Source organism: Corynebacterium sp. HMSC064E07, from assembly GCF_001815745.1.
Taxonomy (GTDB): domain Bacteria; phylum Actinomycetota; class Actinomycetes; order Mycobacteriales; family Mycobacteriaceae; genus Corynebacterium; species Corynebacterium jeikeium_D.
In genome coordinates, this window is sequence record NZ_KV821817.1 from 57,672 (window position 1) to 173,014 (window position 115,343).

Here is a 115,343-nt window from a genome sequence, read left to right on the forward strand (position 1 = left end):
CGTTTCGATCGGTGAGCAGTCCTCAGATATTCACGACGGTGTGCACACTTCTCTGGAAGCACGCAGCTCTGATGGCGAAGTCGAAGCAGAAGATCTCAAGGGCGCTGGCGACCAGGGGCTGATGTTCGGCTACGCTACCAACGAAACTCCGGAGTACATGCCGCTACCGATTGCGCTGGCACACCGCCTGGCTCGCCGCTTGACGCAGGTACGCAAGGAAGGCATCGTCCCATCGCTTCGACCGGATGGTAAGACTCAGGTCACCTTCGCTTACGACGAAGACAATAACCCGGTGTACTTGGACACTGTTGTGGTGTCCACGCAGCACGACCCGGATGTGACCCAGGAGTGGATTACCGAGCAGATTAAGACTCACGTAGTCGATTGGGTGCTCGACGACGCTAACTTGCGCGAGCGCTTTGTTACCGATGAATTGAAGCTGCTGGTCAACCCGTCTGGCCAATTTATTATCGGTGGGCCGATGGGCGATGCCGGCCTGACCGGCCGCAAGATTATCGTCGACACTTATGGCGGTATGGCTCGTCACGGTGGCGGCGCATTCTCGGGTAAGGACCCGTCAAAGGTGGACCGCTCCGGCGCTTATGCCACCCGTTGGGTTGCGAAGAATGCCGTGGCTGCGGGTCTGGCTGACCGCCTGGAGATTCAGGTCGCCTACGCTATCGGCCGCGCTCGCCCGGTAGGCCTTTACGTCGACTCTTTCGGCACCGGTCACGTTTCGGACGACGCCATCCGCGAGGCTATCAACAAGGTCTTCGACCTTCGTCCGGCCGCTATTATTCGTGACCTGGACTTGCTGCGCCCGATTTATGCGCAGACCTCCACCTACGGTCACTTCGGCCGAACTGACTTGGACCTGCCGTGGGAGCAACTCAACCGTGTTGAAGAGCTCCGCGCAGCCGCTGGCCTGGGATAAACACCACCCGCCAGCATGACCCTGGGGTGGGGAAGTAGAGTAAGACTCTATGACCGACGCCCCTTTCGCACCCGCCGCCGCAGCTGAGAAGCTGCCTGTCGCGCGGGTGCTTCCACTTTTGGGGCTGCCGCAGTTGGATCGCCCCTTCGATTACCTGGTTCCGCGCGCGCTAGCGGAGGAAGCGGTTGTCGGTTGCCGGGTGCGGATTCGATTCCACGGCCAATTGGTCAATGCGCTGGTGCTGGAGCGCTGTGCCACGCCCACTCACGACGGCAAACTGTCCTATCTCAAGGATGTCATCAGCACTGAGGTTGTCTATCCGCCACAGCTTCGACGGTTGGTGGATTCTCTGGCGGAGTATTACGGCGCAACACGCTCAAACATCATTCGATCCGCCATCCCAACCCGTCATGCACGGGCCGAACGTGCCCGCAAGGAGAAGATGCCCCCAACGTGGGAGGAATTGGGAAAGCTTGCCACCGAGGATCCGGACCTTTCCGCGTGGGGCAACTATGTCTTCGGCGAATCCTTTGTCGATTCCGTCCGCAAGGGCGCCCCGGCACGCGCAGCGTGGCAGCCAGTTCCAGGGGAACAGGTGGCAGCCATGCTCGCCGCGCTCAGCGTTTTGGTCGCCCGCGATGGTGGCGGTGTTCTCATCATTGTGCCGGACGCACGCACGCAGGCACGCTTCGAGAGCGCTTTTCGCGAGCTCATTTCTGCCCGTCAGCTCACTCTTCTCGGGGCTGGTCTCGGTCCCGAGTCCCGCTATCGCCGCTACCTGGATATCCTGCACGGCCAGGGGCGCATAGTCGTCGGAACGCGCTCGGCAGCGTACGCCCCAGTGCAGAATCTGCGTTTAGCAGTGATTGTCGATGATGGCGATGACAACCTCGTAGACCCCCGCGCACCCTACGTCCACTCTCGCGAGGTGCTGGTCACGCGAAGTGCGCAGGAGGGATGCGCTCTTATTTTTGCATCGTATAGCCGTACAGCAGAGGTGCAGCTGCTGGTCTCCTCAGGTTGGGCGCACAATCTGGTTGCAGGCGCCGACGCCCTAGCTGAATCCATGCCGGAGATGATTGCCTCCACGGACACTTCCGAAGACCCGGATGACGTCAGTAGGGGACGCCTTCCTGCCATCGCTTTTCGACGGGCAAAAGCCGCGCTGCGCGAAGAGCTTCCGATTCTGGTCCAGGTACCCCGCAAGGGATATGTACCGACATTGTCGTGTCGTTCCTGTGGTGCTCCTGCGCGCTGTCGCTGGTGTAACGGTCCACTGGGAATTCCACCGTCCGATAACCCGGACGATCCGGCGCCGCCGACCTGTCGGTGGTGTGGCCGCATCGACATCCACCACCGTTGCCATAGCTGCGGTTCCACCAAGATTCGGCCAGTCGTGGTCGGCAGTGAACGTACGGCGGAAGAGTTTGGTCGTATTTTCAGTCCATTCCCAGTCGTCGCTTCCTCTGGCGAACGGATTGTTGACGACATTCCCGAAGGCCCGAGGGTCGTGGTGGCCACGCCGGGAGCCGAGCCTTATGCGCCGGAGGGCTACGGTGCAGTGATGCTGCTGGACACTTGGGCGATGCTCGGCCGGCAGGACTTGCGCGCTCATGAAGAGGCCTATGCGCATTGGTCTCGAGCTGTCACGCTTGCGCGACCGCGGGAGCGAGGAGGGGCAGTGGTTATCGATGCGGATGCTGCAGTCCCGACTGTGGCCGATCTTCTGGCATGGGACGCGGTAGGCGCTGCGAACAGGGAATTGGCCGACCGTACAGCCGCCACTCTGCCTCCGGCCTTTCACGTGGCAGCGGTGGACGGGACTGAAGAGGGCCTGCGTAACTTCATGGAGTCCCTGGAGGTTCCATCGGGCGCGGAAATCCTGGGGCCGGTAGACCTTCCCCGCAACGCCAGACCACCAGCAGGCGTGGAACCGGGTACACCTATTCAGCGGATGTTGGTGCGCTGTGACCGTCGGCAAGCACGGGCGGTGGGAGCGGCGTTGAAGGCAGCACAGGTCGTTCGAGCGACCAGGAAGGACCCGACGCCGGTGCGCGTTGTCGTCGATCCGATTAATTTCGGCTAGCTGCTAAAATGAGCGCGTTATCGCTTGATTCACACCAGTTTTCTTGGAGGCTCTAAGTTCATGGCAGTTCGTGAGGTACGTCTTTTCGGCGATCCGGTGTTGCTGTCCAAGGCGGATACCGTCACTGATTTCGACGCGACGCTGTCGCACCTGATTGATGACATGTTCGACACGATGGACGAGCAACAGGGCGTCGGGCTCGCGGCAAACCAGGTCGGCGTGCTGCAGCGCGTTTTCGTCTACGACTGCAACGGCACCCGCGGGCACATCGTCAATCCGGAATGGGAAGCCATCGGCGACGAGACTGTCCACGAAATCGAAGGATGCCTATCTATCCCGGGTATTAATGGACCCGTGACTCGACACGCACGTGTGCGCGTTACTGGCCAGGATCGCCACGGCACACCGGTGAGCTTCGAAGCTGATGATTTGCTGGCTCGCTGTGTGCAGCATGAAAGCGACCACCTGGATGGTGTGCTGTTTTTGAAGCGTCTCGAGGGCGACGAGCGCAAGACCGCGATGCGTTCTCTGCGTGAGCAGGACTGGTTCCTCAACCGCGGTTAACTCACCTGCGCCTAGACCCCTGGGTGTGGCGCCCCGAGTTTCATCACTAGATTAACTAGAACAACTAGGTCCACCAGGAAGGAATCCACTTACTGTGCGCCTGATTTTTGCCGGAACCCCGGAACCTGCTGTCGTTGCACTGAAGAAGTTGCTCGAAGACTCCCGTCATGAAATCGTCGCTGTTCTCACTCGCCCCGATGCCCGCCGTGGCCGCGGTAAGTCGCTTTCGCCCTCGCCGGTGAAGGCTCTGGCCTTGGAACACGACATTCCCGTGCTCACCCCGACGACCCTGCGCGATGAAGAGATCCAGCAGCAGATCCGCGAATTAAACGCCGACTGCATCCCGGTGGTCGCCTACGGCAATCTCGTGCCGGAGGAATTGCTCGATGTACCGACGCACGGCTGGGTCAATCTGCATTTCTCACTGCTTCCTGTTTGGCGAGGTGCCGCGCCGGTGCAGGCAGCTATCGCTGCCGGCGATGAAGTCACGGGTGCCAGTACTTTCCGGATTGAAAAGGGTCTGGATACCGGACCAGTTTTCGGTACCGTCACCGAAGCGATTCGCCCGACCGATAATGCCGACGACCTTTTGACCCGCCTGGCATACTCCGGCGCGGATCTTCTAGCCGCCACCATGGACGGCATCGAAGCCGGTGCGTTGCGTCCGACCGCTCAGCCAGAACAGGATGTCAGTTACGCCGCTAAGTTCGGGCCGGAGGATGCCCGAATCGTTTGGACTCAGCCGCGACATCTTCTTGACCGCCGCGCTCGTGCATTCACGCCTGCCCCAGGTGCGTGGACAACTCTCGACGGCGCACGTTTGAAGGTCGGAGAGCTCACCCCGCTTTCCGACGAGGACAGCGCCGCGGTCGACGAGGTGCGAAAGGCAGCTGCTCCGGAGGCGGCAGCCGCCACACCGGGTGAGTTGGTAGTGGAGAAGCACCGAGTATCTGTGCGTTGTGCCGATGGCTATGTGCAGCTGGTGAAGGTGCAGCCACAGGGTAAGAAGATGATGGATGCGTCCGACTGGGCGCGAGGTAGCCAACCCGGCGGAAAGGTCTGCGAGTAAATGGGCAACGACAAACCCCGCCACACCGGTGGCGGACGGCAGCGCGGCAACCGCAGCGGACAGAACCGCAATGACCGCAACCGTAACCGTGACAACAGAGGTGGGGACAATCGCGGTGGCATTGACCAACCGCGCAAGGTCGCACTGAAGGTACTAGCCGACGTTCGCGAGAATGATGCTTACGCGAACCTGCTGCTGCCCAGGTTGCTGAAGGCACACAAGCTCAAGGGTCGGGATGCTGCTTTTGCAACTGAGCTGACGTACGGCACACTGCGGGCGGAAGGCCTGTTGGATGCCGTGATTGAGGCATCGTCGTCACGCCCGTTAAACGATATTGCTGGACCGGTGATGGATGTGTTGCGCCTGGGCACGTACCAGCTGCTGCGTACGCGCGTCGATGCCTACGCGGCGGTCGATACCTCGGTGCGGGCGGTGGCGAAGGTAGCGGGACCTGGTGCGCGCGGCTTTGTCAATGCCATTTTGAGGAAAGTTTCCTCGAAGACCGAAGGCGAATGGGTGGCTGAGGTCGCGCCGGATCCTGCGACCGATCCGATTAGCTACGTAGCGATGAAGCATGCCCACCCGCGCTGGATTGCGATGGAGTTTGCCCGCGCACTCGGTGCACAAGCCGGTGAGCTGCAGCAGGCACTCGCTGCCGACGATGCGCGCCCGTTGGTGCACTTGGTCGCTCGTCCGGGCGAGATTACTGCTGAGGAATTGGCACTGATCACCGGCGGTGAAGAGGGACCGTGGTCGCCGTACTGCGTGCGCTTGGATTCCGGTGCCCCAGGAGAATTGGAGCCGGTCCGACAGGGCTTGGCTGCGGTGCAGGACGAGGGTTCTCAGCTCATTGCGCGTGCCGTCACCATGGCACCCGTTGCCGGTGAAGACAGCGGCCGCTGGTTAGATTTGTGTTCCGGCCCCGGTGGTAAGTCAGCTTTCATCGGCGGCATCGCAGCTATTGAGGGCGCGAAGCTCGACGCTGTTGAGGTATCTGCGACTCGCGCAGAACTGGTGAAGAAGGCCACGGCCGGGCTGCCAGTGACTGTAACCGTTGCGGATGGTCGCGATACCGGGCTGGAGGCAGGCTTTGACCGCATTTTGGTAGACGCGCCGTGCTCTGGTTTGGGCTCGCTTCGCCGTCGCCCGGAAGCGCGCTGGCGGAAGTCGCCGTCCGATCTGAACTCCTTGACTGCGCTGCAGTTTGAACTGCTCAGTGAAGCTGTGCGTCTGGCACGGCCGGGTGGCATCATCGTCTATTCCACGTGTTCTCCGCATCTGCGGGAAACCAGGGGCATTGTCGATAGGGCAGTGACGGAATTGCCGGTGACGGAGCTGAATGCACACGAGTTGGTAGCGCCGATGACTGATGTCGGACCGTATCCATCTGTGCAGATGTGGCCACACCGCCACGGTACCGATGCGATGTTCTTCTCAGTTTTGCGCAAGAACGACTAGGCTCAGAGGTTATGAGCGCACCAATTATTGCCCCGTCCATTCTCGCTGCTGACTTCGCTCGCCTCGACCGCGAGGTTGAGGCTGTAGCCAATGCAGATTGGCTGCATATCGACGTCATGGATGGCCACTTCGTTCCCAACCTGTCCTTCGGCGCTCCGGTGCTGGAGGCCGTAGCTGCGGTGACGGACAAGTACTTGGATGTCCATCTCATGATTGAGAACCCGGAGAAGTGGGTCGACACCTACATTAAGGCGGGGGCGAGCTCCGTTATTTTCCATGTGGAAGCCGTCGACGATGCCATCGCACTGGCACGCCACATTCGTTCCCAGGGCGTGAAGGCCGGGTTCTCGCTGCGCCCGGGTACCCCAATTGAGCCGTGGCTGGATTACCTCGCCGAATTCGACGAGGTGCTGGTCATGAGTGTCGAACCCGGTTTCGGGGGCCAGTCCTTTATGCCGGATCAGCTAACCAAGGTCGAGAAGCTGCGTCAGCGCATTGATGCCGAAGGTCTGGATACTCTGATCGAGATTGACGGTGGTATCTCCGCCAAGACCATCGAATCCGCTGCCGCCGCCGGTTGCGACGCCTTCGTTGCAGGGTCGGCCGTTTTCGGCGCTGATGATCGTGCGGCGGCTGTCGATGAGCTGCGCGCATTGGCCACTACTGCTGCAACTAAGTAGACGGCGGTGAAGCACGGTGGCACAGTTTCCGGATCTCGTCTCCGCACAGCCGCTGACTGACGCTCAAGCTATGGCATTGGCCATAGAAGCCGGCCAGCGAGTTCGGGGCACCACCTATCCCAATCCACCGATTGGTTGCGTCATCCTCGATACCGCAGGGATTGCGGTAGGAGTGGCCGGAACTGAGCCGGTAGGTGGCCGACACGCAGAGCCACAAGCATTAGAAATGGCGGGGGCACGAGCTCAGGGCGGTACTGCAGTGGTCACACTAGAGCCGTGCAATCATATCGGCCGTACACCACCGTGCACCGAGGCACTTGCGGCAGCCGGAGTTTCCCGCGTCATATTTGCGGTCGCCGATCCTAATCCCGTGGCCGCTGGCGGCAGCGAGTGGTTGCGATACAAGGGAATCGACGTGGTCGAGGAGTTCCAACGCAATCGTGTGGCGGATGGCTATCTGCGTCCATGGTTACACTGGCAGCGCACTCGGCGCCCACACATCACGCTGAAGACGGCGGGCACGCTGGATGGTTTCGCCGCCGCTACCGACCGCACCTCGCAGTGGATTACGGGGGAGCAGGCGCGGGCACGGGTACATATCGATCGTGCACGTCGGCAAGCGATTGTCGTCGGAACGGGAACAGTGCTCGCTGACAATCCGCGATTGACCGCGCGCACACCAGACGGCGAGGAGCTGTCAACGCAACCCCTGCGCATCGCGATCGGCACCTCGGAGGTCGCCGCCGATGCGAATATCCGCGGCGATAACTTCCGCCACATTCGCACTCACGATGTGGAAGTGGCGCTGGAGACAATGGCGGATATGGGACTTATTGACGTGCTGGTAGAAGGCGGCCCACGGCTCGCCAGCGCTTTCTTAGAAGCCGATGCTGTCGACGCGATTGAGTCTTACATTGCCCCGGCGTTTCTCGGAGCTGGTCTGCCGGTGACATCGGCCAACCATGAGACCACCATCACTGACATCTCGCGCTTTCGTACCGTCGCGGTCGAGACTCTGGGAGATGACATTTTGATTACGGCTCTCCGCAGTGGCAAAGATCGCGGGTAGACCGGCTAGAGTTAATTTTGTAAAAATCTTTCAATTTATAACAAACGGTAAAGGATTTTCCTGACCACTATGTTTACGGGAATTGTTGAGGAACTCGGCGAAATTCGCGAAATCCACCGCGAAGCCGATTCCATTACTCTGACCATTCGCGCGACCACCGTGCTTGACGACGTGCACCACGGTGATTCCATTGCTGTCAATGGCGTTTGTTTGACCGTCGTGGAGTTTGGCGATGATTTCTTTACCGCTGATCTCATGCAAGAGACTCTGGTTAGGTCGAGCCTCGGCCAAGTTGAGGTCGGCTCCAAGGTCAACCTCGAACGTGCAACCGCAGTCGGTCAACGCCTTGGCGGCCATATCGTGCAGGGACATGTCGATGGCACCGGCGAGGTTATTTCGCGCACGCCAGGGGAGCGCTGGGAAGTAGTGCGGATTTCGCTGCCGGAGCATCTCTCCAAGTATGTCGTGGAAAAGGGCTCAATTGCCGTGGATGGTACTTCGTTGACCGTCTCTGCAGTAGGCGAGGGGTTCTTTGAAGTCAGCCTGATACCGACGACGCTGACGGACTCCGTTATTGGTTCGACCGCGGTAGGCACCAAGGTCAATTTGGAAGTCGATGTGCTAGCCAAGTACGTCGAGAAAATGTTGGAAAGATAAGCTACAAGACTGTGATTAAGTTCGATTCTGTAGAGCGGGCCATTGCGGACATCGCAGCCGGTAAGGCCGTGGTCGTCGTCGACGATGAAGATCGTGAGAACGAGGGCGACATCATCTTCGCCGCCGAGAAGGCAACGCCTGAACTTGTTGCCTTTATGGTTCGCTATTCCTCTGGTTACATCTGCGCGCCGCTGACCGCCGAGGACTGCGAGCGTCTGAATCTGCCACCGATGGTGTCAGAGAATGAGGATGCCCGCGGTACCGCATACACAGTGACCGTGGATGCCAACACCGGTACGACCGGTATTTCCGCCACAGATCGTGCGAACACCATTCGTACTCTCGCTGACCCCACGTCGAGCCCGCACGATTTCACCCGACCAGGACACGTGGTCCCGTTGCGAGCTCGCGATGGTGGCGTCCTCGTCCGTGCCGGCCACACCGAGGCTGCGGTCGATCTCGCCCGCCTGGCAGGGCTCCGTCCTGCCGGCGTGCTGTGTGAGGTTGTCTCCGAGGAAGACCCGACCGGTATGGCGCGCGCGGAGGAACTGCGTCGCTTCTGCGACAAGCACGATTTAGCGCTGATCTCCATTGAGCAGCTGATCGAATACCGTCGCCACAACGAGCACTTGATTGAACGCGTTGTCGAAACCAAGCTGCCGACCGACTACGGCGAGTTCCGTGCCATTGGGTACCGGAGCCTTATCGACGGTGTTGAGCATGTCGCTCTCGTTGTGGGGGATGTGTCTTCCAACGATGGTCAGGACGTCCTCGTGCGTGTGCACTCCGAATGCCTCACTGGCGACGCACTGGGATCTCGCCGCTGCGACTGCGGTCAGCAGCTGCACAACTCCATGCGCATGGTTCACGAAGCGGGGCGTGGCGTCATCCTCTACATGCGCGGTCACGAAGGCCGAGGCATTGGTCTGATGCCGAAGCTGCAGGCCTACCATCTGCAAGATGAAGGCGCTGACACCGTTGATGCCAATCTTGCGCTCGGTTTGCCGTCGGATGCCCGTGAGTACGGCACTGGTGCACAGATTCTGCAGGATCTTGGAGTCACCACTATGGCGCTGCTGACGAACAATCCGACCAAGCGTGCCGGCCTAGGTGGTTATGGACTGGAGATGAGCCGCCGGGTACCGGTGCCAGTTGAGGTCAACGAGGATAACTTGAAATACTTGTTGACAAAGCGCGAACGCATGGGCCATGAGCTCCCTTGGTTGGATGAGTACATGGAGACCCACGGCATTTCGACAGAAGGAGCACAGTAGATGAGTGGCGCAGGTCTTCCTGAAATTTCCGTTCCCGATTCCACTGGTGTGACCGTCGGTCTGGTCACCTCTCACTGGAACGAGGAGATTACTGGGCAGCTTCGTCGTGAAGCGCTGTCCCAGGCCGAGGAGGTCGGCGCTGTAGTCACGGATGTGACTGTCGTCGGTGCTCTGGAGATTCCGGTTGTGGTGCAACAGCTCGCGCGAACTCACGACGCCGTGGTGGCGCTGGGGTGCGTTATCCGCGGTGGTACGCCGCACTTCGACTATGTCTGCGACTCGGTGACTGAGGGCCTGACGCGGATCGCACTGGACTGTGAAACGCCAGTTGGCAATGGTGTGTTGACCTGCAACACTGAACAGCAAGCAATTGATCGTGCCGGCGGTGAGGGCGCCGCGGAGAATAAAGGTCGCGAGGCCATGGCCGCAGCGCTGCACACCGTCGCAGTGTTGAAGTCCCTTCGTGAAGGTGGAGCTGAGTAAGAATGGGTAACTCCGAACGCCACAGCAATTCGACTGCCGTCGACACCGGTAGCGAAGACAAATGGCTGTTGGAAATCACCTCGCAAAAGCTGCGTCTGTGGGCGATTATCGCTGCAGTTGTGGTTTTCGCTATCCATATCTTCATGGGTATCGTGGTGGACTTTGGTAACACCGGAGCTTCGGTGACCGCTATCGACCAGCTGGCTTTCCCAATGATTGGTTTGATCATCGCCGGGGTAATCCTGCTGCTGACTCGGGCTCGCGTTCGCGTAAATGCCAGGGGTGTGGAAGTCCGCAATCTACTCAATGCGAAGTTTTACCCGTGGGTCGATATCTACGGCCTGAGTTTTCCAAAGAAGTCCCGCTGGGCTCGCTTGGAGCTGCCTGACTTTGAGTTTGTGCCGATGCTCGCGATCCAGTCGGCCGACGGCAGCCGCGTCGTGGAAGACATCCGCCGGTTCCGTGAACTTGAAGACGAGTTCATGCCGGAGGACTAACCCAAGGACACGTTTTAAGGACACCGTAAGTGACTGACCCTTCTCAGTACCGTCCCGCCCCCGGCACCATTCCCACGGAGCCGGGGGTGTACCGTTTTCTCGATTCAACCGGGCGCGTTCTCTACGTCGGCAAGGCGAAGAATCTCCGTGCGCGTTTGTCTAACTATTTCCAGGACTTAACTCGGCTTCATCCCCGCACCCGCCAGATGGTGCAGTCCGCTTCGAAGGTGACGTGGACTGTCGTCCACAATGAAGTCGAAGCGCTGCAGTTGGAGTACACCTGGATCAAGCGCTTTAATCCGCGGTTCAACGTGATGTACCGCGACGACAAGTCGTATCCGATGTTGGCCGTCAGCGTTGGAGAGCTGTACCCGCGGCTCTTTCTCTACCGAGGACCGCGCCGGAAGGGCGTGCGTTATTTCGGGCCTTATTCACACGCGTGGGCTATCCGAGAAACGCTCGACTTGCTTACACGAGTTTTCCCAGCCCGCACCTGTTCAAAGGGAGTCTTCAACCGGCAGCAAGCCCTGGGGCGGCCCTGTTTGCTCGGCTATATCGACAAATGCTCGGCGCCTTGTGTCGGCCGTGTCAGTGCCGAGGAACACCGCGAAATTGTCCGTGGTTTTACCAGCTTCATGTCGGGAAATACGGGCCCGGTCACGAGGCGCTTAAAAAAGGAAATGGAGGAAGCTGCCGGCGAGTTAGACTTCGAGCGCGCCGCTAGTCTGCGCGACAACCTCGCTGCCATCGACAAGGTCATGGAGCGGCAGTCAGTCGTGCTTTCCGACGCCGCCGATGCCGACTTTATTGCGCTAGCAACCGACGAACTGGAAGCGGCCGTGCAGATTTTCCATGTTCGGGCGGGACGTATTTACGGTCAGCGCGGCTGGGTAGTGGAGAAGTCCGGCGAGTACGCGACTACGGAGTTTCGAGAGGGAGAAACTGACCCCAGCTTGGGTGGGCTGCTAACGCAGTTCCTGACACAGTTCTATGGCGACGCCGCCAAGCACGCGGATGTCGACGGCGATGAATCAACCACTGCCGCCCAGGTTGTGCCCCGCGAAATTCTCGTTCAGGCCACGCCCGACGATCTTGACGAGGTTACTGCATTTTTGGCCGATATTCGTGGCACCAATGTAGATATTCGCGTCCCACAACGCGGTGACAAGCGGACGCTCATGGAGACCGTGCAGAAAAATGCAGCTGAAGCGCTACGCCAGCACAAGCTAAAGCGAAGTGGAGATCTAACTACTCGATCGCAGGCTCTCTCCGAACTCCAGGACGCGCTATTTATGGATGAAGCGCCGCTGCGCATCGAGTGCACTGACATCTCGCATATTCAGGGCACCGATGTGGTGGCCTCGTTGGTGGTCTTCGAGGATGGATTGCCCAAGAAGTCCGACTACGGCCGCTACCGAATCAAAGATGCAGCGGGTGACGGTCGCTCGGACGACGTCGGTTCTATCGCTGAGGTGGTGCGCCGTCGTTTTCTGCGCCATAACGAGGACAAGCTCGCCATGCCCGATGATGCAAGCGAGATGTTCGTCGAAGAGACGACTGATGCCGTCGATGAGCAGTCGCGGAGTAACCGCAAGTTTGCCTACCCGCCACAGTTGTTCATCGTCGACGGTGGTGCACCGCAGGTCGCAGCCGCACAGGCGGTCCTCGATGAACTCGAGGTCACCGATGTGACGTTGGTGGGAATTGCCAAGCGCTTAGAAGAGCTGTGGATTCCCGACGATGATGAGCCGCTCATTCTGCCGCGTAATTCGGAAGCGATGTACCTAATCCAGCGAATTCGTGATGAGGCGCACCGCTTTGCCATTAATTATCACCGTCAGCAGCGATCTAAACGCATGCGCTCGTCGGTGCTTGATGGCATTAAGGGGCTGGGGCCAGCACGCCGCAGTGAGTTGGTCAAGCACTTTGGTTCCGTTGCGGCGCTGAAGAAGGCCAGCGTCGAGCAGATCGAAGAAGTGGCTGGTTTCGGGCCGATGCTCGCGAAAACTGTTTACGATTACCTCCATCCAGACGAGAAGTCGTCAGAGCCAAACTCGGATGTCGGTCCGGGAGAGTAGGCGTAGAAGTAGGTAAACAAGTGGCTAAAACCGCACTTGAAACAGTGCTAGGGGGTTTACTTCCGCTAGTAAAACCGAGAGCGGTTGGGCGGAATTGTATTAGAGTGATGGCATGATTACTTCGGGTTATTCCCCTCAGGCTGAAAAGTCACTTGTGTTGATTACCGGCATGTCCGGTTCCGGACGCAATACGGCCGCCAGCGTCTTGGAGGAGATGGGCTGGTATGTCGCAGACAACCTGCCCCCGGAGTTGATTATGCGCATGGTCGAGTTGTCGTTTGAAGCGGACTCTCCAGTAGAGCGCCTCGCTATCGTCACCGACGTGCGCTCGCGCGCGTTCGCCGGCAGTTTGGGGGAGGTGCTCGACGGACTCCGCAATGAGGGGCGCCAGCCCTATGTCATCTTCTTTGATGCCAACGACGACACCCTCATCGCCCGCTACGACTCTGTCCGCCGCACCCATCCGCTGCAGGAAAATGGCACGCTTTCACAGGGTATTGCCGCTGAACGTCAGATGTTGCTGCCAATAAAGGGCATGTCGGATTTAGTAGTGGATACCTCTGACATGAGCGTGCACGATTTGCGCCGTGAGTTAGAGCATCAGTTGTCGGATACCGCTAGCAAGATTCAGCAGATCACCATCGAATCATTTGGGTTTAAGCACGGTGCGCCGCGCGATGCCGACATGCTTTTCGACGTCCGTTTTCTCCCCAATCCCTATTGGGTACCTGAGCTGCGTGCGGGCCGCGGTACCAACAAAGCCGTGGCCGACTACGTGCTGTCCCAACCTGAGTCTCAGGGGTTTTTGGACAACGTCACAAACTTGATTGAATTGGTTTTGCCCGGGTACCGCCGTGAGGGCAAGGGTTTTATGACTATCGCTGTGGGATGCACCGGAGGCCATCACCGAAGTGTGGCCATGTCGGAGGCGCTGGCTAAGAAGCTCGAGGGAGTTTCCGGGATCAACGTCAACGTCGTCCACCGCGATATTGACCGCAACTAGCGGTTTTAGTGGAGGTGTAGAAATTGACATCAATTACCAGTCTGGGTGGCGGTCATGGTCTATTTGCCACGCTGAGAGCTGACCGTCAGGTTGCGGACCATGTCACAGCGGTGGTCACAGTTGCCGACGACGGCGGATCCTCGGGTCGCCTTCGTCGTGAGCTGGGGCAGATTCCCCCTGGAGACCTTCGCATGGCACTCGCCGCGCTTTCCGCAGATACGGAAAAAGGCGATCTGTGGGAAAAGACACTGCAGCACCGCTTTGGCGGAACTGGCGCACTGGCAGGGCATGCGATTGGCAATCTGATTATCGCTGGCCTCACCAGTGTGATGGGAAATGAAGTCGACGCGCTTGACGAAATTGGCCGGTTGCTGCAAATCCGGGGTCGAGTCGTGCCCATGTCGCCGATCCCGCTAGAGATTGAGGCCGAAGTCGTTGGCTTGGAGCAGGATGCTCGCGTTGTGCGCCAGGTCCGTGGCCAGGTCGCAGTGGCCACGACACCTGGCCAGGTGCGCCGAATCCGGCTGATTCCTGAGACTCCGCCGGCATCCGAGGAGGCCATTGAAGCTATCCTCAATGCCGATTTGGTGACGCTGGGTCCGGGTTCGTGGTTTACTTCGGTTCTGCCACATCTTCAGGTGCCCGGGCTGCGGGATGCTCTGCAAGAAACCAATGCCACAACCGTCGTGGTGCTGAATCTTGTCGCCGAGCCGGGGGAGACCGCCGGTTTTTCTTCCGAACGGCACATCCATATGCTCACGCAGCATGCACCTAACTTGAAGCTCAATTACGTGCTTGTCGACGACAACACGCCGCTCGCGGATACCGAACGAGAATACCTGCAGCGAGCGGCGGATAGCCTAGACGCGCAGGTTGTCTTCGCCGATGTGCAAGAAGTTGATGACCACGGAGCTCTGACGGGTCGGCATTCGCCGGAGAAACTAGCTGTCGCACTTCGTCAGTTCCTCTAAAGCGTCCGGCCAGTCGAGGGTTTTAATGCATTCTCCTGCGAGGATGCAATAGACAATCAACTAATTGCCACTCGATTGGTACCGGATACTATCCTTGAGGTTTATTGCTAAAGCTCAAATGGGGTTAATTTTACCTAAATTAACCAGGCCCAAACCCAGCTCGCACACATGAAATGAGGATGGACAGCATCGTGGCATTGACGGCGAAGGTCAAAGACGAACTAGCCCGCGTGTCAGTTTCGCAGGAAAGCGCTCAGGCAGCGGAGATTTCGACCCTGTTCCGCTTCGCAGGAGGACTCCACCTGGTGGCAGGTTCGATTGTGCTGGAGGCTGAGTTGGATTCCGGCGCTGTCGCACGCCGCCTGCGCTCCATGCTGGCCGAACTCTACGATGTCAAAGCCAGCCTCAATGTCTTGTCTCCCGGTGGCTTGCGAAAGACCTCGAAGTACATCGTGCGGGTAACCGATGGCGCGGAACTCGTCGTTAGGCAAACTGGCCTGATCGACTCTGCAGGACGTCCCGTACGTGGGCTACCACGCAAGCTGATCATGGGACAGAAGATCGATCAAGAAGCTGCATGGCGGGGTGCCTTTTTGGCACATGGTTCACTGACTGAGCCGGGGCGTTCCTCAGCTTTGGAAGTCACTGCTCCTTCTGCTGAAGCGGCACTCGCATTGGTGGGATGTGCTCGTAGACTCGGAATTACGGCTAAGAGCAAGGAGAATAAGTCCCGCGGTGGCGATCGTGTAATCATCCGGGAGGGCGATGCAATCGGTGCGCTGCTGACGCGAATGGGAGCCCAGACTACTCGCCTGCAGTGGGAAGAACAGCGAATGCGTCGTGAAGTGCGAGCGACGGCCACTCGTTTGGCAAACTTCGACGATGCCAACCTGCGGCGCTCGGCTCGTGCGGCCGTTATTGCAGCAGCGCGAGTAGAGCGTGCTTTAGAGATTCTCGGTGACGATGTACCAGACCATTTGGTGTCTGCAGGACAGCTGCGCATCGAGCACAAGCAGGCTTCACTGGAAGAACTTGGGCAGCTGGCCAATCCGCCAATGACCAAGGACGCCGTCGCAGGACGCATCCGCCGTTTGCTCTCCATGGCGGACAAAAGAGCAAACGAACTCGGAATTCCCCCCACAACTGCAGTCGTTACAGACGAACTTTTTGACAAAGAAGTTGACGAGTAAAGCACCTGTTATGCCTAGTCAGGTGCGTAATTTTTGATAAATCTCCGTTTATTTGGGATTTTCGCACCAAACCACCGCTGCGCGAATGAAAAACCCAACGTACACTTCTGTAGTGAACCTGTTGGAGCGCAATCAGCGCCCTGACAAGTGGCATCGATTCGCCAATCCATTAAGGAGATTATTGTGACGGTTCGTGTAGGTATTAACGGTTTTGGTCGCATTGGCCGCAACTTCTTCCGCTCCCTGCTCGCTGCGGGCGCTGACCTGGAAGTCGTTGCTGTAAACGACCTCACTGATAACAAGACCCTGGCTCACCTGCTCAAGTACGACTCCATCATGGGCAAGCTTGACGCAGAGGTCACCTACGACGATGAGTCCCTCACCGTCAACGGCAAGCGCATCGCGGCATACGCTGAGCGCGACCCGAAGGACCTGCCGTGGGGCAAGCACGAGGTCGACATCGTCATTGAGTCCACCGGTTTCTTCACCGATGCCAACGCTGCCAAGGCTCACATCGAGGCTGGCGCCAAGAAGGTCATCATCTCCGCTCCGGCTAAGAACGAAGACGCAACCTTCGTTGTCGGTGTCAACCACACTGACTACGACCCGGAGAAGCACAACATCATTTCGAACGCTTCTTGCACCACAAACTGCTTGGCCCCGATGGCTAAGGTTTTGGACGACAAGTTCGGCATCGAGCGCGGTCTCATGACCACCATTCACGCATACACCGGTGACCAGCGTCTGCACGACGCTCCGCACAAGGACCTGCGTCGCGCCCGCGCTGCTGCTCTGAACATTGTTCCGACCTCCACCGGTGCTGCAAAGGCAGTCGCTCTGGTTCTGCCGCAGCTCAAGGGCCTGCTGGACGGCTACGCACTGCGTGTTCCGACCCCGACCGGCTCTGTCACCGACCTGACCTTCACTGCTAAGAGCGAGGTCACCGTCGAGTCCGTTAATGCTGCCATCAAGGAAGCTGCTGAGGGCGAGCTCAAGGGTGTTCTGGGCTACAACGAGGACCCAATCGTTTCCAAGGACATCGAGGGCGACCCGCGTTCCTCGATCTTCGACGCACCGCTGACCAAGGTCATCGGCGATCAGGTCAAGGTTGTCTCCTGGTACGACAACGAGTGGGGATACTCCAACCGCCTCGTCGACCTGGCTGTCTACGTCGGTGAGCGCCTCTAATAACACACCTGGTTAATCCCAGACCCCGAACGGGCCGGGGTGGTTGTGCCTGAGTAGGGCACGCCACCCACGGCCCGTTTTTACACACTTTCACAAGGATTTCATTGAGATGACTGTTAAGACTGTCAAAGACCTGATCAACGAAGGTATTGAAGGCCGTTACGTCCTCGTCCGCTCCGACTTTAACGTTCCGTTGAAGGACGGCGTTATCACCGATCCGGGTCGAATCGATGCTTCGCTGCCCACTCTGTCCGCGCTTGTCGAAGCCGGTGCCAAGGTCGTTGTTATGGCTCACCTGGGTCGCCCGAAGGGCGAGGTTAAGTCCGAGTTCTCCCTGGCCCCGGTCGCTGAGGCTCTGTCTGAGCGCCTGGAGCAGTACGTCGCGCTCGCCGGTGATGTCTCCGGTGAGGACGCGCACGAGCGCGCTAATGGCCTGACCGAGGGCGATGTACTCTTGTTGGAGAACGTCCGCTTCGATCCGCGCGAGACCTCCAAGGACGAGGCAGAGCGCGCCGAGTTCGCAGCCGAGCTGGCTGCACTAGTTCCGGACGGAGCGTTTGTTTCCGACGGTTTCGGTGTTGTTCACCGCGCCCAGGCTTCCGTCTTCGACGTCGCTAAGAAGCTGCCGCACTACGCCGGCAATCTGGTTCAGGCTGAGCTTGAGGTTCTGCGCAAGGTTGCAGAGACCCCGGAGAAGCCGTACACCGTCGTGCTCGGCGGTTCCAAGGTTTCCGACAAGCTGGGCGTTATTGAGGCTCTCGCGCCGAAGGTTGACTCCCTGGTCATCGGCGGCGGCATGTGCTTCACCTTCCTGGCTGCCAAGGGCTACGCCGTTGGCGCATCCCTGCTGCAGGAAGAGATGATTGACACCTGTAAGGATCTGCTGGACCGCTACGGCGATAAGATCGTTCTGCCAACCGACGTAGTCGTGGCTGACAAGTTCGCTGCAGACGCTGAAAACAAGGTGGTAGACGCCACCGAGATTCCGGAAGGCTGGATGGGCCTGGACATCGGACCGGCTTCCGCCGAGGCATTCGGCAAGGTGCTCGCTGAGTCCAAGACTGTGTTCTGGAACGGCCCGATGGGCGTGTTCGAGATGGAGGCTTTCGCAGCTGGCACCCGCGAGGTTGCACAGGCCATCATCGATGCCACCACTAACAACGGTTGCTTCTCCGTCGTCGGTGGCGGCGACTCCGCAGCAGCAGTACGTACTCTGGGGTTGAACGAGGACGGCTTCAGCCACATCTCCACTGGTGGTGGCGCTTCGCTGGAGTTCCTCGAGGGTAAGACTCTGCCGGGCGTCTCCGTCCTGGAAGACTAAGATTTTTCCACCACCGGATTTTCATCGCTTAAAAATCCGCTAATTGATAGGGAAGTGAATTCCACCACTATGGCACGTACACCATTTATTGCTGGTAACTGGAAGATGAACCTGAACCATCTCGAGGCTATCGGTGTGGTGCAGAAACTCGCGTTCGCTCTGCCAAAGGAGTACTACGACAAGGTTGACGTCGCTGTCATCCCGCCGTTTACCGACCTGCGTTCGGTCCAGACTCTGGTTGAGGGCGATAAGCTCGGCGTCACTTACGGCGCGCAGGATGTCTCAGTCCACGAGTCCGGCGCTTACACCGGCGAGATTTCCGCATCGATGCTGGCAAAGCTCGGCTGCACCTGGGTCGTCGTCGGTCACTCCGAGCGTCGCGATATGCACGCAGAGGACGATGAGCTGGTCGCAAAGAAGGCCAAGGCAGCACTGCGCGAGGGCATGAACCCAATCGTCTGTGTCGGCGAGCCGCTGGAGGTCCGAGAGGCCGAAGAGCACGTCGAGTACGTTGTCTCTCAGGTCAAGGGCTCCCTGGCTAATCTGACCAACGCTGAGCTGGCCAAGACCGTCATCGCTTACGAGCCTGTCTGGGCTATCGGCACCGGTAAGGTCGCATCGGCTGCAGACGCGCAGGAAGTCTGTGCAGCTATCCGCGAGACCGTCGCAGAAATTGGGGACGCGAACATCGCAAAGGAGATGCGCATCCTCTACGGTGGTTCCGTCAAGGCCGAGAACGTCGCTGAGATCGTCGGCAAGCCCGACGTCGACGGCGGCCTCGTCGGTGGCGCTTCGCTCGACGGTGAAGCATTCGCGAAGCTCTGCGCACTTGCTGCAGATGCCGCTCAGAACGCCTAAGTGCATATAAATTCAGAACAACTGATAAGATAGGCGCCATGCGCGACCCCGGATTGGTTTTATTGATTCTCATAAAACCGATTCGGGGTTATTGCCTTTAGGCGGACTCAATCCAGGCACACCGACTGGCAATAAGTCAGCGCAATACATTTCCCGAGGCTTTCCACTTCGAATGCCCGGCAATTTTCAAAGGACGTGCTCAATGAACGAACAAGTACATGGTGACACTGACCGACACACTGCAAGCAATGAGCAATCCTCTTCGACCGCTACCGCGAAGCAGCAGGACTTGCTCTGGGAGGATATTCGCCACCTGGGTCGAATTCTTGGGCAGGTAATCCGCGAGCAAGAGGGTGACGAGGTCTTTAACCTGGTCGAAAATGCTCGCCGTGCAGCCTTCGAACTCCATCGTGGCGATGGCGACATCGAGAAGCTCACCGGCCTCTTCCGCGATATTGACCCTGCCGAGGCAAGCCCTGTCATCCGTGCTTTCACGCACTTCGCACTTTTAGCTAACCTCGCTGAGGATTTGCACGAGGAGCTGGGCATCGAGGCATCTCTCGATGCTGGCGATCCGCCGCAGGACTCCACGCTGGAAGCAACATGGCAGAAGCTTCGCGACGCCAAGGTTTCCAGCAGCGCCATTGCGGATATGATGGACCACATTGAGGTCGTCCCGGTTCTGACCGCACACCCAACGGAAACTCGTCGTCGCACAGTGTTCGATGTGCAGAAGCACATCACGGCCGCAATGCGGCGCCGCCACGAGATCCAGGCAGCCCCGATGAATGCGCGCACCGCGGACCGACTCGCTGAGATTGATGCCGATATCCGTCGCCGGATCCTGACGCTGTGGCAAACGGCTCTGATTCGCATGAACCGCCCGGATATTCGCGACGAGGTCGAAGTTGGTCTTCGCTACTACCAGCTTTCTCTGCTGGAAGCTGTGCCACAGATTAACCGAGACGTCGTCAAGCACTTGCGTCAGCTCGGCGGCGACAAGCTGCCGGCTAATCCAACCATTCGCATGGGTTCGTGGATCGGCGGTGACCACGACGGCAACCCATACGTGACGGAGGAGACGCTGCGCTACGCCTCCGATAGGGCAGCGGGTACGATCCTGCGTCACTACTTCTCGCAGTTGCACCTGCTGGAGCGCGAGCTCAGTCTCAGCGACCGCCTGACCAAGGTCACCGTAGATTTGGTCGGCTTGGCCAGCCGCGGCCACAATGACGTACCAAACCGCGAAGATGAGCCGTACCGTCGTGCGGTTCACGGTATCCGCGGTCGCGTGGCGGCAACAGCGGTGAACTTCTTCGACGAGTCCATCATTGAGGGCGACTGGTCGGAATTCACTCCGTATGACAGCGCCGAGGAGCTACTTGAAGAGCTCTCGATTATCGACGACTCCCTGCGGTCCAGCCACGATGACCTCATCGCCGATCACCGCCTGCGCGACCTGATGGATTCAGTGGAGGTATTTGGTTTCCACCTGTACTCGATTGATATCCGCCAGAATTCGGACTCTCATGAGGAAATCCTCACCGAGCTGTTCTCCGCTGCCGGTGTGGTGGACAACTACGCGGGATTGAAGGAAGCCGACAAGGTCGAACTGCTGACCAAGGAACTGCAGTCCTCCCGTCCGCTGGTTTCGACTTCCGCAGATCTTTCCGAAGCTACGGCTCGCGAGCTAGGCATTATGCGTGCGGCATCTCGTGCGGTGCGCAAGTACGGTCACGACGCGGTACCGCACTGCATCATTTCGATGTGTACATCGGTCTCCGACCTGCTGGAGCCGATGATTCTGCTCAAGGAAGTCGGTCTGATTCGCCCGAATGGCTCCCAGCCGACCGGTTCTGTTGACGTCATTCCGCTGTTCGAAACCATCGAAGACCTGCAGGCTGGTGCCGACGTGCTGCGTGCTGCGTGGGACATTCCGGTCTACCGCGCATACGTGTCCGCACGCGGAGATCTGCAGGAAGTCATGCTCGGCTACTCCGACTCCAACAAGGACGGCGGGTACTTCGCTGCAAACTGGGCGCTTTACGACGCGGAGGTCGCAATCGTGGCAGCCGCGAAGGACAACGACATTCGCCTGCGTCTCTTCCATGGCCGCGGAGGTACTGTCGGCCGTGGTGGCGGTCCGTCCTACGAGGCAATCCTGGCGCAGCCGTCGGGTGCAGTCCAGGGGTCCGTGCGTATCACTGAGCAGGGCGAGATTATCTCTGCAAAGTACGGTCACCCTGCAGCGGCACGCAGGAACCTCGCCGCGCTGGTTTCGGCAACGATTGAGTCGACTCTGCTCGACGTCGATGACCTGAAGAACCCAGCTCGCGCCCACGAGATTATGTCGGAGATTTCCGACCTGTCTCGCGAGGCCTACTCGAAGCTCATGCACGAGGACCCGGGCTTTATTGACTTCTTCACGTCGTCGACCCCGGTCGATGAGATCGGCAGCCTGAACATCGGTTCGCGTCCGACCTCACGCAAGCAGACCCAGACCATTTCTGACCTGCGCGCAATTCCGTGGGTACTGTCCTGGTCGCAGCAGCGTTCTATGGTGCCGGGCTGGTTTGGTGTCGGCTCTGCACTGCAGGAGTGGATCGGCGAGGACGAAGACGGTTCCCGCCTGGCTGAGCTCCGTCAGCTCAACGAGATTTGGCCGTTCTTCAATTCGGTGCTGTCGAACATGGCGCAGGTCATGTCCAAGGCTGATCTGAACCTGGCGCGCGCCTACGCTAGCCTTTGCCAAGATAAGGCCGACGGTGAGCGCATCTACGGCATCATCAAGGCTGAGTTCGACCTGACTTTGGAGATGTTCCTGAAGGTAACCGGGTACAAGCACCTGCTGGAGGACAACCCGCTGCTCAGGCGTTCGGTGGACATGCGCTTCCCGTACCTTATGCCGCTGAACATCATCCAGCTGGAGATGCTGCGTCGCTACCGCGCCGGCGATAATCGCGACAAGGTGCGTCGGGGCATTCAGCTGACCATGAATGGTCTGGCAACTGCACTGCGCAACTCCGGCTAGGAATCCGCCTAGGGATACGGCTAGGGATACCTAGCCAGCCGAGCAATTGCGCTAGTATAGTTGGAGTTCTTAAAGAAGCGACGTTTCAAAAGGAAGTGCGCGTGTACCTCGCCATTCAGATTGTCCTGGTCATCACATCCATCCTGATGACGCTGTTCATCCTGCTCCACAAGGGTAAGGGTGGCGGACTGTCCAGCCTCTTTGGTGGCGGCATGCAGTCGAATCTGTCCGGTTCGACTGTGGTGGAGAAGAACCTTGACCGCGTCACTATTGTGACCGTGATTATCTGGTTGCTCTGCATTGTCCTGTTGCTGCTGTTCAATACTTTCGGCTGGTAGGTTCCGCACGCAGCACGCCCCACCGCAGGCCTTTAAGGGCTCTTCGGAATTTTGGGTGTAGATGGGTTTGGTGATCGGGGTGTGTTGAAGTGGTCGGACGCGATTGATAGAGTAAGCCCGGACTCATTACGGAAGTTGGAAATCCCACATGCTCAAAAGCTGGCTGTTACTGATCGGGGCGGTTGTTGCCGAGGCGCTTGGCACCATGTGCCTGCGTGCAGCCGTTGATCAACCGCTCTATGCCATCGGGGTGGTCATCGGATACATCATTGCTTTCACCCTCTTGGGACTCGCCCTGGGAAGAGGTATTCCAATCGGCATTGCCTATGGAATTTGGGCAGCAGCCGGAGTTGCCCTGGTCGCGGTTCTGGGTGCCGTGTTATTCCATGAAACGCTCAGCTTAACGGCGATCATCGGCATTGTCACCATCATGGCCGGCGTCTTCATTGTCCAAACCGGCCAGCGCGATCCAGGCAAAGCTGAGGTGTTGGAATCATGAGCTGGCTGTTTCTGTCCTTTTCGATCGTTTCTGAAATTATCGCTACCCTGAGTCTGCGTGCTTCGGATGGCTTTCGGAAGAAAATCTGGATCCTGCCACTCGTGGTGTTCTACGGGCTCGCTTTCTTTTTCTTAGCGGTTACTATCTCCTACGGCATGCCGGTGGCCATTGCCTACGGCATCTGGTCAGCTATCGGTGTCGCGCTCATCGCAGTGCTGGCGCGGATCATCTGGAAAGAGCCGTTAACCCCGCGCATGATCTTGGGACTGGTGCTGATCATGGCGGGGGTGGTGCTCGTCGAACTGGGGTAAGCGCTATTGGGCCCGAGCGGCGCGAACCTGCTGCTGGATAGTCTCCATGACCGAAGCATCGGCCAAGGTTGTGGTATCACCAATCTCGCGGTCTTCGGCGAGATCTTTGAGCAGACGGCGCATAATCTTACCCGAGCGGGTCTTGGGGAGGTCAGTGACCACGGTGATTGATCGCGGTGTCGCAATCGGTCCGATCGCGGCACGAACATGATCACGCAGGACCCCGACGGCGTCGTCGAGTTGCTGAGCGCTTTCGCGCAGAATCACAAACGCCTCGATCGCCTGCCCGGTGGTTTCATCTTGGGCCCCGACCACAGCGGCCTCAGCAACCATCGCATGGGCGACCAACGCCGATTCAATTTCTGCCGTCGACATCCGGTGCCCGGAAACATTGAGCACATCATCGACCCGGCCCAGGACCCAAATATCGCCGTCCTTATCGAATTTCGCGCCGTCACCGGCAAAATATACGCCAGGGTACTGTGACCAGTAGGTTTTCTGATACCGTTCCTCATCGCCCCACAGGGTGCGCAGCATGCCGGGCCACGGTTCGGTGATCACCAGATAGCCACCGTTGCCGGGTTCTACCGGAACGCCGGCTTCGTCATAGATATCGGCCGTAATGCCGGGCAGGGCGCGCATCGCGGCCCCGGGTTTCGTGGCGGTCACCCCGGGTAGCGGGCTGATCAGAATATGGCCGTTTTCGGTCTGCCACCAGGTGTCCACGATCGGTGCGTTATTGCCCCCGATGTGCTCGCGGTACCACATCCACGCTTCGGGGTTGATCGGTTCACCCACGCTGCCCAACAACCGCAGCGACGACAGGTCATATTCGGCCGGGATATCGCGACCCCAGCGCATGAACGTACGGATACTGGTGGGCGCACAGTACAGAATCGTCACGCCGTATTTCTGCACGATCTCCCACCAGCGCCCCCGATGCGGAGTATCCGGGGTGCCCTCATACAGCACCGAGGTGGTCGCATTGGCCAGCGGCCCGTAGACGATATAGGAGTGCCCGGTGACCCAGCCGATATCGGCGGCCGTCCAGTAGATATCGGTTTCGGGTTTGATATCAAAAACCGCCCAGTGGGTGTAGGAAACCCCCACGAGATATCCGGCTCTTCGGAATTTTGGGTGTAGATGGGTTTGGTGATCGGGGTGTGTTGAAGGCGTAAAAAGAGTCGAGGTCTTCCGAAGATGGAAGTGACGAAACCACACATCTGAAGAAAGACCTCGACATGCACCAGCTTACCTTCTCGCGCCCAGATCTTGATGCCTTTTGCCTGCTGAGCAATTCCGGCGTCACCGTGACCGGTCAACACGTCACCGCCGAGCAAGCCGTGCTGGAATGTCGAGTCGTGGAGGCCGATCAGTTCTGTCGGCATTGCGGTGCTGAAGCCACAGTGCGAGGCAGTGTGGTGCGCAAAGTCACGCATGTGCCGGTGGGTTGGCGGCCCACCCACTTGCATGTGCGGTTACGCCGCTACCGGTGCGATACCTGTGCCCGTGTCTGGCAACAAGACACCACATCCGTGGTGGCTCCGGAGGCCAAACTCTCGCATGCTGCCGCGTTGTGGGCGTTGAAATCGGTAGTCATCGACCGGTTATCCATTGCCCGGGTGGCGGCCAATCTGGGCGTGTCCTGGCATACCGCCAACGACGCGGTGCTGACCACGGGTCGGCGGTTGCTCATTGACGATCCCAACCGGCTCAATGGGGTCAGAGTGTTGGGGGTCGATGAGCACGTGTGGCGCCACACCCGCTGGGGTAACCGGTATGTCACCGTGGTCATCGATTTGACCCCCGTGGCAGACCGCACAGGCCCGGCACGGTTATTGGATATGGTCCCGGGCCGGTCCAAACAAACCTTCATCACCTGGTTAGAAGCGCAAACCAGCGCGTTTCGGGCCGGCATTGAGATCGTGGCCATGGATGGGTTCACCGGGTATAAAACCGCAGCAGCTGAAACCCTGCCTGAGGCCACCACGGTCATGGATCCCTTCCATGTGGTGGCCCTGGCCGGTCAGGCCGTGGATAAGGTTCGACAACGCATCCAACAAGCCACCCTGAGCCGGCGTGGTCGCAACGGGGACCCATTGTATGGGATCCGCAAAGTGCTAAAAACCGGCAAAGAGTATCTGACCGAACAACAACAAGCCCGCCGGGATGCCGTGTTTGCCAACCCGGACCATGCCCCGGTCAAGACCACCTATGACATCTACCAAAAGATTGTCGCCGCCTACCGCAACCCCAACAAGAAGCAAGCCAAAAAACGGTTCCGCAAACTCATTGCTTCCATCAGCCACGGGGTCCCCAACACGCTCAAAGAGCTGCAGACGTTGGGCCGGACGATGAAACGCCGGGCTGATGACATCTTGGCCTACTTCGATCATATCGGCACCAGCAACGGTCCCACCGAAGCCATCAACGGCAGAATCGAACACCTGCGCGGTACCGCCCTAGGCTTCCGCAACCTCACCCACTACATCACCAGAGCACTGCTGGACACCGGCGGATTCCGAACCAAAATACACTCATTTTTACGATGAGCCCCTTTAAGCAATAAAAATTCCCGTCGATAGCATTTCGCTTATCGACGGGAATTTGCTGGTTCTGGGCTGTTAGCGGTGAAGCGGAAGCCTAGAGCTGCGCAGCCGCAGCATCGTCAACAAAGACAACGGTTTCCTGAACACCGCGAACCCCGGCCGCCGGCCACTGCGCTGGGTCGTCCTGCTGAGCGATAGCTGCAATTGCCTCAGCCTTTTCGCCGCCCGCTACAAGTAGCCACACACGCTGAGAGCTGGCGATGGCCGGCATCGTCAGCGTGATGCGGGTCGGCGGTGGCTTCGGGCAGTTATGCACGTCCACGACCAAGCGTTCCTGCTCAGCCAGCGCTGCGGTATGTGGGAAAATCGAGTTGATGTGTCCCTCTCCGCCCATACCGAGAAGGTGAAGGTCAAAGCCATTTGGAGCCTTCTCCCGAACGATCGCTTCGTAGCTTTCGGCGGCCTCCGTGGTGGTCACGCCGCTGTCGGCAGCGGCAAACTCGAAGATGTTTTCCTCCGGCACGCCGACAGGGGACAAGAGACGCTTACGAGCAGCCAACGCATTGCGATCTGCCGAGTCGGCAGCGACAAAGCGTTCATCTCCGAAGAACACCAGGACTCGGTTCCAGTCGATGTCTCCGGAATCGTCGGCAAGCGCACTGAGCAAAGCGGTACCCGCGCCGCCACCGGTGAGAACGACGCGTACGAAACCGTCATCGGTGACCGGAGAGGCGTTGCCATGGTGGACGGCGACAACCGCATCGATGAAGCGCTGACGTGCAGCCTCGACGATGCCCGCCTGGTCAGCGGCGCGGTGGAACTGAGGGGCAGGGACGGTATTCGAGGCGTTATCGGTGGTCACTTGTCAGAGACTCCTGGTTCGTTAGCGAAGCTAGTTGTTGTGGACGTCGGAGATTGCATTCCCACCGTGTGAATCTGACTGAGGCCACGCAGGGCACGTCCGTAGGCAGTATCGTGGTCGAGGTGACGCAGCTCCTCTGCCAAACATTCGGAGCGTGTTGGACGCGATACTGCAACCTTGAACGGGGGCTTTTCTCCGTTGGTGACCGATGCAGTGGTGGCGCTTTCAATATCGATACGCAAAGTCTGGCCATTTTCACGCTCAAAGGCGACGGAGGTCACCGGTGGCTTGGCGCGGCCCTTTTCGTCCACCGGAATCTTCTTCTCACCGGTGGAGTAACGGTTGACCGGCAGCCCCAGGCGATCTGCCAACCATCCGGCGGCGACCTCGACCGATGGCGAGTCCTGTGGGCCGTAGATGGACACGGAGGTCACCGGCGAGTGCGGCGGCAAGTCGAAAGCGGATGCCAACACACCGCGCCAGTTCGTCAGCCGCGACCAGCTCAGGTCGGAATCGCCGGGCGTGTAGCCCGTACGGCGCGTGTAGATAGCGTTGCTATTCGGGTCACAGAGTGAATCGGTGATACGGCGCTGGGCAATCCGGCCGATTGGTGTCGCCGCTGGGACCTGCGGCGCCTCAGACGGCCACCACGCCACGACCGGCGTATCCGGTAGCAACAGGGGAGTCACCACAGAGCTGTGGTGCTGACCAATCTCACCGGACATATGCATAACGACGATCTCAGCGGCACCGGCATCACCACCGACGCGGAGCTCCGCGTCAAGGCGATTGTCCAGGCGTGGATCATCGGAGACCAATACCAGCACACGGGATGGGTGCTCGCGGGAAACGGAGTTGACCGTGGAAATAATGTTTTCCAGGTCGTCTTCGCTTTTGGCCAAAACAATCAGGGTGAGGACACGGCCCGTGGTGACGATGCCACCCTGCTCTCGAAGCTGCACCAACTGACGAGCAATGCTCGCGGTGTCAGTGTCTGGCAAATTGACAATCATGAAAGTGTTCTTTCTGTCAGAAAATTCTTAAGAACTGAGAGGTCGGCAACCTATGGCCGTCGCCAAGCGCGACCGTCGCGCTCGAGCATGTGGTCAGCGGAGGAAGGCCCCCACGAACCTGCGGGGTAGCCCTCGGGACGACCGCGCTTGGCCCAGTACTCGATGATGGGGTCAAGAATCTTCCAGGACAGCTCGACTTCCTCATTAGTGGGGAAGAGGCTGGCCTCGTCGAGAAGCGCATCCAGAATCAGGCGCTCGTAGGCCTCTGGCGACTGCTCGGTAAACACCTCGGAGTAGGAGAAGTCCATGTTGACATCGCGTACCTCCATGGCCGAGCCCGGAACCTTCGAGCCGAAGCGCATGAGCACGCCCTCGTCTGGCTGGACTCGAATCACCATGGCGTTCTGGCCGAGAGCGGCAGTCATCGTCTCCGCAAAAGGCAAGTGCGGTGCGGACTTAAAGACCAGCGCAATTTCAGTGACGCGACGGCCGAGGCGCTTGCCGGTGCGCAGGTAGAAGGGGACACCGGCCCAACGACGAGAATTGATCTGGAGCGTACAAGCGGCGTAGGTCTCGGTCGTGGACTCGGGGTCGAATCCTTCCTCATCGCGCAGCCCCGGCACAAAGTTGCTGCCCTGCCAATCCGCGGTGTACTGGCCACGTGCGGTGTATTTCGAAAACGGACGCACTGGCTCGACGGCACGCAGAACCTTAATCTTTTCCGCCTGCAGCTCTTCCGGGGTAAAGGCGATGGGCTCTTCCATTGCCACCAGTGCCAGCAGCTGGAGTAGGTGGTTCTGAATTACGTCACGAGCCGCACCGATACCGTCATAGTAACCGGCGCGACCACCCAAACCGATGTCCTCGGCCATGGTGATCTGAACGTGGTCAATGTAGTGAGAATTCCACATCGGATCGAACAACTGGTTGGCAAAACGCATGGCCAAAATGTTCTGGACGGTTTCCTTGCCCAAGTAGTGGTCGATGCGGAACACGGCGTCTTCTGGGAAGACCGAGTTCACAATCCGGTTGAGTTCCTGAGCGGAGGCTAGGTCGTGTCCGAATGGCTTCTCAATAATCACGCGACGCCAATAATCCTCGCCCGACTGCGCCAGCCCCGAACGATCGAGCTGATGACAGACATCGGGGAAGTTAGCTGGCGGAATGGACAGGTAGTAGGCCCAGTTGCCAGCGGTGCCGCGGGAGCGATCGAGCTCCTCAAGTTGTGCGGCCAGGCGATCGAAGGCCTCGTCATCGGTGAAGGTACCGGTGACAAAGTGAATGCCCTCAGCCAGGCGCTGCCAGACACTCTCACGGAAGTCTGTGCGGGCGCCCTGTTCCACTGCGGTGCGCACATAATCCTCAAAGTCCTGTTTCGACCATTCGCGACGACCGTAGCCAACTAACGCGAAGGAGGCGGGCAGCAGACCGCGGTTGGCCAGATCGTAAATGGCAGGCAGAAGCTTCTTTCGGGCCAGATCGCCCGTCACTCCGAAAATCACCATGCCGCCCGGGCCCGCAATACGCGGCAAGCGTTTATCCTGTGGGTCGCGCAGCGGGTTGATGTATCCGTCGTGGTTGGTGCTGTCGTCTCCGTTGTGCGGAGAGCTGGCAGTAGGGGAGTTCGAATCGTTGCGTTGCAGAGAATCACTCACGGTTTACATAATGTCATATCGAGAAAAGTCCGGTGGAATCGTTTCCGATTCCTCCGATGGGGCCTTGACGGGTCCCTTTCTTCTGCCTTAGGTTTATGACCTAGGTGGTATACCCATAAACCACGGAGGTGTATATGCAGGCGAAGGAGGCGGACCCTCGGCCCATCTACGTCCAGATCGCCGAGGATCTGAAATCAATGATTTTGTCCGGGGAGCTCTCGGCTGAGGATCGTGCCCCTTCAACCAAGGAGCTCTCGGAGTTTTATCAGGTCAACCCAACCACGGCCGCCAAGGCCATGACGGAACTGTCGATGGTGGGGCTTGTGGAGAAGAAAAGAGGACTCGGAATGTTTGTCACTCCAGATGCCCGTGAGCGCATTCGCGCTGAGCGTCGTGAAGCGTTCCAGCGCACCTACATCGAGCCGTTAAAAGCGGAGGCCGGCATTCTCGGCCTCACGCTCCACGACATCATCGCCATGCTGGAGGAGGAGAAATGAGCATCTACGGCGTGATTGGCCCCAACGGCGCCGGCAAGACTTACTACCTGCGTACCCTCGCGCAGATGCCTACGGCGGCCCTGGCGAAGGCTGCACCCGACACCCAGGTCTTCGGTGCCACCCCGCGCGAATATTTCCAGATCCTGCGCACCGGCTGGGATCAGCTCGATGTGCCCCACGCGGAGTCCCTCCTCGATTTCCCCGCTGACACCCCTATCAAAAAGCTCAGCCTGGGCCAGCGCCAGCTGCTCATCGCCGCTGCCACCCTGGCATCGGGCAAGGAAGCATTGCTTTTCGACGAGCCCTTCAACGGCCTCGATGTCGAGCACCGCGCCACATTGCGCGGCATGCTTATCGACTCGGCCGAATCGGCCAACATTGTGGTCACCTCGCAGCACTCCCAGGATCTAGCCGGCCTAGTCGACACCTTGATTGTCATCCACAAGCAGGATGCGTACGGGCCCTATGACGTCGATAAGCTGCGCGCTAGCCATCCGGTGCTGCGAGGCCCTACGGATCTCGTGGCGCAGGTGGCCGGCCCAGTGCTCGCTAAGAAAACCCTCGGCGAGCGCTGCGAGGCAATCCTGGCTACAGAGCTCAGTTCGTCTGCCGCTGCGCATGCCCGCGCCCTCGGCGTTGAGGTGAGCTACCTCGACCCCGCGGCCCTCATCGACCTCGCAAGCACCTCCTCCTACATCGAACGGAGCAAGAAATGAGCACCGGAGCTTTCATCGCGACCAACAAGAAAACCTTCCTCGGTGTTGCCGCCGTGGCCATCCTGTACTCGGCCTTCGGGCGCATGCTCGTAGGCAGCGGAACCGGCAACACCTTGCTTGGCATTATCGCGCTGGGCATCCTCTTCCTCATCACAGCCCGGCGTTCGGTCACCCTGCGTGACTACGGCGTGAGCACCGCCCGCTGGGTACGCTCCGCAATCATCGCAATCTTGGGCACATCGTTGGTGGCTACCGCCTTCATCGTCACGGCGATGGTCATCGAGCAGAACAAGTCCGGTTACTACCGCGGATTCGATAGCTTCATTGTCACCTCCGGACCGGCCCTGTTTCCGGACACTAACGGGGAGCTGTACATGATTGAGGATTCCGGGCAGAACTACACCACAGTTCTGCTCACCGCGCTGTGCGTCTTCTTGAGCTTCCTCATGACTACCGTGGCGAGCACCGCAGTCGGCACCGTCGCCGGCGCGAAGGGCACTCGTGCAGGATCAATTACCATTGGCCTGGCCCTGGCCACGCTCTTCCTCTTCAGCTATCTGCTGGACGTGACCGACTCCGTACCGGGTGCCCCCTGGCCGGCTGTGCCGATCTTTGCCTCAATCATCGCCGTAATCTCTGCGTTCGTGATGGCCTGGGCTTTAAAGGAAGACAAACGCCCACTGCCCTCTGTGCGTCCCACCTTCGCCACGTCCTAGCACCAATAGAAAAGCTCCCCGCGCAGGGGAGCTTTTTCATGTCCAACGTTGAACATGCGGGTTAAGTAACACAACAGGCGAACCGAAACTGACAACCCCAAAAGTTACGGGCTGCAGATGTGAAACTGTGCAAGTTTATGACACCTTCAGGCTATTTTTCGGGCCGTTTTTGACATAACCGCAGTCAGTAACTCGGATCGCCAGGCGACCTGCTGGCGCCAGCCAGAAACGCAGCCACTACCAACAGGCACCTAGATAATCAGCAGGCTTACTTCAGCTGCTCCATGCGCTGTGCAATCGACTCGAGCAAGGACTGCCAGGAGTCCACGAACTTCTCCACGCCCTCGCGCTCCAGGACAGCGAAGACGTCATCGAGGTCGATGCCAATCTCGCTGAGCTGAATCATAACGGCGTTGGCTGCGTCACCCTGGCCGCTGACGGCGTCGCGAACCTCGCCCTCGAAGCCCGCGGCAGCACGCAGCGTCTTCTCCGGCATGGTATTCACAGTCTGCGGTGCAGCCAGCTCAGTGACGTAGAGGGTGTCCGGGTAAGCCGGGTTCTTCACACCGGTCGAAGCCCACAGCAGGCGCTGCGGCTTAGCACCGGCGTTTTCCAGCTGTGCCCAGCGAATATTCTGCGCCGAGAAAGTCTCCTCGAACTTGGCGTAAGCTGCACGGGCATTGGCCAGACCAGCCTTGCCGCGCAGAGCCAGGGCCTCCTCGGAGCCGATCTTGTCCAGGCGAGCATCGATTTCGGTGTCAACGCGGGAAACAAACAGCGACGCAACAGAGTGGACCGAAGCCAGGTCCACGCCGTTGTCCTTCGCACGCTCAATGCCCTCGATGAACGCATCAATGACCTGCAGGTAACGCTCCACCGAGAAAATCAGGGTGACGTTTACCGAGATTCCCTCGGACAGAGCCTGGGTGACAGCCGGCAGGGAAGCATCGGTCGCCGGAATCTTAATCATCGCGTTCTGCTTGCCGACGCGCTCCCAGAGCTTACGGGCCTGCGCAATCGTGGCCTCGTAGTTGTCGGCGTAGCGAGGATCGACCTCGATGGACACACGGCCATCGACACCGTCGGTTTCTTCGGATACACCAGCGAAAAGGTCACAGGCATCGCGGACGTCGTCGATTGCCATCGCGAACACAGCATCTGCCGAGTTCGCACCCTCTGCAGTGAGCTGCGCCAGCTGAGAGTCGTAATCCTCACCGGCGGTCATCGCCGAAGAGAAGATTGCCGGGTTAGTAGTGACACCGACAACCCGAAGCTCTTCAATCAGATTTTTCAAATCGCCCGAGGTGAGGCGCTGGCGCGAAAGATCGTCGAGCCACGCCGAAGTCCCTACCTTGGCGAGCGCTTCCATCGTGGTGCTTCCCATAGTGTTTAACGCCTTTCTGTCAATACCGCTTCGTTGCCTAAAGACTTCGCTAAAAGTTGTATGTCCTTAAACTACTGTGCGTCACAAACAATACTGGCGCTACCGGAGCGCGGTACGGTTTTCACAAATCCCGTCCCGACAGCGGCCGATAGCGCCAGGTTTTAACAAACTTACTTAGCAGCCTCGATGGACTCCTTGGCGGCATCGACAACAGCCTCTGCTGTGATGCCGAACTTCTCGAACAGCTCCTTGTACGGAGCCGATGCACCGAAGTGCTCCAGGGAGACAGCGCGACCAGCATCACCCAGGTGGCGGTACCACGGCATTGCAATACCGGCCTCAACCGAGACACGAGCGCGGACGGACTTCGGCAGAACCTGCTCGCGGTAGGCATCGTCCTGCTGCTCGAACCAGTCAAGACACGGAACGGAGACAACGCGGGCGCTGACGCCTTCCTCAGCCAGCTTGTCAGCAGCTTCGACAGCGAGGTGAACTTCCGAACCGGTAGCCATCAGGATGACGTCCGGGGTCTCCTTGGCACCGTCGACAAGCACGTACGCACCACGACGGACGCCCTCAGCGGCCTTCTCCTTGGTACCTTCCAGGACCGGAACGTTCTGGCGGGTCAGAGCCAGAGCCTTCGGGCCTGCCTCTCCCTGAAGAACAGCGGCCCAAGCCTGAGCGGTCTCGTTAGCGTCAGCCGGGCGGACAGTGGACACACCCGGGATAGCGCGCAGCGAAGCCAGCTGTTCAACAGGCTGGTGCGTCGGACCGTCTTCGCCCAGACCAATGGAGTCGTGAGTCCAGACGTAAATAGGGGAGATGCCCATCAGCGATGCTAGGCGGACAGCCGGACGCATGTAGTCCGAGAAGATAAGGAAGGTGCCGCCGTACGGACGGGTGCCACCGTGGAGCAGAATGCCGTTGAGGATCGAGCCCATGGCGTGCTCACGGATACCGAAGTGCAGATTGCGGCCGTACGGGTCGGTGGTCCAGGTACCGGTGGTGATGGACTTCGGGCCGAAGGACGGCTCACCCTTCAGGACGGTGTTGTTGGAGCCAGCCAGGTCAGCCGAGCCACCCCACAGCTCCGGCAGGGTCTTGCCCAGTGCCTGCAGCGCGGCCTCAGAGGCCTTGCGGGTAGCAACGCCCTTCTCGTCCGGCTCCCAGGTCGGCAGCTCAGCGTCGAAGCCCTCCGGCAGCTCGCCAGCGGTCAGACGGTCCAGCAGAGCCTTGCGCTCCGGGTTAGCCGCAGCCCACTCGTCGAACTTGACCTGCCACTGTGCGTGAGCCTCAGCACCACGCTCAACCAGCTTGCGGGTGTGCTCAATGACCTCGTCAGCGACGTTAAAGCTCTTGTCGGTATCGAAGCCGAGAGCTTCCTTGATGCCGACAATCTCCTCGCCACCAAGAGCAGCACCGTGCGAAGCGCCGGTGTTCATCTTCGTCGGAGCCGGGTAAGCGATCACAGTGCGAACGCGAATGAAGGTCGGACGCTCCGTATCCTTCTTGGCCTCCTCGACAGCAGCCTCGAGTGCTGCGACGTCCTCGCCGCCGTCGACCTCAATGACCTGCCAGCCGTAAGCACGGTAGCGATCCGCGACATTCTCGGTGAAAGCAATGGTGGTGTCGTCCTCGATGGAGATGCCGTTGTCATCCCAGAAGACAATCAGGTTGCCCAGCTGCTGAGTGCCGGCCAGCGAGCCGGCCTCGGCAGTGACACCCTCCTGAACGTCACCATCAGAAGCGATGACGTACACGTAGTGGTCGAACGGAGACTCACCCGGAGCAGCTTCCGGGTCGAACAGCCCACGTTCCCGTCGCGAAGCCATGGCAAAACCGACAGCCGACGCCAGCCCCTGACCCAGCGGGCCAGTGGTGATTTCCACGCCGTCAGTGTGGCCGTACTCCGGGTGACCCGGGGTGAGTGCATCCCACGTACGCAGCGCCTTCAGGTCATCGAGCTCCAGGCCAAAACCGCCGAGGTAGAGCTGGACGTACTGCGTCAGAGAGGTGTGACCACAGGAGAGAATGAAACGGTCACGGCCGATCCACTTCGTATCCTTCGGGTCATGGCGCATAACGCGCTGGTAAAGAGAGTAAGCCAGCGGTGCGAGGCTCATCGCAGTGCCGGGGTGCCCCGAACCTGCCTTTTCAACGGCGTCTGCAGCCAGCACACGGGCCGTATCTACGGCCTTCGTATCCAAGTCAGACCAGTCCGAGGGGTAGTTGCGCACAACCCGTGCTTCATGCTCAGTCGACAGTGTCACGTGAATGACTCCTAGTATCCAAATGGATTAGTAAAATTCTCTTCCATACTAACTAGGATTGCGCGCTCCGGGTTCAAACCGGGCCGAATAGCTGAGAGATAAGTCTCAGAGGGCGCGCCGCACATGCTTTACGACGGTCATTATTGGAACCGTTATGATTACCGGTAAACTGATTGCCTGCCCCTCATTTAATTTTGCGGAAAAACTCGTCGGGAACTTTCCGACCGTTACATCCGACTATCTGTAAACGGGGGGTTTGTTTATGGCGCGTGAAAGGGACATTGCTTTGTTGGAAACAGTCAAGGCGTATATTGCACTGACTAAGCCAAGAATTATCGAGCTCCTGCTCGTCGCGGCCATTCCCGCAATGCTTCAGGCTGATCGCGGTCATGTTCACGTTGGACTGATTCTTCTCACCTTGTTCGGTGGTTGGTTGGGTGCCGCAGCTGCGCACACCTTCAACATGGTCATGGATTACGACATTGACCAGAAGATGCGCCGTACTCGCCGTCGCCCGCTCGCGCGCAACCAGGTTAGCCGTCGAGCGGCAGCGATTTTCGGCACTGTCTTGATGATTGCGTCGTTCCTATGGCTGTGGTTGCTGTGTAACTCGCTGCTGGCCGCCGTTTTCATTCTGATTACGATTGCCTTCTACATCTTCGTCTACACGTTGTGGCTGAAGCGCCGTACTGATCAGAACGTAATTTGGGGTGGCGCTGCGGGTTGTATGCCGGTGATGGTCGGCTGGGCCGTAATCACTGACAACAACCCGGAGATTACGGGGCTCGCTCACTGGTGGCAGGCATTCATCCTGTTCCTGCTTATCTTCTTCTGGACTCCGCCGCACACCTGGGCATTGGGCCTGCGCTACAAGGAGGACTACAAGGCCGCTGGCGTGCCGATGATGCCAGTGGTCAAGCCGGCAATCGTCGTTTCCAAGCGCATTATTTACTACACCGCCGCGACCGTGATTACCACTCTGCTGTTGGTTCCGTACGCGGGTTGGATTTATCTGATTGGCGCCGTTGGCGCTGGTGCCTGGTTCCTGTGGGGCGCCATTGACCTGCACCGCCACGTTAAGACCGGTGGCAAGATCAAGCCGATGAAGCTGTTCTTCATGTCGAACAACTACTTGTCTATCGTCTGTGTGGCGCTTTCTCTCGATGCCGTACTCGGATTGCAGACAATTTCGAGCATGTTCTAGGGCAGTTGCTGAGCTCCTTTGAAGAGGCCCTTTCCGGTTGCGGGAAGGGTCTCTTTTTGTGTGTGGAGATGGGCACGGGCTGCAAATGTGAAACTGTGCGAGTTTATGACACTTTCAGGCCATTTTTCGCGCGATTTCTGTCATAAACATAGTCAGTAACTCGGATCGATAGGTGGGCAGACCGCCCCCTTGCACCGCCCGCGCAGCCCGCACCGCCCGCGCAGCCCGCTAGCCACTGGGAAACGCACATCCGAGCACACGGAGCCGAGCAGACAGCAGAACCGCCTAAACACGCACAACCAAAGCGCGTGTTTAGGCGGTTCAAGCAGGAATCAACAGCCGGTAACCACAGTGGTTAATACAGCCGCTGACCGGCAGCTAGCTACGTGGTAACCTCGACGTTCTTCTCCGAAGCAACAGTGGCGGCAGCCGCATCGCCTTCAAGCGAGCCAGTGACTTCTGCGCTCCCACCGACAGTGCGGTAACCGTGCTGGAAAAGTACTGCAGTCAAAGCGGTGCAGATACCAGATCCGGCAACGTGAACCGGCACCAATGCCTCCGGTACACCGGACCAATACTGAATCATTCCAACTACGCCCTGAGCCAAAATGAACACAACGAGTGCGATGGCAACCTTACGCACAGGTGCAAAGGCTTCCGAGGCCAGCAGACCGAAAATGAGGCCGATAACCAGGCCAAGGTAGAGGTACATAAAACCAGCGTGGATATGTGCCAGGTCAACAATCGGTAGCTGGAGGCGATCCTCCGGGAGCACCGAAGCATCTCCAGCGTGTGGTCCCGCACCGGTGACCATAGTTCCGGTAATCAGCGTCATCGTCAGGGCCAGGCCGGAGGCGGCAGCCAGATAGCGCAGATAGCGCGGGTACATGCGGGTAGCAGTGCCGTCATCAGGCTCAGAAATCTTGACGAAAAGCATGCCAGCGAGCCAGACCAGAATCATCGAAGGCAGGAAGTGCAGCGCTACGGCGTACCACTTCAGGTCAACCCAAACGGAGATACCGCCGATAACAGCCTGGACGATAACGCCGAGACCGTTGAGGAAGGCCAGCAACTTGATTTCCTGACGGCGACCGACACGCATAACCGAAAGGAAGAGCAGAAGTGTCAGAGCAACCAGCACAAAGGTGAGCAGCCGGTTGCCAAACTCAATAATCTGATGGAGCATTTCTGCTTCCCCCGCGACAGGAACGAAGCTGCCTGGGTGACATTCAGGCCACGAAGCACAACCGAGACCTGAACCAGTAACACGGACGATAGAACCGGTTACCGCAATTGCCGCCTGTGCAATCAAAACCAGCAGGGCATAGAGCTTCTGGCGCCCGATTGGTGTCAGCGGCAAAAACGATAGGGGCAAACTTCGATCTGCAGTATTCACATTAAGAAATTCTACCCATGCTGGCGGAAAATGGTAATAAGCGAAACCCCTGCGTTGGGCTGCGCTTTTCTATGCAGATTCCCCGACAGATTCCTAGTCATTCGGCATATCAAAACGGAACCAGCGGGCCGCGAATGCAGCGCCAAGGACACCCCACACAATCAGCACCCCGACAGCTGACCAATGGACGGACATGGCCAATGCCGCGGAGATCACGTCGGTAAGCGCGACGGACGGCAAGAGGTGTAGCAGTACAGAGCTGATGTCATCTAACGATGGCGCAACGGCCACATACGTAGTAGCACCAATGAGGATGAACCAGATCAGGTTGGCCAGACCTAGGATTAGCTCGGCTCCCAACGTACCTCCCATGAGCAAGCCCAATGAGGTAAAGACGAACGTTCCCAGAAGCATCCCCACATAAGCCAGCAGCCAGCCGCCAATCGACAGCTCTGCGCCAAGGGCGAGCCCCACGAGACTAAACAGTACGTACTGCAACGTGACGGTGGTGCAGACCGACACAATCTTGCCTGCGATAATGCCCCAGGGTGGCACGCCTGAGGCGCCGATGCGCTTCAGGGCTCCGTAACGGCGGTCAAAGCCCACGGCAATTGCCTGCCCGGTAAACCCTGCAGACATGACGGAAATCGCCAGCACCATGGGGAAGATACGCTCGAGCGGATCATCGAGCTCCAACACCGGCACCATCACCAGGCCGATGAGCATCGCCAACGGGATAATGATGGTGAGGAGCATTTGCTCACCATGTCGCCAGAAGAGCTTCGTCTCCAACCACGCCTGCGACATGACCAACTTCGCCATGTCCGAACGCTGTGGCGCTGGGGCGAAAATGCCCTTCGCAAAGCGGGAGGCATCAGACCTCGGTGCGGTAGTCATTAGCTCCTCATCTCCGTTCCAGTGATCTGCAAGAAGACATCTTCAAGCGATTGCGTCGCCCTATTCATCGAGGTGATCAGCACCTCTTGCTGCTCGCAACTCTGCGCCAAGACAGTCAAGGCGCGCGGTGAAGCCTCACCAATCAGGGAAAACTCTCCACCGCCAGAACGCTGCAGACGCTGTGGAAGACCGGACTCGCTGAAGTTGCGGTTGACCTCTTCGAAGTCAAGGCTGCCTCGAACGCTGATCTTCATAGCAGTGCTTGACGACGTTCCCTGGAGAGCCGATGCGCCTGCGCTAGTGATCTCCTCGGTGGTACCGGCCACAACTAAATGGCCCCGGTCGATAATCGCAACGTCGTCGGCAAGCGATTCGGCCTCGTCCATGAGGTGCGTTGTCAGGACCACAGTGACCCCATCACGGCGCAGCGACGAGATGAGATCCCAGACGGCTAGACGGGACTGAGCATCGAGGCCTGCTGTCGGCTCGTCGAGGAACACAAGCTCCGGACGTCCGACCAGGGCACATGCGAGCGACAGTCGCTGCTGCTGACCGCCAGAGAGCCTGCGGTAGTTCGTCTTACGATGGCGTTCTAGGCCAACGATTTCAAGGAGCCAATCAGTGTCCAGCGGGTTTGCGGAGTAACTGGCAACGAGGTTCAGCATTTCGCCAACGCGAACACCGGGGTAGGCACCTCCGCCCTGGAGCATGATGCCAATGCGGCTGCGCAGTGCTGTGGTTTGAGTGACCGGGTCGAGATCGAGAATGCGAATTCGCCCTTCATCCGGCTTGATGAAGCCCTCACACATTTCAACGGTTGTGGTCTTACCAGCGCCGTTGGGGCCGAGGAGCGCAAGAACCCTACCTCGATCCAGGGAAAGCGAAAGGTCTGATACAGCCTCAACGTCATCGAATTTCTTCGTTACGTTCTCAAGGCGCAGAGCAGGAGAATTGGCAGCGTTATTCACGGTTAGTCAGTCTAATCTCACAGTTTTAATGAAGGCGAAATACCTTAGATCGCGTCGAGTACGCCAAGATGACGAACATGACTGCGACGAAGAATACCAACGCCAGTAGGTAAATCTGAGCGACGGTGCCCGGAGGCAACCCCAGGCCGCGTGGTAGTACTACAAAACTGAAAATTGCCGAGTACAGAACCACGGCAATGCGAAATTGTACCCGGTTGGCCCAAGCGGACAGGGGCACGATGGCCCATAGCAGGTACCAGGGGTGCACGACGGGGAAGAGGATTACTAGAGCGAACATCGCGAGGCCGTAGCCGCCGAGCGGGTGAATGCGCCCACGGAACGTCGCTAACAGCATGCGCAGGAGCCAGGCAGCCACCAGCACTACGCCAATGCCGCGGGTAAACAGCAAAGCACTGTCGCTGATATCGCCGAGCCCCAGAAGCCTGCCGAAGAAACCAGCGATGATCCCGAGCAGGGTAGTCAACGACATCCAACTGCGCACCGTTGCGGCGCCACCCTGCGCGGTGATCCAACCAAAGCCCAGACCAGTTCCTAAGGAAACAACGACTGCCGTGACGACGGTTATTGCGCCCGTCACTACCGCGGAAAGAGCAACGGCCTTCCAAGTGCTGCCAAACTTTCGGGCCAGCCACATGCCGGCAAAGCCGAGCGCCACGAAACCGGTGACTTTGACCATTCCGGCAAGGCTGATGAGCACGATACCGCCTGCATACAGCGCCCACGATCTACCTCGGCTTTGGTTCTCGTGTCCGATTGGTCCGGGTTCTGGCAGCTCATCGGGCACCATCGATTGCGCAGGGCCGTGGATAGCGCGCAGACACAGTTCGAGACCAACAAGCAGGAGTGCCAGCAGCAGGGCCTCATTGTGGATACCGCCCACCAGGTGCAGCAATACCAGCGGATTGAGCGTGCCCAGCCAGAGGGTGAACTGAGAGCTAACGCCGCAGCGGCGACCAAGCTGCACCAGCGCCCAGGACACCACGAGAAGCGAAACAATGGCGACGAGTCGATGCAGAAAGACGGAAGCGATCACCCCGTCGCTGGTTATCTTGGCGATACCCCATGCCACTGCGAGGGCCGTGGGACCGTATGGGCTCGGAGAGTGCGACCAAATCAATGGCACCGATCGGGCAAGTGGGTCGTTGGCTCCCAATAGGTCAACAGGCCCTGCGAGGTAGGGATCCATACCCCGCTCCACAATTGCAGCCTGCGCCAAATAGGAATAGATATCCTGCGTAAACAGGGGAGCGGTAAACATCAAGGGCAATACCCATGCCGCGTAGGTGCGTATGAGCATCGGAGTAGTCACTGCGGTGACGCGAGTCCGCGCACCGGCCAGAACGAAAGCGCCGACACCCAACCAGGCTGTGACTAACATGCCAATGCCCACGAAGGTGACGATTGTCGTTGCCACCAACATTCGACCGAGGATTAGCCCAAGTGGTGTACCCCAAAACTCATTTCCAACCACCGGTGTCGCGCCTGCGCCAATCCCGGCGACCATAATAAAGACCGCCCCGAGAGCACCCAGCCAACGCAGCCAGGTGAAGCGTCGGAGTTCGCGGTAATTGATGCGGTGTTGGAGCGGCTGTTCTGAGCCCTGGTGGAGGGTTGCCGACCTAGAACCGGCCAGACCAATTTTCGGAATGGCGTCACGCACCCCGAGAGCGTCGTCGAAGGTGGACGAGCGGCGCGAGGTAGGTCGGTTAGTTTTCACAAGGTCACATAGTAGACGATTCGACACGCCGAAAGGGCGTTCTAATCAGCGACGTTGCATTGATATTTAAATGCGTTGGACATTGTGGCCCAATTACGACACAATTATGTTGTCTAATACACCAGCGGCGCAAGTGGGATACTTGCCTCGCTGAGCCACCTAGACACCCATTATTATCCAGCAGTCCAATCGCAGGAGGTGACTCACCAGTCATGGCAGATCGGAAGCCGACAGTCAATGATGGTGATACGCGCAAGCGCATTCTCCAATTGCTTCTGGAACACAACCCGGCGTCCGCGACTTTTATCGCAGACACCCTGGGACTATCCGCTGCAGGCGTCCGCCGTCATATTGACATTCTGGTGGACGAAGGTCTTGCCGAAACCGCTCCGGCACCCAGCACCGGCCCCCGGGGCCGAGGCAGGCCAGCAAAGTCCTATCGCCTGACAGATCGGGGCCGCGCTAGATTCGGGCACGCTTACGACGATCTTGCCAGTGCAGCTCTGACCGCACTGCGCAAGGCCGGTGGTGAGCAGGCAGTTGCCCAGTTTGCCCGTCAGCGCATTGATGACATTCTGCTCGGCGTCACCCCAGTGGGGCAGGACGCAGAGAAGGAAGAGGTCGTAGAGGCCGTCGTCGATGCTTTCCGACGGGCCGGGTACGCGGCAACTATCAACCAGAACACTGGCGGCGTGCAAATTTGCCAGCACCATTGCCCAATTAGCCACGTAGCCTCCGAGTTTCCGGAGCTCTGCGCGGCGGAGCATGAAGCCGTTAGTAAATTATTAGGTCAGCACACCCAACCGTTGGCGACTATCGCTGATGGAAACGGTATCTGCACTACGAATATCCCACTCACTCCCGTAACAAAGACACTTACTGAATCGCCACAAGAAAGGAGCGGAGAATGACCCTCGCCCATGAGAACTCCACCGACGTGGCTGAATCCACGAAGGCTGCCACTCCGCAGACTGACGAAGAGATTATCGAGTCCATTGGTGCCTACCAGTTCGGTTGGCACGACCCGGATACCGCTGGCGCTTCCGCGAAGCGTGGCCTGTCTGAAGCGGTCGTTCGCGATATTTCGGCTAAGAAGAACGAGCCGGAGTGGATGCTTGAACGTCGCTTGAAGGCTTTGGAAATCTTCGACCGCAAGCCGCTGCCCACCTGGGGCGCGGATTTGTCGGGCATCGACTTCGACAACATTAAGTACTTCGTTCGCTCCACCGAGAAGCAGGCCCAGACCTGGGAAGACCTGCCGGAGGATATTAAGAACACCTACGACAAGCTCGGCATTCCGGAGGCTGAGAAGCAGCGCCTGGTCGCAGGTGTCGCCGCTCAGTACGAGTCTGAGGTTGTCTACCACCAGATTCGCGAGGATCTGGAGGCCCAGGGCGTTATCTTCCTGGACACCGACACCGCTCTCAAGGAGCACCCGGAGCTGTTTAAGGAGTACTTCGGCACCGTCATTCCGTCCGGTGACAACAAGTTCTCCGCTCTTAACACCGCAGTCTGGTCCGGCGGCTCCTTCATTTACGTGCCGAAGGGCGTCCACGTGGACATCCCGCTGCAGGCATACTTCCGTATCAACACGGAAAACATGGGACAGTTCGAGCGCACGCTCATTATTGTCGACGAAGATGCCTACGTGCACTACGTCGAGGGCTGTACCGCTCCGATTTACAAGTCCGACTCGCTGCACTCGGCTGTTGTGGAGATCATCGTGAAGAAGGGTGGCCGCTGCCGCTACACCACGATCCAGAACTGGTCGAACAACGTCTACAACCTGGTTACCAAGCGCACCAAGTGCGAAGAGGGCGCAACCATGGAGTGGATTGACGGCAACATCGGTTCCAAGGTCACCATGAAGTACCCGGCAGTGTGGATGACCGGTCCGCATGCCAAGGGCGAGGTGCTGTCCGTGGCTATGGCTGGCGAGGGCCAGTTCCAGGACACCGGCGCCAAGATGGTGCACATGGCTCCGCACACGAGCTCCAACATCGTGTCCAAGTCCGTGGCCCGCAACGGTGGCCGCGCTGCCTACCGCGGTCTGGTGCAGGTCAACAAGGGTGCCAAGCACTCGCACTCCAACGTCGAGTGTGACGCACTCCTGGTGGACACGATTTCACGTTCGGACACGTACCCATACGTGGATGTCCGCGAGGACGACGTCACCCTCGGCCACGAGGCAACGGTTTCCAAGGTCTCTGACGATCAGCTTTTCTACCTGATGAGTCGCGGCATCGAAGAAGAAGATGCAATGGCCATGGTCGTGCGCGGCTTTGTCGAGCCCATCGCCAAGGAGCTCCCGATGGAATACGCCCTCGAGCTCAACCGCCTCATTGAACTGCAGATGGAAGGTTCGGTCGGTTAATACCAATGACTACGACGATTAACAACGAAAACCAGGCTGCTCATAGCCGTCGCGTGCTGGCGAACAAGGGCGACGTTTTCTCATCCTTCAACGTGGAGGACTTCGCCGTGCCGCATGGCAAGGATGAAGAGTGGAAGTTCACGCCGCTGCGTAAGCTCCGCGGTCTCCACAACGGCACCGCAGCAGAGCCGGTTGCAGCCTCAATTTCGGTCGAGACTGCTGGTCAGGATGGCGTCGCTGTGGACGTCGTCAAGCGTGACGACGAGCGCCTTGGTCGCGCCGGCGCCCCAACGGACCGCGTGGCAGCACAGGCGTACTCCAACTTCGACGATGCGCACATCGTGACCTTCGCGAAGAACTCGGTGTCCAAGGAGCCTGTCGTCATCGACATCGATGGTCCGGGCGAGGACAAGGTGTCCTACGGCCACATTGTCATTGACGTGCAGTCCCATGCCGAGGCCGTCTGCGTCATTAACTACCGAGGCAGTGGCACGTTCGCGGACAACATCGAGTTCGTAATCGGCGACGGCGCCAAGCTGGGCGTCGTGACCATGGTGAACTGGAACGAAGATGCCGTTCATGGCTCTGCGCACCACGTTCGTGTCGGCCGCGATGCTACGCTGCGCCACACTGTCGCAACGTTTGGCGGCGAGGTTGTCCGTATCGTTCCGCGCGTTGCTTTCACGGCACCCGGCGGCGACGTCGATCTGCTGGGCGTGTACTTCGCTGATGCCGGTCAGTACTTTGAAAACCGCATGCTGGTCGACCACGCTGTGCCGAACTGCCGCTCCAACGTGATGTACAAGGGCGCGCTGCAGGGCGAGCCGAATGTCGCTCATCGTGAGGCCCGCACCGCGTGGGTGGGAGACGTGCTCATTCGTGCAGAAGCGACGGGCACCGACACCTACGAGCTCAACCGCAACCTGCTGCTCACCGAAGGCGCGCGTGCCGACGCAGTTCCGAACCTGGAAATTGAAACCGGTGAGATTGCCGGTGCTGGGCACGCTGCCACCGTTGGCCGCTTCGACGAGGAACAGCTCTTCTACCTGCTCTCGCGCGGTATTCCGGAGCTGGCCGCTCGCCGTCTGGTGGTTCGCGGCTTCTTCAGCGAGGTCATCAACCTGATTCCGGTCGAGTCCGTTCGCGAGAAGCTTGAAAAGCTCGTTGACGAAGAGCTCAACACCGCTGGCTTCTAACCGCTTATCTTCTTTCTCACCCTTTCCGTCCTGTCAACCCGGAAGTGCCGGGGGACAGGCCACTTACACCGATTAAAGGAAAAGATTTCACTATGAGCACTTTGGAAATCCGTAACCTCCACGCGCAGGTGCTGCCGACCGACGAGTCCGCCGAGCCCAAGGAGATTTTGAAGGGCGTCAACCTGACGATTAAATCCGGCGAAACCCACGCTGTGATGGGGCCGAACGGCTCTGGTAAGTCCACCCTGAGCTACACCATCGCAGGTCACCCGCGTTACGAAGTCACCGAGGGCGAGATTCTCCTCGACGGCGAAAACGTGCTGGAGATGAGCGTCGACGAGCGTGCTCGCGCTGGCCTCTTCCTGGCAATGCAGTACCCGGTCGAGGTCACCGGCGTGTCCATGTCCAACTTCCTGCGCTCTGCAGCGACCGCTGTCCGTGGCGAGGCACCGAAGCTGCGTCACTGGGTCAAGGAGGTCCGTGAGGCAATGGCTGACCTGGAGATCGATTCGTCGTTCTCCGAGCGCTCCGTCAACGAGGGCTTCTCCGGTGGCGAGAAGAAGCGTCACGAGATTCTGCAGCTCGACCTGCTGAAGCCGAAGTTCGCCATCCTGGACGAGACCGACTCCGGCCTGGACGTCGACGCTCTGCGCGTTGTCTCTGACGGCATTAACCGCTACCAGGACGAAAACGACGGCGGCATTCTGATCATTACTCACTACCAGCGCATCCTGAACTACGTGAAGCCGGACTTCGTCCACGTCTTCCACGATGGTCGCTTCATCACCTCCGGTGGCCCGGAGCTTGCAGACGAGCTGGAAGAGCACGGCTACGAGAAGTACATCAATGCCTAACGCCGAACTACTCACCCCATCACTCCGCGAGGACTTTCCGATTCTGTCGCGCACTGTCCGTGACGGAAAGCGGCTGGTCTACCTGGACTCCGGAGCGACCTCGCAGCGCCCCAAGCAAGTCATCGATGCTGAGGTGGAGTTCCTAACCCACCACAATGCACCGGTGCACCGCGGCGCTTACGAGATCGCTGAGGAGGCCACGGACGCCTACGAAGATGCCCGCGAAGCCATCGCTGGCTTCATCGGCGCCGACTATGACGAGCTAGTCTTCACCAAGAACGCCACCGAAGCGTTGAACACAGTGGCATTCGTGCTTGGCGACGACCGCGCAGGTCAGTACCAGGTCGGCGAAGGTGACGAGATTGTCGTCACCGAGCTGGAGCATCACGCGAACTTGGTGCCGTGGCAGGAGCTGGCTCGCCGCACCGGTGCGACACTTCGTTGGTATGGCGTGACTGAGGACGGCCGCATTGACGTGGACTCGCTGGAGCTCAGCGAGAAGACCAAGGTAGTGGCCTTTACCCACCAGTCAAACGTCACCGGTGCAGTCACCGATGTGAAGGAGATGGTGCGCCGTGCACGCGAGGTCGGTGCGCTGGTAGTCCTCGATGCCTGCCAGTCGGTGCCGCATATGCCTGTCGACGTCAAAGATCTCGATGTGGACTTCCTGGCGTTCTCCGGCCACAAGATGCTCGGCCCCAACGGGGTCGGCGCGCTCTACGGTCGCCGGGAACTGCTCGAGGCACTGCCGCCGTTCCTCACTGGTGGTTCGATGATTGAGGTCGTCACCATGGAGAAGACCACCTTCGCGGCGCCTCCGCAGCGCTTCGAGGCGGGTACCATGATGACTTCCCAGGTCGTCGGTCTGGGGGCTGCGGTGAAGTACCTGGATTCCATTGGTATGGATAAGGTGGCTGCTCATGAGCACCACCTGACCGCGCTCGCACTGGAGAAGCTGCAGGAAATTGACGGCGTGACCATCATCGGGCCGACTACTCCAGAACAGCGTGGCTCTGCAGTCTCCTTCAAGGTCGAGGGCATTCACCCGCACGATCTTGGCCAGGTTTTAGACGACCAGGGCGTGTGCATCCGCGTCGGTCACCATTGCGCGTGGCCAATTCACCAAATCCTCAACGCCCAGTCGACCGCCCGGGCATCCTTCTACATCTACAACGCGGAAGAGGACGTTCAGGCGCTTGCCGACGCAGTGCGCCATGCACAGAAGTTCTTCGGTGTCACCCCGTAACTTTAAGAAAGGAGAAGGACATGAAGCTCGAGCAGATGTACCAGGAAGTTATCCTGGATCACTACAAGCATCCGCAGCATGCGGGTTTGCGGGAGCCTTTCAATACGGAAGTGCATCACGTCAACCCGTCGTGTGGCGATGAACTCACACTTCGCGTCACTCTGAACGACGACCTCACCGTCGTCAATGACGTCTCCTATGACGCCGTGGGCTGTTCTATCTCGCAAGCCTCTACCTCAGTTATGGCTGAGGAGATTGTCGGCAAGACTGTCGACGAGGCCATGGCCAAGCTTGCCGAGTTCGAGAAGATGGTCACCTCCCGAGGCAAGATTGAGGGCGATGAGGACCTTATCGGCGATGGGATTGCCTTCGCTGGTGTTTCTAAGTACCCCGCCCGCGTGAAGTGCGCTCTTCTCGGTTGGAAGGCTTTCCAGGCCGCGACCGCTGAGGCTCTGGCCAACGCCGCTGAAGGCAACGGCGTTGGTACCGCGACTGTAACCGTTACCGATGACGAGGAAGGCCATCGCCATGACTGAACCAATCGCTAATGACGCCACCTCGCCCGCACAGCCTGATGCTGTCGACGAGGACACCATGACTACTGGTGCTCCCATTGATGAGGGGGATGCGTACGAGTCCATCACCGTCCCGCCGGCACCGGAGCAGACCGAAGCCGATAACAAGCTGGCTATCCAGGTTGAAGAGGCAATGTACGAGGTTGTTGACCCGGAACTCGGAGTCAACGTCGTGGACCTGGGCCTGGTATATGACATCTGGATTGAAGAAGGCGACATTGCCGCTATCTTCATGACACTCACGTCCCCGGCCTGCCCGCTGACCGATATGCTCACCGACCAGACTGCCTCCGAGGTTATGAAGGTCGAGGGTATCCGCGACTTCCGCCTCAACTGGGTCTGGTCCCCGGCATGGGGCCCACACATGATTACTGAGGACGGCCGCGAGCAGATGCGCGCTCTCGGCTTCTCGGTCTAGATGATCAGTGACAGCGGTGATTAGAGAACCGCTACGTTAAAAGTGCTTGGCGACGAGCTCCTGGCTCGTTCAGCTAGGCACTTTTTCGTTTGTTTTTTGAGTTGCTGACTGCGTTTATGGCCGGGATCGGTAGGGCGATGCGAGTTACTGACTGCATTTATGTCAAAAATGGCTCAAAAAATGGCCTGAAAGCGTCATAAACTTGCACAGTTTCACATCTGCAGCCCGTATTCACACGAGCATCCCCGCAATTTTTTCAAGCTGTCCGACTCGGAGTTAAAAACGACCCCACCTGGCACTGAAAAGTGCCAAGCGGGGTCGCTATTGTCTTCGACTGCTAATCCAAGTTGTGAGAGTTAGATGCGAGATGCATAGCTACTCGCATCTATTCACAGCTCTTCGCAGCTATTCGCGAGTCATGTCTGCGGTGGCCGGGTCAACGAGCTTGGAGCCCGTGACCTTCTTATGGATAAACCACAGCAGGACGAAGACCGGGATACCCAGGTACGGAGTGAGGATAGCGAAGATATTCTCGCCAGTGCGAATCGGATCAAGTGCCTGTCCGGCCACCACAAAGAAGCACATAATCAGTGCCAGCACAGCACCGGCGGGGAAAAAGTTCGCCTTGTAGGGAAGCGAATCCAACGGGATATTCTGGGCCTTCAGACACTTGCGGAAGCGGTAGTGGCTGAAAGAGATACCAAACCAGGTGATAAAGCCCGCGAGCGCAGACAGCGTCAGCAAGAAGGTGTACGCCACACCATCGCCTACCAATGAGGTAATGAAGCCAGCCATACCGATGACAGCGGTGGCAATCAGAGCGCGCAGCGGAACGCCATGCCCAGAAAGCTTGCCAAAGTAACGCGGAGCGTGTCCCTGACGGGCCAGGGAAAACAGCATACGAGTGGACACATACATACCGGAGTTACCCGCGGACAACACCGAAGTCAGAATAACGGCGTTCATCAGGCCAGCGGCAATCGCGATACCTGCGCGTTCAAAGACCAGGGTGAACGGTGAAATGGAAATGTTGTCCTCGGCGGCGTTCAGAAGATTCGGGTCCGTGTACGCAATAAGGAAACCAATAACCGCGATGGCACCGATGTAGAACAGCAGGATACGCCAGAAGATAGTGCGAATCGCGCGGGGAATCGTACGCTCAGGATCTTCAGCCTCACCTGCTGCTACACCAACCATCTCGGTGCCCTGGAAGGAGTATCCGGCTACGACGAAGACAGCCAACAGTCCCATTCCGCCATTGACGAATGGGGCGTCGCCCGTGGTCCAGTTTTCGAAGCCGGGAGAGGACCCACCCAAGATGCCGAAAATCATGCCGACACCAAGAACGAGGAAGACGATGACGGTAATGACTTTGATGGTCGCAAACCAGAACTCACCCTCGCCGAATGCACGTGCGGACAGGGCATTCAGCCCGAATAGAATCGCGAGGAAGAGCGCGGACCAGATGATTGAAGGCACATCCGGGAACCAATAGCGCATCACCAGCGCAGCAGCGACGAGCTCTGCGGCCACAGTAATCGCCCAGTTAAACCAGTAGTTCCAGCCCATGGCAAAGCCGAAGGATTCTGAGACGTATCGGCGACCGTACTCCTGGAAGGAACCGGGCACCGGCAGGTAAGCGGCCATCTCGCCGAGAGACTGCATAACCAGCCACACCATGATGCCGATAAGAGCGTAAGCGATAAGCGCACCGCCTGGACCGGCCTGCGAAATGGTCGCACCGGAGGCAACAAACAGGCCCGTACCAATGGCACCACCAATGGCAATCATGTTCAGGTGGCGAGCTCTCAGCCTGCGCTGAAGCTTATGGTTTTGTGAGGAAGTCTCCTCAGATTGCGTCGAAGTCATTCATTTATCATAAGCGTTTGTACTCCGGTGAATGCAAAAACCACACGGCTTTAATTGTTGGTATCACCCCACAAATCGGCTGATGTATATGCTCCCGGTCAACGAGTTCTCCATCTCCCAGGTCCCCGCACAAACCCTGCGATGAGCTTTCCGCACGTACGCGGACTCATTTTCAGCAAAGGCACGGCCACTTTCGCCATAGCGCGAAGCGTCGTCAGTGGGGATGTCCCTATCAAATAGGCAAACACGTCCTTTTCCGGCAACGAAAAGAACGCCCGAAAAAACGCACCCGTCTGTCGTGCATCGAACCCCAGCAGCGCCGCGAGTCCACGTTCGCGTAGCCATCGCTGCAATCGCATGCTTAACGACGTCCCCAGCGTCCGGCTTCCCTTCTTTTCCATATCGGCCAAGAAGCGGTCGACATCTTCGATAACCGAACCCACCGAGTAACCAGTGGCAGGATGCATCCAACCACCAGCAAAGCCGAAGAGAGTGCCCATGGATGGTCCACTGTGCGTGAAGTTACCGCGGCGAGAGGGAAAGTTTGCCAGTAGGGGAAAGGACACCACTTCTTCATCGATGGCCAGATCTTCCGAAAGCCCCAGGGACTTCAACCGTGCACTTTGGCGTCTACGCAACAGCGCTAAAAGTGCGGAGTCATCGGCCTCACCGCCGATCCGGACTGCAGCACCGGCTTCGCCACGATACCCGTCAACCATAGGAGTCGGAGTAGCGAGAATGGTCTCTTCAATGAGGAAGGTCCTGTCATCCAAGAAAATGCGATAGGAGAAACTAGCCGGCTCTGCCGCTGGGTCAACCGGTTCAGCCGGAGTGAAGTCCATGAGGACTGCGCGGCGGTGGGCGCTGGGGACGTCGTCAAGCGAAAAGATGTGCCCGATGGCGAGCTGCCGTACCTGCCCACCTCGCCCGACTGCGGCGTGCGTGCGCCCGGTGGTGACAATTGTGATGTCAGTACCCGTGGTTTCGGAATCGGTGAGTGCGCGGCGTTCGATGTGGAAACCGCCAAGTTCTTGCAGGCAGTCCTTGTTAACAACGCCGTAGTTGCGGGCGAGCTGACGTTCGGTGCCGTCGGCAAGAATGACGCTGGGTTGAAAGGTGGCGGCGAGGAAGTCGCTGGGCAACCAGTCGGGGAGTTGGTCGCACCAGAGACCAATCGTCGAGGGCAGTGTGCCACCGGCTGGGTCATAAGCGGTGACATCCCAGCCGCGAGCGGATGCACGGTGGGCGGCGATTCTTCCGGCGGGCCCGAGGCCGACGACGGAGGCGGTCACGGGAAATGAAGCCATAACTGGTAGGCTACTCGTTCGTGATTGTGACCCATGACCTTGAAGTCCGAGTCGGCGCCCGTACCCTGCTCACTGCGCCGGGTGAGCAGCTGCGCGTCCAGCCGGGAGACCGGATTGGACTCGTCGGGCGAAATGGTGCTGGCAAAACGACGACTATGCGTATTCTCTCCGGTGAAACTGAACCCTACGGCGGTTCAGTAGTGCGCTCTGGCTCGATTGGTTACCTGCCACAGGACTCGCGCGAGGGCAACATCGACATCTCCGCCCGCGACCGTGTGCTGTCGGCGCGAGGTCTTGACCAAATCCGCCGCAGCATGGATCGCCAACAGGAGATCATGGAGACCGCGACCACCGACACGAAACGCGATGCGGCGATTCGGAAGTTTTCGCGTCTCGAGGAGCGCTACCACGACCTCGGCGGCTACGAGGCGAACGCCGAGGCAGCCCGCATTTGCGACGCGCTGGGGTTGCCGGAGCGCGTACTCGACCAGCCGCTGAAGACGCTTTCGGGTGGTCAGCGCCGCCGCGTCGAGCTTGCTCAGATTCTCTTCGCCGCTACCGAAGGCTCGGGCAAGTCCGCCACGACGCTGCTTCTCGACGAGCCGACGAACCACCTCGATGCGGATTCGATTACCTGGCTGCGCGAATTCCTCAGTAAGCATGAGGGCGGCTTGATCATGATTTCGCACGATGTCGAGCTGCTCGAGGCCGTGTGTAACAAAGTCTGGTTCCTCGATGCGGTGCGCGCCGAAGCTGATGTGTACAACATGGGCTGGAAGAACTACCTGTCGGCACGCGCGACCGATGAGGCTCGACGTCGCCGTGAATTCGCTAACGCGGAGAAGAAGGCCAGCGCACTGCGCAAGCAGGCCGAGAAGCTAGGCGCGAAGGCGACGAAGGCTCGTGCGGCCAAGCAGATGGTGGCTCGTGCTGAGCGCATGATGGACAGTCTCGACGAGGTCCGCGTCGAGGATAAAGTCGCCCACATTTCCTTCCCAGAGCCGGCCCCCTGTGGCAAGACTCCGCTCAACGCCACGGGACTGACCAAGATGTATGGCTCGTTGGAGGTCTTCGCCGGTGTTGATCTTGCGATTGACAAGGGTTCCCGCGTGGTTGTCCTCGGCTTCAATGGTGCTGGTAAGACGACGCTGCTGAAGCTACTCGCCGGTGTGGAGCGCACCGATGGCGAAGGCGGCATTGTCTCCGGCCACGGCCTGCGCATCGGCTACTTCGCCCAGGAGCACGACACGATTGATCCGGACAAGACTGTCTGGGAAAACACCGTCTACGCCTGCCCTGACGTCAACGAGCCGGAGCTGCGGAGCCTGCTCGGTGCCTTTATGTTCTCCGGCGACAAGCTGCAGCAGCCAGCGGGAACCCTCTCCGGTGGTGAGAAGACGCGTCTGGCGCTGGCGACGCTGGTTAGCTCCCGCGCAAACGTCCTGCTTCTCGACGAGCCCACTAACAACCTCGACCCGCAGTCCCGCGAACAGGTTCTCGATGCACTTCGCACTTACACCGGGGCCGTCGTTCTGGTTACCCACGATCCAGGTGCGGTCAAGGCGCTAGAGCCCGAGCGCGTCATCGTGCTTCCCGACGGCACCGAAGACCTCTGGAGCGACGACTACATGGAAATCGTCGAGCTGGCTTAAGACGGATCCATTGGCCCTGGCAGGTAACCGTCCTGCTGAGCGAGCCTATACATCTCCGACTTGTTAAGGCTGTTCTCGGCCCGGCCAGCTGCCGCATACTTGGCTCGAATACGACCCAAGTAGTCCAACACGGTGTTCGGTGTCAGCCCTGTCATCGACGCGACTCGCTTCGTCGACTCACCGGAGGCGTAAAGCTCCAGTACCTCACGCTGGCGTTCTGACAAATCGACAGAGTCGAGCAGGGGATCAGAGTCAACTACCGATGCCCATTCTGTAGTCAGCGCACCCTTGCCAAGTGCCGCCAGCCGTACTGCAGACACGATTGTCTCCGGGGTTTCCGATTTTTGCACAACCCCCATCACTCCGGTACGCACTGCCTTTCGGACAAGGTATGGGCTTTCAGCTGACGAGAGGATGAGCACGTGATCGGTAACCAATTCCAGCGACAGAACGTTCTGCGCTGGATCTGAATTATCCGCCAGCCGTAGATCCAGCACGACCACATCCAGGCGGTCATCGGTGCCCACATCGGCCAGTAGCTCCGGCACAGTTTGATAACAGCCGACGAGCTCAAAGTCTGGCTCTGCAGAAAGCAGGGTTTCGAGCCCCTGCAGAGTCAAGGCATGATCATCAATCGCAGCAACGCGAAGCAAACGATCCGACTGCACGCTGTAATCTCCGATGTTGTCGGAGTCAATTGCAGCCGAGACGTCGATGGAAGCATTGCTCATTCCCGCAATATTCTCCCTAGTCACGTGACATCACTATCCTCTCACCGGCTTCATCAAACCTTTGCACTCCATTGTCATCAGAAATAGATGCAAATGCACGTCTGCCCGGGGGCAATAGGCGAATTGTTACCGATCCTTCTTCGGCGTTATCGATTGCTTCGAGGAAGTTCGGCATCAACTTGGCCACCGCGGAATCGTCGTCGACAAGCGGAATACGGCGCACATCGGTGCTATCGGAAACGGCCTGCGTGTGATTGCGGTCATCGAGGAGCCGGACATGAACACCTCTTGCGCGGGCGTCCCAAACAGCTTGGTGAAGGGACCCAACATTTAGATGCGGCGAACGTAGGACGTCTCGGAGAAGCTGCTCTGTAAGCCGCGCACGCAACTGCAGTCGCGGGGTCGGTTCTTCCAAAACTGCAGCGGCGCTAAAAATGGGGCCGACCCGGCGCTGCAGCCATTCGTAGTTACTCTGGCTGCTAATTTCGTACTCTTTTGCGGCCCCGGCAGCGTACAGCGCACGATTATAATCCTGAATAGACTGCGGAACGGTGCGCATAAAAAAGCGGACCATGATGGACGTCAAAATTCCCGCGACCAACATCACGGAGCGAACTAACAGGTCAACTCCAGAGATACTGATGTGGGTCGTATCCGAGGGGGCAAAGGGGAAGAACTTGAGAAGCTCCACCATGATCGCGCCACCGAGCACTGAATTCAGCGCAACCCAGGGGCGGCCGCGGATGGCGAGCAATGCAGATGCAAAAGAAATTAAGCTAAAGTGCCAGAAATACGACCATTCCAAATTATTTGGAATGGGCTGGTAGAGCCCCACCACAGCTAATACAACGATCGCGACACCAGTTACGATTGCACGGGCTAACGGCAATTGTGAATGGCGGCCATACATAATCAGCCCGAGAAGGCCGATCGCTAATGCCAGACTGATTTGCCCGGCCGCGGTAAATAATTGTCCATTACTGACTAGAACCATGAACAACACGCCGACGATCGCGCCGTAGAACTGCCAGGAAAAAACAATTGACATTCCCATGAGGTCATACAGCGATGTCGTGTGAGCGGAGGAATCGACTACATCTTCCTCTTCCACAGGAGAGGTATTACCGTGCCATTTGAGAATAACCTGAGTACCTTTCCCAGGCTTTGAGTTAACGAGAGCATCTCCACCGCGAAGGGCCTCCATTCGCCCTTTAACGCTCAACCGGATACCTGCACGATGCGGGTCAATTCCCTCGGGGTCGAACCCGGTGCCATCGTCACGAAAATCAATGGACACCTCTCCCGAGGCAACACGAATGTGGCATTTCTTTTCCGCTGCGGCACCTGCGTGACGCTTGGCATTATTTGCCACCTCGGTTGCGGCTAATAGGAACGTGTTAGCAACTTCTCCTGGCAGCCGAACTGGACCGCCTTCTTCGCTGGTGTCTAGCGTTACCGAAATGTCGGGGCTCACCGACATCAATTGCGCCCGTACAGCCTCAGCAAAAGTTCTACCGCTTACTGTTTGCCGAGGCGAGAAAAACAGCCCAGTCTGCTCGTCTAGCGAGAAGTCAATCTTAGAGCCCTTACCGATTGCAGACAGTGCGGCCAATACATAGTCATGGACATAGGCGTTGAAGCTGCTCATCGCCTCGCCGCGGACACGCATACGCTCCGCTCTCTCATTGACCTTCCGAGAGTTCTCGTAGGTGAAGTCAATAAGCCTTGCGACGGGTTGTGCAGAGCCTGCAATAATCACAAATGGAAAAGTGTTGATGAGATTGAAACCAACATCCGACAACATGTCGAGCCAAAAAGTGTGTCCCAGCAACCACGAATTAATGACCGCAATAAGTCCGGGAACAAATACCATCACGGACAAACTGATGTGGAGTGGCACTGTCAGAGCAAATGCAGCGAGGGCTAAACCTGAAAATGGGCTATACCAGAGCGCATTTCCAACGAGGTTATGAGGGAGATCCCAATAGGTTGAAACCAACATCAGGAAAACCAACATGATGTACATCGGCACACGCAGTGCGGTAATAAGGCCTCGCCGCGTATTATTAATCACAGCCCAAATCAGCAACATATCGCTGAGAATGAATATGAGCAGTGATGCAAAAGGGAACCAGTGGCTCAGAAAGTTTTCAAAGGGGACAGAACGAACAGCCGATTCAACCTGCCACAAAAAGCCGGTGACGGCAATAATAATCGCGCCGGATCGCAGCACAGACATTTCAATTGATGGTGACTGTCCGGCAAGTGCCGAATCGGGATTCCACCTCTCCATGCGACAATCACATTCCTTTTGCTTATTGCCACTAGATAAAACTAATTAGTCTCTACATGCGGTATGGAGCCGAGCGAAATTCTGAAGAATACGCCCACTTCGAGCAACATCCAACTGTCGCGCGGCCGACACCGCTTTAAGATCTGTTCCTGGTAAATAGTAGCCCTCATTTGCGTAAATCTGGAGACGCTGGGCAAATGTGTTGGCATCTAATTCCGGGTGAAACTGCGTCGCATATGCATTGCGGCCCAACCGAAACATCTGTACGGGGCAGTCCTTACCAGTTGCCAACAACGTAGCGTCGCCAGGCAGTTCTTCGATGGCCTCCTTGTGGCCGACGATGGCGTGAAAGTGGGCCGGTAAACCATCAAGAATTGGATCTGATTCGCCATCTGGAGTTGCAGCTACTTCGATTACAGCTGCCTGCTCCCCGTGCTTGCGGGAGACACGGCCATGGCCAGCAGTACCGAGCAGGCCGACGCCATAACAAGCTCCGAAGAAGGGGAAGTCTCGTTCGAGCACTTCTGCCAACAAATCCTCGAACCAGGTCTCGACTTCCTTCTGTAGATAGCTCTTATCGTCATCAGAGGCGTTAAAGGGTCCTCCGCCAACGATTACGCCCGAGTAGTTATCTAGATTCAGATTCCCCGGACGAGACTGTTCCAGGCGAATTTGATGCAACTTTGCCGGCGCCAATGCACACCTCCTGGCAAATGAGAGATGTTCAGCGTGAGCTGCGGCATCTTCGCCGCGTGTGGAAAGCAAGAGGAAGGGCTTGGCGGAGGTAGACATTTGCGGGAACAAATTTCGTGAAAAAGGGAGCTAGAGGGGGGGGGACGGAGACTACTGCACCACTAGCAGGCTCGGATTGGCTGCATGCGTACATACGTGCATAAATCGGGGGATGATTGACGAGACGGCCTGGAGGTCCACATCAGATACCTTTAGTCGAATCGCGTCGACTTCCAACGGGTCAAAGTAACCGACGTCGGTGTAGAAAGACATTCTGCGGAGCAGTCCGTTAGCATTCATCTCCGGATGAAATTGGGTAACCCAGTTATTCGGTCCGATCGAGTACATCTGCACCGGACAGGTTGGACCTGTGGCAAGCAAAGTCGCGTGATTTGGAAGTTCCGCAACGGATTCCTTGTGGCCAGTCAACGCATAAAAAACCGGAGGCAACACCGAAGCTATTGGATCCTGAGTGGCAGCTTCGGTGAGCTCTACCCGGGTAGAACCCGCTACTTCGCCGTGACGCAGGTTAACCAAACCGCCCGAAGTAAAGGCCGTGTAGCTAGCGCCGTAGCAGATAAGCAGTGCGGGGACAGGACTCCTAAGTACGTCGTAAAGCACATCGTGCGAATACTTCTGCAGCCCCGAATGCTCAAGGTCGGTGATGTTAAATGGGCTGCCTCCGACGAATACGCCGTCATAGGAGGTCAGGTCGGGCAACTTAGCGCCGACAGCGTCGATGGTAAACAGATCCAACTGGCTGGGCTCAAGCCCGGTGGAATCCAGAAAGTCCTGGTACTCGGCTTGCCCCGCACCATCTGCGGGGCGGAGCGCCACCAACAAAAACTTACCCACACTCATAAATAGACAGCTTAGTCCATATTGGGTGAAATCTATGCATTGTCACCGGTCAAACGGGGTAAATGCACGGCAGAAAGCCGAAACCCGCTCCCGTATTAGGGGAGCGGGTGGTACGTAACGCTATCAGGCCTAGCCTGAGTGGCTAGTCCTTGCGCCGTAAGCTGTCTTCAACTAAATCAAGCACGGAATCCAATTCGTCGACAGTGCGACCAGATGCCAGACGAACGATGATGCCATCGAGCATCAGCTCGAGAAAAAGCTGCATCGTGCGAACCGAATAATCCGACCGTAGGGAGCCGGATGAGGATGTCTGGGTCAATCGGTGGGCAACAGCGTCATCCAATTGATCCTGATGGCCCAACCATTGGCCCTTAAACTCCGGATCGCTGCGAAGGCGACGGGCAATCTCAAGGCGAGTTCCCAGCCAGCCATGCTTGTCTGGGTTCGCCACGATATCACGCATTACTTCCACTAAGCCGGAAGCCTCCGCGACTTCCGCCATATTTGCGGCATCTTCTTCGGCCAATGCTAAGAACAGACCTTCTTTGGATCCGAAGTGATGGAAAATAGCACCGCGAGACTTACCGGTAGCGGACTCCAGACGAGAGACCGTTGCGCCGTCGTAGCCGAATTCTGCAAAGCACTGCCGAGCGCCGTCGAGAATTTCGTGCCGCCGTTGAGCTAAATCCTGGTTACTCACTTTTGGCATAAGGAAACTCTTTTCTTGCCGGCGACGCCCAGGGACATGTTTCACTGCATGACGTGGCAGCGCCATTCCTATACTTCCCAAGCCTCATTTTGGTTGGGGTAGAGAAACCCGAGGCCGGCAGGGCGCTAGCCCGTGGGGTATGAATCCGCGGGCTAGCGCTACCTACCGGCCTCTAGAAGCGCTGCTTGTAACAAGCCCTAGCGCGCACGAGTCAAAGGGAAACTAGTTGCCCTTGATCATGTTGCGCAGGACGTACTGCAGAATACCGCCGTGGCGGTAGTAGTCAGCCTCACCAGGGGTATCGATGCGGACCACAGCGTCGAAGTCGAAGGACTCGCCGTTTTCCTTGGTAACCGTAACCTTGACGGTCTTCGGGATGGAGCCGTTGTTCAGCTCCTCCAGACCAGCGATGTCGAAGGTCTCAGTGCCATCGATACCCAGGGACTTCCAGGACTCACCCTCCGGGAACTGCAGCGGAACAACGCCCATGCCGATGAGGTTCGAGCGGTGGATACGCTCGAAGGACTCAGCGATAACAGCCTTGACGCCCAGCAGCAGGGTGCCCTTAGCTGCCCAGTCACGGGAGGAACCGGTGCCGTATTCCTTACCACCAACGACGACCAGCGGAGTGCCAGCCTCCTTGTAGTTCATGGCAGCGTCGTAGATGAAGGCCTGCGGGCCACCCTCCTGGGTGAAGTCGCGGGTGTAGCCACCGGTAACACCGTCAAGCAGCTGGTTCTGCAGGCGGATGTTAGCGAAGGTGCCGCGCACCATGACCTCGTGGTTACCACGACGGGAACCCAGGGAGTTGTAGTCCTTGCGCTCAACGCCCATGGAGTCGAGGTACTGAGCAGCCGGGGTGCCCGGCTTAATGGAGGAAGCCGGGGAGATGTGGTCGGTAGTCACCGAGTCACCCAGGGCAGCAAGGACGCGAGCGCCCTTGATGTCGGAAACCGGTGCCGGCTCCATTTCCATCTCGTCGAAGTACGGTGCCTTGCGGATGTAGGAGGACTTGTCGTCCCAAGCGAAGGTCTTGCCCTCCGGGGTCGGCAGGTTCTGCCAGCGCTCGTCACCAGCGAAGACATCCTTGTAGTCCTCGTCGTACAGCTCGGAAGAGATGGAGGCCTCGATGGTTGCTTCGATCTCTTCGGTGGACGGCCAAATGTCGCGCAGGAAGACATCGTTGCCCTCTGCGTCCTGACCCAGGGCGTCGGTTTCAAAGTCGAAGTCCATGGTACCGGCGATCGAGTAGGCGATAACCAGGATCGGGGAGGCCAGGTAGTTCATCTTCACGTCAGGGGAGATGCGGCCTTCGAAGTTACGGTTACCGGACAGAACCGCGGTAGCAGCCAGGTCGGCCTCGTTGATGGCGGAGGAAATCTCAGCCGGCAGCGGACCGGAGTTACCGATACAGGTTGCACAACCGAAGCCGGACAGGTAGAAGCCCAGAGCCTCGAGGTCCTTCCACAGGTCAGCACGCTTGAAGTAGCCGTTAACAACCTGGGAGCCCGGAGCACAAATGGTCTTGACCCACGGCTTAGCCTGCAGACCCTTCTCGACTGCCTTGCGTGCCAACAGACCAGCACCAATCATGACCGACGGGTTGGAGGTGTTGGTACAAGAGGTGATGGAAGCGATAGCGACCATACCGTGGTCGAGCGTGTACTCGCCGCCCTTCGGGGAAGTGACGGTAATCGGGGAGCTCGGGCGACCTTCAGCGCCGTTAGCGGCGGACTCGCCGTGGCCCTCGCGGGACTCGTTGTAGTCTGCGGCCAGCTCGGAGGTCGGTGCGGAAGCCTTGACAGCGCCCTTAATCTCGCCGTCGGAGTAGTTGTGCAGGTCCTTGCGGAACTGCTCCTTGGCGGAAGCCAACTCGATGCGGTCCTGCGGGCGCTTCGGGCCAGCGATGGACGGAACGACGGTGGACAGGTCCAGCTCGAGGTACTCGGAGTACTCAGCCTCCGGAGTGTTCTCGTCCAACCACATGCCCTGAGCCTTGGCGTAAGCCTCGACGCGCTCCAGGGTCTCCTTGTCACGGCCAGTCAGGGCCAGGTACTTGACGGTCTCATCGTCGATCGGGAAGATTGCGGCGGTGGAACCGAACTCTGGCGACATGTTACCGATGGTCGCACGGTTGGCCAGCGGCAGCTTGGAGACGCCAGCGCCGTAGAACTCTACGAACTTGCCGACGACGCCGTGCTGGCGCAGCATATCGGTGACGGTGAGCACAACGTCGGTTGCGGTAACACCCGGCTGAATGTCGCCAGTCAGCTTGAAGCCAACGACGCGCGGTATGAGCATGGAGATTGGCTGGCCAAGCATTGCGGCCTCAGCCTCAATACCACCGACACCCCAGCCCAGGATGCCCAGGCCGTTCTGCATGGTCGTGTGAGAGTCAGTACCAACACAGGTGTCCGGGTATGCCAGGCCGTTGTTCTCGAAGACAACGCGAGCCAGGTACTCGATGTTGACCTGGTGGACAATACCGGTTCCCGGAGGAACAACGCGGAAGTTGGAGAATGCGCCAGTACCCCAACGGAGGAACTTGTAGCGCTCATCATTGCGCTGGTACTCAATCTCGACGTTCTTAGCCAGAGCGTCTTCGCTACCGAAGGCCTCGATGATGACCGAGTGGTCGATGACCATCTCTGCCGGGTTCAGCGGGTTAACCTGATCCGGGTCGCCGCCGAGAGTCTTAACAGCCTCACGCATGGTAGCCAGGTCAACAACACAGGCGACGCCGGTGAAGTCCTGCATAATAACGCGAGCAGGGGTGAACTGAATCTCGATCGACGGATCAGCCGAAGGAACCCAGTTGGCGACAGCCTTGATGTGCTCCTCAGTGATGTTGGCGCCATCTTCGTTGCGCAGCAGGTTCTCACCGAGAACCTTCAACGAGTAAGGCAGCTTCTCCATACCCGGCACGGCGTCAAGAGCGAAGTAGTCATAAGACTTGTCTCCGACCTCAAGCTTGCGCAGGGCGTTGAAAGAGTTCTTGCTTTCAGCCACAGTCAGCTCCATTTCTATTCGGGTGAATTGTCGCCTTAACTGAAGAGTCCGGCACTCGAATTTCGGCTCTCCATAAGGCATAGGTGCGATCACGCCGCCCCTTATCAACCAATTAAAGCAATAATCACGACGCGGGGCACACGAGCCCACACACACGTTTTTAAGGAAGCGTTACCGTCCTTGCATCAACAATAACAGTACGAACGTTCTGTATGTAGATTGCTCGCGGCGCGCCGAGTCACGCTACCCCCGTTCACATCCAGAGCAGGCCATTATAGATAGGACAAACGAAGCAGCATCTCCGCCAAATTGGGGCGCGTGGAAACCATTCTCACGCAAAACAGGAGCACGATACGGAAGGCAATTAATGCATACGCCAGCAGATTCACAGGCAGCGAAAGAAACCGTCGAGAAGGTGGTCGCTCAGCTACGCACCGACAACATCGTGACAAATAACCCACAGCTCCGAGAAGCGGTCCAGCCAATTGTCGACGATGCAGCAAATCGGGGGGTGCCCAATTTCAATATCATCTACCTAGATAGCGAGAAGATTTACCCCGTCGCCGAACAAAAGAACACCGACATCTTTTCCTTTGCCCGCCAAGTAGCGGACCAAGTCGGCGGAACGACTGTCGTGCGCACACCGGGCAATGTGGCCACCGCATCTGCCGATTTCCCCCGCGCAGCCATTGAACGCGCCGACCACGCAATGATGGAGACTCCGCGAGACTATCCGGCGGGTCTCGATGCCTATTTGCACGAGCTCACTAACTACGTCGTTCCGTGGACTCTTTACAGCCTCATCGCAGGCGTCGTTATCGTCGCACTCTTCGTCGGGCTGACGTTCTACTGGCTACGCACACGCCCAACCGCCTAAGAGTTCGCTTTACGACGGACGCTGGAGTTAACGGCCCCACTGAATACATTCACCGTCCCCGGTTTTCCACCTCACGGCAAGGGACAGGGTAAATGCCCCAAAAACTGGTAGCAGTGGAGAAATCAGCCACTATCTGAATTGGATAACACTGTTGCAGCCACCGTAACCGTGTCAACGATTTTCACAAAGGTCAAGCATTAAAGCTTGACCTTTTCTTATGTCCGGTACCCCAGGTAAAGGCCCACGACACTACGGCACGCCGATAAGTCATCTAATAGTGACATAATTCACATAGAAACCTAGGGCTCACCATAACCGCAGGCCACGACATATAACGAAACGGTCACAAAGAGGGGGACAGTTGGTAATTTTGTTACTTATGTTTTTTTAGAGCTTTTTGACCCGTAAAGTGCTTCGTGATGCCAATAGTGGACTCAAGGGTCCAGTATTGACCAATGAAAAACTCGCGGGAGCGCCGCTGTTGCTTTTGGTTCTGGTTTCGGTTCGACGTTTTTCGAAGTTCCACTCAAGACCTGGAGGCAACAACAGGAAGATATCCAACGATGGGGAAGTCGCTGGTGTCGATTCTGAGGCGTGAACGCACCCATAGGAGAAATGTAGGAGTAACGCGGTGCCGAGTAATCGCAAAGTCCGTGCATCATATTGGACTCGTCCAATTGCCGGTATTATCACGGCGGGTCTTCTGGCGACGAACACTCAGGTCGCAGCTGCACAACCACTAAATCCGAGCGACGCCCAGATCCGTCAAGCGCGCGAGGCGGCCTCTAACGCCGAGTCGTACTTGCAGTCCCTGGTCGCCGAGGTAACTTCCAGCGAGCGCCGGGTATCTGACCTCGAGCTACGCATGGGCACTCTCCGCGAGGATGTCAACAAGGCCATGGTAGACCTTGAGAACGCTCGAGATGCCGCTAACCGTGCGCGCGAGGCGGTCGACGAGGCGCGAACCCAACTCGACCGTTCCCGCGCTGAGCTCGCTAGTGCCCAGAAGCAGTTCGACGAGCTAGCACGCACCATCATGCGCCAGGGACGTTCCAGTGGCTCGATTCTCGAGGGTGCGCGAGATGCATCCGAGGCTATTAACCGTCTGTCCGCTTTGCGTCGCGAAGCGGATCGTCAAGAGCAGACCGTTGACTCTCTGGATAAGAATCGAACCGAGGCTGCTAACCAGGAGTCCACGCTTCGCAAGAAGAGTGACGAAGCTCAGCAGGCGGAAGCCACCGCAAACCAGCGAAACACCGATGCTCAGAACGCGTACTCCGAGGCAAACGAGGAGCTTCAAAAGGAGCAAGCTGATTACCAGCAGGCTCAGGTCGATCGCGATGCCGCAAAGGCATCTTTGGATGCAGCCCGAAACGCGGTCAACGAGCTGAACTCCCAGCGCCAGAATTATGAGAACGAGCAGGCCCGCAAGGAAGCGGAAGACGCCGCTGCCAAGAAGGCCGCTGAGGAAGCCGCAGCTAAGACTCGCGCAGAGGCGCAGTCGAACCAGACTGATGAGGATTCCTCTTCTGAGTCCACAGATGAAAGCTCTAGCACCACTGGCTCCACTGGTTCTAACAGCTCTACCGACTCGGCTGGTTCGAGCAGCTCGACCGGCTCCACTGGCTCTGACAGCTCCACCGGCTCCACCAGTTCCTCTGAGACGACCGAATCTTCGGATTCCTCTGAGTCCACCGATACCTCGGATTCGTCTAGCACCGGCAGCTCGTCGTCAAGCGGCACCCCGGCACAGACTGTGGCGCCGACGAATCCGGAGACCGGTCAGAGCACCTCGGGTTCTTCCAGCCAGAAGGTCGAGACTGTCATCGCACGCGCGATGGGGCAGCTCGGTGTCCCATACGCATGGGGCGGTGGCAACGCCAACGGCCCGACCAAGGGCATCCGTGACGGCGGAGTAGCTGACTCCCACGGCGACTACAACAAGATTGGTTTCGACTGCTCGGGCCTGACTCTGTACGCCTACGCCGCTGTCGGCATTGACCTGCCTCACTACACCGGCTACCAGTACCAGCGCGGAAAGCACTACCCGGCATCTCAGATGAAGCGTGGTGACCTGCTGTTCTGGGGCCCGAATGGTCATGGCCACGTCGCTATCTACCTGGGCGATGGCAAGATGATTGAGGCACCGCAGTCCGGTTCTGTGGTTAAGATCTCGCCAGTCCGTTATAACGGAATGACACCGAACGTTGTCCGCCTCGTCTAGTTTCTAACGACGTGTTCTACAGGTCGGGCGACCGACCTAAAGAAGGGTTTCTCTGTGACCTACCCAACGCCCACTGACCACACGGACCTCGAGCGCGCATACGCGGAGCTGGGGAAGGTCGTGGTTGGCCAGGAGCACCTGATTAAGCAGCTCTTCATCGCGATGCTCGCAGGAGGTCATGTCCTGCTCGAAGGTGTTCCGGGTGTTGCGAAAACTCTGGCAGTGTCTACTTTTGCCACAGTGATGGGTGGGTCCTACTCCCGCATCCAGTTCACTCCGGATTTGGTGCCATCAGATATTGTCGGCACCCGGATTTTCCGCCAGGACACCTCGGAGTTCATTGTCGAGCCCGGCCCGGTCATGTCAAATATCGTGCTCGCTGATGAAATCAACCGCGCACCGGCGAAGGTGCAGTCGGCTCTGCTGGAAGTCATGGCAGAGCACCAGGTGTCCATCGCAGGGGAGTCCACGCCAGTACCGGAGCCGTTTTTGGTTCTGGCCACGCAAAACCCAATCGAAAACCAGGGTGTCTACCCACTGCCGGAGGCCCAGCGGGACCGTTTCCTATTTAAGGTCCTCGTGGGTTACCCCACTCCGGCGGAAGAGCGGGAGATTGTCTACCGCATGGGAGCCACCCCTCCAGTCGCGCAGCAGATTCTCACCCCAGAGAGTGTTCGGGAACTGCAGCGCGCTACCCGCGAAGTCTTTGTCCACCACACACTGATTGACTACATCGTGGCCGTCATCGAACTCACCCGCAATCCGATGCGGGCGGAGTTGAAGGATGTCGACCGCTGGCTTTCCTATGGCGCATCACCGCGTGCAACTCTTGGTGCTGTCGCGGCTGCCCGCGCCCATGCGCTGTTTTCCGGTCGCGACTATGTCGTGCCGGACGATGTGGTCTCCGTGCTTCCCGACGTGCTTCGTCATCGCTTGGTCCTGTCCTATGAGGGCCTGGCCGATGGCGTTACTCCCGAACGGATTATTGACATCGTGTTGTCTCACGTGCGCCTTCCCCAAGGCGCGAGCACTGGCTCCGATGAGGGCACTGCCTCCTAATGTCAGCTCGTGAAGACGATCTTGCACGCGTCCTGGCGTACTTAGAGCTAACTGTTACGCGTAAGCTCAACGGACTTTTGCGCGGCAGCTTTCTCTCCACCGCTACTGGAGATGGCTCTGAGCCGGTTGGCTCCCGCGAATATGTCATCGGCGATGATGTTCGCCAGATGAACTGGGCAGTGACAGCCCGCACTGGAGTGCCGCACGTTCGCACCTCCGAGGCCGAGCGTGAGCTGGAGTGCTGGATCGTCGCCGAACCCGCCGCACGTCTGTCCACGGGATTGGCCGATACCACCAAACGACATCTGCTCACCGCCGCTGCCGGCGCTGTGACGATGCTTAACGACGCCCCGGGGTCCCGAACTGGATTAATCGCCGGTGGCACTCCAGTGCCCGCGGGCCAGGGCCGTGCCCACAGCTTGATGCTGCTCAAGCAGTTGGCTGACGCGACTGCTGAGCATAACCTCGCAGCGGATATTGACACAGTAATGACTCAGGCTCCGCGCGCTGGGCTGTTGGTTGTCATCTCGGATTTCCTTGGATCACTCGATTGGGCGCGCCCGCTGCGCGTTGCCTCGGCCTCGACAGAGATTATGGCGATTCGCCTGGTAGATCCAGCCGATGAAGCCTTACCCGGCGAAGGCCCGGTGGTCATGGCGGATTCCGCAACCGGCGAGACCATTGAACTCAACATCAACGACAAGACCCGCGCCGAGTATGCAGCTCAGGCTCGTGCCCACCACGAGCGTGTAATCAATGAACTGCGCAAATGCCGTGCTCGCGTTATTACCTTGCGTACGGATTCCGATTGGGTACTGGATTTTGCTCGACAAATTGGCCAACATTAGCGTCTGAGTAACCGCTTGTTAGTGCTATCTCTTTTGGGCCACCGACTAACCGGCTATAGCCACTGGTTTATACGCGACTGTTTAGGCGACTGGATGTGAGGAAACTGATACCGCGATGACGTTCCTAAACTCAACTTTTGCGCACCCAGGGTGGCTGCTCGCACTCGCTCTGCCTCTAGTGGCAGCCGTGGCCTATTGGATCAGCACTAAGCAGCGAAAGCAACGTGCCATTGCCTTTGGCAACTTCACCATCGTTGGATCACTAGGGAATAAGTCGTCGGCACGCCTGCGCCATGTCGTAGCTATCAGTGCGCTGTTGTCACTTGTTCTGGTCATCATTTCATTAGCTGGTCCGATTTCGGAGACCAAAGTCGCCCGCAACCGAGCGACGGTCATGCTGGTGGTCGACGTTTCGCTGTCCATGTCGGCCACAGATGTTGCGCCCGACCGCATCACTGCAGCTAAAGAAGCCGGCCAAGAGTTCGTGGAGAACCTTCCCGACGACCTCAATATCGGCCTGGTGACGTTCTCTGGTCGCGCTCGCACTGCTGTCAGCCCGACTACCAACCATGACACCGTGAATCGAGCGCTCCAGGCTGCTGAGTTAGATCAGGCGACTGCGACCGGTGATGCCATCGCTGCCGCGCTGGATGCCATCAATCAGTTCAGCGACTCGGTTCAGGGCGGGGGAGAAGGCGCCCCGCCAGCGACAATTGTGCTGCTTTCCGACGGCAAACAGACCGTCCCACAAGAACTCGACGATCCCCGCGGCGCGTATACCGCCGCCGCCGAAGCCGCCAAGACCGGGGTGCCTGTCAACACGATTTCGTTCGGTACCGCGCAAGGCGCAATCACGGTTCAGGGCGAATTAATTCCAGTGCCTAACGACGACGATTCGCTGCGAGAGATCGCCCGTCGAACAAAAGGTGAGTTCTTCAGCGCTGGTTCCCTCGAGCAGCTCCGCGATGCCTATGGCTCACTGGAAGATGACATCGGTTACGAACTCAAGCGGGCCGAGAATCCGAGGCCCTATCTGATCGCAGCCTTCGCGATGCTGCTAGTGACCGTGGGCTCACTGCTTGTGACCAATCGTCGAATTCCGCAGTAGGGCTGGGTTAGGGTGCCGTCGTAAAGCGATTTGTATGGAACCCGATTGGCAGGAGACGCCGGGGGCATTGAGCAGTCGTCTTATGGAGTCCTCAGACTGCGCTACTAACATGATTAGCTATGTCTTCTGATAATTTTGACGCTATTTTGCTGTTGTCTTTCGGCGGTCCCGAAAAGATGGCCGATGTGCGTCCCTTCCTGGAGAATGTCACCCGCGGCCGCGGAATTCCGCCGGAGAGGTTGGACGAAGTCGGTGCACACTACGCGCACTTTGGCGGTAAGTCCCCGCTCAACGATTTAAACCGCGAAATTGTCTCCAACCTTAAGGCTGAGCTCACTCGCCGTGGCTATGACTTGCCTGTTTATTTCGGCAATCGCAATTGGCATCCGATGGCTGAAGACACCGCGGCAAAGATGGCTGATGACGGTGTTAAGCGAGCGCTCGTTTTCGCCACTAGCGCCTGGGGCGGCTACTCCGGCTGCCGCCAGTATCACGAAGACATTGCTCGGATGCGCGAATCTCTGGGCGACCGTGCTTTTGACATGGAGAAAATCCGGAGCTTCTACGATCATCCGCTCTTTATAAAAGCCTATGCAGACGCAGTGCGTGAGGCGTTTGCCAAGCTACCGGATGACCGCCGTGAGGACACCCGGCTTATTTTCACCGCTCACTCTATTCCGGTCTCTGCGGACAAGGCATCCGGGTCGGTAGAGCTCGGCGGAAATCTTTACTCCCGCCAGGTCAACGAAGCAGCACGGCTCGTCGCCGACGCAGTGGGTATCACCGACTTTGACGTCGTCTGGCAGTCCCGCTCTGGCCCGGAGCACGTGCCGTGGTTGGAGCCTGACATCGTCGACCACGTTGAAGCGAAGGTCGCCAACGGCCTCCGATCCGCAATAGTGTGCCCGATTGGCTTCATCTCGGATCATGTTGAGGTCGCCTGGGATTTGGATGCTGAGCTTCAGGATGAAATGGCTCATCACGACATCGTCATCGAGCGGGTCGCAACGCCTGGTCCGACGGCTACTTTCACCGACATGCTCGTGGAGCTCATCGAAGAGCGCATCGCAGATGTCAAGCCCCGCCGTCTGGGAAGTGAACCGCTACTCGGCTCGGCCTGCAACGGCGCCCCCTGCGCCGCATCCTGTTGTACCCCGGCAAAGCGCCGCCCACACTGATTCCTTTGGCGGCAATGGGGCCGCGGGGCAAGGCAAATCCCTAGCGAGTCCACTCCTGAATCGCGTATTCCACCGCGCTCATCCGCGCCTGCCGAATCTTCCGCCACAGCGGGATGAGCTGCGCATCAAACGCGGCGCTGCCGTGCCCCGACTCGCTGCCCTGTGCCACCGCCAGAATCGACGACACCCGATCAGCTCTGGCGAGCACTCCCAGTGCACGGCGTGGCACATCATCCGGCACAAAGGCCATGTCCAGGTGGTCATCGAGCATGCCGACCATCAGCCGGGGATCCACTTTCGGGGCACCACTGCTTGACGACGTCAGCGGTGAACGCGGCATCGCCGCAATCGTGGCAGCCGCAACCCGCGCCGCATCTGCCAGCTGTAAATCCGCCTCGCCAGGGGAGAGATAGGCCGGCTCGGGAATGTGGCCTTCCAGTGTGTACCAATGCCACTGCGGTAGGCCTGGCACCGGCGTTGTCACTGGTATGAGCACATGGTTCCAGCCCGGCTCCGCATCCGCAATCACAATGGCCGAGCCTGCTGCGCGTGCAGCTTCAGCGGCGTCGGTTCCCGCAGGCAGTGCAGGTGCATCACCGGGCCCGGAGAGAATGAGGCGGACGAGGGGACGGTGGTCACTGTGCCAATCTCCCGCTTCAGTAACCGCTCGAAGAAGGCGGAGCATGTCGCTTCGATCGAGATCAGCGTCGCAATCGATGACATTCGGAACCGTGGCGTCGGCAAGCACGAACGTCCCCGGAACTGACGTGGGTCCGCCGAGCGAGTCTAGCGCGTCGAGGAGATGATCGTAGTTTTCCAAACCCGACAACCACGCGCCCAGCCAAAGGGCGATGTGCTGAGTTGGACTCCAGACCTGGTCGAGAACACTGCGCTGCATAGTGCAGCTCATCCTAGTGCAGTGTGTCGTCGGTCCCGTAACCGATGCTGTTAATCTCAGTACTCATGAGCTTTCAAGACCCGTACCGCAATCAGGACGTGTTCGCTGGCGCACGTGGCCACCGCCGCCGTATCCCACAGCCGGCACGCGAGGTGACAGCAGAAAATGGTGTTGTCGTCGAGGCTTCCTATGACGGATTCGTCGGTGCAATTATCGGGTTGGAGAAAACTTTCGACGGCTGGTGCGTCCGGCTGGAGGACCGCCACGGCAAGTCTCGGCTGTTTCCCATGCACGAGCGCGGTTTTCTCATCGACGGCAAACCTGTGACTCTGGTGCGCCCGAAAGCACAACCGAAAAAGCCCTCGCAGGATCTGTCGGCATCGGGCTCGCGCAAGGTCCACAACGTCAAGGCCAAGGTTGCTCTCCCCAGCCGTATCTGGGTTGAGGGTATTCATGACGCGGCAATTGTCGAGAAGGTGTGGGGCCACGATCTGCGTGTTGAGGGCGTAGTCGTCGAGTATCTGGAGGGCTTGGACAACCTTCCAGAACGCTTGGCCGAATTTGGTCCGGGTCCGAAGCGCCGCGTCGGAGTCCTGGCAGACCACTTGGTGGAGGGCAGTAAGGAAAGCCGCATGACTCAGCAGCTCGGCCCGCACGTGATGGTCACAGGCCACCCGTTTATCGATGTCTGGCAAGCGGTCAAACCCTCGTCGGTAGGCATCGAGGCATGGCCGGAAGTTCCTTACGGGGAGGACTGGAAGACAGGAATCTGCCGTCGGTTGGGCTGGGGAGACGACCCCAAGGAGGGCTGGCGACGCGTCTACGCAGGTGTACACACCTACCGTGATCTGGAGTCTGATTTGATTGGTGCAGTTGAGCGCCTGGTCGACTTCGTCACTGAGCCACATATGCAGTACTAACCCCGGAATACTGGCTCCACTCGCCCCACATTTGTTCTGCAAAGTAGGTAGGGTGAGGGCGTGATTCCTCTCCTTTGGCTCGGAGCAAGCCTCCTATTGGTTCTCGGTGAACTCGCGGTCGGCGATTTAGCACTGTTAATGCTCGGAGGTGGTGCGCTGGCAGCGTCCGGTGCGAGCCAGCTTGGAGCGCCGCTTTGGCTGTCAGTGGTCATCTTCGCCGTTGTATCCGCCGCACTTGTGCTGACAGTTCGCCCTGTGTTGCGCAAAAAGATGGCAAAACCGGACAAGTCCGCTGAACTGGAGTCGCGTCCAGAACTGCTAGCGGGCCGTCATGCTGAGGTCATCGAGCCAGTTTCCTCGTCAGCGGGTCTGATTAAAGTCAATGGCGAGTTGTGGAGCGCGCGCAGTCTTCTGACTGCGCAGACCTTCGATGCAAAGGAAAGAGTCACGATTGTAGAGATTTCGGGCAATACCGCAATAGTGGACAAGCTGCTCTGAGCAGTCAACTCACTTAAAGGGCGCTCGGAGCACTCTTAGTTACTGACCATTAAATAACTGACCACACAGTTTCTAGCTACGAGGGAATCCCATGGAAGGCTTTATCATCCTCGTCGTTTTCATTCTCGTGGTTGTTACCTTGGTTCTCAAAGCGATTGTCCTGGTCCCTCAGGGTGAAGCGGCAATCGTAGAGCGACTGGGACGATACACGCAGACACTGAATAGCGGCCTGAACTTCATCATCCCGATCATTGACCGAGTGCGCGAGAAGGTCGATACCCGTGAGCGTATGGTTACCTTCCCGCCACAGGCAGTGATCACCGAAGACAACCTGACTGTGGCTATCGATACCGTCGTGACCTTCCAGGTCAATGAACCGGATCGGGCAATTTACGGTATCGATGACTACATCTTCGGTGTCGAACAGATCACCACCGCAACGCTTCGCGACGTCGTGGGTGGCCTGACACTGGAAGAGACACTGACTTCCCGTGACTACATCAACCGCCGTCTCCGCGGCGAGCTGGACGAGGCCACTGCCAAGTGGGGTCTTCGTATCGCTCGTGTGGAGCTGAAGGCCATTGAGCCGCCACCGTCGATTCAGCAGTCGATGGAAAAGCAGATGAAGGCCGATCGCGAGAAGCGCGCCATGATTCTGACTGCGGAAGGTACCCGCGAAGCCGATATTAAAACTGCTGAGGGCCGTAAGCAGGCACAGATTCTCGCCGCCGAAGGTAACAAGCACGCAGCAATTCTGGCTGCTGAAGCTGAGCGTCAGGCAACCATTCTGCGCGCTGAGGGTACTCGCGCCGCTACCTACCTTGAGGCACAGGGTAATGCTCGCGCTATCCAGAAGGTCAACGCAGCTGTTAAGGCTTCACAGTTGACACCTGAGATTCTTGCCTGGCAATACCTGGAGAAGCTGCCTGAGCTGGCAAATAAGGACGGCAATACTGTTTGGATGATTCCGTCGCAGTTCGGCGACAGTCTCGAGAGCTTCGCTAGGGCTTTCGGCAAGAAGGATGCCGACGGTGTCTTCCGCTACGAGCCTCCGGCCGTGAGCCGAGAGACCAAGGAAGAGGCTGAGCTGGGCCGCGACGAGAACTGGTTCGACATGTCGACTAACCCGGAGTTGGCTCGTGCAGTTGCCGCGGCGAACGAGGTCGCTAACCGCCCGGTTGATGATCCGGTGGCTGCAGCAGCTGGTAATACCCCTGAGAGGAAGAAGAATCGCCGCGCTGATTCGGCTCAGCCCGCTCAGCCTGAACAGTTGGGTGGCCAGAACGGTCCGGCAGCGGTTGAACCTGCGACACCGGCTGCGCCCGCTGCGCCGGCCACACCGGCTGCGCCGTCGGTTCCTTCCGGCAAACGTGACCTGCCCTCGGCTCCTGGCACCGGCAATACCAATGCAGGCGGCGGTGCGCACTCCACCGATCGTCCAGATTTTTCAGGATGGTCACGTGACCCTTACGCCCCAGAAAATGGGCAGTAAGTTTTTATAACTCATCAGCTCGCTGGAGCAGGTGGACGGCCAGGTTCCATCCGGCCAGCTCCGCCTGCCAGCCAGCTGCTGCGAGGCGCTGATTGACGGCCTGCTTTGAAACTCCCAATTCTTCCGCGGCCTCTACCTGTGAAAAACCAGCGCGAACCAAACCAGTTGCCTCGCGCCCCTCGGGGGACCTGCGAGAGATAACGTGGTGCAGCAATGTGAATGCTGCACCAATATCCTCTGAGTAATCCTTACCACGCGGATTGTTAGTCCGAATGCGGGTTTTTACCGTGCCGGCCCTGCCTCCCTTACCGACGACTGAGCTCGATGCCAGATGCGCTTGCTCAATGTCGTCCTGAGGACAAACACCGATACCTATCGCCCAGTCACCTGCGGCCAATAGCGCCAGCACAAGCGTGGTGACTCCCACAGCATTTTCAGGAGCTGCGCGAAGCTCTTCGATACCTGCAACCTCGACAATTCCTACTCCTTCCAGGCCGGAAAGTGCCTGCGCAGAGGCCTGAACGTGATCTGCCCTGCGAGTAGATCGACCGCGATACCTGGCAAAGACTGAGTACATACGCTCTAGTCTAGCCCCACCCCTTGACAGTTGGGCTAAGACACTTTCCTTCCCTCCGCACACTCACGGGCGCCCCACACCAACTCGCCGAAAACTCACGTCTAGCTCAAGAGCGCCAAGCGGTGTTTTAACGTTTCGAAGAACCGGTTACGACAGGGAACTTGGCGTCCGCAAGAAGTCCCAGCAAGCCAAACACGAGCAGAATTCCCGTGGCCACCGCAAAGCGCACGTCGAAGCCGACCAACAGCGCGTCGCCAAGCAGAACGACGGCGAGTGTGTTCGGCGCCGAACCTAGGGCGGTGGCGATGATATACGGCACGATGCGTATCGACGACAGCCCACAGGCGTAGTTGAGAAACGAAAATGGCACGCCAGCAATCATGCGCAAGCTGAGCACTGTGAGCCAGCCGCGTTGCTCCAACCGATGGTCGAGACTGAGAAGACGGCGGTTGGTCAGGTGCGTGCGAAACCAATCGCGTCCCAAAAACCGCACAATACAGAGGGAGAGAAGGGCAGAAACCGTCGTCGCAGTAATTGCGAGCAGGAAACCGAGCACTGGCCCGAAGAGGATTCCGGAAGCCAAAGTGAATACGGTGCGGGGGATTGGGAACTGAGTCAGTGCAACGTATGCGAGGAAGTAGAGGAGCGGAAACCAGTCACCGGCATCGATGGACCACTGCCGGATGGTAGCGACGGTGGGAACATCGACGTACAGAGTGACGACGACCCCCACACCTACGGCTAGCACCAGCAGAACCTTTTTGAGTGTAGGGGTAATTCGCACATCGGATACGTTCACCCATTTGAGGTTACCGGGGATTGCGGGGAAGCGTGTGACCTGCGCGTTGGAGGCTCTGCGAGGAGGGCTAGTCAGCGGCTAAAGGCGTTTGCCCATTATTTCACTAGGATGGGAATCAAGGTCACTATGCCTTGGCTCGAGCACTTGACGTGCCCGTCAGCACAAAACCGAACGTAAGGGTATTGCACAAATAGCTGAAAAGTTCAGTGCATGGACACTCGGGTGAGTCTTAGCGTCTGACTAGTGGCTCTTATTGACTATTGGAGGAAGCCAACGCCTTTAAATCCCTTTCCGTCGCGGAGAATTCGGAAATTGTCGCAGCCGAATTTCCTCGGTTATGGATTGATAGAGGCGTTGCTTAGAACATGTAAGGGAGAAGGTCTGTCGTGACTGACCGAACGACCCCCGAATCACCTTCCACGCTGCCACCAAACTTCGAGGAATTGCAGAATTCCTGGTATCAGGGCGTGGCCAAGGTATTCGCGCGGGTGCACAAGCAAGACGTTGCAGATGTACCGCTCGATATTTGGAAACGACTGATTCAGACCACCTATGACGGTGTCGATGTTCGCCCGCTCTACACCCGCGCGGACGAGCTCGCGGAAAGCCCAGCTCCGGGCCAGTTCCCATTCGTCCGTGGCGCAAAGGTCACTTCGGACAACACCAACGGTTGGGGCGTTCGGGAAACCTTCGGTCGCCAGTACCCAGGTGAGGATGCACTTGACCCAAAGGCCGTCAACGAGACTCTGCTGACTGCACTGGAAAACGGCACCACGGACATCCGCCTGGACTTCACCGGCTCCCTCGAAGCCGCTGATGTGCCGGCTCTGCTCAACAACGTCTACGTCGACCTTGCTCCGATTGCCGTGCATGCCGGTAAGAAGACTGCGCAGGTTGCGGAAGCACTGACGTCCTACATCGAGCAGGCAAACCCGACTAATCCGGACGCCGTCGCAGTCGAGCTTTCCGCGGCTCCGCTGACCTCCGCTTTTGCCGGTATTGACGATATTTCTCTCGACGAGGCCACGCAGCTGGCCGTCAAGGCGGCTAAGCAGCCGGGCGACGTCCGTGCCCTGCTTGTCGACGGCGTTGTTTTCTCCAACCTGGGTGCAAACAACATCCAGGAGATTGGCTACAGTCTCGCCGTTGGTGTCGCCTACTTGCGTGCGCTGACCGACGCGGGCTTGAGCGCTGAAGAAGCCCTCGGCCAGATCGCTTTCCGCTTTGCCGCTACCGACGACCAGTTCGACACCATTGCGAAGTTCCGCGCCGCTCGCGTTCTCTGGGCCCGCGTTGCTGAGGTTATCGGCGCCCCTGAAGCTGGCCGCGCTCCGATGCACGCCGTGACAGCCCCGGTCATGTTCAGCCAGCGCGATCCGTGGGTCAACATGCTGCGTGTGACTGTCGCCTCCTTCGCCGCAGGTGTCGGCGGTGCCTCCTCAGTTGAGGTTCTGCCGTTTGATTACGCAGTTGTCGGCGGCATGCCGAACGTCTCCAAGACTTTCAAGGCTCGCATCGCTCGCAACACCAATCTGTTGCTGCTGGAAGAGTCTCACCTTGGTTACGTCGCCGACCCAGCAGGTGGCTCCTACTTCGTCGAAGACCTGACCGAAGAAATGGCCGACAAGGCATGGGAGATCTTTACCGGCACTGAGGCCGGCGGCGGTTTCGCCTCCGCGGAGGCCGATATTCGCGCCGCCCTGGACGCTACCTGGGAAAAGCGCCGCGCCGACATCGCACACCGCCGCACCAAGGTCACCGCCATCAACGAGTTCCCGAACCTGGCTGAGGCCCCACTGGCTCCTGAGGCCCGCCCGGAGGGCGACCCGATTCGCCGTTGGGCCAGCGACTTCGAGGCGCTGCGCAACCGCTCCGATGACTTCCTGGCTGAAAAGGGCAACCGTCCGCTGATTGCCATGCTGCCGCTGGGTCCGCTGGCCAAGCACAACATCCGCACTGGTTTTACCTCCAACCTGCTGGCTTCCGGCGGTATCGCCGTCGCCAACCCCGGCCAGGTTGTGCCGGGCGAGGCAGGTTTCGAAGAGGCAGTGAAGGCCTCTCCGATTGTCGTGCTGTGCGCAGCCGACAGCGAGTACGAGGCCTCGGGCCAGGACGCTGTCAAGGCCGCCCGCGCCGCCGGCGCTAAGGAGGTCTTGGTGGCCGGCTCCGAGAAGAGCTTCGCCAATGCCGCTGAGGACGCTCGCCCCGACGGATACCTGAACATGACCATCGATGCTGTCGCGGAGCTGTCCCGACTGCTGAACGAACTGGGAGCGTGAAGGAAGTAATGACCACCATCCCAAATTTCGCTGACATCTCCCGCAACACCGACGACGCAGCCGCTGCCACCAACAAGGCAGCTGCCGCGGAAGCTGGTGAAGTGTGGACCATTCCAGAGGGCATCGATGTCAAGCGCGTCTACGATCGCGCTGACCGCGACGCCGCTGCTGCCGAGGGCCACCCGGTAGATTCTTTCCCGGGTATCGCCCCATTCATGCGCGGGCCGTACCCGACCATGTACACCAACCAACCGTGGACTATTCGCCAGTACGCTGGCTTCTCCACCGCAGCTGAGTCCAATGCCTTCTACCGCCGCAACCTCGCGGCCGGCCAGAAGGGCCTTTCGGTCGCTTTCGACCTGGCTACCCACCGTGGCTACGACTCGGACAACCCGCGTGTGTCCGGCGACGTCGGTATGGCCGGCGTGGCAATTGACTCGATTTACGACATGCGTGAGCTCTTCCAGGGCATTGACCTGGGCGGCGTCTCGGTGTCTATGACCATGAACGGCGCTGTGCTGCCGATTCTGGCCTTCTACATTGTCACCGCTGAAGAGCAGGGCGTTTCGACCGAGCAGCTGCGCGGTACGATCCAGAACGACATTCTCAAGGAGTTCATGGTTCGTAACACGTACATCTACCCGCCGAAGCCTTCGATGCGAATCATCTCCTCGATCTTCGAGTACACCTCGGCAAAGATGCCGAAGTTCAACTCGATTTCGATTTCCGGCTACCACATTCAGGAAGCGGGCGCGACGGCCGACCTTGAGCTCGCTTACACGCTTGCCGACGGCATCGAGTACCTGCGGGCCGGTATTGACGCTGGCCTGGAAGTTGATAAGTTCGCTCCGCGTCTGTCCTTCTTCTGGGGCATCTCGATGAACACCTTCACCGAGATCGCCAAGCTGCGTGCAGGCCGCATCCTCTGGTCCGAGCTGGTTGGCAAGTTTGGCCCGAAGAACCCGAAGTCCCAGTCCCTGCGTACTCACTCGCAGACCTCTGGTTGGTCGCTGACCGCTCAGGATGTCTACAACAACGTCGCGCGTACTGCTGTTGAGGCTATGGCCGCAACACAGGGCCACACCCAGTCGCTGCACACCAACGCACTGGACGAGGCTCTGGCACTGCCGACTGACTTCTCAGCCCGTATTGCTCGTAACACTCAGCTGCTGCTTCAGCAGGAGTCCAACACCACGCGTCCGGTTGATCCGTGGGCTGGTTCCTACTACATCGAGTGGCTGACTAATGAGCTGGTCAAGCGTGCACGCCAGCACATCGACGAGGTCGAAGAGGCCGGCGGTATGGCACAGGCCACCATCGAGGGCATTCCGAAGCTGCGTATTGAAGAGGCTGCAGCTCGTACGCAGGCCCGTATTGACTCGGGTCGTCAGGCTCTCATCGGCGTGAATAAGTACCAGGTCGAAGAGGACGAGGCCATCGAGGTTCTCAAGGTTGAGAACTCCCGCGTGCGCCAGGAGCAGATTGACAAGCTGGCTCGCCTGCGCGCCGAGCGCGACGAGGAAGAGGTTCAGAAGGCACTGGCCGCTCTGACCGACGCTTGCCGTAACCCGGGTGAACCGGGGGACCTGGACAAGAACCTTTTGAAGCTCGCTGTCGACTGTGCTCGCGCCATGGCCTCCATCGGTGAAATCTCCGACGCCATGGAAGAGGTCTTTGGCCGCCATCAGGCCGAGATCCGTACTCTCTCCGGCGTCTACAAGGACGAAGTTGGCAAGGAGGGAGCCGTGTCCAACGTCTCCAAGGCCATCGCCATGGCCGATAAGTTCGAAGAGCAGGAAGGTCGCCGTCCCCGTATCTTCCTGGCCAAGATGGGCCAGGATGGTCACGACCGTGGCCAGAAGGTCATCGCGTCCGCCTACGCGGACCTCGGCATGGACGTTGACGTGGGACCGCTGTTCCAAACTCCGGAGGAGGCCGCCAAGTCGGCAGTCGACTCGGATGTCCACGTCGTCGGTGTTTCTTCGCTGGCCGCCGGACACCTGACGCTCGTTCCTGCCCTGCGCGATGAGCTGGCAAAACTGGGTCGTGAGGACATCATGATTGTTGTCGGTGGTGTTATCCCACCGGGCGACTTCCAGGAACTCTACGATGCCGGCGCCGCGGCTATTTACCCGCCGGGCACTGTCATCGCTGATTCGGCAATCGACATGATGACCAAGCTCTCTAACGAGCTGGGCCTCGACCTTGCCGTTGACGAAGAGTCCTAAATAACTACCGCATCCGCGCTGGGCTGACTGTTCAGCTCAGCGCGTTGTCGGAATTGAGAAGTAGCGATGAACGAGTATCTTGAAGAAAACCTGGGCACCCTCGTCACTACCGCTGGCACGGTCGTTGAGGGAAAGACCGCTGTAGCCCCCGAAGTCGTCCGCCGTGCGCGACGACGGATTGATGTCGACGACCTCTTTGAGGGCGTGCGGGCTGGAAACCGCACTAAGTTGGCTCGGGCAATCACGCTGCTGGAGTCGACTGCTCCAGCGCATAAGGTGCTGGCTCAGGAACTACTGGTGAAGTTGCTGCCATTTTCCGGCAAGGCCATGCGCGTCGGACTTACCGGCGTCCCCGGCGTCGGTAAATCAACCACGATTGAAACCCTCGGGCTAAAGCTGATCGAGGAAGGCCACCGCGTTGCGGTGCTGGCCATCGACCCGTCGTCGACGAAGTCCGGTGGCTCGATTCTGGGCGACAAGACCCGTATGTCCCGGCTCTCGGCCGCGGATGAGGCCTTCATCCGTCCGTCGCCCTCTGCGGGCACGCTCGGTGGTGTCGCCAAGGCAACGCGTGAGGCCATGGTGGTGCTCGAGGCCGCAGGCTACGACATTGTCATCGTCGAAACTGTCGGCGTCGGCCAGTCCGAGGTCGCGGTGGCCCAGATGGTGGATACGTTTGCGTTTCTGGCACTCGCCGGCGCCGGTGACCAACTCCAGGGCATCAAGAAGGGTGTGCTGGAGATGGCCGACGTGATTTCTATCAACAAGGCGGATGGTAAGAACTTGCGTCCGGCAAAGCGCGCTGCGCGTGATCTGATGACGGCCATGAAGATGGTTCGCTCCTCAGACCAAGTCTGGACGCCACCGGTACTGACTATGTCGGCATTGGAGGACGACGGCATCGACAAGTTCTGGCAGGCCATCGAGGACCATGTCGCGGCTATGCACGAGAATCATCTCTTTGATGAAAACCGCGCTAACCAGCAGATTAAGTGGATGTGGTCCATGGTGCACGAAACGCTCTTGCAGCGGCTCAACACCAATGAGGCTGTGCAGACAGAGAGCACCCTGGTGGAAAAACAACTCCGCTCGGGGCAGCTGACACCGACGCTCGCCGCCCAGCGCATCATGGAGGCATTTGACCAGGGAAGGGCATCGAACCCCGGGCTCGCCAACTAGGTTCTGAAGGGCGCGGGGTTTCGTCGTAAAGCGAGTAAAGCGAGCGTATCCGTGTGCGCCTACTGACCGCGGTGATGGGGCGGATCGCTGTAGAGCGTGTGTTCGGCGAAGTGGAGAGCGTTGACCACGAGGTTGGTGAGGTGCTCGTCGGGCTGAGAGTAGAAGCTAGACGTGCCCTCCTTGCGGGTCTGCACCATATTGGCCATGCGCAACTTCGCCAGGTGCTGAGAAATCGCGGGGACGGGGCGATCGAGCGTACTAGCGATCGCGGTGACGGTCATCTCCCCGTCACGAAGGAGCGACAGGATGGAGAGACGCGTCTTGTCTGCCATCAACTTCAGTACGCTAGTGGCAACGTCGAGCTCGGTGCTCGTAGGAGCCTTCTCAGTCATTTGGAGGGGTTAGTCCTTTCGAAGTCGACATGCCAAACGCTTACTATGTTCAATAAGTTGAACATTACTACGTATTGATACCAGTATTCAATTTCAGATGTCACATTAGGCTGTCACGAAAAAAGGAGAGTGCACCTAAGGGGCAGCGACCAAAGGTACTGAAAAATCCTTCAGTAATATCATCTGCATGGATTGGTTGATGGGTACCTTCCCGTGGCTGGTGGAGGACTTAACGTGGTGGCAAGTACTGTTTTTCGCACTCGACTACACGATTAAGTTCATCGCGATTGGATGGGTACCGGAAAACCGAAGCCCATCGGCTTCGACGGCGTGGCTGCTGCTGATTCTGCTGATTCCATTTATCGGCCTACCTCTGTTCCTCTTCCTGGGCTCGCAGCAGATTACGGGCCGTCGGCATGAGGTACAGGCACTGGCACAGGAGCTCATTGCGGAACGTACCGAGCATCTGCCCGACGTACCGGACGATGCCGAGATAGAAGATGACGTTGTCAACGTATTCAAGCTCTCGCGCCAGCTCACGGGAATGCCGGCAATTGCCAGCGCGGAAAAGGGACTTTTCACCGAATTCGACGCCTCCATTGACCGCATGATTGAGACCATCGATGCGGCCCAGAAATCAATCCACGTGCAGTCCTACATCTTTGCACTGGATTCCAGCACGGAGCCTTTCATACAGGCTCTTGAACGCGCGCACGACAGGGGACTAGAGGTCAAGGTACTGGTCGATCCAATTGGTTCGTGGAAGTACCCCGGCTACTACAAGCTGAAAAGGCGCCTGGACCAGGCTAAAATCTCCTGGCACCCGATGCTGCCCGTGAGCTTGCTGAAGCTCACCTGGCGCCGCCTGGATCTGCGTAATCACCGCAAGCTCGTAGTTGTTGACGGCGACATTGTATTCATGGGCTCGCAGAATTTGATTGAGCCCGAATATCAGAAGAAAAAGAACCATAAGATCGGCCGTCGCTGGGTGGACACGTGGATTGAGCTCGAGGGCGATATTGCGCTGGCCTTCGACGCAATTTTCGCGGTTGATTGGACCAGCGAGCTATACAAGACCCCAGACGCCACCAGGGACTATTCACTCCACAACACCGAAGTCAACGACAACTACAACGTTGTCCAGGTGCTGCCGTCGGGCCCGGGCTTCAGCACGGAGCCGAACCTGCGCGTCTTCAATAACATGATCTACCAGGCGCACAAGCGGATCATCGCCGTCAGCCCGTACTTCGTCCCCGACGAATCCATGCTCATGGCGCTGACCTCCGCCGCATATGGAGGCATCGACGTCCAACTCTACGTCAACGAAGAGTCCGATCAGTTCATGGTCGGCCACGCGCAGCAGTCCTACTACCAGGCACTGCTAACCGCTGGTGTGAAGATTTACCGCTATCCGGCACCTGCGGTCCTGCACTCCAAGTTCATGGTTATCGACGACCGCATGGCCATGTTCGGCTCCTCCAATCTGGATATGCGCTCGTTCGGCCTCAACTACGAGATCACGCTTCTTTCCGCCGCCGGTTCCATCGTGGACAAACTGATCACGCTTGCCGACGAGTACCGCGACAAATCTTTCCTGCTCACCCAGGAGGAATGGAATGACAGGCCCCTTCGCCAGCGCTACCTGGACTCTGTTTTCCGCTTGACCTCGGCGCTGCAATAGGGCAGTCCCATTGGTCCGACAGACAAAGCAAAAATCCCGAGAGCTGCACTAATTGCAGTTTCTCGGGATTTATCTTGTGTCCGGAGGGGGACTTGAACCCCCACGCCCGTTAATAGGGCACTAGCACCTCAAGCTAGCGCGTCTGCCATTCCGCCACCCGGACCGGGTAGGAAGCACTTCCGTGCTGACCTGTGATACTGTATCCCGACTACATAATGAAACACAAATTGGCAGGTCAGCGGGGCATTAGCGCGCCAAACCTGGGTGTAATTACATCAGCGGTGTTAGCCCCGCATCCGCCTTGGATTCGCACTGAGAATCAGGCCCTGCAGATAGGGAGTCTTGTGAAGTCCCTGCAGCGCGCTCATAAAGTAGGCAAACTGGTAGTTATGACTACGAATTCCAACGACACCGCAAACGACACTGCAAATGCTCCGGTTTTCCCGGGCCCAGATCCGTACGCACCGCTGAAGGATTTGCCAACCTTCGAGCTGTCCTCGCCAGATATCAAGGACGGCGTGAAGATTGCAGATGAATTCCGCGCTCCGTCGAATGTTTCCCCACAACTGGATTGGGCAAATCTGCCGGAGGGCACTAAATCCATTGCCGTGACCTGCTTCGATCCGGATGCTCCGACCGCTTCGGGCTTCTGGCACTGGGCTGTCTTCAACATTCCAGCGACCGAAAAGGGTCTGCCACAGGGAGCTGGCTCCGAAGACGGCTCTAAGCTGCCAGAAGGCGCTATCCAGCTTGTCGGCGACTCGGGCATGCGTGGTCACTACGGAGCTAACCCACCAGCGCAGCATGCCCCACACCGTTACATGTATGCGGTGCACGCGGTCGACGTGGAGAAGCTTGAAGTTCCGGAAGATGCGACGCCGACCGTGCTTGGCTTCAACCTGTACTTCCACTCGATTGCGCGTGCCATTATCACGCCGTGGTGGGAGAACGTCGGGGAGTAGGGATACGGCGCCCACACGGGCAACTCAACCGACCGGGCACGCTACTCATACAGAAAACCCCGGGGCCAGCGCCTTCATGGCCGCAGGACCCGGGGTCACGTGTTTATTTTTGGGTTAGGAAGCCTCAACCGCTTTCAGCAGTTAACCACGCCACGGCAGACCACAGCCGACAGCCTCCGAAATGGAATAGAAGCCCTGAGCTCGAATCTGGCGAGCCAACCCTTGGTGGATGTCACGAATCCAGTCTGGACCGCCATAAATCAACGGTGTGTAGCCCTGCAGTAGGGATGCGCCGTTGGCAATCCGCTCCCACGCCTGCTCAGCAGTTTCAATGCCGCCGACGCTGATGAGAACTAGTTTGTCTCCGACGCGCTCGTGCAGCAGCTTCAGCACCTCTAGTGACCGAGCTGCCACAGGAGCACCCGAGACTCCACCGGCCCCCATCTCCGCGACCTCATCCGCGGGCGTACGCAGACCCTCACGAGAAATGGTGGTGTTGGTAGCCACAATGCCTGCCAGCCCCAGGTCAACAGCCAGGTCAGCAACTGCGATGACATCATCGTCGGAGAGATCAGGAGCAATCTTGACCAGCACCGGCGAGTCGGTCTCCTCAGTCACCGCTGCCAGAATCGGGCGCAGTGACTCCACCGCCTGAAGGTCGCGCAGACCCGGCGTGTTCGGTGAGGAGACGTTAACAACAACGTAGTCCGCCAAGCCGCCGAGCTGGCTAGCCGATTCTCGATAGTCATCGACGGCCTCTTCCAGCGGAGTCACCTTGGTCTTACCAATGTTGATACCAATCACGTCGTCACTGCGACGCGCCCGCAAGTTCTCCGCTACAGCAGCGGCGCCGGGGTTGTTGAAACCCATACGGTTCAAAATGGCGCGATCTTCCTTCAGACGGAACAGACGCGGGCGATCATTGCCCGGCTGCGGCTTGGCAGTCACGGTTCCCAGTTCCGCGTAGCCAAAACCAATTGGCCCCCAGCAATCCGGGGCAATAGCAGCCTTGTCGAAGCCCGCGGCGAGCCCCAGCGGACGCGGGAAGTCCACACCGAACACGGTTTGACGCAGCACAGCATCGTCAACAACGAGTAACTTGCTCACCGCCCGCTGTAGACTCTCCGACTTCTGCAGCCCCTTCAGGGTCTTCGAGATGGCCTCGTGAATCTGCTCCGGTGGGACCTGGAACATTGCCTTTAGCGCGAGTTGATAGGACTTGGCGCGAAGTTTCGAAGGCATCTACTTAGTCTCTCCCTCGGAGTCGTCTGCTCCCTTGGTGTCACCTGCACCGGTCGGTAGTTTATCGGCTGGTTCCCGAACCGACATCTCCTCACGAATCTTCTCTGCATCCTGCTTGAAATCAGCAATTGCCTTATCGACGTCCGCGGAGTCAAAAATCTGGGCCCCGTCACCGGTAGCCGAGAAGACGCCAATCTGGCCATCCTCGGTGGCAACAATCGACTGTGGATCTGCAACCGTGTTGATGTCCGCGACCTTGACTGGGGTACCCGAGCTGATGTCGTAGCCCGTGAGCTTGTTCACCTTCGTCGAAGTCACCCAGACAATTCCGCGCGATTCATCGACCGCTACCGCCCACGGAGCCTCCGGGGCCGGAGCTGCCTGGTGGAGGCGAATGACGTCAGTGGCAGTGTAAATAAGAAGCTGGTTGCCCTTGGTGTCTGCGGCAGCAATGACATGATCACCGGAAGCTACCTTGCCGACGCCGATGCCCGCACGCAGCGCAGAGCCAGCGCGAGACTCATCGAGCTTGAGCTCATGCACCGAAGTCTCCGGACGGTTGACCTCTAACAGCTTGACGTCCGCGTCATTGTCCGCTTTGGGAATCTCAACGAGCTGCGAACCGTTATTGGCAGCCTTGAAATCACTGGCCAACTCGCCATCAGCGCCGAACACATCGACGACATTGCTATCCGCATGGGCACCGATGATGCGACCGCCTTCCAGGCCAACTGCGGCGGAGTAGTTGGTGCCACGGCCGACAACGGCCGTTTCCGTAGCCTGGTCAGTAATGACGTGGATGCCATCTTCACACGGCAGCAGAGCGTTAGGGCCGCCCGGCGCGAGCTCACCACACTTCGCGTCCAGCTTCATTGATCGCTCAATTGGGTTATTCAGCGGACCGGCAAAGATCTTGTCCCCGGCCTTCAGGACAACTCGGTCGCCGACCAACACGGCATCGGTAACGTCCTCATCAATCTTCTTGGCTCTACCGATAGCAGTATCGGGAGCAGCGGGTGAAGCGGCCGGCACTGGCGTGGCGTTGCCCATTCCGGCATCGATGTCTCCTTCCACATCGGAGGAGCACCCTGCCAGGACCACTGCGCTAGCGGAAAGCCCCGCTAGAAGGGAGGTTATGACACGTCGACGACTGTTTTCACTCACGCTATAGAAACTACCACCCCGGCCTGATTACTTTGTGGACGCCTCCAGCCGTGGGAGGCTCTCGCATTCGTTGTGCCTTATAAGTCTTTATAAGAATGCGGTTACTGATTACAGCGTGACGTCGTCAAGCGCGTTGCAAATCTGCGGTGGCAGCGTGAGTTGTTCGGCGGTGAGGTTTTCGCGTAGCTGAGCGCGGTCTCGAGCGCCAACGAGGATCGAGGTGACGCCCGGCCGATCGCGTGCCCAGGAAATCGCTGCGACGGCAGCACTGACGCCGAGCCCCTTGGCTGCGGTGGTCAGAGCACCTGCGACCGTGACGCCGCGTGTGTCGAGGTAGTCCTGTACCTCTGCGTCCGCGTGTTCGGAAGCAGCGCGGGAGTCCTCGGGAATGATGTGCTGGTATTTGGCGGTCAAAACGCCTTGGGCCAGTGGGGCGCCACCGATAAAGCCGAGCCCCAAATGCTCACAGGCGGGCAGTAGTTCAGCCTCAGGGCTTCGCTGGAGCAGCGAGTACTCATGCTGTGCGAACACCGGAGCGATTCGATCCGCGGCGGCATGCGTCACCGCCGCCTGCCAACCGCTGTATCCACGCACTCCGGCGTAACGTACTTTCCCCGTGAGCACAGCCCATTCCAGGGTATCGGCGACCTCTTCCGGTGGGGTCAGCCCATCCCAGTAGCCGGGCGACCACAGATCAATGTGTTCGACGCCGAGGCGTGCGAGCGTATCGTCGAGGTCCTTTTGCAGTGTCTTACGCGAGCAGTCCACGCGCCTGCCGACGGGCCGCTCGGGGTGTATGCCAGATGCGACCGAGAGCACCAATTCGTCGGCGACACCGCGCTTTGCGATGACTGCACCCAGCATGTCGGCAACAGTGTCGCCGCCGTGGAGTGGGGAAGCGTCGACAAGGTTGCCTCCGGCGTCGAGGAAGTCCGTCAGGATGCGTCCGGCTTCGTCTTGCCTGGTACCCGCACCCCAGGTGGCCGTACCCAGCCCCAAGGCGGAGACGCGTAAACCGCTGTTGCCCAGAATTCGTTGTTGCACGATTTTTACTTTAGGACACCCGTGTGCGGTCGCGGGAAAAGTTCCGCGGGAGAGGTCTCGCTATCGCCGCACCGAAACCTCGCTATAGCCACAACACAAACCGGACGAGTAGCCTATACACCCGTGACTATCATGACGACACTAAGCGCCTCAGCGGATACTGCTGCCGATACCGCCGGCACCGGCATGACCTGGGCGCAGACGATCATCCTGTCCGTAGTGCAAGGTTTGACGGAATTTCTCCCGGTGAGTTCCTCGGGGCACCTTCGGATTGTCTCCGAGCTGCTGTGGGGCCAGGACGCCGGCGCATCCTTCACCGCTGTGGTGCAGCTTGGTACCGAATTGGCTGTGTTGGTGTTCTTCGCTAAGGACATCTGGCAGATCCTCACTGGCTGGTTTGCCGGTCTGTTCAATAAGGAAGCCCGCGGTTTCAACTACCGCATGGGGTGGATGGTGATTGTCGGCACGCTGCCGATTGCCATCATCGGCGTGCTGGGGAAGGACCTCATCCGCGATAACCTGCGCAATCTCTGGATTACAGCCGCTGTGTTGGTGCTTTTCTCCTTTGTCTTTATCGCCGCAGAGAAGTTCGGCCGTCGTGAGCGCAACTATGAAGAGCTGACCATGCGAGATGCCATCGTCATGGGTTTCGCGCAGTGCCTGGCGCTCATTCCGGGTGTGTCGCGCTCGGGCGGTACGGTGTCTGCCGGCCTGTTCTTGCACTTGGACCGAGAGGTTGCAACGCGCTTTTCCTTCCTGCTGGCTATCCCCGCTGTTTTCGCTGCTGGAATTTTTTCGCTTCCAGACGCGTTTGACCCTGCGGCGGGACAGGCCGCTAGTGGTGCGCAATTGGCCATCGGTACGCTGATTGCCTTCGTCGTCGGCTATGCGTCTATCGCATGGCTGCTGAAGTTTGTGTCGAACCACTCCTTCGCTTGGTTCGCCGCGTACCGCATCCCGGTCGGTTTGATTGTTATGGTGTTGCTCGGCTTCGGCACGATCAACGCTGTTTAGTGAGGTAGTGAGTATTTAATGCATTCGTGGCCCCAACCACAGGTTCCCAGTCTCGGCGATGCGCGTTTCGATGTGTTCAACCGCGCCAGCAATACAGGTAAGGCGCATTCGCTTGACGACGAAAACTCAACATCGGTACCCCTACGCCTCTACGACACCGCGGATCAGAAGGTCTCCCAGGTGGAAGCGGGACCGGAGGCGACCATGTACGTGTGTGGCATCACACCCTATGACGCCACGCACCTGGGGCACGCAGCAACCTACCTCACCTTTGATCTGATTTACCGTCAGCTGCTGGACAATGGACACTCGGTGCATTACGTGCAGAACATCACCGATGTCGATGACCCGTTGTTCGAACGTGCGGAGCGCGATGGGGTGGACTGGCGCGAGCTGGGCACCTCGCAGATTGATTTGTTTCGCTCGGATATGGAAAACCTGTCGGTGATTCCACCGCGCGACTATATCGGCGCCATTGAGTCCGTGGGCGAGGTCGTGGAAATGGTCGAGAAGCTGCTGGAGAATGGCTCAGCCTACCAGCTCACCGATGACGAGTACCCGGATGTGTACTTCCGCAAGACTGCCACTGAGAACTTTGGTTACGAGTCCAATTACTCGGCAGAGCAGATGGCGGAGTTCTTTGCGGAGCGCGGTGGCGACCCGGATCGCCCGGGCAAGGAGGACCCACTGGACGCGCTGGTGTGGCGTGCCGCTCGCCCCGGGGAGCCAAGCTGGGAGGCTCCTTTTGGTGCGGGCCGGCCGGGTTGGCACATTGAGTGCTCGGCGATTGCCACCAACCGCCTGGGGAAGAGCTTCGACATTCAGGGCGGTGGCTCGGATCTCGCGTTCCCGCACCACGAGTTCTCGGCGGCTCACGCTGAAGCCGCTACTGGCTGTGCACGTATGGCGCGCCATTATGTTCACGCTGGCATGATTGCGCTCGATGGCGTGAAGATGTCCAAGTCGCTGGGCAACCTGGTGTTTGTCTCTAAGCTGGTGGCCGCCGGCGTGGATCCGAGTGCGATTCGTATTGGCGTGTTCGCCAGCCATTACCGCTCTGATCGCGATTGGTCGGACGAGGTGCTGGAGGCGGCCAAGGCACGTCTCGAGACCTGGCGTGCGGCTTGCGCAGCTACTGGGACCGCCACCGATGAGAAGGCTGTGAGCGCGGCAGCGGCACTGGTTGCCGATGTGCGCGCAAGCCTGGCCAATGACTTGGATACGCCGGCTGCGCTGGACGCTATCGATGCCTGGGCTGCGGAGTGGTCCTCGGCTACCGGCAACAAGGCAGAAGCTGGCGGAGCAGAAGAGGCCGCAGAAGCTGGCACAGTAACTGGCGCAGCGGGTGCCGGAGAGTTCGTTGCCACCGCGCTGGACGCGCTGCTTGGCGTTAAACTTTGATCATGAGCAACTCAGACATGTCTGCAGTCGAAGTAACGAAAGAGAACATCGATAAACTAGTTGCCGATTTGCGCATGTTTGCCACCGGCAGCTACCTGCAGCCCGAGGAACGCGAGTTCTGGGAGCCACTTTTTGACGAAGCGGTAGCCGACCAGGTCGGGGAAGTTCTCCGTGAGGCCGCCGCTGGTATTGATCAGGCGGCGGAGCTGGCCGTCGATAAGCGAGAAGAAGCCGCGACGCAGGCGGTAGAGAACTGCCTACAGCGCGTGGCTGCGATTGAGCATGAGCACGGCGGCTCGATTTTTGACGAGGAGCTCGACGAGATTCTCGCCATTATCAATTCCGCAACGAAGGCTGTCGGCTTGGACCTGCCTTCGGTGAAGGCGGAAAGCTACTTCGAGATGGAATAACCAGCCCGATTATCGGCGCGGTTATGAAAGTAGACTAAGGTGTCTACTTATGACTGATCGCCACTCTTCCGAGTTCCTCACCGCACTGCACAGCCGTGTACTCATTGGCGACGGCGCCATGGGTACCCAGCTGCAGTCTTTTGACCTCGACGTTGACGCGGACTTCCTCGGCTACGAGGGCTGTAATGAGATTCTCAATGACACTCGTCCCGACATTATCGAGACGATTCATCGACGCTATTTCGAGGCCGGCGCCGACCTGGTCGAAACCAATACCTTCGGCTGTAACTTCCCAAACCTCGCGGATTACGACATCGAAGACCGTATCCAGGAACTAGCGCACAAGGGCACCGCAATCGCCCGGAAGGTCGCTGACGAAATGGGGCCGGGGCGCGAGGGCATGCGACGCTTTGTCCTCGGTTCGCTGGGCCCGGGCACGAAGCTGCCGTCTTTGGGGCACGCTCCGTACGCTCAGCTTCGCGACGCTTACACGGAGGCCGGACTCGGCATGATTTCCGGTGGCGCGGACGCGTTTTTGATTGAAACCTGTCAGGACTTGCTGCAGGTAAAGGCGGCCGTCAACGGTGTCAAGGCCGCCATGCATCAGACTGAGAAGAAGATTCCGATCGTCGTCCACGTGACTGTCGAGACCACAGGCACCATGCTGATGGGCTCGGAGATTGGTGCAGCCCTGGCAGCGCTGCAGCCGCTGGGTATCGACATGATTGGTCTGAACTGTGCAACGGGTCCGGACGAGATGAGCGAGCACCTGCGCTACCTGTCCAACTTCGCTTCCATCCCGGTATCGGTGATGCCGAATGCGGGTCTACCAGTGCTGGGTAAGAACGGTGCGACCTATCCACTGACCGCCCCAGAGCTGGCCACTGCGCTGCGCGGATTTGTTGAAGAGTTTGGCCTGGCGATGGTCGGTGGCTGCTGTGGTACTACACCGGAGCATGTTTCCGCTGTTCGCGATGCTATTACCGGTGCTGGCGCCTACGCTGAGCAGGGCCCAGCCGTTAAGGCAGCGCGCCCCTCGACGGACCCGGATGCGAAGCCCATCGATGAGGTCGCTTCTCTGTACTCGGCAACCCCGCTGACGCAGACGACCGGCATCACCATGATTGGTGAGCGCACCAACGCCAACGGTTCTAAGGCTTTCCGCGAGGCCATGCTGGCCGGTGATTGGGAGAAGTGCCTTAACACCGCCCGAGGTCAGGTCACTGATGGCGCACACATGATTGACCTGTGTGTCGACTACGTGGGGCGCGACGGTCGCGATGACATGGCAACCCTGGCATCTCAAATCGCCACCTCGGTGACGTTGCCGGTCATGCTGGACTCCACGGAACCGGAAGTTCTTAAGACGGGCCTGGAGCACCTCGGTGGTCGCTGTGCGGTCAACTCTGTGAACTTTGAAGACGGCGATGGCCCTGAGTCGCGCTACCAGCGTATTATGCGCCAGGTTGTTGAGCACGGTGCTGCCGTGGTCGCTTTGACTATCGACGAAGACGGTCAGGCACGTACGAAGGATAAGAAGGTTGCGATTGCCGAGCGCCTCATCGCCGACATCACCGGCACTTGGGGACTGCGCGAGCAGGACATTATTGTCGACTGTCTGACTTTCCCGATTTCCACTGGGCAGGAGGAAACTCGCCGCGACGGCATCGAAACCATCGAAGCCATCCGCGAACTTAAGCGTCGCCACCCGAACGTGCACACCACGCTCGGCCTGTCCAACATCTCCTTCGGTCTGAACCCGGCGGCTCGCCAGGTACTCAACTCGGTGTTCCTCAACGAGTGCATCGAGGCCGGCTTGGACTCCGCCATTGCCCACAGCTCCAAGATCTTGCCGATGAACAAGATCGACGACAAACAGCGCGAAGTCGCTCTCGATATGGTCTACGACCGCCGTCGTGAAGCGGGACATCCTGACGGGGAGTACGACCCACTGCAGGTCTTCATGGAGCTCTTCGAAGGAGTCTCCGCCGCTGACGCTAAGGACGCCCGGGCCGAGAAGCTCGCCGCCATGCCGCTGTTCGACCGCCTGGCGCAGCGCATCATCGACGGCGAGCGCACAGGTATCGAAGCCGACCTCGACGAGGGCATGAAGGAAAAGGAACCGCTGGCGATTGTCAACGAGGACCTGCTGCGCGGCATGCAGACTGTTGGTGACCTCTTCGGTTCCGGCCAGATGCAACTGCCATTCGTGCTGCAGTCGGCCGAGACAATGAAAGCCGCGGTGGGCTACCTTGAGAGCTTCATGGATGCCGAGGACGCCACGGGATCCAAGGGCTCGATTGTGCTGGCCACGGTGAAGGGCGATGTCCACGACATCGGCAAGAACCTGGTGGAGATTATTCTCTCCAACAACGGCTACACCGTCCATAACCTGGGCATTAAGCAGCCGATTGCCACGATTCTGTCTGCCGCCAAGGAACTGGATGTCGATGCCATCGGCATGTCCGGCCTGCTGGTGAAGTCCACTGTGGTGATGAAGGACAACCTGCTGGAGATTAACTCCGCCGGCGACGCCACCCGATTCCCGGTGCTGCTCGGCGGTGCCGCGCTCACGCGCAGCTACGTCGAGGACGACCTGTCCGAGCTCTACCACGGTGATGTCTACTACGGCAGGGATGCCTTCGAGGGACTGCGCATCATGGACGAGCTGATGTTAGCAAAGAAGGGTCTGGCTCCGGACGAGAATTCGCCTGAAGCCATCGCCGCCCGCGAGAAGAAGGAAGCTCGTCGAGCTCGCCGGGAGCGCTCCAAGCGCATCGCCGCGCAGCGCGCCGCCAAGGCTGCCGCCGAAGCCCCCGAGGTGCCGGAGCGTTCCGACGTCGCCAGCGATGTCCCTGTTGCAACACCGCCGTTCTGGGGAACCCGCATCGTCAAGGGTCTGCCTCTCGACGACTACCTGACCACCCTCGATGAACGCGCCCTGTTCATGGGACAGTGGGGTCTGCGTGGCACCCGTGGCAATGAGGGCCCGAGCTACGAGGAGCTGGTCGAATCCGACGGTCGTCCACGCTTCCGCGCATGGCTGCAGCGCCTGCGTGCGGAAAACATTCTCCAGCATGCGGCTGTGGTCTACGGCTACTTCCCGGCAGTTTCTGAGGGCGATACCGTGCATGTACTGCCGCTGCCTGCAGAAGGGGAGCAGCCTGACCCCACAGCGGAGCCAGTGGTGTCGTGGACCTTCCCGCGCCAGCAGCGCGGTCGCTTCCTGTGTATTGCTGACTTCATCCGCTCGCGCGAAGATGCCATCGCTACGGGGCAGACCGACGTCATGCCGTTCCAGCTGGTGACCATGGGACAGCCCATCGCTGACTTCGCCAACGATATTTACGCCAAGAACGAATACCGCGACTACCTGGAGGTTCACGGTATCGGTGTGCAGCTCACCGAGGCGCTGGCCGAGTACTGGCACCAGCGCATTCGCTCCGAGCTCGCGTTCTCCGACGGCACAAGTGTTGGCGCGGAAGACTCCGACGATACCCAGGACTTCTTTGACCTGAAGTACCGTGGCGCTCGTTACTCCTTCGGCTATGGTTCCTGCCCGGATCTGACCTTCCGTCAGGGCATGATTGACCTGCTGCAGCCGGAGCGCATCGGCGTGGAACTCTCTGAGGAGCTCCAGCTGCACCCAGAGCAGTCCACCGATGCGTTCGTGCTCTACCACCCGGAAGCGAAGTACTTCAACGTGTAGCTTCGCGTTATCCTTGCGGTCGCACCAGCAAGGTCTGCATGCTGCGGCCAATGGGGCCGTGCACATCGTAGAGCTCGCCCGCAGTCATGCCGATTCCGTCCGGACCAATGGAACCGCGGGCGGCGATGCCAACCCAGCCGCCGTCTTCCGGCTGCGACTCCGATTCCGCCGACTGCTCCGATGGGCCAAGCTGGGGGAGTCGGTGCAGGTGAACCACTAAGTCGGTATTCATAAACGCCCACTGATGCGGGCTCAGCGTGGCTCCGACACCGTTGGCGGTATCAGCTACCTGCATGACTCGCTCCACCGCAGTCGGCTCCTCCCCGAGCACGATTGGGTATGTCGCGCGAACCCAGTGAATCTGCGTCTCGGCCAGCTCTTCCGTCGCACCTGCGCGGGCTTCAATCGATTCGATGTATCCGCCACTCCAGTCGTCGGTAAGCGGAATGTACTCGGCGCTGCATTCCTCAGGCCCGGGCACCTGCTTGTCGAATGCACGCTCAATATCCCGCGTATCCGCAGTGGCCATCATCCACGCGGACGCGGTGGCAACGGGCCGCCAGGCACCCTTGACGTCGGCAAGCAATTCGGCTTCGACCTTGGCGATCTGCCGCCCCGGGCGCGAGACCCATGACCGCGCGCGCAGCTCCGTGTACGGTACAGCCGACAACAGATCCACGGCGATGCGAGTAATACGCATTCTCTCGCTTTCCAGGCGCCTGCGCTCCAACATGCGTGTCAGCAGCGCCGACGGTGGCGCACCGTGCTGAAACGGCCCCCACGCCCCGTAAGTGAAGCTGGTGGGCATGAAGCGCTCGTAGCTGAGCTCGCCTTCGGTGACCGCGCCGAGCGGTATAAAGTACGCCTCGGGCTGGTCGATTGCCTGGGCGAGTGAATCTTCAGTGGTTGTCATAGCGAGTCGATGCCTTTCATTCGCGCGGGGACACGTTCATGCGGTGGTTGCATGCAGCACCGCGACATACTTTCCTTTCTAAAACTCTAAACCCAAATCCGGCGGCTTTGCTGACATAATCGCCAAATGCTTGTTTGCCTGGCATAGTCGCATGGTGTGAAAGCAATTTTGTGGGACATGGACGGCAGCCTCATCAACACGGAACCCCTGTGGGAGATTGCCACGTACGACCTCTCGGAATTCGTAGGCCGTCGCCTGACTCCGGAGTTGCGCATGCAGTGCGTCGGCAACACGCTCTGGGACACGCTGTCGATTTGTGCTGATCATGCGGGACGCACGCTTGACGACGAGCTGTTTTCCTCGGGCTCCCAATTCGTCGAAAACCGCTTCACAGAATTGGTTCTAGAGCATGGGGTGGAGTGGCGCCCGGGTGTGCCGGAGATTTTGGACCAGGCCCGAGCTGTTGACATTCCGGTGGTGTTGGTGACCAATACTCGCCGACACGTGGCGCAACCCTGCATTGATGTCATGGGGGAGCAGCACTTCGCGGCAACAGTGTGTAGCGATGAGGTGGCCAACGGCAAGCCGGCACCGGATCCGTACTTGCGTGGCGCAGAGCTCGCCGGATTTGCGCCAGAGGACTGCCTGGCTATCGAAGACTCCTCAACGGGGGTGCGCTCTGCACTCACTGCGGGATGCACGGTGGTGTGGAATCCAATGCCGGATGTGAGCGTTTCGCAAGCTGATGTGAAGACGCTAGTACCCCCGGCGCGCTTCATTTCGGGCAATTTGGATACCTCGAATTTGGGCTTATTGCGGGCTGCTTTCGCGGGCGAGTAGACGACATGGAACAATAGACCAGGTGAAGAACTTTGATGACCTGTTTGCAGAGCTGAAGGAAAAAGCACAGTCGCGTCCCGAGGGATCGGGCACAGTCAAGGCACTAGACGCTGGTGTGCATTTCCAGGGCAAGAAAATTGTCGAAGAAGCCGGTGAGGTCTGGCTTGCAGCTGAGCACGAATCTGACGAAGCCCTCGCAGAGGAGATTTCGCAGCTGTTGTACTGGCTGCAGGTGGTCATGGTCGGTCGCGGGCTGAGCCCCGAGGATGTTTACAAGTACCTGTAGGAGAAATCAACACCATGCTGCGTATTGCCGTGCCCAACAAGGGATCGCTGTCCGAGGCGGCAGTCGAAATCCTGAAGGAAGCTGGTTACCCGGGTCGAGGCGACTCCAAGAGCCTGACCATCCACGACGAAGCCAACGACATTGAGTTTTTCTTCCTCCGCCCGAAGGATATTCCCATCTATGTTGGCAACGGTCATCTGGATTTGGGCATCACCGGCCGCGACCTGGCCGCTGACTCGCTGGCTCCGGTCGATGAGGTTCTGAATCTGGGCTTCGGCGCCTCGACTTTCCGCTACGCCGCCCCAGCCGATGAGGAGTGGACCGTAGAAGCTCTGGAGGGCAAGCGCATTGCCACCTCGTACCCGAATCTGGTGCGCGAAGACCTGAAGGCTCACGGCATTAACGCCACCGTCATTCGCCTTGATGGTGCAGTGGAGATTTCCATCCGCTTGGGAGTTGCCGACGTTATCGCCGACGTTGTCTCCACCGGCCGCACGCTGCGTAAGCAGGGGTTGAAGCCATTCGGCGATGTTTTGGTCAGCTCTGAGGCAGTTGTTGTCGGACGCAAGGGTGTGGAGGTCACCGAGGAGCAGCAGGTGTTCCTGCGTCGTATGACCGGCATTCTGCATGCCAAGACGTACTTGATGATTGACTACAACATCCGTGCGTCTGCGCTGGAAGAGGCATCCAAGCTCACCCCGGGTCTGTCTGGCCCGACCGTGTCGCCGCTGGCTAACGAAGATTGGGTAGCAGTTCGCGCGCTAGTCCCGAAGGCAGAGGCCAACCCGCTCATGGATGCCCTGGCGAAGATTGGTGCCGAGGCAATCTTGGCCTCGAATATCCGCATCGCGCGTATCTAGTGGAAGCTTGACCTGCTCGAGGGGTGAGGTGGGGGGGGAGGACCAACCATCTCGAGCGGGGACGCCACCTCGAGCGGGGGCACCATCTCACGCCGGGAGCTGTCCACTGCATTTTCACATCCACCTACCTCGACGTAGGTAGTAGGCTTAGCACTAAGCGTGCGCACGGCGTTAGCCGTACTGACATAGCCCCCTTATGCCGGAAAAGCGGCAGCTGCGCCAGCGCTGTAGTTTTGACGGTGTAACCAAGCAGCACCACGAATTGTGGTTCACACGAATTGTGGTTCATAAGACTGCGCCTACGAGAAGGGATCATGTCCATATGTCCGCAACGCGTACCGAGGTCGACTTGCTTGGATCGATGGAGGTTCCGGCAGAGGCTTACTACGGCATCCACACCCTGCGCGCAATCGACAACTACCAAATCTCAGGCAAGACCATCAACGATGTGCCCGAATTCATTCGTGGCATGGTGATGGTGAAGAAGGCCACGGCCATTGCCAACCAGCGCGTCCACACGCTGCCCAGCGATGTTGCAGACATCATCGTCGCCGCATGTGATGAAATCCTGGAAAAGGGACGCTGCATGGATCAGTTTCCAATCGATGTCTTCCAGGGTGGAGCTGGCACCAGTCTCAACATGAACACCAACGAGGTCATCGCTAACCTCGCTCTGGAACTGCTCGGTCTGGAAAAGGGCCGATACGACGTCATTCACCCCAACGATGATGTCAACCAGTGCCAGTCAACCAACGACGCCTACCCAACGGGTTTCCGTCTTGCTATCCACATGTCGCTGCTGAGCCTGCAGAAGCACTTCGATTCCCTGGTTGAGGCCCTACATGCTAAGGGTGATGAATTCAACGACATCATCACAATGGGCCGCACGCAGCTGCAGGACGCCGTTCCCATGACCCTGGGACAGGTTTTCCACGCATTTGCCCACAACCTTGAGGAAGAGCAGGAGTCCATCGCAACTGCGTCGGCACGCCTGCTGCAAATCAACCTGGGAGCAACCGCTATCGGTACCGGTGTGAATGCGCCGGCGGGCTACCGCGAGGCCGTGACCCAGGCGCTGCGTGAGGTCAGTGGCTTCAAGGTGACCTCTGCGAAGGACCTAATTGAAGCCACCAGCGATACCGGCGCCTACGTCAGCGTGCATGCATGCCTGAAGCGCGCAGCCATGAAGATCTCCAAGATGTGCAACGACCTGCGCCTGCTGGCATCGGGTCCACGAGCCGGACTGAATGAAATCAACCTGCCGGAGCGCGCTGCTGGCTCCTCGATTATGCCGGCAAAGGTCAACCCGGTAATTCCGGAGGTCGCGAACCAGGCCTGCTTCAAGGTCTTCGGCAACGACGTGACCCTCACTTGGGCAGCCGAGGCCGGTCAGTTGCAGCTAAACGTGATGGAGCCTGTCATCGGCGCATGTCTCTTCGAGTCGATTGAACTACTGCGCAGCGCCACCGACACTCTGCGCGACAAATGCATTACCGGCATCACCGCTAACCCGGAAGTGTGCCGCGGCTATGTGGAAAACTCCATCGGTATCGTGACCTACCTGAATCCGGTCATTGGCCATCACGAGGGCGATATGGTCGGCAAGGAAGCCGCTCGCACCGGCCGCTCCGTCCGCGACATTGTCCTTGAACGTGAGCTGATGGACGAGAAGGAGCTCAACCACGTCCTGAGCACCGAGAACCTCATGCACCCGGAATATCGGGGTAAGCGCTACGTGGCAGGGGAGTCTCGCCTCGACGATTTGTCCTAAGCGGCAACAAGCCTAACGAGTGACTTTTCGCAGATACACATGTTAGTTGCCGTCCAAATCTTTATCGTTCTAGCAGCGATCCTCCTTGGAGCGCGTCTAGGTTCAATTGCTATCGGATTCGCCGGTGGGCTGGGCGTTTTGGCGCTTGGCATCACCGGGGTCCCGGTCACCAAAGACGACATTCCGTTCGATGTCATCGGCATCATTATGTCGGTAATCGCGGCAATTGCCGCTATGCAGAGGGCCGGAGGCATGGACTATCTCGTCCACATTGCCGAACGGTTGTTGCGCAAAAACCCGCGGCACATCACCTACTGGGCCCCGGTTGTCACCTACCTGATGACCCTGTTCGCCGGCACCGGCCACACCGCATTTTCCACCCTCCCAGTTATCGCCGAAGTATCCAAGGAAGGAGGCGTTCGCCCGTCCCGCCCGCTGTCCGTGGCGGTCATCGCATCTCAGTTGGCGATTACGGCATCACCCATTTCAGCGGCTGTAGTGCTCATGGCTTCGCTCATGGAACCCCGCGGCGTTGGTTATCTCACACTCCTGACGATTCTCATTCCTTCGACGTTCCTCGCCATCCTTCCGACCGCCTTTGTCACGAATCACCTAGGCAAAGAGCTTGACGACGATCCGGAGTATCAAAGCCGCTTGGAAAAGGGGTTGGTCTCTAAGCCACGTGGCCAGATGAGTGAATACATACCAACCAAGTCGGCCAAGTGGTCGGTGGCGATTTTCCTTCTCTCGATTCTCGCAGTGATGGTCTACGCGACCATCAGCACTGAGCAGGTCGGTCTCATCGCTGATCCCACGCTTCCACGAAACGAGGCGATCATGTCGATCATGTTGACCGCCGCTACCGTTATCGTGCTTGCCTGCAAGCTGGACGCGGCAACGATTTTGAACACCCCAGTGTTTAAATCGGGCATGTCCGCCAGCGTCTGCGTTCTCGGTGTGGCGTGGCTGGGAACCACAATTATCAACCACTACATCGACGACATTAAGACCGCGTCCGGCAGCCTACTGACCACGATGCCGTGGATGCTGGCAATCGTGCTCTTCTTCGCGGCCGCATTGCTGTACTCGCAGGCGGCCACGGCAAAGGCCATCATGCCCGCTGCACTCGCGGTGGGAGTTTCTCCCATCACTGCGATTGCTTCCTTCGCAGCGACTTCCGCGCTATTCGTACTGCCTACTTACCCGACGCTCCTTGCCGCGGTGGAGATGGACGACACTGGCACAACCCGAATTGGCAAATACGTGTTTAACCACTCGTTCATCATCCCAGGAACCTTATGTATTGCCCTGTCCGTCGCGTTCGGATTCGCCTTCGGCAGCGCACTGCTGTAGTGGGGGACTACCTAAAACACCGCATAGAGAAACTGACTAGGTTTATGACAAAATCGAAGCTGTGAATTCCATTCACCTGTCATAAACCTAGTCAGTAACTTTTACTGGCACCGTTACCGCCGACGGCGGCACCCCGCGAAAGCTAACATCGCCGCGAGAGCCACCGCCATCCGCAGCTTTTACTCAGCGCCACCATCGCCGACAGCACCCGGCCAACCGGGGTACTCCGGGGTGACCCCGCCATAGGCAGGGCACAGCTCCTGGAAAGAACACCATCCGCAGAGTTTGGACTTCTTCGGCACAAAGTCACCGTTTTCACCGTCGCGCACGATCGCCGACCACAAGTCGGCAATCTCCGCTTGGAAGGCCTCTAATTCCGCCGAGGTGGGGCTGAGCACCAGGTCATCGGCAACCTTCAGGTACATCAACCGCAGCTGTTCCGGGATACGACCGGTGAGTCGCCACCACACCAGCGCGTAAAACCGCATCTGGAAGAGCGCCTCATCCTGGAAGCGAGGAGAGGGCTTCTTGCCCGTCTTGTAGTCGACAATCCGGACCTCACCGGTCGGGGCAATATCGACGCGGTCGATAAAACCACGAAGTGGCACCGACAACGGCACAGTCTGATCTGCATCCGGATCGATAACCAGCTGAACGAACTTTTCCATCTCGGCAGCATCGAAGCCCATGGGGTTTTCCATCATGAAATATCCCTTGAGCAGGCCGCGGCATTCGACCAGGAAGTCGTAGTAATCATCCTCCGGAACTAGCTCAATCAGTTCCTCGTCCTTTGCACGCATGTCCTCCCAGGTCGGCTTCAGACGCTTCACCGCCGCTGGGTAAGTGCGTTCTTCACGGGGCCAGGCATGCATCTGTTCGAGCACAGCATGCACCAACGTGCCCTTGACCTGCGCGACAGTCGACGGCTCCGGAATCTTGTCAATCGCACGGAACCGGTACTTCAGCGGGCACTGGCGGTAGTCATTAGCTCTCGACGGCGACAGCGCCAACTTAGAGCGGCGGGAAGGTTGAACTGCTGACTTAGAACTTTGGGCATTGTCGGGCATACTAGCCAGGTTAGAGTACCGCCCGGATTTGGCTGCACCCGACATGACCCGACCCAACCAAACCCCAAAAGGAGCCCACACACCTATGGCATTGAGCGGACCATTCCAAGTCGGCGACCGAGTCCAGCTGACTGACTCGAAGAATCGCCACTTCACCGTCATCCTCGAGGAGGGTGGCAAGTTCTTCACCCATCGCGGCACCATCCTCCACGACGACCTCATCGGCGCCAAGGAAGGCACCACCGTCACCTCCAGCGAAGGCACCGTCTACCTGGCCATGCGTCACTTGCTGGTCGATTACGTCCTGTCCATGCCGCGCGGTGCTGCGGTGATTTACCCGAAGGATGCTGCACAGATCATCGTCGAGGGCGACATCTTCCCAGGTGCGCGCGTGTTGGAGGCCGGCGCTGGCTCCGGCGCGCTCAGCCTCAACCTGCTCCGCGCCATCGGCGCTGACGGGCAGCTTATTTCCTACGAGGTCCGCGAGGACCACATCGAGCACGCGGAACGCAACGTTGTCGACTTCATGGGTCACAAGCCCGACAACTGGGACTTGCGCCTGGGCGATCTCAACGAGGCCTCCGTCGAGTCGCTCGGCGGCCCGGTCGACCGAGTCATTCTGGACATGCTCGCTCCATGGGAATGCCTGGACACCGTTTCGAAGGTTCTTCAGCCTGGCGGCGTGCTCATGGTCTATGTCGCCACTGTTCCGCAGCTAATGAAGGTCATGGAGGGCATCCGCGCGCAGAAGTGCTTCACCGAACCACGCGCCTGGGAATCCCTGGTCCGCGACTGGAATGTTCAGGATCTCTCCGTCCGCCCGGCGCACCGTATGCAGGCACATACCGCATTCCTGGTGTGGGCACGCAGGCTTGCCGACGGCACGGTGCCTCCGCGCCCACAGCGACGAAATCAAAAGAAGCTCTAGACCCGCCGCTACCCGCTGGGAGGTGTAGCCGTCGTAACGTGATGCGACACACGGTCTAAATCGACCAAGCAACAACGGCATCTGGCCCTATGGGTAATCTGGGATACATGACAACGCCGTCTGACAAAATCCGTGATCTTGAGCAGAAGAACTACAACCTCGGCATTCGTAATAATCGCCTGGTTGAGCTGTTGCGGGACTCCCGTAACAAGCTAGAGCTACTGCGCCAAGACATGGAGGACATGCTGGAGCCGCCTAGCACGTACGGTATTTTCCTTAAGCCAGGACCGGAGAAGGGCACCGCAGAGGTGTTTACCGGAAATCGACGGATGCGCCTGCGGGTGCAGCCGGAGATTAACGAGCGGGCGCTTCGGCCGGGCGCGCAGGTGCGTCTGAATGAGGGCTCGATAATCGTGGAGGACTGCGGTTATCCGGAAAGCGGCGACATCGCCAATGTTCGTGAGGTGCTGCCGGATCGGGAGCGCATTTTGGCCTCGGATACTCACGGTGAGGAATTCGTGGTGTCTCTGGCGGGGGATCTGTCGCCGAAGCCGGGGGACTCGGTGATGATTGACCGCAAGTCGGGCTATGCGTTTGAGGTCATTCCGAAGTCCGAGGTGGAAAACCTGGTGCTGGAAGAGGTACCGGATGTCACCTACACGGATATCGGTGGTCTGGATAGTCAGATTGAGCAGATTCACGACGCCGTGGAGATGCCGTTCCTGCAGCCAGAACTGTTTGAGCAATACAACCTGCGTCCTCCGAAGGGTGTGCTGCTCTACGGCCCTCCCGGCAATGGTAAGACGCTGATTGCCAAGGCTGTGGCTAATTCGTTGGCTCGCAAGATTGCGCTATCCCGAGGTAAAACCGAGTCGGAGGCGCAGCGGGCGCAGTCGTACTTCTTGAATGTCAAGGGCCCGGAGCTGCTGAACAAGTTCGTGGGTGAGACCGAGCGTCAGATTCGCCTGATTTTTGACCGCGCTCGCGACATTGCCGAGGATGGCAAGCCGGTAATTGTCTTCTTCGATGAGATGGACTCGATTTTCCGCACTCGTGGTTCGGGCATCTCCTCGGATATGGAAAACACAGTGGTCCCGCAGCTGCTCAGTGAACTTGACGGTGTGGAGGGGCTGGAAAACGTCATCGTGATTGGTGCCACCAACCGCGAGGAGATGATTGACCCGGCAATTCTGCGCCCAGGACGCTTGGATGTGAAAATCCGCATTGAGCGCCCGAATGAGGCTGCGGCGAAGGATATCTTCCGCAAGTACTTGACTCCAGAGCTGCCGTATAAAGCAGCCGAGGTGGAAGCGCGCGGTGGGGTGGAGCAGAGTGTCGCACACCTCATTGACCAGGTTGTTGAGCGGATGTACGCCAAGACGGAAGAAAACGAGTACGTGCGGATTCGCTATGCCGATGGCACCAGCGAAGTTATGTACTACCGCGATTTCAACTCCGGCGCGATGATTTCCAACATCGTCGACCGTGCGAAGAAGTCCGCCATCAAGTCGGTTATCGCTGGCGGCGAGGCTGGTATTAGCTTGGATCACCTGCTGTCCGCCGTGGCGGAGGAGTTCGCGCAGAACGAGGACCTGCCAAACACCTCGAACCCGGATGAGTGGGCTCGCATCTCCGGTCGTCCAGCGGCGCGCGTTGCCTCGGTCGAGGTGATTCGCCATGGCTAAATCCGCTGCGAAGTCCGCTGCTAACTCTGCTGCAAACCCCGCACAGCCGAGCCGCTTCTTTGGCACCGAAATTGAGTACGGCATTTCCAGCCCGGGCAACCCGGATGTCAGCCCAATTCTCACCTCCACGCAGGCCGTGCTGGCTTTCGCGCACGAGCAGGAGGAGGGCCTGTCGGGGCGCATCCGCTGGGACTACGCACCGGAGTCGCCATTGCGCGACAGCCGTGGCTTTGACCTGCGCCGCTACCACCAGCCACCGATTGTGGATCCAAACGCCGTTGGCGCTGCAAACCTGCTGGTGCAGAATGGTGCCCGTTTCTACGTCGACCACGCACACCCGGAATACTCCTCACCGGAGACGGCAACTGCCCGCGAAGCGGTCATCGCTGACCGTGCAGGTGACAAGATTATGCTGCGGGCAGCTCAGCTTGCCGCAGAAGCCACCGATGCCGAAGGCAACCCCGGCCCGGTGCTCAAGCTCTACCGCAACAATGTCGATGGCAAGGGTGCCTCGTATGGCGCCCACGAGAACTACCTTTTCTCCCGGGAAACCGAGTTCGATGACATTGTCGTCGGTCTGACGCCGTTTTTCGTCACCCGCCAGGTGTTCACAGGCGCTGGTCGCGTTGGTCTGGGACAGACGGGACAGGAGTCGGGTTTCCAGATTTCGCAGCGCGCGGACTACATCGAGACCGAAGTCTCACTGGAGACCACTTTGAACCGCGGCATCATCAACACCCGCGATGAACCACACGCCGACTCCGATCGCTTCCGCCGCCTGCACGTCATCATCGGTGATGCCAACATGAGTGAGGTCGCCACCTTCCTCAAGCTGGGCACCACAGGTTTGGTCATTGACGCCATCGAGGACGGCGTGCGTTTCGACGATCTGCAGCTCCGCAACCCCGTCGAGGCGGTCCATAAGGTCTCCCGAGACCTAACCTGCACCGAGAAGCTGCAGCTGGCGGACCATGTCACCTGGATGTCCGCGGTGGAAACGCAGTACGAGTACCTGCGTCGCGTGGAGAGCTACGATCAGCAGGGCGACGTCGTCAAGCTCTGGCGTGAAGTGCTCGACGTGCTTGCCGACGACCCCCGCAAGGCAGCCCACCTGCTGGATTGGGTGGCGAAATACAACCTCATGGAGGGCTTGCGTACCCGCCTGGGCGCAGGCTGGGATCACCCGAAGTTGGCGCTGATTGATATTCAGTACTCGGATATTGATCCGACTCGTGGCCTGTACCATGCGCTGGTACGCCGCGGTTCGATGCGCACGCTCGTGTCCGAGGAAGAAGTCAACCGCGCGGTTGAATATGCGCCGGAATCCACGCGTGCGTATGTGCGCGGTGGCATTTTGCGCCGCTTTGGCAAGGATGTCGTCGCGGGCAGTTGGACCAGCTTAGTGGTGGACACTTCGGGGGTGTATCGGCGCACTCGTGACGTGGAGTCGCCTGGAATTACGCTGGCCTACATTACGCTGGATGAAGTTGACCGTTTCACTGCCGCTGATTGCGGTGAGGTGTTGGAGTCGGCAGAGACAGTGGCCGAGGTGGTCGAGCATCTGCGTACGCTCGGAGCTGTCCGCGAACAATAGACACGCATAGTGCGGTAATAGGCAGTAATACTCAAAAGTTCATTTTTAAGGAGCAATATCATGGCTGGTAACACTCAGGTTTTCGGCGGCGGTTCCGGCGGAGGCGACGAGGAAGAGTTCGGCGAGGTCGCTGGCGGCGGTCAGGCACAGGAGCACGTTGCAGCTGCTGACGACCTGTTGGATGAAATTGATGGTCTGCTGGAGAACAACGCCGAGGAGTTCGTGCGTTCGTACGTCCAGAAGGGTGGCCAGTAAGAAGTGACTGACCAGCAGGTACCAGCACAGGCGTTGACCCGACGCATCACCGGCATTGAGACCGAGTTCGGCATCACTCTGACGCTGGATGGCTCGCGTCGCCTGGGGCCGGATGAGATTGCCCGCTACATGTTCCGACCCGTGATCGCCAAGTACGGGGCAACCAACATTTTCACCCCCAATGCTGGTCGTATGTACCTCGATGTCGGAAGCCACCCGGAGTACGCCACCGCTGAGTGCGATTCTGTCTCGCAGCTGGTCGCGTACGACCGCTCGGGCGAGGTCATCTTGAACGAGCTCGCCGAAAGGGCTGAAGCAGAGCTTGCTGACGAGGGCATCGGTGGCAAGGTCTACCTGCTGAAGAACAACGTTGATACCGTCGGTAACTCCTACGGTTGTCACGAAAACTACCTGGTTGGACGTGAACTGGGGCTGAAGTCCCTGTCCAAGCTGCTGCTACCTTTCTTGGTTACGCGACAGCTCATTTGCGGGGCGGGGAAGATTTTCCTGCCGTACCCAACCTCGCCGTATCACAACGATCCGATTCAGTACTGCTTCTCGCAGCGCGCGGATCATGTGTGGGAGGGTGTCTCCAGTGCAACGACGCGCTCCCGACCGATTATTAACACTCGCGATGAGCCACACGCGGACTCCAACCGATTCCGCCGCTTGCACGTCATCGTGGGCGACTCCAACATGAGTGAGACGACGACCGCACTCAAGATTGGCTCCACTCAGTTGGTCCTGGAGATGATTGAAGCTGGCGTGAAGTTGCCGGACTTCGAGGTCGCCAACGAAATTAAGTCCATCCGTGCGGTGAGCCGCGATATGACGGGCAAGGCCGAGATTCCACTGCGCAGTGGCGAAACTGCCACCGCGCTGCAGATTCAGCGCGAGTTCCTGGACGCTGCAGCGCAGTGGCTGAAGGTCCGCGAAGAAAACATGGTCAACGAAGACAAGGGCATTGCCGGTGCCGGCACGTCCAACGAGGAAATGGGCCGCATTGTCGAGCTGTGGAGGCGCGCACTGGATGCCGTGGAAACCGGTGACTGGTCTCTCATTGAGCACGACATTGACTGGGCCATTAAGTACTCGCTAATGAAGCGCTACTTGGACCGCGGTCTGACTCTGGAGGACCCCAAGCTTCATCAGATCGACTTGGCCTACCACGACATCCGTCCCGGCCGCGGCATCTTCCGCGCGCTGGAAGCCCGTGGTATTGCCTCGCGGTGGATTACCGATGAGCAGGTTGCTGAGGCAGTCCGCACCGCACCGCCGACTACTCGTGCGAAGCTGCGGGGTGATTTCCTCGTTGCAGCTGAAGAATCCAGTTTGAAGACCGTCGTGGACTGGACACACCTGAAGATCTCCGGCGATGATCCCGTCTCCACGATGCTCGGCGACCCCTTTGCCACGGAAAACGATGAGGTCAATGAGATGATTGAGATTCTGACGGCTGCGAAGAAGACCTCGGATACGCAGCCGGAAAACTAGTTCCGTCCCAGGAAATCGCCCAGGAAAAGGAGCCCCACAGTCGTGTCTGTCCCACCTGTATCGGAAAACCCCGGAACCGCCGCGATCAGTGAGAACCAACGCCAGGCTCAGCTGCTGTTGGCGCTTGCCGACGACACCGGGTGGGTCAGCGAGTCGTGGATCTCCAAACATGTCGAGGGGTACGCTCGTGTTTCCGAGGATTCTCGGGCTCGATACTTACGTGCGGACACCGCCGCACTCCTGACCGCCGGGGTCCCGGTGGAGGTTTCGTCGTCAAGCACTGGCGATAAGGTCAAACGCCTGCGCCTGAACAGGCTGCGGTGGCCCCAGCACGACCCCGAGTTCACTGAAGCGGAGGCTTCGGTGGTGTTCCAGGCCGCGAATGCCGCGTTTGGTTCGGAGGAACTGAGTTCGACGGCTGTGGCGGCGTGGCGGAAGCTCGCGTCATTTGCGCAGCGCAGCGCCATTGCGAAGCCGGATGAGTCGGTGGTGGTAGCCGATGCAGTGGATATGAGTCGGGCGGATTTCAGCACGCTACTGACCGCAATGACTTCGCCGCGGCGGACAGTGGAAATGTGGTACGCCCGCCAGTACGGCGTGGATGATGAACTGCGCACGCTGGAGCCTTGGGGTTTGATTAACCTGCGCGGACGCTTCTATGTGCTGGGTTTTGATCCGCAGCGTGAGGCGGCGCGTATGTTCCGGCTCAGCCGTATCCGCGATGTGTCGGATACGGGAACGTCGGCGACGCAGCCAATGCCCGATGGTGACTTGCAACAGATTGCGGAAGAGATGTTGCACCGCGGTGGGAAGACGTATCAGGCGGTCGTTCGTATTACCCCGAATACCTGCGCTGATGTCGTAATGAAAGCAACAGCGCTGGGGGAGGGCCGCTACGAGCTGCCAGCGGCACCTGTGAGCGAGATTGTGTCCACAGGTTTGAGTTACGCACCGGATTTGATCGTGGAATCACCTGAAGAGGCACGGTCGGAAATTATTGCTCGGTTGGAGCAGGTACTCGCTCGCCATAGCGGATTGAATGGTACGAAGAACACTCTGGAGGGCAACTAATGACAGTGCATGCAGCCCGAGAACTAGACGCGACTGTCAGCGTCGACGAGTTGTTGGCGGTCGTACCGTATTTTTCCCAGCACCGTTCAATGACAGAGGCCGCAACCGAGCTGGCCATCCCTTTTGCCCGAATTCGGGCAATCGTGGAGCAGATTGCCGATATTGACCAGCCGGGACTCCTCGGAGTGCGGGCTTTTGAAGTTGATTACCGCAACAGCTTTGATGTCCGCATTCGGCCTCAGGCAACGGTGCTCAGCCAGCCACGTGCGCTCACAGCCGAAGAAACCGCGACCTTGCTGCTCATCCTGGAAACCATCGAGGACTCCGCAGCCACCACTTCCTCCGAGGCCGCGCAGACGGCCGCGACAAAACTACGCAGTGCTCTGGGAATAAACGTCCCCATCATTGACTCGACCGCTGCGGAAAATGGCAAGGCCTTTTCCTTTTCTGAGCAGATTTATTCCGCGCTGCATCAGCGCAAGGTGTTGAAGGTGCGCTACCGGAATGCCTCAGGGCAGATTACAGTCCGTGAGCTTGACTGTGTCAACGTTTATACAGTTGAATCCACGACGTACCTCCGCGCTGTGGACCGTGCGCAGGAAGACCGTCGCCAGAAGAGCTTCCGCGTCGACCGCCTGGAGGCCGCCGAGGTCCTCGACACTCCCGCCGGTTTCCACCGCCCCGAGCCTTTCGATATCCGTGATCCCCACGCCTTTGGTGCGGAAACGGGAACGTCCGAATGGGCAAGTGTGCTTATCGACGCCGACGCCACCTGGATCGCAGACTATGAACCGGTCTTCTTTACCGAAGATGAGGGAGAAGAAGAGGATACCGAACTGGTCTCTGACCAAGGCTTAGGGCAGTCGGAATATGTCGCTGACGTGCCGATGTCCGACTTGGCCGCAACAGTCTCCTTTGTGCTCCGCCGTTCACCGAGCGTAACGGTCGCTGAGCCCTTAAAATTGAAAAACGCCGTTGTTGCGCGAGCCCGCGAAGCTTTGGCAGAGTATGGTCGAAACGACAAGGCTTAAATCAAAGCTTTAATCGCGCACGATGTGGCAACTTGCCACTTGTATTTGTATTCATTCGAAAGGTCTCTAAGCGGATGCCGAACCTAGGTCCCTGGGAAATCATCATTATCCTGGTCGTTCTTGTCTTGCTCTTTGGTGCAAAGAAGTTGCCGGATGCCGCACGTTCGCTCGGCCGCTCCATGCGTATCTTCAAGTCCGAAGTCAAGGAAATGCGCAACGATGACGAGCACCAGGAGCAGGCTGCAATTCAGCAGGCTCCGCAAGCCCAGCCACAGCAGCCGTACCAGCCGCAGCAGCAGTACCAGCAGCCGGCACCGCAGGCTCAGCCGCAGCAGCCGTACCAGCCGCAGCCTGGCCAGAACAACCCTGGCCAGCCGCAGCAGTAGTAGAAGGCCGGTTGAAGCGTGACTTCAGCTACATCCACATCACGTCCTCGGAAGCGCCAGCGTAGGCGCAATCCCGAGGGCGTGATGACTATTGTCGAGCACATTCAAGAGCTCCGGCGTCGCCTCGTTCTCGCCCTCGCTGGTATTGCCGTTGGCACTGTTGTGGGCTTTATCTGGTATCAGACAGCCTTTACCATTGGTCAGTTCCGCATACCGCTTACCTCGGTCAATGTTGGCCCTGTGCACTTTAAGTCCCTGGGTGAGTTGCTCAAGGATCCGTACTGTCAGCTTCCACCCGAGATGCGTCTCGGCGGCGGTGAGGGCGCGGAGTGTCGTCTGCTGGCGACCAGTCCGTTTGAAATGTTCATGCTGCGTCTGAAGGTCGGTGCGCTGGCCGGTCTGGTGATGTCGTCGCCATGGTGGCTCTACCAGATTTGGGCCTACATCACTCCCGGCTTGGTTCGGAAGGAACGCCGCACCACGCGCAGAGTTGTGACTGCCGCCGCGCTGCTGTTTGTCATGGGTTCCGTCCTGGCCTACTACGTTGTCGCCATCGGTCTGGAGTTCTTGCTCCAGATTGGTGAAGAGACGCAAATTTCTGCACTCACCGGTTCGCAATACTTCGGTTTCCTCTTGGCGCTCATCGTCTGCTTTGGCGTGAGCTTTGAGGTTCCGCTTTTCCTGGTCATGCTGAACATGGCCGGTGTCGTTACCTACGAGAGCATCAAGGACAAGCGCAGCATCATCATTATGTCGCTGTTCATCTTTGCGGCCTTCATGACTCCGGGGCAGGAACCAATATCCATGGTCGCAATGGCAACGGCACTGACGTTGCTGGTGGAAATCGCAATCCAGATTTGTCGTCTCCATGACCGTCGTAAAGCAAATGAGCGACCTGATTGGTTGGACGTCGATGACGAGCAAGGCTCCGGACCCATTACAGCGTCCGGCCCGATTGGCTCCGCCGGCGGTATCGGTGACGTGGGCGGCATTGACGCCCCGACTTCAGTAAGTGCGCCGACGTCGATTCAGCCGGGCGGCATGCCGACGGCATCAGCGGCCCCGACGACCTCTCCGGTCTCTGGTCCCACGCCAGTGAACGCGCCGACGCCGACGCGGGCATCCCAGATGCGTCCTACTCGCAATTCGCGTCCACCACGGCCACAGGGCATGATTCCGGAGACTCCGATGCCGACGCAGGACTTGCGAAATCGTCCGACGAGCGACTTTGATGATGTTCTCTAGCGCGGTTTATGACACTCTAGAGGCATGACTCTTCTCGGCGATTTCGTCAGCCAACAGGATTTCGATCTTGACGACTTTCAGCTCCGCGCCTGCCAATCAATTGAGGCAGGGCGGGGCGTTGTCGTCTGTGCACCCACCGGCGCGGGCAAGACTATTGTTGGCGAATTCGCTATTTATGCAGCTCTTGAGCGTGGCGGCAAGTGCTTTTACACCACACCTATCAAGGCGTTGAGCAACCAGAAGTACCACGACCTAGTCGAGGACTACGGCGAAGACCGCGTGGGCCTGCTCACTGGCGACACTTCGATTAACGGCGACGCGGACATCGTGGTGATGACCACCGAGGTGCTGCGCAATATGATTTACGCGAACTCGCCGACGCTGAAGAAGCTCACGCATGTGGTGATGGATGAGATTCACTACCTCGCTGACCGCGAGCGCGGCGCTGTGTGGGAAGAGGTTATTTTGAACCTCGACCAATCCGTGGCCGTCATCGGTTTGTCGGCGACGGTGTCCAACTCCGAGGAGTTCGGTCGCTGGCTTTCCACGGTGCGCGGGCACACGGACGTCATTGTCACGGATCTGCGACCGGTTCCGCTACATCAGCACATGCTGGTGGGAAACCGGCTCTATCCTCTTTTCGAGGCGAAGTCGGACAAGGTCAATCAGGACCTGCTGGAGGCGTGCCGTCGCGCCGAGTTCGGCTACGGGGACGCTGGAGCCAGGGAGCGCTACCAGTACAAAAAGCACAAGGGCGGTGGGCGCTCGTACAGCTGGGGCGATAGGGGGCAGCGCAAGTTCCGTCCACCGAAGCGCGGCGATGTTATCCGCATGCTCGGCTCCATGAACATGCTGCCCGCGATCGTTTTCATCTTCTCCCGCGCGGGCTGCGAAGGCGCGTTGGTGCAGGTCGGCGCTACGCGCGCAGAGCTCACTGACCGGGATGAGCAGGAGCGCATCGCCAAGATTATCGATGACGGTGTTGCACACATTCCGAAGGAAGATCTGCAGGTTCTCGGTTTCCTGCGCTGGCGCCGCATTCTCATCCGTGGTTTTGCGGCGCACCATGCGGGCATGCTGCCTGCGTTCCGGCACATTGTGGAAGAGCTCTTTAACGAAGGCCTGGTCAAGGTTGTCTTCGCCACCGAGACGCTTGCGCTGGGCATCAACATGCCTGCCCGCACGGTCGTGCTGGAGAAGCTGGTCAAGTTCAACGGCGAAGCACATGTGGATCTCACGCCGGGTCAGTACACGCAGATGACCGGTCGCGCTGGCCGCCGCGGTATCGACACTGTCGGCAATGCAGTGGTGCAGTGGGCCCCGGCAATGGATCCGAAGGCTGTCGCAGGGCTGGCATCTACGCGCACATACCCGCTGATTTCCACCTTCGCGCCGAGCTACAACATGAGCGTCAACCTCCTGCAGACGCTCGGTTACGAAGGCTCGAAGCGCGTCATGGAGCGCTCATTCGCCCAGTTCCAGGCGGATGGCGACATTGTCGGAGTCGCCGCCGAACTGTCCAAGGCCAAGCAGGAAGCCGCGGCCCTGCGTGCGGAATTGCTCGGCAGGGGAGCCGATGCGCACGCTGAAGGGGCGGAGGCTGAGGGGTCGTCGTCAAGCGAGGAAGGCAGTTCGCGTGACGACGAGCGCCTAACCCAGATGCTTGAATACCTGGATCTGCGCGCGAAGCTGACCCAGGAGGAGAAGAACGCCAAGCGCCGCAATATTGAAGACCGCCATACGGAAACAGTGACCGCGCTGCGCAGACTCCGTCGAGGCGAGGTTATTCCGCTGCCGAAGGGTAAGAAGGTGCAGTTGGCGGTGGTGTACCGAGAGGACCATTCGAAGTCGAATCCACGTCCCGGTGTCATCAGTGTCGGCGGGTTCGTGGGGCGTGTGGAGCCGCATATCTTCCCAGCGGCGCCGCAGACGGTCGGCGCGATTAAGCTGCCTCGGGATGCGGACCGGCATCCGCGACGTGCGCTCGGAATTGTGCGCGCAGAGATTGGCCGCAAGGGGCTAAAGGGACCAAAGAGGCTGAAGCGTCGCACTGGTGGCAACTCGCCGGCGGTGAGGAAGTTGCGCCAGGAGCTGCGCGAGCATCCGCTACATGGCGATCCTGCGGTGGAGACGATGGCTCGTCACGCCGATACGCTGCGGCAGGCCGAGGCGCATGTGGCCAAGCTGCAAAAGCGCGTCGATTCCGCCTCGGATACATTGGCGCGCACATTCGACCGCATGCTGCAGTTGCTAACACAAATGGACTACGTGGAATGGCGGGAGGGCGCGGAGCCGACAATTACCGAGGAAGGCCTGCGGCTGGCGCAGATTCACAACGGCTCGGATTTGCTGGTGGCCACGTGTCTGCGCCGCGGTATTTGGGATGACCTGGACCCCGCGGAACTGGCCGGTGCGGTGTCGAGCTTGGTCTTTGAAAACCGCAAGGCCAGTCAAGGCAGTGACGAGGTGCCTACCGAGCCGCTGGCCAAGGCGCTGGGGAACACCTACCGCATCTGGGAGGAACTGTCGGAGGATGAGCGCCGTTACCGGCTGCCGGTAACGGACTTGCCGGATATGGCTTTTGCTACGGCAATTCATCAGTGGACTGCGGGTGCACCGCTGGGGTACTGCCTGCAAGCCGCCGCCGAGAGTGGCGCGGAGCTGACTCCAGGTGACTTTGTCCGCTGGTGCCGTCAGGTCATTGACCTGCTGCAGCAGATCAAGAAGACGGGCTACTCCACGGACATTCGCGACAAGTCCGCCGAGGCTATTCAGGCAATTCGCAGGGGCGTAGTGGCGCTGAACAATTAGTTGCCGGTTACGTTGGTCAGCCGAAGCCTCGTCGCCCCGAGGCCACTCAACCGGCGACGGGCACAGGCCGACGGGTACAGTTGGCAACTATGAGCAACGGTATCTTTAGCTTTGACATCTATCAGCAGCGTCTGGATCGCACTGCGGAGCTACTCCGCAGCCGCGATGCGGACGCTGCAGTCTTTGGAACCGGCGCTGACCTGCAGTATCTCATTGGTTCTGCGGTCACTTCGCATGAACGCCTGACCGCGCTGGTGGTCACTGCATCCGGCACCACCACGTTGGTACTGCCCGCCGTGGAGCGCGGGGATCTGCCGCTGTGCGCTATCGGTGATCTCAACGCCGATGTGGTGTTGTGGGAAGACGGAGAGAATCCGCACCGCATTGTCGCCGACTTGGTGGGCCACGTGGGCACCCTCGCAGTGGGAGCCTCTTTGACCGCTGACCACTTGATTCCCATTCAGGATCTCACCAGAGCTAAAACTGTGTTGGCCGGAGACCTTCTGAAGGAACTGTTCATGCGCAAGGACGCCGCTGAGATTGAACAGCTGCGCGAGGCCGGCGCCGCTATTGACCGCGTTCACGCTCGTGTGCCGGGCATGCTGCGCGCAGGTCGCACTGAGCGCGAGGTCGCCGACGAGATCTCGGCTGCCATCCTGGAGGAGGGGCACGTCGCCATTGACTTCGTCATTGTCGGCTCCGCTGAAAATGGCGCGAATCCGCACCACGATTTCTCCGACCGCGTCATCGAGGAAGGTGACGTGGTGGTCGTCGATATCGGAGGCACCTTGCCGCTTGGCTACCACTCCGATTGCACGCGCACCTATGTCGTCGGCAAGCCGGGGGAGAAGGAAGCTGCAGCGTGGGCGGCTCTGCGCAAGGCGCAGGAAGCTGCCGTGGCGGCGGTGCGCCCCGGTGTGACGGCTGCAGAGATCGATGCGATTGCGCGTAATAGCCTCACCGCTGCGGGCTACGGCGAGTACTTCATTCACCGCACTGGTCATGGCATTGGCCTGTCCACGCATGAAGAGCCGTTCATTATGGCTGGCAATGAGCTCAAGCTCGAGCCTGGCATGGCGTTTTCGGTGGAGCCGGGTGTGTACCTGCCGGGTGAGTTCGGTATGCGGCTGGAAGACATCATCGTTGTCACCGAAGACGGCGGAGAATCGGTCAATAATGGTCCGCACGATTTAATTACCGTCTAATCGAGGTTTAGAGGAAAGGTATTTTCTAGCGCATGGGACACGTACTCGTTCTTGGTGCCACCAGCGAGATCGGCGGGGAAGTTGCCGCGCGACTGGCCAACCACAACACCTTCACGCTCGCTGCGCGCCGCACTGAGGCGCTCGACGGCATTGCCGGTCGGCTCATCGACTCCGGTGCCGTCGCGGTGCACCGCATCCACTTTGATGCCGATGACATCGCGGCACACCGCCAGTTCGTCGAGCACGCCTGGCAGCACGGTCCCATCGACACGGTGATTGTCGCGTTCGGTATCCTCGGTGATCAGCGGAAGTGTGAGGAGTCCGGCGAGGCTGCTGCGGCAGTCATTCATACCGACTTCACAGCACAGGCATCGATTCTCACTGAGCTTGTCGCGCGCATGGAGTCCGACATCGCCTCCGGCACGCTGCCTGTGCGCGATAAGGTCGCGGGCCGCATCATGGCCTTTTCCTCTATCGCAGGTGCCCGCGTGCGCCGCGCCAACTACGTCTACGGTTCGGCGAAGGCCGGTCTCGATGGTTTCCTCCAGGGCATGCAGGACCGCCTGCACGGGAGCCATATTCAGCTGACGATTGTCCGGCCGGGCTTCGTCATCGGCCGCATGACCGAAGGCATGAAGCCAGCGCCGATGTCCTCGCGCCCCGCCGAGGTCGCGGAGGCCGCCGTCACTGCTTTCGACGGTCGGAAGCCCCACGTCTGGGTGCCGCGTAAATTGGCATTGCTCGCACGCGCCACACATCTGACTCCGCGCTGGATTTGGCGCAAGATGCCCCGATGAGCCCAAAGCTTCGCGTCGTCGGCATCGGCTGCGACGGGTACCCTGGTCTATCCGCCCGCGCTGTCGAGGCGTTGTCGTCGGCTCGCCGCATCATTGGCTCTCCCCGTCAGCTCCATTTGCTTGCCGACGTCAACCTGGACGCCGACCTCTCACCTTGGCCAGGTGGCTTCTGGAAGGACTGGCAGGCCACCCTGGCAGATATTGACCCCGCAGTCGATGTCATCCTCGCCAGTGGCGACCCCATGTTCCACGGTGTCGGCGCGTCCCTGGTTCGGGAGCTCGGCCGTGGCGCCGTGGAGGTTATTCCAGCGCCATCGTCAGCCTCATTGGCCTGCGCCTACCTCGGCTGGCCCTTGCATGACACTCCGGTGATTTCGCTGGTGACAGGGGAGCCGGGGCTACCTGGAGCCGCGCGTGTGGTACCGGTAGCGGATTCACTACGGCCCTTCCTGGTGCTGTGCCGAAACGCGGACTCAGTGAAAGAGGTCGCTACGGTTTTAGCCGACCGCCCAGACACCAAGCTCACCGCGCTGACCAATCTCGGCGGCACGGAAGCTACAGGGCTGCCGGAGTCCGTTGCCGCAGGCACGGTGGCGAACCCACCAGTTCCAGCTGGCAACCTCACGGTGCTGGCGGTGGAGCCGTCGGGAAGCGCGCGCGGCTGGCTGCGCGACGGTGACTTTGATTCGGATGGTCAGCTGACGAAGGCGCCGATTCGCCAAATGACGGTCGCTGCATTGGATCCGCGGCCGGGAGCTCTGCTGTGGGATGTCGGCGGTGGCACGGGGTCGATTGGCATTGAGTGGGCTCGGCACGGCGGACGTGCGGAAATTTTCGAGCGCGATGCTGTTCGTGCAGAGCGAATTGCTAAGAATGTGGCGGCTCTGTCTGGCAATGTGACCGTCCACCACGGCGCAGCGCCGGGGGTTTTGGCTGACTCGAATCTTCGCCCAGATGCCATTTTCATCGGCGGAGGTCTCACTGCTGACGGAATGATTGAAACCTGTTGGCAACGCCTTGCCCCGGGTGGCATCATCGTCGCAAACACCGTGACGCTGGAGTCGGAGGCTTTGCTGTGGCAGGCGCGTCGCGACTATGGCGGGGATGTCACCCGGCTTTCCGTGGAGCGCGCAGGTGCAGTCGGCAGTTTCACTGCGTGGCGCCCTGCGTTGCCGGTGGTGCAGTGGGTGGCGGAGAAGCCAGTAGCGCCTGCGCTACCATAGACGTAATATCTCTGTCTAGAAAATATTGAGGACTCTGTAACTCACAATGACTGTGTATTTCATCGGTGCAGGCCCGGGGGCAGCGGATTTGCTGA

Annotated in this window: 98 protein-coding genes, 1 tRNA gene and 1 pseudogene (2 of these 100 cut by a window edge); 72 read left to right on the top strand and 28 right to left on the bottom strand. The window is 59.0% G+C overall.

Annotation, left to right across the window (positions count from 1 at the left end; all coding sequences use genetic code 11):
* From metK to HMPREF3053_RS06950, 22 genes are all read left to right on the top strand, one after another.
* Nucleotides 1-934 carry the 3' portion of a methionine adenosyltransferase gene (gene metK, locus HMPREF3053_RS06845; protein WP_016422717.1) on the top strand. The gene continues 284 nt to the left of window position 1, outside the view, so 934 of the gene's 1,218 nt are visible here — the last part of the coding sequence; the start codon falls outside the window, past its left edge; it ends in the stop codon at nucleotides 932-934.
* A gap of 49 nt (nucleotides 935-983) precedes the next feature.
* The gene (locus HMPREF3053_RS06850) at nucleotides 984-3,020 is read left to right on the top strand and encodes a primosomal protein N' (RefSeq protein ID WP_070767470.1); all 2,037 of its coding nucleotides are present in this window, start codon (nucleotides 984-986) and stop codon (nucleotides 3,018-3,020) included.
* A gap of 60 nt (nucleotides 3,021-3,080) precedes the next feature.
* On the top strand, nucleotides 3,081-3,584 hold the full coding sequence (gene def, locus HMPREF3053_RS06855; protein WP_016422719.1) for a peptide deformylase: 504 nt from the start codon (nucleotides 3,081-3,083) through the stop codon (nucleotides 3,582-3,584).
* 94 nt (nucleotides 3,585-3,678) lie between these two features.
* Complete coding sequence (gene fmt / locus HMPREF3053_RS06860) at nucleotides 3,679-4,653, top strand: methionyl-tRNA formyltransferase (RefSeq protein ID WP_070767471.1); 975 nt, start codon at nucleotides 3,679-3,681, stop codon at nucleotides 4,651-4,653.
* Nucleotides 4,654-6,111 (top strand): RsmB/NOP family class I SAM-dependent RNA methyltransferase, encoded by a 1,458-nt coding sequence (locus tag HMPREF3053_RS06865; protein ID WP_016422721.1) that lies wholly within the window; start codon nucleotides 4,654-4,656, stop codon nucleotides 6,109-6,111.
* A gap of 11 nt (nucleotides 6,112-6,122) precedes the next feature.
* On the top strand, nucleotides 6,123-6,791 hold the full coding sequence (rpe, locus tag HMPREF3053_RS06870; RefSeq protein WP_070767472.1) for a ribulose-phosphate 3-epimerase: 669 nt from the start codon (nucleotides 6,123-6,125) through the stop codon (nucleotides 6,789-6,791).
* A 16-nt stretch (nucleotides 6,792-6,807) separates the two neighbouring features.
* Nucleotides 6,808-7,860, top strand: a complete 1,053-nt coding sequence (gene ribD / locus HMPREF3053_RS06875; RefSeq protein WP_016422723.1) for a bifunctional diaminohydroxyphosphoribosylaminopyrimidine deaminase/5-amino-6-(5-phosphoribosylamino)uracil reductase RibD — start codon at nucleotides 6,808-6,810, stop codon at nucleotides 7,858-7,860.
* Nucleotides 7,861-7,929: 69 nt separating this feature from the next.
* Nucleotides 7,930-8,517 (top strand): riboflavin synthase, encoded by a 588-nt coding sequence (locus HMPREF3053_RS06880; protein ID WP_048731872.1) that lies wholly within the window; start codon nucleotides 7,930-7,932, stop codon nucleotides 8,515-8,517.
* An 11-nt stretch (nucleotides 8,518-8,528) separates the two neighbouring features.
* On the top strand, nucleotides 8,529-9,791 hold the full coding sequence (locus tag HMPREF3053_RS06885) for a bifunctional 3,4-dihydroxy-2-butanone-4-phosphate synthase/GTP cyclohydrolase II (RefSeq protein WP_016422725.1): 1,263 nt from the start codon (nucleotides 8,529-8,531) through the stop codon (nucleotides 9,789-9,791).
* Nucleotides 9,792-10,274 (top strand): 6,7-dimethyl-8-ribityllumazine synthase, encoded by a 483-nt coding sequence (ribH, locus tag HMPREF3053_RS06890; RefSeq protein WP_016422726.1) that lies wholly within the window; start codon nucleotides 9,792-9,794, stop codon nucleotides 10,272-10,274.
* Nucleotides 10,275-10,276: 2 nt separating this feature from the next.
* Complete coding sequence (locus tag HMPREF3053_RS06895) at nucleotides 10,277-10,771, top strand: PH domain-containing protein (protein ID WP_016422727.1); 495 nt, start codon at nucleotides 10,277-10,279, stop codon at nucleotides 10,769-10,771.
* 29 nt (nucleotides 10,772-10,800) lie between these two features.
* Nucleotides 10,801-12,849 (top strand): excinuclease ABC subunit UvrC, encoded by a 2,049-nt coding sequence (uvrC, locus tag HMPREF3053_RS06900; protein ID WP_070767473.1) that lies wholly within the window; start codon nucleotides 10,801-10,803, stop codon nucleotides 12,847-12,849.
* Nucleotides 12,850-12,961: 112 nt separating this feature from the next.
* Nucleotides 12,962-13,852: an RNase adapter RapZ gene (gene rapZ / locus HMPREF3053_RS06905; protein ID WP_005510809.1), complete on the top strand. Its 891-nt coding sequence runs from the start codon at nucleotides 12,962-12,964 to the stop codon at nucleotides 13,850-13,852.
* A gap of 23 nt (nucleotides 13,853-13,875) precedes the next feature.
* Complete coding sequence (yvcK, locus tag HMPREF3053_RS06910; protein ID WP_048731879.1) at nucleotides 13,876-14,823, top strand: gluconeogenesis factor YvcK family protein; 948 nt, start codon at nucleotides 13,876-13,878, stop codon at nucleotides 14,821-14,823.
* Nucleotides 14,824-15,014: 191 nt separating this feature from the next.
* On the top strand, nucleotides 15,015-16,013 hold the full coding sequence (gene whiA, locus HMPREF3053_RS06915) for a DNA-binding protein WhiA (protein ID WP_048731892.1): 999 nt from the start codon (nucleotides 15,015-15,017) through the stop codon (nucleotides 16,011-16,013).
* A 183-nt stretch (nucleotides 16,014-16,196) separates the two neighbouring features.
* A complete protein-coding gene (gene gap / locus HMPREF3053_RS06920; protein ID WP_048731894.1) occupies nucleotides 16,197-17,201 on the top strand; it encodes a type I glyceraldehyde-3-phosphate dehydrogenase in 1,005 nt (334 codons plus the stop codon).
* A gap of 109 nt (nucleotides 17,202-17,310) precedes the next feature.
* A complete protein-coding gene (gene pgk / locus HMPREF3053_RS06925; protein WP_049172950.1) occupies nucleotides 17,311-18,522 on the top strand; it encodes a phosphoglycerate kinase in 1,212 nt (403 codons plus the stop codon).
* 69 nt (nucleotides 18,523-18,591) lie between these two features.
* Nucleotides 18,592-19,380 (top strand): triose-phosphate isomerase, encoded by a 789-nt coding sequence (gene tpiA / locus HMPREF3053_RS06930; RefSeq protein ID WP_049172948.1) that lies wholly within the window; start codon nucleotides 18,592-18,594, stop codon nucleotides 19,378-19,380.
* Between the two features lie 202 nt (nucleotides 19,381-19,582).
* Complete coding sequence (gene ppc, locus HMPREF3053_RS06935) at nucleotides 19,583-22,411, top strand: phosphoenolpyruvate carboxylase (protein WP_070604566.1); 2,829 nt, start codon at nucleotides 19,583-19,585, stop codon at nucleotides 22,409-22,411.
* A gap of 101 nt (nucleotides 22,412-22,512) precedes the next feature.
* The gene (gene secG / locus HMPREF3053_RS06940) at nucleotides 22,513-22,749 is read left to right on the top strand and encodes a preprotein translocase subunit SecG (protein ID WP_005510775.1); all 237 of its coding nucleotides are present in this window, start codon (nucleotides 22,513-22,515) and stop codon (nucleotides 22,747-22,749) included.
* 148 nt (nucleotides 22,750-22,897) lie between these two features.
* The gene (locus HMPREF3053_RS06945; RefSeq protein ID WP_035757987.1) at nucleotides 22,898-23,248 is read left to right on the top strand and encodes a DMT family transporter; all 351 of its coding nucleotides are present in this window, start codon (nucleotides 22,898-22,900) and stop codon (nucleotides 23,246-23,248) included.
* Complete coding sequence (locus tag HMPREF3053_RS06950) at nucleotides 23,245-23,559, top strand: DMT family transporter (RefSeq protein WP_035757985.1); 315 nt, start codon at nucleotides 23,245-23,247, stop codon at nucleotides 23,557-23,559. Before HMPREF3053_RS06945 ends, HMPREF3053_RS06950 begins: the two co-directional genes overlap by 4 nt.
* 3 nt (nucleotides 23,560-23,562) lie before the next feature.
* On the opposite strand, the pseudogene HMPREF3053_RS06955 reads toward HMPREF3053_RS06950, so the two are convergent.
* Nucleotides 23,563-24,678, bottom strand: a pseudogene (locus tag HMPREF3053_RS06955) (AMP-binding protein); the annotation flags it as partial.
* A gap of 122 nt (nucleotides 24,679-24,800) precedes the next feature.
* On the opposite strand from HMPREF3053_RS06955, the gene HMPREF3053_RS06960 reads away from it, so the two are divergent.
* Nucleotides 24,801-26,111, top strand: a complete 1,311-nt coding sequence (locus tag HMPREF3053_RS06960) for an ISL3 family transposase (RefSeq protein ID WP_070439683.1) — start codon at nucleotides 24,801-24,803, stop codon at nucleotides 26,109-26,111.
* A 91-nt stretch (nucleotides 26,112-26,202) separates the two neighbouring features.
* Here the strand turns inward: HMPREF3053_RS06960 and pgl are convergent, their stop codons facing one another.
* Genes pgl through zwf form a run of 3 tightly spaced genes read right to left on the bottom strand, consistent with a single transcriptional unit; the run spans nucleotide 26,203 to nucleotide 29,638 of the window.
* Nucleotides 26,203-26,970 carry a 6-phosphogluconolactonase gene (gene pgl, locus HMPREF3053_RS06965; protein ID WP_070567129.1) on the bottom strand — a complete coding sequence of 256 codons (768 nt, stop codon included), beginning with the start codon at nucleotides 26,968-26,970 and terminating at the stop codon, nucleotides 26,203-26,205.
* A complete protein-coding gene (locus HMPREF3053_RS06970) occupies nucleotides 26,967-27,983 on the bottom strand; it encodes a glucose-6-phosphate dehydrogenase assembly protein OpcA (protein WP_070567126.1) in 1,017 nt (338 codons plus the stop codon). Before HMPREF3053_RS06970 ends, pgl begins: the two co-directional genes overlap by 4 nt.
* A gap of 50 nt (nucleotides 27,984-28,033) precedes the next feature.
* Nucleotides 28,034-29,638, bottom strand: a complete 1,605-nt coding sequence (gene zwf / locus HMPREF3053_RS06975; protein WP_016422737.1) for a glucose-6-phosphate dehydrogenase — start codon at nucleotides 29,636-29,638, stop codon at nucleotides 28,034-28,036.
* Nucleotides 29,639-29,772: 134 nt separating this feature from the next.
* Here zwf and HMPREF3053_RS06980 point away from each other — a divergent pair, with 134 nt between their 5' ends.
* The 3 genes from HMPREF3053_RS06980 to HMPREF3053_RS06990 are packed head-to-tail and all read left to right on the top strand — an operon-like array spanning nucleotide 29,773 to nucleotide 31,567.
* On the top strand, nucleotides 29,773-30,135 hold the full coding sequence (locus HMPREF3053_RS06980; RefSeq protein ID WP_016422738.1) for a GntR family transcriptional regulator: 363 nt from the start codon (nucleotides 29,773-29,775) through the stop codon (nucleotides 30,133-30,135).
* On the top strand, nucleotides 30,132-30,851 hold the full coding sequence (locus tag HMPREF3053_RS06985) for an AAA family ATPase (RefSeq protein WP_069358692.1): 720 nt from the start codon (nucleotides 30,132-30,134) through the stop codon (nucleotides 30,849-30,851). Before HMPREF3053_RS06980 ends, HMPREF3053_RS06985 begins: the two co-directional genes overlap by 4 nt.
* A complete protein-coding gene (locus HMPREF3053_RS06990; protein ID WP_070547097.1) occupies nucleotides 30,848-31,567 on the top strand; it encodes a hypothetical protein in 720 nt (239 codons plus the stop codon). Before HMPREF3053_RS06985 ends, HMPREF3053_RS06990 begins: the two co-directional genes overlap by 4 nt.
* A 268-nt stretch (nucleotides 31,568-31,835) precedes the next feature.
* Here the strand turns inward: HMPREF3053_RS06990 and tal are convergent, their stop codons facing one another.
* Nucleotides 31,836-32,951, bottom strand: coding sequence for a transaldolase (tal, locus tag HMPREF3053_RS06995; RefSeq protein WP_070767474.1), 1,116 nt, complete (start codon nucleotides 32,949-32,951; stop codon nucleotides 31,836-31,838).
* Nucleotides 32,952-33,121: 170 nt separating this feature from the next.
* Nucleotides 33,122-35,221: a transketolase gene (tkt, locus tag HMPREF3053_RS07000; protein ID WP_049170630.1), complete on the bottom strand. Its 2,100-nt coding sequence runs from the start codon at nucleotides 35,219-35,221 to the stop codon at nucleotides 33,122-33,124.
* A gap of 289 nt (nucleotides 35,222-35,510) precedes the next feature.
* On the opposite strand from tkt, the gene HMPREF3053_RS07005 reads away from it, so the two are divergent.
* Nucleotides 35,511-36,425 (top strand): heme o synthase, encoded by a 915-nt coding sequence (locus HMPREF3053_RS07005; protein WP_172954651.1) that lies wholly within the window; start codon nucleotides 35,511-35,513, stop codon nucleotides 36,423-36,425.
* Between the two features lie 382 nt (nucleotides 36,426-36,807).
* Here the strand turns inward: HMPREF3053_RS07005 and HMPREF3053_RS07010 are convergent, their stop codons facing one another.
* From HMPREF3053_RS07010 to mptB, 4 genes are all read right to left on the bottom strand, one after another.
* A complete protein-coding gene (locus tag HMPREF3053_RS07010) occupies nucleotides 36,808-37,821 on the bottom strand; it encodes a COX15/CtaA family protein (protein ID WP_070767475.1) in 1,014 nt (337 codons plus the stop codon).
* Nucleotides 37,822-37,914: 93 nt separating this feature from the next.
* Nucleotides 37,915-38,718 carry an ABC transporter permease gene (locus HMPREF3053_RS07015; protein WP_070767476.1) on the bottom strand — a complete coding sequence of 268 codons (804 nt, stop codon included), beginning with the start codon at nucleotides 38,716-38,718 and terminating at the stop codon, nucleotides 37,915-37,917.
* Complete coding sequence (locus HMPREF3053_RS07020; RefSeq protein WP_070438414.1) at nucleotides 38,718-39,686, bottom strand: ABC transporter ATP-binding protein; 969 nt, start codon at nucleotides 39,684-39,686, stop codon at nucleotides 38,718-38,720. Before HMPREF3053_RS07020 ends, HMPREF3053_RS07015 begins: the two co-directional genes overlap by 1 nt.
* Before the next feature lie 25 nt (nucleotides 39,687-39,711).
* On the bottom strand, nucleotides 39,712-41,451 hold the full coding sequence (mptB, locus tag HMPREF3053_RS07025) for a polyprenol phosphomannose-dependent alpha 1,6 mannosyltransferase MptB (RefSeq protein WP_070606608.1): 1,740 nt from the start codon (nucleotides 41,449-41,451) through the stop codon (nucleotides 39,712-39,714).
* Nucleotides 41,452-41,636: 185 nt separating this feature from the next.
* On the opposite strand from mptB, the gene HMPREF3053_RS07030 reads away from it, so the two are divergent.
* From HMPREF3053_RS07030 to HMPREF3053_RS07060, 7 genes are all read left to right on the top strand, one after another.
* A complete protein-coding gene (locus HMPREF3053_RS07030) occupies nucleotides 41,637-42,335 on the top strand; it encodes a helix-turn-helix transcriptional regulator (protein ID WP_048734176.1) in 699 nt (232 codons plus the stop codon).
* Nucleotides 42,332-43,798, top strand: coding sequence for a Fe-S cluster assembly protein SufB (gene sufB, locus HMPREF3053_RS07035; RefSeq protein ID WP_016422750.1), 1,467 nt, complete (start codon nucleotides 42,332-42,334; stop codon nucleotides 43,796-43,798). Before HMPREF3053_RS07030 ends, sufB begins: the two co-directional genes overlap by 4 nt.
* 5 nt (nucleotides 43,799-43,803) lie before the next feature.
* Nucleotides 43,804-44,994, top strand: coding sequence for a Fe-S cluster assembly protein SufD (gene sufD / locus HMPREF3053_RS07040; protein WP_016422751.1), 1,191 nt, complete (start codon nucleotides 43,804-43,806; stop codon nucleotides 44,992-44,994).
* Nucleotides 44,995-45,086: 92 nt separating this feature from the next.
* Nucleotides 45,087-45,848 (top strand): Fe-S cluster assembly ATPase SufC, encoded by a 762-nt coding sequence (sufC, locus tag HMPREF3053_RS07045; protein WP_049190726.1) that lies wholly within the window; start codon nucleotides 45,087-45,089, stop codon nucleotides 45,846-45,848.
* Nucleotides 45,841-47,094, top strand: a complete 1,254-nt coding sequence (locus HMPREF3053_RS07050) for a cysteine desulfurase (RefSeq protein ID WP_070767477.1) — start codon at nucleotides 45,841-45,843, stop codon at nucleotides 47,092-47,094. The genes sufC and HMPREF3053_RS07050 overlap by 8 nt, the downstream gene beginning before the upstream one ends.
* A gap of 20 nt (nucleotides 47,095-47,114) precedes the next feature.
* Complete coding sequence (gene sufU, locus HMPREF3053_RS07055) at nucleotides 47,115-47,630, top strand: Fe-S cluster assembly sulfur transfer protein SufU (protein WP_070567113.1); 516 nt, start codon at nucleotides 47,115-47,117, stop codon at nucleotides 47,628-47,630.
* Nucleotides 47,623-48,087 carry a metal-sulfur cluster assembly factor gene (locus HMPREF3053_RS07060; protein WP_016422755.1) on the top strand — a complete coding sequence of 155 codons (465 nt, stop codon included), beginning with the start codon at nucleotides 47,623-47,625 and terminating at the stop codon, nucleotides 48,085-48,087. The genes sufU and HMPREF3053_RS07060 overlap by 8 nt, the downstream gene beginning before the upstream one ends.
* A 405-nt stretch (nucleotides 48,088-48,492) precedes the next feature.
* On the opposite strand, the gene HMPREF3053_RS07065 is transcribed toward HMPREF3053_RS07060, so the two are convergent.
* Nucleotides 48,493-49,956, bottom strand: coding sequence for an amino acid permease (locus HMPREF3053_RS07065; RefSeq protein WP_049190722.1), 1,464 nt, complete (start codon nucleotides 49,954-49,956; stop codon nucleotides 48,493-48,495).
* A 98-nt stretch (nucleotides 49,957-50,054) separates the two neighbouring features.
* The gene (locus tag HMPREF3053_RS07070) at nucleotides 50,055-51,263 is read right to left on the bottom strand and encodes a lycopene cyclase family protein (RefSeq protein WP_070767478.1); all 1,209 of its coding nucleotides are present in this window, start codon (nucleotides 51,261-51,263) and stop codon (nucleotides 50,055-50,057) included.
* Nucleotides 51,264-51,283: 20 nt separating this feature from the next.
* Here HMPREF3053_RS07070 and HMPREF3053_RS07075 point away from each other — a divergent pair, with 20 nt between their 5' ends.
* Nucleotides 51,284-52,915 carry an ABC-F family ATP-binding cassette domain-containing protein gene (locus HMPREF3053_RS07075; RefSeq protein WP_038625400.1) on the top strand — a complete coding sequence of 544 codons (1,632 nt, stop codon included), beginning with the start codon at nucleotides 51,284-51,286 and terminating at the stop codon, nucleotides 52,913-52,915.
* Here HMPREF3053_RS07075 and HMPREF3053_RS07080 read toward each other — a convergent pair.
* The 6 genes from HMPREF3053_RS07080 to acnA form a co-directional block, all read right to left on the bottom strand.
* Nucleotides 52,912-53,670, bottom strand: coding sequence for a response regulator transcription factor (locus HMPREF3053_RS07080; protein WP_224433497.1), 759 nt, complete (start codon nucleotides 53,668-53,670; stop codon nucleotides 52,912-52,914). The genes HMPREF3053_RS07075 and HMPREF3053_RS07080 overlap by 4 nt on opposite strands.
* Nucleotides 53,663-55,939 (bottom strand): sensor histidine kinase, encoded by a 2,277-nt coding sequence (locus tag HMPREF3053_RS07085; protein ID WP_016422760.1) that lies wholly within the window; start codon nucleotides 55,937-55,939, stop codon nucleotides 53,663-53,665. Before HMPREF3053_RS07085 ends, HMPREF3053_RS07080 begins: the two co-directional genes overlap by 8 nt.
* A gap of 45 nt (nucleotides 55,940-55,984) precedes the next feature.
* Complete coding sequence (locus HMPREF3053_RS07090; protein ID WP_080969614.1) at nucleotides 55,985-56,731, bottom strand: glutamine amidotransferase; 747 nt, start codon at nucleotides 56,729-56,731, stop codon at nucleotides 55,985-55,987.
* Nucleotides 56,732-56,782: 51 nt separating this feature from the next.
* The gene (locus HMPREF3053_RS07095) at nucleotides 56,783-57,532 is read right to left on the bottom strand and encodes a glutamine amidotransferase-related protein (protein ID WP_049170598.1); all 750 of its coding nucleotides are present in this window, start codon (nucleotides 57,530-57,532) and stop codon (nucleotides 56,783-56,785) included.
* Between the two features lie 142 nt (nucleotides 57,533-57,674).
* Complete coding sequence (locus tag HMPREF3053_RS07100) at nucleotides 57,675-58,241, bottom strand: TetR/AcrR family transcriptional regulator (protein ID WP_016422763.1); 567 nt, start codon at nucleotides 58,239-58,241, stop codon at nucleotides 57,675-57,677.
* Nucleotides 58,242-58,463: 222 nt separating this feature from the next.
* Nucleotides 58,464-61,250, bottom strand: a complete 2,787-nt coding sequence (gene acnA / locus HMPREF3053_RS07105) for an aconitate hydratase AcnA (RefSeq protein WP_080971469.1) — start codon at nucleotides 61,248-61,250, stop codon at nucleotides 58,464-58,466.
* Between the two features lie 367 nt (nucleotides 61,251-61,617).
* Here acnA and HMPREF3053_RS07110 point away from each other — a divergent pair, with 367 nt between their 5' ends.
* From HMPREF3053_RS07110 to HMPREF3053_RS07135, 6 genes are all read left to right on the top strand, one after another.
* A complete protein-coding gene (locus HMPREF3053_RS07110) occupies nucleotides 61,618-62,127 on the top strand; it encodes an Rv1476 family membrane protein (protein ID WP_048734147.1) in 510 nt (169 codons plus the stop codon).
* A 631-nt stretch (nucleotides 62,128-62,758) separates the two neighbouring features.
* On the top strand, nucleotides 62,759-64,351 hold the full coding sequence (locus tag HMPREF3053_RS07115; protein ID WP_070767479.1) for a DIP1281 family NlpC/P60 protein: 1,593 nt from the start codon (nucleotides 62,759-62,761) through the stop codon (nucleotides 64,349-64,351).
* A 54-nt stretch (nucleotides 64,352-64,405) separates the two neighbouring features.
* Entirely contained in the window at nucleotides 64,406-65,410 is a 1,005-nt protein-coding gene (locus HMPREF3053_RS07120; RefSeq protein ID WP_016422767.1) for an AAA family ATPase, read from the top strand.
* A complete protein-coding gene (locus HMPREF3053_RS07125; RefSeq protein WP_016422768.1) occupies nucleotides 65,410-66,258 on the top strand; it encodes a DUF58 domain-containing protein in 849 nt (282 codons plus the stop codon). The genes HMPREF3053_RS07120 and HMPREF3053_RS07125 overlap by 1 nt, the downstream gene beginning before the upstream one ends.
* Before the next feature lie 115 nt (nucleotides 66,259-66,373).
* Entirely contained in the window at nucleotides 66,374-67,366 is a 993-nt protein-coding gene (locus tag HMPREF3053_RS07130) for a VWA domain-containing protein (RefSeq protein ID WP_049170590.1), read from the top strand.
* Between the two features lie 119 nt (nucleotides 67,367-67,485).
* Complete coding sequence (locus tag HMPREF3053_RS07135; protein WP_070567084.1) at nucleotides 67,486-68,544, top strand: ferrochelatase; 1,059 nt, start codon at nucleotides 67,486-67,488, stop codon at nucleotides 68,542-68,544.
* Between the two features lie 40 nt (nucleotides 68,545-68,584).
* On the opposite strand, the gene HMPREF3053_RS07140 is transcribed toward HMPREF3053_RS07135, so the two are convergent.
* Nucleotides 68,585-69,442, bottom strand: coding sequence for a hypothetical protein (locus tag HMPREF3053_RS07140; protein WP_016422771.1), 858 nt, complete (start codon nucleotides 69,440-69,442; stop codon nucleotides 68,585-68,587).
* Between the two features lie 65 nt (nucleotides 69,443-69,507).
* Between HMPREF3053_RS07140 and HMPREF3053_RS07145 the strand changes: the two genes are divergently transcribed.
* The 3 genes from HMPREF3053_RS07145 to HMPREF3053_RS07155 all read left to right on the top strand — a co-directional run bounded on the left by HMPREF3053_RS07145 (nucleotide 69,508) and on the right by HMPREF3053_RS07155 (nucleotide 72,352).
* A complete protein-coding gene (locus HMPREF3053_RS07145; RefSeq protein WP_048734135.1) occupies nucleotides 69,508-70,362 on the top strand; it encodes a DUF3097 domain-containing protein in 855 nt (284 codons plus the stop codon).
* A gap of 60 nt (nucleotides 70,363-70,422) precedes the next feature.
* Nucleotides 70,423-70,860, top strand: a complete 438-nt coding sequence (locus tag HMPREF3053_RS07150; RefSeq protein WP_070767480.1) for an NfeD family protein — start codon at nucleotides 70,423-70,425, stop codon at nucleotides 70,858-70,860.
* A gap of 91 nt (nucleotides 70,861-70,951) precedes the next feature.
* The gene (locus HMPREF3053_RS07155) at nucleotides 70,952-72,352 is read left to right on the top strand and encodes an SPFH domain-containing protein (RefSeq protein WP_070767481.1); all 1,401 of its coding nucleotides are present in this window, start codon (nucleotides 70,952-70,954) and stop codon (nucleotides 72,350-72,352) included.
* A 4-nt stretch (nucleotides 72,353-72,356) separates the two neighbouring features.
* Here HMPREF3053_RS07155 and HMPREF3053_RS07160 read toward each other — a convergent pair whose 3' ends face one another.
* Both HMPREF3053_RS07160 and HMPREF3053_RS07165 read right to left on the bottom strand, forming a co-directional pair.
* On the bottom strand, nucleotides 72,357-72,929 hold the full coding sequence (locus HMPREF3053_RS07160; RefSeq protein WP_070767482.1) for a DNA-binding protein: 573 nt from the start codon (nucleotides 72,927-72,929) through the stop codon (nucleotides 72,357-72,359).
* Between the two features lie 127 nt (nucleotides 72,930-73,056).
* Nucleotides 73,057-73,728, bottom strand: a complete 672-nt coding sequence (locus HMPREF3053_RS07165; RefSeq protein WP_070767483.1) for a TVP38/TMEM64 family protein — start codon at nucleotides 73,726-73,728, stop codon at nucleotides 73,057-73,059.
* 386 nt (nucleotides 73,729-74,114) lie between these two features.
* On the opposite strand from HMPREF3053_RS07165, the gene HMPREF3053_RS07170 reads away from it, so the two are divergent.
* The 3 genes from HMPREF3053_RS07170 (at nucleotide 74,115) to meaB (ending at nucleotide 79,414) form a co-directional block, all read left to right on the top strand.
* Nucleotides 74,115-76,007, top strand: a complete 1,893-nt coding sequence (locus tag HMPREF3053_RS07170) for a methylmalonyl-CoA mutase family protein (protein ID WP_048734125.1) — start codon at nucleotides 74,115-74,117, stop codon at nucleotides 76,005-76,007.
* An 8-nt stretch (nucleotides 76,008-76,015) separates the two neighbouring features.
* Nucleotides 76,016-78,235, top strand: coding sequence for a methylmalonyl-CoA mutase (gene scpA / locus HMPREF3053_RS07175; RefSeq protein ID WP_005510731.1), 2,220 nt, complete (start codon nucleotides 76,016-76,018; stop codon nucleotides 78,233-78,235).
* Nucleotides 78,236-78,301: 66 nt separating this feature from the next.
* Nucleotides 78,302-79,414 carry a methylmalonyl Co-A mutase-associated GTPase MeaB gene (meaB, locus tag HMPREF3053_RS07180; protein ID WP_049193502.1) on the top strand — a complete coding sequence of 371 codons (1,113 nt, stop codon included), beginning with the start codon at nucleotides 78,302-78,304 and terminating at the stop codon, nucleotides 79,412-79,414.
* 59 nt (nucleotides 79,415-79,473) lie between these two features.
* Here meaB and HMPREF3053_RS07185 read toward each other — a convergent pair whose 3' ends face one another.
* Complete coding sequence (locus HMPREF3053_RS07185; RefSeq protein ID WP_016422780.1) at nucleotides 79,474-79,806, bottom strand: ArsR/SmtB family transcription factor; 333 nt, start codon at nucleotides 79,804-79,806, stop codon at nucleotides 79,474-79,476.
* A gap of 187 nt (nucleotides 79,807-79,993) precedes the next feature.
* Here HMPREF3053_RS07185 and cls point away from each other — a divergent pair, with 187 nt between their 5' ends.
* Nucleotides 79,994-81,487, top strand: a complete 1,494-nt coding sequence (gene cls / locus HMPREF3053_RS07190; RefSeq protein WP_070767484.1) for a cardiolipin synthase — start codon at nucleotides 79,994-79,996, stop codon at nucleotides 81,485-81,487.
* A 77-nt stretch (nucleotides 81,488-81,564) separates the two neighbouring features.
* Here cls and HMPREF3053_RS07195 read toward each other — a convergent pair.
* A tRNA-Leu gene (locus HMPREF3053_RS07195) sits at nucleotides 81,565-81,650 on the bottom strand.
* 226 nt (nucleotides 81,651-81,876) lie between these two features.
* On the opposite strand from HMPREF3053_RS07195, the gene HMPREF3053_RS07200 reads away from it, so the two are divergent.
* Nucleotides 81,877-82,449 (top strand): YbhB/YbcL family Raf kinase inhibitor-like protein, encoded by a 573-nt coding sequence (locus HMPREF3053_RS07200; protein ID WP_070767485.1) that lies wholly within the window; start codon nucleotides 81,877-81,879, stop codon nucleotides 82,447-82,449.
* A gap of 141 nt (nucleotides 82,450-82,590) precedes the next feature.
* Here the strand turns inward: HMPREF3053_RS07200 and HMPREF3053_RS07205 are convergent, their stop codons facing one another.
* The 3 genes from HMPREF3053_RS07205 to HMPREF3053_RS07215 form a co-directional block, all read right to left on the bottom strand.
* A complete protein-coding gene (locus HMPREF3053_RS07205) occupies nucleotides 82,591-83,691 on the bottom strand; it encodes a quinone-dependent dihydroorotate dehydrogenase (protein WP_016422783.1) in 1,101 nt (366 codons plus the stop codon).
* Nucleotides 83,692-84,855 (bottom strand): hypothetical protein, encoded by a 1,164-nt coding sequence (locus tag HMPREF3053_RS07210; RefSeq protein WP_187401166.1) that lies wholly within the window; start codon nucleotides 84,853-84,855, stop codon nucleotides 83,692-83,694. It lies immediately after the preceding gene.
* A 108-nt stretch (nucleotides 84,856-84,963) separates the two neighbouring features.
* A complete protein-coding gene (locus HMPREF3053_RS07215; protein WP_016422785.1) occupies nucleotides 84,964-85,899 on the bottom strand; it encodes an aldo/keto reductase in 936 nt (311 codons plus the stop codon).
* Between the two features lie 132 nt (nucleotides 85,900-86,031).
* Between HMPREF3053_RS07215 and HMPREF3053_RS07220 the strand changes: the two genes are divergently transcribed.
* Genes HMPREF3053_RS07220 through metH form a run of 4 tightly spaced genes read left to right on the top strand, consistent with a single transcriptional unit; the run spans nucleotide 86,032 to nucleotide 92,433 of the window.
* Nucleotides 86,032-86,913 (top strand): undecaprenyl-diphosphate phosphatase, encoded by an 882-nt coding sequence (locus HMPREF3053_RS07220; protein WP_040361409.1) that lies wholly within the window; start codon nucleotides 86,032-86,034, stop codon nucleotides 86,911-86,913.
* An 18-nt stretch (nucleotides 86,914-86,931) separates the two neighbouring features.
* Entirely contained in the window at nucleotides 86,932-88,314 is a 1,383-nt protein-coding gene (gene mshC / locus HMPREF3053_RS07225; RefSeq protein ID WP_070767486.1) for a cysteine--1-D-myo-inosityl 2-amino-2-deoxy-alpha-D-glucopyranoside ligase, read from the top strand.
* 2 nt (nucleotides 88,315-88,316) lie between these two features.
* Nucleotides 88,317-88,724, top strand: a complete 408-nt coding sequence (locus HMPREF3053_RS07230) for a hypothetical protein (protein WP_070601435.1) — start codon at nucleotides 88,317-88,319, stop codon at nucleotides 88,722-88,724.
* A 49-nt stretch (nucleotides 88,725-88,773) separates the two neighbouring features.
* Nucleotides 88,774-92,433, top strand: coding sequence for a methionine synthase (gene metH, locus HMPREF3053_RS07235; protein ID WP_070767487.1), 3,660 nt, complete (start codon nucleotides 88,774-88,776; stop codon nucleotides 92,431-92,433).
* A 7-nt stretch (nucleotides 92,434-92,440) separates the two neighbouring features.
* Here the strand turns inward: metH and HMPREF3053_RS07240 are convergent, their stop codons facing one another.
* A complete protein-coding gene (locus HMPREF3053_RS07240; protein WP_070767488.1) occupies nucleotides 92,441-93,346 on the bottom strand; it encodes a thioesterase family protein in 906 nt (301 codons plus the stop codon).
* Between the two features lie 156 nt (nucleotides 93,347-93,502).
* On the opposite strand from HMPREF3053_RS07240, the gene HMPREF3053_RS07245 reads away from it, so the two are divergent.
* From HMPREF3053_RS07245 to HMPREF3053_RS07265, 5 genes are all read left to right on the top strand, one after another.
* On the top strand, nucleotides 93,503-94,186 hold the full coding sequence (locus HMPREF3053_RS07245) for an HAD family hydrolase (RefSeq protein WP_083317229.1): 684 nt from the start codon (nucleotides 93,503-93,505) through the stop codon (nucleotides 94,184-94,186).
* A gap of 22 nt (nucleotides 94,187-94,208) precedes the next feature.
* Nucleotides 94,209-94,472: a phosphoribosyl-ATP diphosphatase gene (locus HMPREF3053_RS07250; RefSeq protein ID WP_005510825.1), complete on the top strand. Its 264-nt coding sequence runs from the start codon at nucleotides 94,209-94,211 to the stop codon at nucleotides 94,470-94,472.
* Nucleotides 94,473-94,486: 14 nt separating this feature from the next.
* Nucleotides 94,487-95,332: an ATP phosphoribosyltransferase gene (gene hisG, locus HMPREF3053_RS07255; RefSeq protein WP_070767490.1), complete on the top strand. Its 846-nt coding sequence runs from the start codon at nucleotides 94,487-94,489 to the stop codon at nucleotides 95,330-95,332.
* 322 nt (nucleotides 95,333-95,654) lie between these two features.
* The gene (aspA, locus tag HMPREF3053_RS07260; protein ID WP_070767491.1) at nucleotides 95,655-97,103 is read left to right on the top strand and encodes an aspartate ammonia-lyase; all 1,449 of its coding nucleotides are present in this window, start codon (nucleotides 95,655-95,657) and stop codon (nucleotides 97,101-97,103) included.
* Nucleotides 97,104-97,142: 39 nt separating this feature from the next.
* On the top strand, nucleotides 97,143-98,456 hold the full coding sequence (locus tag HMPREF3053_RS07265) for an anaerobic C4-dicarboxylate transporter (RefSeq protein WP_070767492.1): 1,314 nt from the start codon (nucleotides 97,143-97,145) through the stop codon (nucleotides 98,454-98,456).
* A gap of 179 nt (nucleotides 98,457-98,635) precedes the next feature.
* Here HMPREF3053_RS07265 and HMPREF3053_RS07270 read toward each other — a convergent pair whose 3' ends face one another.
* Nucleotides 98,636-99,523, bottom strand: a complete 888-nt coding sequence (locus HMPREF3053_RS07270) for a RecB family exonuclease (RefSeq protein ID WP_070567070.1) — start codon at nucleotides 99,521-99,523, stop codon at nucleotides 98,636-98,638.
* Between the two features lie 85 nt (nucleotides 99,524-99,608).
* On the opposite strand from HMPREF3053_RS07270, the gene HMPREF3053_RS07275 reads away from it, so the two are divergent.
* The 14 genes from HMPREF3053_RS07275 to cobM form a co-directional block, all read left to right on the top strand.
* Entirely contained in the window at nucleotides 99,609-100,451 is an 843-nt protein-coding gene (locus HMPREF3053_RS07275) for a tRNA (adenine-N1)-methyltransferase (protein WP_049170556.1), read from the top strand.
* A gap of 107 nt (nucleotides 100,452-100,558) precedes the next feature.
* Nucleotides 100,559-102,136: a proteasome ATPase gene (arc, locus tag HMPREF3053_RS07280; protein ID WP_246819388.1), complete on the top strand. Its 1,578-nt coding sequence runs from the start codon at nucleotides 100,559-100,561 to the stop codon at nucleotides 102,134-102,136.
* Nucleotides 102,129-103,730 carry a depupylase/deamidase Dop gene (gene dop, locus HMPREF3053_RS07285; protein ID WP_083317230.1) on the top strand — a complete coding sequence of 534 codons (1,602 nt, stop codon included), beginning with the start codon at nucleotides 102,129-102,131 and terminating at the stop codon, nucleotides 103,728-103,730. Before arc ends, dop begins: the two co-directional genes overlap by 8 nt.
* A gap of 60 nt (nucleotides 103,731-103,790) precedes the next feature.
* Nucleotides 103,791-103,985 (top strand): ubiquitin-like protein Pup, encoded by a 195-nt coding sequence (locus tag HMPREF3053_RS07290; RefSeq protein ID WP_005510795.1) that lies wholly within the window; start codon nucleotides 103,791-103,793, stop codon nucleotides 103,983-103,985.
* A gap of 3 nt (nucleotides 103,986-103,988) precedes the next feature.
* Nucleotides 103,989-105,479, top strand: coding sequence for a Pup--protein ligase (pafA, locus tag HMPREF3053_RS07295; RefSeq protein ID WP_070767494.1), 1,491 nt, complete (start codon nucleotides 103,989-103,991; stop codon nucleotides 105,477-105,479).
* A 42-nt stretch (nucleotides 105,480-105,521) separates the two neighbouring features.
* Nucleotides 105,522-106,550 carry a helix-turn-helix transcriptional regulator gene (locus tag HMPREF3053_RS07300; RefSeq protein WP_070767495.1) on the top strand — a complete coding sequence of 343 codons (1,029 nt, stop codon included), beginning with the start codon at nucleotides 105,522-105,524 and terminating at the stop codon, nucleotides 106,548-106,550.
* Complete coding sequence (locus HMPREF3053_RS07305; protein ID WP_070767496.1) at nucleotides 106,550-107,581, top strand: helix-turn-helix transcriptional regulator; 1,032 nt, start codon at nucleotides 106,550-106,552, stop codon at nucleotides 107,579-107,581. The genes HMPREF3053_RS07300 and HMPREF3053_RS07305 overlap by 1 nt, the downstream gene beginning before the upstream one ends.
* Before the next feature lie 74 nt (nucleotides 107,582-107,655).
* Nucleotides 107,656-107,967 carry a Sec-independent protein translocase subunit TatA gene (tatA, locus tag HMPREF3053_RS07310; protein WP_048734080.1) on the top strand — a complete coding sequence of 104 codons (312 nt, stop codon included), beginning with the start codon at nucleotides 107,656-107,658 and terminating at the stop codon, nucleotides 107,965-107,967.
* Between the two features lie 18 nt (nucleotides 107,968-107,985).
* Entirely contained in the window at nucleotides 107,986-109,212 is a 1,227-nt protein-coding gene (gene tatC, locus HMPREF3053_RS07315) for a twin-arginine translocase subunit TatC (protein ID WP_065421716.1), read from the top strand.
* Nucleotides 109,213-109,236: 24 nt separating this feature from the next.
* Nucleotides 109,237-112,023, top strand: coding sequence for a DEAD/DEAH box helicase (locus HMPREF3053_RS07320; RefSeq protein ID WP_070767497.1), 2,787 nt, complete (start codon nucleotides 109,237-109,239; stop codon nucleotides 112,021-112,023).
* 89 nt (nucleotides 112,024-112,112) lie between these two features.
* Nucleotides 112,113-113,228 (top strand): M24 family metallopeptidase, encoded by a 1,116-nt coding sequence (locus HMPREF3053_RS07325; protein WP_070767498.1) that lies wholly within the window; start codon nucleotides 112,113-112,115, stop codon nucleotides 113,226-113,228.
* Between the two features lie 32 nt (nucleotides 113,229-113,260).
* Entirely contained in the window at nucleotides 113,261-114,025 is a 765-nt protein-coding gene (locus HMPREF3053_RS07330; RefSeq protein ID WP_048734074.1) for an SDR family NAD(P)-dependent oxidoreductase, read from the top strand.
* Complete coding sequence (locus HMPREF3053_RS07335; protein ID WP_070429699.1) at nucleotides 114,022-115,248, top strand: bifunctional cobalt-precorrin-7 (C(5))-methyltransferase/cobalt-precorrin-6B (C(15))-methyltransferase; 1,227 nt, start codon at nucleotides 114,022-114,024, stop codon at nucleotides 115,246-115,248. The genes HMPREF3053_RS07330 and HMPREF3053_RS07335 overlap by 4 nt, the downstream gene beginning before the upstream one ends.
* A 46-nt stretch (nucleotides 115,249-115,294) precedes the next feature.
* A protein-coding gene (gene cobM, locus HMPREF3053_RS07340; protein ID WP_048734069.1) for a precorrin-4 C(11)-methyltransferase crosses the window boundary here: on the top strand, nucleotides 115,295-115,343 show its 5' end (the start). Its footprint extends 725 nt past the window's final position; 49 of the gene's 774 nt are visible here — the first part of the coding sequence; its start codon is at nucleotides 115,295-115,297; the stop codon falls past the right edge of the window.

Bases quoted from the DNA above. Each gene is read 5' to 3' on its own strand.
- HMPREF3053_RS06850 (WP_070767470.1), top strand. From the start codon at position 984: ATGACCGACGCCCCTTTCGCACCCGCCGCCGCAGCTGAGAAGCTGCCT.
- def (WP_016422719.1), top strand. From the start codon at position 3,081: ATGGCAGTTCGTGAGGTACGTCTTTTCGGCGATCCGGTGTTGCTGTCC.
- HMPREF3053_RS06865 (WP_016422721.1), top strand. From the start codon at position 4,654: ATGGGCAACGACAAACCCCGCCACACCGGTGGCGGACGGCAGCGCGGC.
- rpe (WP_070767472.1), top strand. From the start codon at position 6,123: ATGAGCGCACCAATTATTGCCCCGTCCATTCTCGCTGCTGACTTCGCT.
- HMPREF3053_RS06880 (WP_048731872.1), top strand. From the start codon at position 7,930: ATGTTTACGGGAATTGTTGAGGAACTCGGCGAAATTCGCGAAATCCAC.
- ribH (WP_016422726.1), top strand. From the start codon at position 9,792: ATGAGTGGCGCAGGTCTTCCTGAAATTTCCGTTCCCGATTCCACTGGT.
- HMPREF3053_RS06895 (WP_016422727.1), top strand. From the start codon at position 10,277: ATGGGTAACTCCGAACGCCACAGCAATTCGACTGCCGTCGACACCGGT.
- rapZ (WP_005510809.1), top strand. From the start codon at position 12,962: ATGATTACTTCGGGTTATTCCCCTCAGGCTGAAAAGTCACTTGTGTTG.
- pgk (WP_049172950.1), top strand. From the start codon at position 17,311: ATGACTGTTAAGACTGTCAAAGACCTGATCAACGAAGGTATTGAAGGC.
- tpiA (WP_049172948.1), top strand. From the start codon at position 18,592: ATGGCACGTACACCATTTATTGCTGGTAACTGGAAGATGAACCTGAAC.
- ppc (WP_070604566.1), top strand. From the start codon at position 19,583: ATGAACGAACAAGTACATGGTGACACTGACCGACACACTGCAAGCAAT.
- HMPREF3053_RS06945 (WP_035757987.1), top strand. From the start codon at position 22,898: ATGCTCAAAAGCTGGCTGTTACTGATCGGGGCGGTTGTTGCCGAGGCG.
- HMPREF3053_RS06950 (WP_035757985.1), top strand. From the start codon at position 23,245: ATGAGCTGGCTGTTTCTGTCCTTTTCGATCGTTTCTGAAATTATCGCT.
- HMPREF3053_RS06960 (WP_070439683.1), top strand. From the start codon at position 24,801: ATGCACCAGCTTACCTTCTCGCGCCCAGATCTTGATGCCTTTTGCCTG.
- HMPREF3053_RS06970 (WP_070567126.1), bottom strand. From the start codon at position 27,983: ATGATTGTCAATTTGCCAGACACTGACACCGCGAGCATTGCTCGTCAG.
- HMPREF3053_RS06980 (WP_016422738.1), top strand. From the start codon at position 29,773: ATGCAGGCGAAGGAGGCGGACCCTCGGCCCATCTACGTCCAGATCGCC.
- HMPREF3053_RS06985 (WP_069358692.1), top strand. From the start codon at position 30,132: ATGAGCATCTACGGCGTGATTGGCCCCAACGGCGCCGGCAAGACTTAC.
- HMPREF3053_RS06990 (WP_070547097.1), top strand. From the start codon at position 30,848: ATGAGCACCGGAGCTTTCATCGCGACCAACAAGAAAACCTTCCTCGGT.
- tal (WP_070767474.1), bottom strand. From the start codon at position 32,951: ATGGGAAGCACCACGATGGAAGCGCTCGCCAAGGTAGGGACTTCGGCG.
- HMPREF3053_RS07015 (WP_070767476.1), bottom strand. From the start codon at position 38,718: ATGACTACCGCACCGAGGTCTGATGCCTCCCGCTTTGCGAAGGGCATT.
- HMPREF3053_RS07030 (WP_048734176.1), top strand. From the start codon at position 41,637: ATGGCAGATCGGAAGCCGACAGTCAATGATGGTGATACGCGCAAGCGC.
- sufB (WP_016422750.1), top strand. From the start codon at position 42,332: ATGACCCTCGCCCATGAGAACTCCACCGACGTGGCTGAATCCACGAAG.
- sufD (WP_016422751.1), top strand. From the start codon at position 43,804: ATGACTACGACGATTAACAACGAAAACCAGGCTGCTCATAGCCGTCGC.
- sufC (WP_049190726.1), top strand. From the start codon at position 45,087: ATGAGCACTTTGGAAATCCGTAACCTCCACGCGCAGGTGCTGCCGACC.
- HMPREF3053_RS07050 (WP_070767477.1), top strand. From the start codon at position 45,841: ATGCCTAACGCCGAACTACTCACCCCATCACTCCGCGAGGACTTTCCG.
- sufU (WP_070567113.1), top strand. From the start codon at position 47,115: ATGAAGCTCGAGCAGATGTACCAGGAAGTTATCCTGGATCACTACAAG.
- HMPREF3053_RS07060 (WP_016422755.1), top strand. From the start codon at position 47,623: ATGACTGAACCAATCGCTAATGACGCCACCTCGCCCGCACAGCCTGAT.
- HMPREF3053_RS07065 (WP_049190722.1), bottom strand. From the start codon at position 49,956: ATGACTTCGACGCAATCTGAGGAGACTTCCTCACAAAACCATAAGCTT.
- HMPREF3053_RS07070 (WP_070767478.1), bottom strand. From the start codon at position 51,263: ATGGCTTCATTTCCCGTGACCGCCTCCGTCGTCGGCCTCGGGCCCGCC.
- HMPREF3053_RS07085 (WP_016422760.1), bottom strand. From the start codon at position 55,939: ATGGAGAGGTGGAATCCCGATTCGGCACTTGCCGGACAGTCACCATCA.
- HMPREF3053_RS07090 (WP_080969614.1), bottom strand. From the start codon at position 56,731: ATGTCTACCTCCGCCAAGCCCTTCCTCTTGCTTTCCACACGCGGCGAA.
- HMPREF3053_RS07095 (WP_049170598.1), bottom strand. From the start codon at position 57,532: ATGAGTGTGGGTAAGTTTTTGTTGGTGGCGCTCCGCCCCGCAGATGGT.
- HMPREF3053_RS07100 (WP_016422763.1), bottom strand. From the start codon at position 58,241: ATGCCAAAAGTGAGTAACCAGGATTTAGCTCAACGGCGGCACGAAATT.
- HMPREF3053_RS07110 (WP_048734147.1), top strand. From the start codon at position 61,618: ATGCATACGCCAGCAGATTCACAGGCAGCGAAAGAAACCGTCGAGAAG.
- HMPREF3053_RS07125 (WP_016422768.1), top strand. From the start codon at position 65,410: ATGTCAGCTCGTGAAGACGATCTTGCACGCGTCCTGGCGTACTTAGAG.
- HMPREF3053_RS07130 (WP_049170590.1), top strand. From the start codon at position 66,374: ATGACGTTCCTAAACTCAACTTTTGCGCACCCAGGGTGGCTGCTCGCA.
- HMPREF3053_RS07135 (WP_070567084.1), top strand. From the start codon at position 67,486: ATGTCTTCTGATAATTTTGACGCTATTTTGCTGTTGTCTTTCGGCGGT.
- HMPREF3053_RS07140 (WP_016422771.1), bottom strand. From the start codon at position 69,442: ATGCAGCGCAGTGTTCTCGACCAGGTCTGGAGTCCAACTCAGCACATC.
- HMPREF3053_RS07145 (WP_048734135.1), top strand. From the start codon at position 69,508: ATGAGCTTTCAAGACCCGTACCGCAATCAGGACGTGTTCGCTGGCGCA.
- HMPREF3053_RS07155 (WP_070767481.1), top strand. From the start codon at position 70,952: ATGGAAGGCTTTATCATCCTCGTCGTTTTCATTCTCGTGGTTGTTACC.
- HMPREF3053_RS07160 (WP_070767482.1), bottom strand. From the start codon at position 72,929: ATGTACTCAGTCTTTGCCAGGTATCGCGGTCGATCTACTCGCAGGGCA.
- scpA (WP_005510731.1), top strand. From the start codon at position 76,016: ATGACCACCATCCCAAATTTCGCTGACATCTCCCGCAACACCGACGAC.
- meaB (WP_049193502.1), top strand. From the start codon at position 78,302: ATGAACGAGTATCTTGAAGAAAACCTGGGCACCCTCGTCACTACCGCT.
- HMPREF3053_RS07185 (WP_016422780.1), bottom strand. From the start codon at position 79,806: ATGACTGAGAAGGCTCCTACGAGCACCGAGCTCGACGTTGCCACTAGC.
- cls (WP_070767484.1), top strand. From the start codon at position 79,994: ATGGATTGGTTGATGGGTACCTTCCCGTGGCTGGTGGAGGACTTAACG.
- HMPREF3053_RS07200 (WP_070767485.1), top strand. From the start codon at position 81,877: ATGACTACGAATTCCAACGACACCGCAAACGACACTGCAAATGCTCCG.
- HMPREF3053_RS07205 (WP_016422783.1), bottom strand. From the start codon at position 83,691: ATGCCTTCGAAACTTCGCGCCAAGTCCTATCAACTCGCGCTAAAGGCA.
- HMPREF3053_RS07220 (WP_040361409.1), top strand. From the start codon at position 86,032: ATGACGACACTAAGCGCCTCAGCGGATACTGCTGCCGATACCGCCGGC.
- mshC (WP_070767486.1), top strand. From the start codon at position 86,932: ATGCATTCGTGGCCCCAACCACAGGTTCCCAGTCTCGGCGATGCGCGT.
- HMPREF3053_RS07230 (WP_070601435.1), top strand. From the start codon at position 88,317: ATGAGCAACTCAGACATGTCTGCAGTCGAAGTAACGAAAGAGAACATC.
- metH (WP_070767487.1), top strand. From the start codon at position 88,774: ATGACTGATCGCCACTCTTCCGAGTTCCTCACCGCACTGCACAGCCGT.
- HMPREF3053_RS07240 (WP_070767488.1), bottom strand. From the start codon at position 93,346: ATGACAACCACTGAAGATTCACTCGCCCAGGCAATCGACCAGCCCGAG.
- hisG (WP_070767490.1), top strand. From the start codon at position 94,487: ATGCTGCGTATTGCCGTGCCCAACAAGGGATCGCTGTCCGAGGCGGCA.
- aspA (WP_070767491.1), top strand. From the start codon at position 95,655: ATGTCCGCAACGCGTACCGAGGTCGACTTGCTTGGATCGATGGAGGTT.
- HMPREF3053_RS07265 (WP_070767492.1), top strand. From the start codon at position 97,143: ATGTTAGTTGCCGTCCAAATCTTTATCGTTCTAGCAGCGATCCTCCTT.
- HMPREF3053_RS07270 (WP_070567070.1), bottom strand. From the start codon at position 99,523: ATGCCCGACAATGCCCAAAGTTCTAAGTCAGCAGTTCAACCTTCCCGC.
- HMPREF3053_RS07275 (WP_049170556.1), top strand. From the start codon at position 99,609: ATGGCATTGAGCGGACCATTCCAAGTCGGCGACCGAGTCCAGCTGACT.
- arc (WP_246819388.1), top strand. From the start codon at position 100,559: ATGACAACGCCGTCTGACAAAATCCGTGATCTTGAGCAGAAGAACTAC.
- dop (WP_083317230.1), top strand. From the start codon at position 102,129: ATGGCTAAATCCGCTGCGAAGTCCGCTGCTAACTCTGCTGCAAACCCC.
- HMPREF3053_RS07290 (WP_005510795.1), top strand. From the start codon at position 103,791: ATGGCTGGTAACACTCAGGTTTTCGGCGGCGGTTCCGGCGGAGGCGAC.
- HMPREF3053_RS07305 (WP_070767496.1), top strand. From the start codon at position 106,550: ATGACAGTGCATGCAGCCCGAGAACTAGACGCGACTGTCAGCGTCGAC.
- tatA (WP_048734080.1), top strand. From the start codon at position 107,656: ATGCCGAACCTAGGTCCCTGGGAAATCATCATTATCCTGGTCGTTCTT.
- HMPREF3053_RS07320 (WP_070767497.1), top strand. From the start codon at position 109,237: ATGACTCTTCTCGGCGATTTCGTCAGCCAACAGGATTTCGATCTTGAC.
- HMPREF3053_RS07325 (WP_070767498.1), top strand. From the start codon at position 112,113: ATGAGCAACGGTATCTTTAGCTTTGACATCTATCAGCAGCGTCTGGAT.
- HMPREF3053_RS07330 (WP_048734074.1), top strand. From the start codon at position 113,261: ATGGGACACGTACTCGTTCTTGGTGCCACCAGCGAGATCGGCGGGGAA.
- HMPREF3053_RS07335 (WP_070429699.1), top strand. From the start codon at position 114,022: ATGAGCCCAAAGCTTCGCGTCGTCGGCATCGGCTGCGACGGGTACCCT.